Origin of the sequence: Anaeromassilibacillus sp. SJQ-1, assembly GCF_046693725.1 — a bacterium.
Taxonomy (GTDB): domain Bacteria; phylum Bacillota; class Clostridia; order Oscillospirales; family Acutalibacteraceae; genus Anaeromassilibacillus.
The window spans coordinates 288,358-403,700 of the sequence record NZ_JBKEIV010000048.1 but is presented as its reverse complement, the minus strand read 5'-3'; the positions used below and the strand labels follow the sequence as shown (position 1 = coordinate 403,700).

The 115,343-nt window shown below is 48.6% G+C and carries 70 protein-coding genes and 1 tRNA gene (2 of these 71 only partly in view); 33 read left to right on the top strand and 38 right to left on the bottom strand.

Annotated elements, in window-relative coordinates; all coding sequences use genetic code 11:
- From ACGCCZ_RS15220 to ACGCCZ_RS15195, 6 genes are all read left to right on the top strand, one after another.
- Positions 1 to 889: the 3' portion of an AI-2E family transporter gene (locus tag ACGCCZ_RS15220; RefSeq protein WP_158089003.1), read on the top strand. It extends 182 nt beyond the left edge of the window; the window shows 889 of its 1,071 coding nt (coding positions 183–1,071); its start codon lies beyond the left edge, outside the window; the stop codon is at positions 887 to 889.
- Positions 890 to 958: 69 nt separating this feature from the next.
- Entirely contained in the window at positions 959 to 1,369 is a 411-nt protein-coding gene (locus ACGCCZ_RS15215) for a GntR family transcriptional regulator (protein WP_242967288.1), read from the top strand.
- A complete protein-coding gene (locus ACGCCZ_RS15210) occupies positions 1,362 to 2,261 on the top strand; it encodes an ABC transporter ATP-binding protein (protein ID WP_054324559.1) in 900 nt (299 codons plus the stop codon). The genes ACGCCZ_RS15215 and ACGCCZ_RS15210 overlap by 8 nt, the downstream gene beginning before the upstream one ends.
- A complete protein-coding gene (locus ACGCCZ_RS15205; RefSeq protein WP_054324558.1) occupies positions 2,236 to 4,146 on the top strand; it encodes a hypothetical protein in 1,911 nt (636 codons plus the stop codon). Before ACGCCZ_RS15210 ends, ACGCCZ_RS15205 begins: the two co-directional genes overlap by 26 nt.
- A gap of 208 nt (positions 4,147 to 4,354) precedes the next feature.
- The gene (locus tag ACGCCZ_RS15200; RefSeq protein ID WP_411656452.1) at positions 4,355 to 4,480 is read left to right on the top strand and encodes a hypothetical protein; all 126 of its coding nucleotides are present in this window, start codon (positions 4,355 to 4,357) and stop codon (positions 4,478 to 4,480) included.
- A 63-nt stretch (positions 4,481 to 4,543) separates the two neighbouring features.
- Entirely contained in the window at positions 4,544 to 4,732 is a 189-nt protein-coding gene (locus tag ACGCCZ_RS15195; protein ID WP_411656451.1) for a hypothetical protein, read from the top strand.
- A 406-nt stretch (positions 4,733 to 5,138) separates the two neighbouring features.
- Here ACGCCZ_RS15195 and ACGCCZ_RS15190 read toward each other — a convergent pair whose 3' ends face one another.
- The 5 genes from ACGCCZ_RS15190 to ACGCCZ_RS15170 form a co-directional block, all read right to left on the bottom strand.
- On the bottom strand, positions 5,139 to 6,164 hold the full coding sequence (locus tag ACGCCZ_RS15190; protein ID WP_411656450.1) for an FprA family A-type flavoprotein: 1,026 nt from the start codon (positions 6,162 to 6,164) through the stop codon (positions 5,139 to 5,141).
- A complete protein-coding gene (locus ACGCCZ_RS15185) occupies positions 6,115 to 6,333 on the bottom strand; it encodes a hypothetical protein (RefSeq protein ID WP_411656449.1) in 219 nt (72 codons plus the stop codon). The genes ACGCCZ_RS15190 and ACGCCZ_RS15185 overlap by 50 nt, the downstream gene beginning before the upstream one ends.
- Before the next feature lie 196 nt (positions 6,334 to 6,529).
- Complete coding sequence (gene rd, locus ACGCCZ_RS15180) at positions 6,530 to 6,691, bottom strand: rubredoxin (RefSeq protein WP_082402260.1); 162 nt, start codon at positions 6,689 to 6,691, stop codon at positions 6,530 to 6,532.
- Between the two features lie 158 nt (positions 6,692 to 6,849).
- Positions 6,850 to 7,101 carry a hypothetical protein gene (locus tag ACGCCZ_RS15175; protein ID WP_054324555.1) on the bottom strand — a complete coding sequence of 84 codons (252 nt, stop codon included), beginning with the start codon at positions 7,099 to 7,101 and terminating at the stop codon, positions 6,850 to 6,852.
- A 288-nt stretch (positions 7,102 to 7,389) separates the two neighbouring features.
- Positions 7,390 to 7,923, bottom strand: a complete 534-nt coding sequence (locus tag ACGCCZ_RS15170) for a phosphatase PAP2 family protein (protein WP_085533293.1) — start codon at positions 7,921 to 7,923, stop codon at positions 7,390 to 7,392.
- 285 nt (positions 7,924 to 8,208) lie between these two features.
- On the opposite strand from ACGCCZ_RS15170, the gene ACGCCZ_RS15165 reads away from it, so the two are divergent.
- Together ACGCCZ_RS15165 and ACGCCZ_RS15160 are read left to right on the top strand one after the other, a co-directional pair.
- Positions 8,209 to 9,669, top strand: coding sequence for a cation-translocating P-type ATPase (locus tag ACGCCZ_RS15165; protein ID WP_411656448.1), 1,461 nt, complete (start codon positions 8,209 to 8,211; stop codon positions 9,667 to 9,669).
- A gap of 20 nt (positions 9,670 to 9,689) precedes the next feature.
- Complete coding sequence (locus ACGCCZ_RS15160; RefSeq protein WP_411656447.1) at positions 9,690 to 10,838, top strand: cation-translocating P-type ATPase; 1,149 nt, start codon at positions 9,690 to 9,692, stop codon at positions 10,836 to 10,838.
- A 66-nt stretch (positions 10,839 to 10,904) separates the two neighbouring features.
- Here ACGCCZ_RS15160 and ACGCCZ_RS15155 read toward each other — a convergent pair whose 3' ends face one another.
- Entirely contained in the window at positions 10,905 to 11,903 is a 999-nt protein-coding gene (locus tag ACGCCZ_RS15155; RefSeq protein ID WP_054324553.1) for an SDR family oxidoreductase, read from the bottom strand.
- Between the two features lie 172 nt (positions 11,904 to 12,075).
- Between ACGCCZ_RS15155 and ACGCCZ_RS15150 the strand changes: the two genes are divergently transcribed.
- The 3 genes from ACGCCZ_RS15150 (at position 12,076) to ACGCCZ_RS15140 (ending at position 14,443) form a co-directional block, all read left to right on the top strand.
- The gene (locus tag ACGCCZ_RS15150; RefSeq protein WP_054324593.1) at positions 12,076 to 12,570 is read left to right on the top strand and encodes a hypothetical protein; all 495 of its coding nucleotides are present in this window, start codon (positions 12,076 to 12,078) and stop codon (positions 12,568 to 12,570) included.
- A gap of 40 nt (positions 12,571 to 12,610) precedes the next feature.
- A complete protein-coding gene (locus ACGCCZ_RS15145; RefSeq protein WP_054324552.1) occupies positions 12,611 to 14,296 on the top strand; it encodes a cadherin-like beta sandwich domain-containing protein in 1,686 nt (561 codons plus the stop codon).
- 70 nt (positions 14,297 to 14,366) lie between these two features.
- A tRNA-Met gene (locus ACGCCZ_RS15140) sits at positions 14,367 to 14,443 on the top strand.
- A gap of 370 nt (positions 14,444 to 14,813) precedes the next feature.
- On the opposite strand, the gene ACGCCZ_RS15135 is transcribed toward ACGCCZ_RS15140, so the two are convergent.
- The 13 genes from ACGCCZ_RS15135 to ACGCCZ_RS15075 all read right to left on the bottom strand — a co-directional run bounded on the left by ACGCCZ_RS15135 (position 14,814) and on the right by ACGCCZ_RS15075 (position 28,721).
- Positions 14,814 to 15,026: a helix-turn-helix domain-containing protein gene (locus ACGCCZ_RS15135; RefSeq protein ID WP_411656446.1), complete on the bottom strand. Its 213-nt coding sequence runs from the start codon at positions 15,024 to 15,026 to the stop codon at positions 14,814 to 14,816.
- A gap of 573 nt (positions 15,027 to 15,599) precedes the next feature.
- Positions 15,600 to 17,189, bottom strand: coding sequence for an aldolase catalytic domain-containing protein (locus ACGCCZ_RS15130; protein WP_085533283.1), 1,590 nt, complete (start codon positions 17,187 to 17,189; stop codon positions 15,600 to 15,602).
- The gene (locus ACGCCZ_RS15125; protein WP_411656445.1) at positions 17,186 to 17,929 is read right to left on the bottom strand and encodes a 3-deoxy-manno-octulosonate cytidylyltransferase; all 744 of its coding nucleotides are present in this window, start codon (positions 17,927 to 17,929) and stop codon (positions 17,186 to 17,188) included. The genes ACGCCZ_RS15130 and ACGCCZ_RS15125 overlap by 4 nt, the downstream gene beginning before the upstream one ends.
- Positions 17,929 to 19,680: a glycosyltransferase family 2 protein gene (locus ACGCCZ_RS15120; protein ID WP_085533279.1), complete on the bottom strand. Its 1,752-nt coding sequence runs from the start codon at positions 19,678 to 19,680 to the stop codon at positions 17,929 to 17,931. The genes ACGCCZ_RS15125 and ACGCCZ_RS15120 overlap by 1 nt, the downstream gene beginning before the upstream one ends.
- Positions 19,619 to 20,767 (bottom strand): polysialyltransferase family glycosyltransferase, encoded by a 1,149-nt coding sequence (locus ACGCCZ_RS15115; RefSeq protein WP_411656444.1) that lies wholly within the window; start codon positions 20,765 to 20,767, stop codon positions 19,619 to 19,621. Before ACGCCZ_RS15115 ends, ACGCCZ_RS15120 begins: the two co-directional genes overlap by 62 nt.
- Entirely contained in the window at positions 20,757 to 21,740 is a 984-nt protein-coding gene (locus tag ACGCCZ_RS15110; protein ID WP_411656443.1) for a hypothetical protein, read from the bottom strand. The genes ACGCCZ_RS15115 and ACGCCZ_RS15110 overlap by 11 nt, the downstream gene beginning before the upstream one ends.
- On the bottom strand, positions 21,721 to 23,730 hold the full coding sequence (locus tag ACGCCZ_RS15105; RefSeq protein ID WP_411656442.1) for a hypothetical protein: 2,010 nt from the start codon (positions 23,728 to 23,730) through the stop codon (positions 21,721 to 21,723). Before ACGCCZ_RS15105 ends, ACGCCZ_RS15110 begins: the two co-directional genes overlap by 20 nt.
- Before the next feature lie 3 nt (positions 23,731 to 23,733).
- A complete protein-coding gene (locus tag ACGCCZ_RS15100) occupies positions 23,734 to 24,522 on the bottom strand; it encodes an ABC transporter ATP-binding protein (protein WP_411656441.1) in 789 nt (262 codons plus the stop codon).
- A 16-nt stretch (positions 24,523 to 24,538) separates the two neighbouring features.
- Positions 24,539 to 25,312, bottom strand: coding sequence for an ABC transporter permease (locus ACGCCZ_RS15095; RefSeq protein WP_054324540.1), 774 nt, complete (start codon positions 25,310 to 25,312; stop codon positions 24,539 to 24,541).
- A complete protein-coding gene (locus ACGCCZ_RS15090) occupies positions 25,305 to 26,690 on the bottom strand; it encodes a hypothetical protein (protein WP_411656440.1) in 1,386 nt (461 codons plus the stop codon). Before ACGCCZ_RS15090 ends, ACGCCZ_RS15095 begins: the two co-directional genes overlap by 8 nt.
- Positions 26,691 to 26,699: 9 nt before the next feature.
- Complete coding sequence (locus ACGCCZ_RS15085; RefSeq protein WP_054324538.1) at positions 26,700 to 27,509, bottom strand: glycosyltransferase; 810 nt, start codon at positions 27,507 to 27,509, stop codon at positions 26,700 to 26,702.
- Positions 27,496 to 28,518, bottom strand: coding sequence for a glycosyltransferase (locus ACGCCZ_RS15080; RefSeq protein ID WP_411656439.1), 1,023 nt, complete (start codon positions 28,516 to 28,518; stop codon positions 27,496 to 27,498). Before ACGCCZ_RS15080 ends, ACGCCZ_RS15085 begins: the two co-directional genes overlap by 14 nt.
- Positions 28,473 to 28,721 carry a hypothetical protein gene (locus ACGCCZ_RS15075; protein WP_411656438.1) on the bottom strand — a complete coding sequence of 83 codons (249 nt, stop codon included), beginning with the start codon at positions 28,719 to 28,721 and terminating at the stop codon, positions 28,473 to 28,475. Before ACGCCZ_RS15075 ends, ACGCCZ_RS15080 begins: the two co-directional genes overlap by 46 nt.
- Positions 28,722 to 30,338: 1,617 nt before the next feature.
- On the opposite strand from ACGCCZ_RS15075, the gene ACGCCZ_RS15070 reads away from it, so the two are divergent.
- Positions 30,339 to 36,146 carry a family 16 glycoside hydrolase gene (locus tag ACGCCZ_RS15070; protein ID WP_411656437.1) on the top strand — a complete coding sequence of 1,936 codons (5,808 nt, stop codon included), beginning with the start codon at positions 30,339 to 30,341 and terminating at the stop codon, positions 36,144 to 36,146.
- On the opposite strand, the gene ACGCCZ_RS15065 is transcribed toward ACGCCZ_RS15070, so the two are convergent.
- The gene (locus ACGCCZ_RS15065; RefSeq protein ID WP_411656436.1) at positions 36,089 to 36,478 is read right to left on the bottom strand and encodes a hypothetical protein; all 390 of its coding nucleotides are present in this window, start codon (positions 36,476 to 36,478) and stop codon (positions 36,089 to 36,091) included. The two genes, ACGCCZ_RS15070 and ACGCCZ_RS15065, sit on opposite strands and share 58 nt — an antisense overlap.
- A gap of 3,291 nt (positions 36,479 to 39,769) precedes the next feature.
- Between ACGCCZ_RS15065 and ACGCCZ_RS15060 the strand changes: the two genes are divergently transcribed.
- From ACGCCZ_RS15060 to ACGCCZ_RS15050, 3 genes are all read left to right on the top strand, one after another.
- Complete coding sequence (locus ACGCCZ_RS15060; RefSeq protein ID WP_411656435.1) at positions 39,770 to 42,748, top strand: discoidin domain-containing protein; 2,979 nt, start codon at positions 39,770 to 39,772, stop codon at positions 42,746 to 42,748.
- Positions 42,735 to 44,024 carry a hypothetical protein gene (locus ACGCCZ_RS15055; protein WP_411656434.1) on the top strand — a complete coding sequence of 430 codons (1,290 nt, stop codon included), beginning with the start codon at positions 42,735 to 42,737 and terminating at the stop codon, positions 44,022 to 44,024. The genes ACGCCZ_RS15060 and ACGCCZ_RS15055 overlap by 14 nt, the downstream gene beginning before the upstream one ends.
- Before the next feature lie 2,678 nt (positions 44,025 to 46,702).
- Complete coding sequence (locus ACGCCZ_RS15050; RefSeq protein WP_411656433.1) at positions 46,703 to 52,354, top strand: carbohydrate-binding protein; 5,652 nt, start codon at positions 46,703 to 46,705, stop codon at positions 52,352 to 52,354.
- Between the two features lie 844 nt (positions 52,355 to 53,198).
- On the opposite strand, the gene ACGCCZ_RS15045 is transcribed toward ACGCCZ_RS15050, so the two are convergent.
- Positions 53,199 to 53,549 (bottom strand): hypothetical protein, encoded by a 351-nt coding sequence (locus tag ACGCCZ_RS15045; protein ID WP_411656432.1) that lies wholly within the window; start codon positions 53,547 to 53,549, stop codon positions 53,199 to 53,201.
- Between the two features lie 1,148 nt (positions 53,550 to 54,697).
- Between ACGCCZ_RS15045 and ACGCCZ_RS15040 the strand changes: the two genes are divergently transcribed.
- Entirely contained in the window at positions 54,698 to 60,511 is a 5,814-nt protein-coding gene (locus tag ACGCCZ_RS15040; RefSeq protein WP_411656431.1) for a family 16 glycoside hydrolase, read from the top strand.
- Here the strand turns inward: ACGCCZ_RS15040 and ACGCCZ_RS15035 are convergent.
- Positions 60,485 to 60,658: a hypothetical protein gene (locus ACGCCZ_RS15035; protein WP_411656430.1), complete on the bottom strand. Its 174-nt coding sequence runs from the start codon at positions 60,656 to 60,658 to the stop codon at positions 60,485 to 60,487. The two genes, ACGCCZ_RS15040 and ACGCCZ_RS15035, sit on opposite strands and share 27 nt — an antisense overlap.
- 803 nt (positions 60,659 to 61,461) lie before the next feature.
- Entirely contained in the window at positions 61,462 to 62,754 is a 1,293-nt protein-coding gene (locus ACGCCZ_RS15030; RefSeq protein ID WP_054324845.1) for a glycosyl hydrolase family 18 protein, read from the bottom strand.
- Positions 62,755 to 63,263: 509 nt separating this feature from the next.
- Between ACGCCZ_RS15030 and ACGCCZ_RS15025 the strand changes: the two genes are divergently transcribed.
- The gene (locus tag ACGCCZ_RS15025; protein ID WP_411656429.1) at positions 63,264 to 69,284 is read left to right on the top strand and encodes a beta-N-acetylglucosaminidase domain-containing protein; all 6,021 of its coding nucleotides are present in this window, start codon (positions 63,264 to 63,266) and stop codon (positions 69,282 to 69,284) included.
- Positions 69,285 to 70,074: 790 nt separating this feature from the next.
- Here the strand turns inward: ACGCCZ_RS15025 and ACGCCZ_RS15020 are convergent.
- Positions 70,075 to 71,376, bottom strand: coding sequence for an MATE family efflux transporter (locus ACGCCZ_RS15020; protein WP_411656428.1), 1,302 nt, complete (start codon positions 71,374 to 71,376; stop codon positions 70,075 to 70,077).
- Positions 71,377 to 72,193: 817 nt separating this feature from the next.
- On the opposite strand from ACGCCZ_RS15020, the gene ACGCCZ_RS15015 reads away from it, so the two are divergent.
- Genes ACGCCZ_RS15015 through ACGCCZ_RS15000 form a run of 4 tightly spaced genes read left to right on the top strand, consistent with a single transcriptional unit; the run spans position 72,194 to position 77,161 of the window.
- Positions 72,194 to 73,183 (top strand): ABC transporter ATP-binding protein, encoded by a 990-nt coding sequence (locus tag ACGCCZ_RS15015; protein WP_054324842.1) that lies wholly within the window; start codon positions 72,194 to 72,196, stop codon positions 73,181 to 73,183.
- Positions 73,183 to 73,890: an ABC transporter permease gene (locus tag ACGCCZ_RS15010; RefSeq protein ID WP_411656427.1), complete on the top strand. Its 708-nt coding sequence runs from the start codon at positions 73,183 to 73,185 to the stop codon at positions 73,888 to 73,890. The genes ACGCCZ_RS15015 and ACGCCZ_RS15010 overlap by 1 nt, the downstream gene beginning before the upstream one ends.
- Positions 73,891 to 73,904: 14 nt before the next feature.
- Positions 73,905 to 75,662 (top strand): Gldg family protein, encoded by a 1,758-nt coding sequence (locus ACGCCZ_RS15005; protein WP_411656426.1) that lies wholly within the window; start codon positions 73,905 to 73,907, stop codon positions 75,660 to 75,662.
- Positions 75,662 to 77,161: a DUF4340 domain-containing protein gene (locus ACGCCZ_RS15000; protein WP_054324840.1), complete on the top strand. Its 1,500-nt coding sequence runs from the start codon at positions 75,662 to 75,664 to the stop codon at positions 77,159 to 77,161. The genes ACGCCZ_RS15005 and ACGCCZ_RS15000 overlap by 1 nt, the downstream gene beginning before the upstream one ends.
- 432 nt (positions 77,162 to 77,593) lie before the next feature.
- Here ACGCCZ_RS15000 and ACGCCZ_RS14995 read toward each other — a convergent pair whose 3' ends face one another.
- Positions 77,594 to 79,126, bottom strand: a complete 1,533-nt coding sequence (locus ACGCCZ_RS14995) for a sensor histidine kinase (RefSeq protein WP_085531173.1) — start codon at positions 79,124 to 79,126, stop codon at positions 77,594 to 77,596.
- A complete protein-coding gene (locus ACGCCZ_RS14990) occupies positions 79,126 to 79,845 on the bottom strand; it encodes a response regulator transcription factor (RefSeq protein WP_054324836.1) in 720 nt (239 codons plus the stop codon). The genes ACGCCZ_RS14995 and ACGCCZ_RS14990 overlap by 1 nt, the downstream gene beginning before the upstream one ends.
- A 272-nt stretch (positions 79,846 to 80,117) precedes the next feature.
- On the opposite strand from ACGCCZ_RS14990, the gene ACGCCZ_RS14985 reads away from it, so the two are divergent.
- From ACGCCZ_RS14985 to ACGCCZ_RS14970, 4 genes are read left to right on the top strand one after another with little or no spacing between them, the layout of a single operon-like run.
- Entirely contained in the window at positions 80,118 to 80,255 is a 138-nt protein-coding gene (locus ACGCCZ_RS14985; protein WP_153802360.1) for a hypothetical protein, read from the top strand.
- Positions 80,256 to 80,267: 12 nt separating this feature from the next.
- Positions 80,268 to 81,176 carry an ABC transporter ATP-binding protein gene (locus ACGCCZ_RS14980; RefSeq protein WP_054324835.1) on the top strand — a complete coding sequence of 303 codons (909 nt, stop codon included), beginning with the start codon at positions 80,268 to 80,270 and terminating at the stop codon, positions 81,174 to 81,176.
- Complete coding sequence (locus ACGCCZ_RS14975) at positions 81,173 to 81,928, top strand: ABC transporter permease (protein ID WP_411656425.1); 756 nt, start codon at positions 81,173 to 81,175, stop codon at positions 81,926 to 81,928. Before ACGCCZ_RS14980 ends, ACGCCZ_RS14975 begins: the two co-directional genes overlap by 4 nt.
- A 12-nt stretch (positions 81,929 to 81,940) precedes the next feature.
- Complete coding sequence (locus tag ACGCCZ_RS14970) at positions 81,941 to 82,672, top strand: ABC transporter permease (protein WP_411656424.1); 732 nt, start codon at positions 81,941 to 81,943, stop codon at positions 82,670 to 82,672.
- Between the two features lie 1,052 nt (positions 82,673 to 83,724).
- On the opposite strand, the gene ACGCCZ_RS14965 is transcribed toward ACGCCZ_RS14970, so the two are convergent.
- The 6 genes from ACGCCZ_RS14965 to ACGCCZ_RS14940 form a co-directional block, all read right to left on the bottom strand.
- On the bottom strand, positions 83,725 to 85,542 hold the full coding sequence (locus tag ACGCCZ_RS14965; RefSeq protein WP_411656423.1) for a lectin like domain-containing protein: 1,818 nt from the start codon (positions 85,540 to 85,542) through the stop codon (positions 83,725 to 83,727).
- A 1,422-nt stretch (positions 85,543 to 86,964) separates the two neighbouring features.
- On the bottom strand, positions 86,965 to 87,096 hold the full coding sequence (locus ACGCCZ_RS14960) for a hypothetical protein (protein ID WP_411656422.1): 132 nt from the start codon (positions 87,094 to 87,096) through the stop codon (positions 86,965 to 86,967).
- A gap of 413 nt (positions 87,097 to 87,509) precedes the next feature.
- Positions 87,510 to 93,767 (bottom strand): MGH1-like glycoside hydrolase domain-containing protein, encoded by a 6,258-nt coding sequence (locus tag ACGCCZ_RS14955; RefSeq protein ID WP_411656421.1) that lies wholly within the window; start codon positions 93,765 to 93,767, stop codon positions 87,510 to 87,512.
- A 363-nt stretch (positions 93,768 to 94,130) separates the two neighbouring features.
- Positions 94,131 to 95,702, bottom strand: a complete 1,572-nt coding sequence (locus tag ACGCCZ_RS14950; protein WP_085531190.1) for a Na+/H+ antiporter NhaC family protein — start codon at positions 95,700 to 95,702, stop codon at positions 94,131 to 94,133.
- A gap of 215 nt (positions 95,703 to 95,917) precedes the next feature.
- Entirely contained in the window at positions 95,918 to 96,784 is an 867-nt protein-coding gene (locus tag ACGCCZ_RS14945) for a hypothetical protein (RefSeq protein ID WP_411656420.1), read from the bottom strand.
- Positions 96,785 to 96,798: 14 nt separating this feature from the next.
- Positions 96,799 to 97,383: a helix-turn-helix domain-containing protein gene (locus tag ACGCCZ_RS14940; protein ID WP_411656419.1), complete on the bottom strand. Its 585-nt coding sequence runs from the start codon at positions 97,381 to 97,383 to the stop codon at positions 96,799 to 96,801.
- A gap of 293 nt (positions 97,384 to 97,676) precedes the next feature.
- On the opposite strand from ACGCCZ_RS14940, the gene ACGCCZ_RS14935 reads away from it, so the two are divergent.
- The 6 genes from ACGCCZ_RS14935 to ACGCCZ_RS14910 all read left to right on the top strand — a co-directional run bounded on the left by ACGCCZ_RS14935 (position 97,677) and on the right by ACGCCZ_RS14910 (position 108,828).
- Positions 97,677 to 99,470 (top strand): hypothetical protein, encoded by a 1,794-nt coding sequence (locus ACGCCZ_RS14935; protein ID WP_411656418.1) that lies wholly within the window; start codon positions 97,677 to 97,679, stop codon positions 99,468 to 99,470.
- A 162-nt stretch (positions 99,471 to 99,632) separates the two neighbouring features.
- A complete protein-coding gene (locus ACGCCZ_RS14930) occupies positions 99,633 to 99,827 on the top strand; it encodes a hypothetical protein (protein ID WP_054324876.1) in 195 nt (64 codons plus the stop codon).
- 92 nt (positions 99,828 to 99,919) lie between these two features.
- Positions 99,920 to 100,927, top strand: coding sequence for a DUF4349 domain-containing protein (locus ACGCCZ_RS14925; protein ID WP_411656417.1), 1,008 nt, complete (start codon positions 99,920 to 99,922; stop codon positions 100,925 to 100,927).
- 15 nt (positions 100,928 to 100,942) lie between these two features.
- Positions 100,943 to 102,205: a serpin family protein gene (locus ACGCCZ_RS14920; protein ID WP_054324878.1), complete on the top strand. Its 1,263-nt coding sequence runs from the start codon at positions 100,943 to 100,945 to the stop codon at positions 102,203 to 102,205.
- Positions 102,206 to 102,241: 36 nt separating this feature from the next.
- Entirely contained in the window at positions 102,242 to 102,847 is a 606-nt protein-coding gene (locus ACGCCZ_RS14915) for a hypothetical protein (RefSeq protein WP_054324879.1), read from the top strand.
- 590 nt (positions 102,848 to 103,437) lie between these two features.
- The gene (locus ACGCCZ_RS14910; RefSeq protein WP_411656416.1) at positions 103,438 to 108,828 is read left to right on the top strand and encodes a TIM-barrel domain-containing protein; all 5,391 of its coding nucleotides are present in this window, start codon (positions 103,438 to 103,440) and stop codon (positions 108,826 to 108,828) included.
- Positions 108,829 to 109,460: 632 nt separating this feature from the next.
- On the opposite strand, the gene ACGCCZ_RS14905 is transcribed toward ACGCCZ_RS14910, so the two are convergent.
- The 6 genes from ACGCCZ_RS14905 to ACGCCZ_RS14880 form a co-directional block, all read right to left on the bottom strand.
- Positions 109,461 to 109,757 (bottom strand): hypothetical protein, encoded by a 297-nt coding sequence (locus ACGCCZ_RS14905; RefSeq protein WP_411656415.1) that lies wholly within the window; start codon positions 109,755 to 109,757, stop codon positions 109,461 to 109,463.
- Positions 109,758 to 110,073: 316 nt separating this feature from the next.
- Positions 110,074 to 110,496 (bottom strand): winged helix-turn-helix transcriptional regulator, encoded by a 423-nt coding sequence (locus ACGCCZ_RS14900; RefSeq protein ID WP_411656414.1) that lies wholly within the window; start codon positions 110,494 to 110,496, stop codon positions 110,074 to 110,076.
- 65 nt (positions 110,497 to 110,561) lie between these two features.
- Positions 110,562 to 111,113 (bottom strand): hypothetical protein, encoded by a 552-nt coding sequence (locus ACGCCZ_RS14895; protein ID WP_411656413.1) that lies wholly within the window; start codon positions 111,111 to 111,113, stop codon positions 110,562 to 110,564.
- Between the two features lie 322 nt (positions 111,114 to 111,435).
- Positions 111,436 to 111,717, bottom strand: coding sequence for an MFS transporter (locus ACGCCZ_RS14890; protein ID WP_411656412.1), 282 nt, complete (start codon positions 111,715 to 111,717; stop codon positions 111,436 to 111,438).
- Positions 111,718 to 111,872: 155 nt separating this feature from the next.
- A complete protein-coding gene (locus ACGCCZ_RS14885; protein WP_054325046.1) occupies positions 111,873 to 112,523 on the bottom strand; it encodes an epoxyqueuosine reductase QueH in 651 nt (216 codons plus the stop codon).
- Positions 112,508 to 113,236: a metallophosphoesterase gene (locus ACGCCZ_RS14880; RefSeq protein WP_054325045.1), complete on the bottom strand. Its 729-nt coding sequence runs from the start codon at positions 113,234 to 113,236 to the stop codon at positions 112,508 to 112,510. The genes ACGCCZ_RS14885 and ACGCCZ_RS14880 overlap by 16 nt, the downstream gene beginning before the upstream one ends.
- 147 nt (positions 113,237 to 113,383) lie before the next feature.
- Between ACGCCZ_RS14880 and ACGCCZ_RS14875 the strand changes: the two genes are divergently transcribed.
- A complete protein-coding gene (locus tag ACGCCZ_RS14875; RefSeq protein ID WP_411656411.1) occupies positions 113,384 to 113,728 on the top strand; it encodes a hypothetical protein in 345 nt (114 codons plus the stop codon).
- Positions 113,729 to 114,089: 361 nt separating this feature from the next.
- Positions 114,090 to 115,343: the 5' portion of an MATE family efflux transporter gene (locus ACGCCZ_RS14870; RefSeq protein ID WP_411656410.1), read on the top strand. It continues 84 nt past the right edge of the window; only the first 1,254 of its 1,338 coding nucleotides appear in the window; the start codon lies at positions 114,090 to 114,092; its stop codon lies beyond the right edge, outside the window.

The window sequence follows — 115,343 nt, the reverse complement described above, 5'->3', positions numbered from 1 at the left end:
GGCAGGCTGTGCTGCAGCCATCACCACAGCCGCTCTGTATGTGTTGTTGATCGGTGCAATGTCCCTCCTGGGAATATGGTTGGTGGGAGAGATCAGCAACTTGATTCGTGCGATTCGGGATGCGGACCTCGGCCGCCTAACGGAACCGCTAAATCGTCTGTTTTTACAGGCCGGAGAACTGGTTGAGCGGATGGATCAGGATTTTATCCAGGAAAATCAAAAGCAACTGCTCAACCTGGCGCAGTCGGCCTCTTCTGTTCTGCTTAGCGCACTGACCGCGGCCTTAGGGTTTCTGACTTCTCTTCCGGCCGTGTTGACCATGTTTCTTGTGATGGTTGTCTCAACTTATTTTTTCTCTAAGGATATGGGCCGGATTCGAAGGCGTTTGTCCCGCATGCTCTCTGTCCGGGGGCGTGAATTGTTCCGTGCGGCATCCCATCACGGCGTTCATTTGGGAGGGCGTTATTTAGGGTCCTATCTGTTGCTGTATTGTATCACATTTGTAGAGACTTTATGCATCCTCTTTGCCCTTGGTGTACCGTATCCTTTAGTTTTGAGTTTGGTTGCTGGATTCGCGGATTTGCTGCCGGTGTTTGGCCCTGGTGCCGTCTATTTGCCAGTGGCATTTCTATTTTTTGTCCAAGGGAATCCAATAAAGGGCGTCCTTTTGGTGGCGGCCTGGCTCATCGTTTGTGGAGTACGCCAGATATTGGAACCAAAACTATTGGCGGCTTCCACACAGATTCATCCCTTGGCAATGCTTGCAGCGTTGTATTTTGCATTGGCTGCCAATAGCTTTTTGTTGTTGGTTTACTTGGTATGTTTGCTACTAACCGTACAGGCGTTGCGCCGTGCAGAGATCCTTCCCAACTGCTTCCCTGCCGATTGACAGGGAGGCAGAGATATGATATAGTTTTACTGTATTAATACACATAATACAGAAAGGACGGTGAAGGATGTGTTGTTTTCGCTGGATTACCGGAGCCGGCTTCCCATTTATGAACAGCTATACCAAAACATCACGCGGTTGACTGCGCTCGGAGCACTTGCAAAGAATGAACAGCTTCCATCCGTAAGGGCATTGGCACAGGAATTGGGTGTAAACCCCAATACCGTACAGAAAGCGTATCAGTTCTTAGAACGTGATGGGATCATCTACTCCGTACCTGGAAAGGGTTCTTTTATTGCGGAGACAGTAAATGCACGTTCTCAGCAGAGGGAACAGGCTCTCCAAAAGTTGCAGGAAGCAGCTGGTATGGCCTTGGACTGTGGGCTTCCACTGGACGAAGTGCAACACTGCATTGAAGAGGTATATCGTGGTGGGGTATCCACCACCAACAGACAAGAGGGGAGTGACAAGAATGATTGAAGCCAATCAACTGACAAAACGCTTTGATGGGATCACCGCGCTCGACCAGATTTCCTTTCAGATTCAGTCCGGTTCGATCTTTGGCCTGGTAGGAAGCAATGGTGCAGGAAAATCGACCTTTCTGCGGACATTGGCCGGGATCTACCAGCCCGATGGCGGCCGCATCACTTTGGATGGAGAAATACCGTTTGAGAACCCGACGGTAAAGGCGCGTATATTTTTTATTCCAGACTATCCCTACTTTATCCCACAGGCCTCCTTGGACGACATGGCAGCCTTTTATAGCCGCTTATATCCAAACTGGAACCAGGAGCGTTATGAAGCGTGCTGTGGCATGTTCCCTATAAACCGTAAGGCTAGGATTGGAAATATGTCAAAGGGAATGCAGCGTCAGGTGGCCCTGATTTGTGCGATTGCAGCCCAACCAGACCTTCTGTTGATGGATGAGATTTTCGATGGATTGGACCCAGTCATGCGTCAACTTTTAAAGCGGATTGTCGGAAGCGAAGTTGTAGATCGCGGGATGACGGTGGTGATTGCCTCGCATAACCTGCGAGAGTTGGAAGATTTTTGCGATCACGTGGGCCTGTTCCACAGAGGCGGCGTGCTCTTTGAGCGAGAGCTGGATGCGCTAAAGCTGGGAATCAACAAGGTTCAGGCTGTATTCCAACCCCTTCCAGAACCGGATGCTTTCCAAGGGCTTGACATTTTAAAGACGGAAGTGCGCGGTTCCTTGGTGAGTTTTGTAGCGCGGGGGACAAAAGAACAAATTTTAGAGCGCATAAATGCCTTGCATCCGGTGTTTGCGGAGGTTTTACCGCTCACTTTGGAGGAAGTATTTATCAGTGAAATGGAGGTGGCGGGCTATGACATCGAGAACATCCTCAACTAATTGGAAACATGCATTCGCAGAGACATACCGCTGGTCCATCAAACGGAACCGGGGAATGATGGCTTTGTTCGCGACCCTGCTTTTTTTAATGTTTCCGGCCGTGGTGTTATTTGGTTTGGCAAATGCGAATATCCGTACGGATTCCATGACGTTGGAAGTCTATCCAATATCGGAACAATATGCAAACGTGTTTGGGGACATCGTGAGATATACCATGTTATTAACGGTTTCCAGCCTATGCGTCCTGTTTACGCTTTTGTTTGCCGTTCAGCTGTTCCGCTATATGCACAATAAGCGGAGTACAGACCTATTCCATGCATTGCCGGTACAGAGGTCCGCTATGCTGCTCGGCCGTGTCCTAGCTGGGTTGACGGCACTGTATGTTCCGCTGTTGCTCAATACGGGGATTACGGCATTGATTGCCTTGTCCTTTGATATAAAGGATAAAGGGGTACAGATTGGCGGTTTGTTCTTACAGGTACTGGGCCTTATGCTGGTGCTTGCAGCGGCTTTTCTCTTCTGTGTATTGATGGCTGTTTGTAGCGGTACTACGCTTGACATGGTTCTTTCTGTTATCGGCGTCAATCTGTCATTTCCGATTCTGGTTTATTCTTGTATTTACTTAATCGGCTGCCTATTGCCGGGTTTTAGCCCCAGTATCGATTTAGGCAGTACCCTTTTTGTCGCCCTAGCTCCTTTTGTCGGTATTTTCCTTCATACGACGAATTCCTCAACTTTTTTTGTCTGGTGGGCGATTTTAACCGTCTTTTTGGCTTTCTTAAGCGTCTATCTATATAGGAAGAGAAAAAGCGAAACTGCTGAAAACACGTTTGCATTTCAAATTCCAAAGGGATTGATTCGCTTCCTGATTACCGCGGTGGGTGGTTTCAGCTTGGGTTACATGCTGTATTGGTATTACTCCAGTACGGCCAACTTCCTGATCGGTATGCTTTTAGGGTCCTTTGCAGCACATATGGTGGTCGAAGCCATTTATTCCCGTGGATTTACCCGCATGAAGCGAAGCCTTGCGGGGTATGCTGTCTTTTTGGGCGCTTTTGTGATCTTTTATGGAGTGGTGGCAACCGGAGCCTTTGGCTATGTCGATCGCATGCCCAATTTGGAGGATATTGAAAGCGTCACCTTTGAGGATTATACGTACTACCAGGAATTCGGTTCCGACCATTTTACCATTCAAGGGGAACAGTATGAATCCCTAGCGGAACAGAATCCGAAGCTCTGTCAAAAAGAAAATCTGGAAAAAGTGTTGACTTTTCATCAGGCAGTGATTGATTTCCAAAAGGAAATGGGGTTCCCTTTCTCAATGAACCGTGAAACGGGCGGCATACAGTATCAATTTGTCTATCATTTGAAAAACGGGGATACGTTCCGCAGGGAATACCGGAATACTCGATTCGAGGAGTTCGATACCGATAGTGCGGTGCAGGACTTACAGGAGCAGAGCGCAAGTATTGTCAACTCAGAAGAATATAAAACAAGCGGCAATCTACTGTTCTATCTCGAGCCAGAAGAGATCAGTGAGATTGAGGTAGAAAACTATGATGAGCATTCGGAGATGGCCTCAAAGACTTACCGCCTGAACGATATGCAAAAGAAAGAGCTTCTGGAAGCCCTGCGTCAGGATACTTTGAATATGGACATCACAGGACATGAAGACTACAGTGCGAGGTTGACTGGATTGACACTGGTTTGTGGCAATGACGGCCTTCTCCAACCAAAAGAAGGAGGTCGCCTACAGGAACTGGCCGGAGAGTATCAGGGGAAGATTTGGGTTCCTGTCAATCAATATGTTCTAACAGAGAAGCAAAACGATTTGCAAGTGGTACAGTTCCTGAAGAAGTTAGGGTGGTATACTCCAGAAAATTGACAGAATTTTGTAAGATTTTTTTCAGTTTTTTTGAAAGAAAACTTGTGTATGATGTGTATTACAAATAGAGGCTTCTAATAGTACAGAAGATGCACTTGTACGGGCACAGAACTTGGCGGTTTTGGGGAAGCCCATACGAGGAGAGCCATGTTGATGGAAGGGAGGAACGCCCCGGGCAAGAGCGGCGGGGACGGCGACAGATGAAAAAATGGATGGCGATGGCTTTGATAACGCTGATTTGCGCTGGGATACTTGGCGGATGTGGAAAACAGGAACCCTCTGCAATTGTGTATCGCGGTGGAGCGGCAGCCCCTCTGACGACGTTGACCGCTGAGGCGCCCTTGGATGTCCTTGACCAGATGCTTGGGTCAGCACGGCCGGCAACGGAACCTCCTTTTTGCCTGCAAATGCCGATTATGAAGTGCGTATCCAGCCGAAGGAGGGCGAGGAGACACAGCGCATCCAGATTTGGTTGCAGCGAAATCGAGTTTATTTGCGTTTGGGAAATGGTGAGTTGTTGGTATCCACCCAAGTGGATGCCCCTGCAATCAACAATCTTTTCGAGAGCGGCCAGGCCAATGTATGAACCTGCCCGTAGTATCGATCGATAAAGGAGGCGGGAAGGAAACCATTTGAAATGATGAATCCGATTGGAAAGGCGCCCATGTCACGATACATGGACGCCTTCTGTATAAAGAAAACAGTGTGATTGTCACGTCGTTTAAAAGAGGGCTTATATCGAAGAAGTAAAAAGAAAAACTTCTTTTGTTGTAAAATAAACTTGCGCTGTCTAGTAACTGCAAGAAACAAAAAAGAGGACGTTCAGAGGGATGACGCGAAAGTTTATCGAATAAAAAGGAGAATAATACCAGCCCTTACCCTGCCGTACAGCCTTAGGGACAGGGACTCTAATAACAACCATTCTTATATACATGTTCAAAAGGGCGGATGCATTTGCATCCGCCCTTTTGAACATGTATGAAACGACGTTGTTATTTCAGATTAGAGACAACTTCCTTCGCATAAGTCCGCATAGCTTCGAAGTCCTCTTCGGTCGGCATAAAGCAGACACGCAGGCCGTCGCCGATAAATTTGAATTTGAGATGCTCCATGCGCGATTTCATCATTGGAACCGCTTCACCGCTCCAACCATAAGAACCAAAGGCACCGACAGGCTTTTGCTTGGTGTTGATGGCATCTACAGAAGCCAAAACATCCCACACAACCTTCGGCGCATCGCGGTTAATGGTGCAAGAACCGACCAACAGTGCATCCGCTTCGTTGACCAACGCCGCTGCTTCCGCAAGAGGTGTAAACACGACATTCATCAGACGAACATCCAAATTGGGGTCCTTCTTCAATTCCTCATAGGCTGCCTGTGCCAACTTGGTGGTGCAACCATACGCAGAAGCATGAAGAATCCCTACGATCTTCTTTCCGGTCGGCGCTGTGGGTGTGCTCCATTCGCGATAAAGGCCCTGAATGCGAGAAATACCTTCCACAAGGCAGGGACCATGGCTTGGGCATACCATCTCGACCGGTAGATCTTTGATCTTATCCAGGCCGGCGAGCACATAGGGCTTAAATGGACCGAAAATGCAGGCGTAATAGTAATTTACCTCGCCCAGGTACTGTTCCGGGTAATGAATATTGCTGTCCAACATAGTAGGTTCGCAGAAGTGGGCCCCCAAGAAGTCGCAGGTAAACAGAACTTTTTGCTGCGGCATCCAGGTGAACATGGAATCTGGCCAGTGAAGTAACGGAGCGACAATGAATTCAAGCTCCTGGCCACCGATGTCCAACTTATCGCCATGCTTTGCTACGATACACGGAAAATCATGGTTTGCAATGGCGCGCAGGTATTTCTGGGCCGCTGTGGTGCATACAATCGTGATATTCGGATTCTTTTCCAGCAGTTTCGCCACTGAACCGGAGTGATCCGGCTCGGTGTGGTTCATAATGAGGTAGTCAATCTTGGAAATATCTACGACGCTCTGGATGTTGTTTAAGGTATTCATCGAAGAAATTGACTTCTACAGTCTCCACAAGAACATTCTTTTCCCCGGTAATCAAATAGGCGTTATAGCTTGTACCATAGCGCGCTTCCATCACGATGTCAAAGACGCGCAGAGACGGATTCAGAACACCGACCGAATAGAGATTTTCCTTCAGTTTGATTGCACTCATTCATTTATCATTCCTTTCCAGATTAAAACATAGAGAAGCCCACCCATAAGGACAGAAGATAGGGGAAGGGTGCTTTGCCTCTGCCGGATCGAAAGGATTTCGTTCGTTCCGTCTTCCTCAAAGTCCCGTTCCTCCCTTTTCCCATCCTTATGGGCAGGCAAACACATCACTTCTCGTTTGATTTGGTTCCCGGTTCTTAGTCCTGGGGCTCAAACATATCTTTGCCTACGCCGCAGAGAGGGCATACCCAATCGTCCGGAATGTCTTCAAAAGCGGTGCCAGGCTGGATACCACTGTCCGGATCTCCCACTGCGGGATCGTACACATAACCACATGCTGTGCAAACATACTTTTTCATCACGCAAGACTCCTTACATCATCGGTTTTTCTTTCTTAATGGTGGCTTTATTATCGTTTGCGCTGCACCCGCTTTTATGCAGGCGCATCACCCGTTCGCCAAAAAATGGGCTTTTTTGGAAGGGGCCTCCTACAGTATAATCAAACCTGTTTCGAAAGTCAATAGGAATCATTATCAAATTTGAAATCTTCCAAATAATCGTCTAAGTTACTGGGAAACGCCATGCCCTCAAAGAGCTGATTGACGCATTGTTCTGCATATTGTAGGTCTGAAGAGACAAAGCCGCATGCTCGTTCACACTTACAAGACGTGATCTCAATACAGTATCCATCTTCTGGGTTGCCAAAAAGATAATAATGTAGATTGGCGTTCGGCAGATGGATATCTCCGATATGTTTCGTCAATGTCATACATCCTCCTTCGTTCTAAAAATCTAGTCAGTGACCACAATTCACTCGAAAGATATTTATAATGATAGAGGAAAAGGAAGAATAAAGCAATAGAAGAAAAATAAAATATTCAACAAAACAATTGTTTACGCAACATCTTCCTAAAAATGGCAATTTGAATGATATATCTTGTGTCGAAATGAGGGGAAAAAGATAAAAATTCCATGGTAAAAGAGACGTTTTTATTCAAAAACGACTGAAAGTTGTACAAAATTTTCGTGAATAAGAAAACAGAGTGTATAAATTGGATTACTGATTGTATTTTTTTTCATTTTTACGTTTCCAAAGTTGTAACAGAACGTGAAGAATGACCGCGCAGAGGATTCCCAAAGCAGCCCCAGCCATCACATCCGTTGGATAATGTACAAACAAGAAAACCCGGCTGAATGCGATCAAAGCAGCCAACACCAGGGCGGCAATTCCAGCCTTTTTGTGATAGAAACACAGCATGGTAGCTACCGCAAAGGATGAAGAGGCATGGTTCGACGGGAAGGAGAAGCCATTCGGGGGAGGAATCAACAGAGCAACACTGGGGTCATCCATAAAGGGACGGGGCCGTGCAATGATTGGTTTGAGAACAAACTCACCAAGCAGGAAGGTCAAAGCTAACGCCAGAAGTAACATCCCCCCACAACGGCGGTGTTTCTTGTTCAACAACAATATGAAAATGAGGAGTAACCAGATAAAACCATTTTCTCCAAGCATTGTGATGATGGGAAAAACAATATCTGTAACTGCATTGTGTAGATTTTGTTGCACGAAATTCATGATTACTTGATCCAATGGGCATCCTCCTTTTATTTGGGTGGAAAGGGCCTTTCATACGATATTTTTTGTATACTGAAACGGATGTGGAACTCCAGAGAATCACGCCTTTCTACTGTATCCGTTGTCAGATGATTCGAAATAATAAGGCTTATTATAACATAACCTTGCTGCGTTGTGATAGTGAATTCCCATGAGAAATGCAAGGACGGTGGGATAATAGTTTGTGTAACCCTTTCATATAATGAAAAGAAGAACAAGAAAAAGAAACCCGCCGCTTGGCGGCGATAGGAGGGACTGCGATTGGAATGGCAATGCTTAACAAAGGCAGAATGTGAAAAGCGGCTGGGAACCAACGCGCATAATGGACTTTCCAGCAGGGAATCTCGTAACCGGTTGCGGGAATATGGGAAAAATGAATTGGAACCGCCAAAGAAAAAGAGTTTCATGCGGCGCTTTCTAGCACAATTCTCCGATTTCATGGTCATTGTCCTTTTGATTGCAGCGGGAATTTCCTTTATCACCTCTTACTTACAGAAGGACGACGACTACATAGACGCGATCATTATTTTAGCCATTGTTGTCATCAATGCGATTACTGGCTTAGTACAAGAGAGCCGCGCGGAAAAGGCAATTGAAGCGCTCAAGAAGATGAGCAGCCCACACGCGCATGTGATACGTGACGGAGTGGAGCGAACAGTTGCGGCGGCTGAATTAGTCCCCGGCGACTTGGTTCTCTTAAAGGCCGGCGATCTGGTTCCTGCAGACCTCCGCTTGACGGAAAGTTACGACTTGAAGGCGGAAGAGAGCGCTTTGACAGGTGAAAGCCTTCCGGTTTCGAAACGAGCAGAAGGCACTTATCCATCCGGAACTCCCTTGGGTGACCGGCGGAATTTATTGTTTTCCACAAGTTCCATCACCTCTGGGCATGGGATGGGAATTGTTACTGCCACAGCGATGCAGACAGAAGTAGGGCGAATTGCTCATATGATTTCTTCGCAGGAATCACCCCAAACGCCACTTCAGCGAAAACTAGAGCAGACTGGCCGCTGGTTGGGAATTGGCGCTTTAGTGATTTGTGCAGTTATTTTTATCATGGGGCTTTTCCAGCATGTCCAGCCGTTGGAGATGTTTCTAATATCCATCAGTTTAGCGGTTGCAGCTATTCCAGAGGGTCTCCCGGCAGTGGTAACGATTGTGTTGGCTATTGGTGTCCGCCGTATGGCGGCAAAGCGCGGGATAGTCCGCCGGATGCCCGCGGTTGAAACACTTGGAAGTGCCAGTGTAATCTGTTCCGATAAGACGGGCACACTCACGCAGAACCGAATGACTGTGGTGGAACTGGCAACCGCCTCAGGCAAACTGCGCCTAGACTCATCCGAGGGCCAAAATTTGCTGAAGTTGGCTGTGTTGTGCAACAATTGTACTGTTTCCGGAGGGAATGTACATGGAGACCCAACAGAAGCGGCGTTGGTTCATGCTACTTCCACCTCAAAGGTAGAACTGGATGCACTTTATCCCCGGGTACTCGAGATTCCATTTACATCGGAGCGGAAGATGATGACCACGGTTCACAGATTAGCGAACGGTCAATACCGCGTGATCTCCAAGGGCGCACCAGATGTATTGCTGGCGCATTGTACCAGCCGGTCAGCGTCCTCGCAAAATGAAGCGATGGCTCGTCGAGCCTTACGTGTACTCGGTGTGGCCTATAAGGATTTGCCTGCTCTTCCCAAAGACCGGGAAGACCTAGAAAAAACTTGAATTTCTGTGGTTTAATCGGCATGATCGATCCGCCACGGCCTGAAGCAAAGGAGGCAGTGGCCCTTTGCCGCCGTGCTGGAATTCGTCCAATTATGATTACAGGAGATCATGCGGCTACTGCCGCAGCGATTGCAAAAGATTTAGGGATTTTAACACCTGGAACGTCGGTGATGACTGGGGAGGAACTGAATCGGACCAACCAGCAGGAATTAACGCGAGACATCTATCAATACACCGTATTTGCGCGTGTTTCCCCGGAGCACAAGGTGCGCATTGTACAGGCGTTTCAGGCGCGCGGCGAGGTAGTGGCCATGACTGGGGATGGGGTAAATGATGCTCCAGCTTTAAAGACAGCAGATATCGGATGTGCGATGGGGCAATCGGGGACCGATGTGGCCAAGGCCGCGGCAGATATGATTTTAGCGGATGACAATTTTGCCACCATCGTCTCCGCTGTGCGAGAAGGGCGCGGCATCTTTGAAAATATCAAAAAAACCGTTCATTTTCTGCTCTCTTGCAATATAGGCGAGATATTGACGGTGTTTGTCAGCTTCTTATTGCGCCTGCCCACACCTCTTCTAGCAATCCAGCTGTTGTGGGTCAATCTGGTCACGGACTCTCTTCCGGCCTTGGCGTTGGGCGTCGAACCGATTGACCGCGATATTATGGAGCGCAAGCCAGTAAAGCCGACTCAGAGCATCTTTTCAGGAGGCTTGGGGTACAACATCCTTGTGGAGGGATGTCTGATTGGTTCCATGGCCCTTTTGGCCTATAGTATCGGACGAATCTTTTTTGATGTGGACCCAACGGCGCCGGTGATCGGACGTACCATGGCGTTTGCCGTTCTAAGCTTTTCGCAGGTAGTCCATACCTTTAATATGCGCTCTTCGCAGTCAGTTTTCCGGGCGGGGATTTTCCGCAATAAGAAACTCGTCTTGGCGGCTATTGCCTGTGTAGCTTTACAATTAAGTGTCATCGTTATTCCACCGTTGGCCCAAGTTTTTAAGACCGTTGCATTGTCTGCCCAACAGTGGCTGGTTGTTGCAGTCTTGGCATTGGTGCCTTTAGCAGTAGTAGAATTGGAAAAAGCAGTGGGGCGTGCAGCGGAAAGGAGAAAACAGCGGCACGCAGATTCCCCGAAAACTTCCACGAAGTCCCTCCGCCTTTAAAATATGGATTGTTAGATAAGTAAAAAGGGCGTCTCAGATGAACTGCTGAGGCGCCCTAGATTTTTATCAAAAATGGAAGATACAGGAGGAATAAGCTTTTATTACCCTGTCACACCAAGCGTCGAACTCTGGGTCTGGTTTCTGGCATTCCGGATGAGCTCGTACATAGTCCACGGTTCTGCGAACTCCTTGGTCAAAACGCACGGTAGCACAGAAGTCTGGAACAAGCCGTTTTATTTTGGTATTATCAAATTGTACGGAGTTTGCTTTGTCACCCAAGAGTGTTCCTAGAAGCTCGGGACGGAGTGCGGACAAGAGGTCCGAGGAAATATGTTGCAAAATAGGTTCTACACCGAGTGCCCGTCCAATCGCAGAAAATGCAGCATTCCAGGTGAGAGATTCATCGCTTGTGATGTGAACCGCTTCTCCGATGGCATGTGGGTTTCCCATCAAGCCCCAAAAACCTTTGGCAAAGTCTGTGTTATGTGTAAAGGTCCATAGGGAAAGGCCGTCCCCGTGAACGATGACCGGTTTCCCCTCCAGCATACGGGCGAGAATCTGCCAGCTTCCATTGGCTCCATGGATGGAGACAGGAACGCTACGGTCCCCATAGGTATGACTTGGCCGCACAATCGTCACCGGAAAGCCCTCTGAACGGTAGGCTGCCATGAGAAGGGTTTCACACGCAATTTTATCGCGCGAATATTGCCAATAGGGATTGTATAGAGGCGTACTTTCCGTGATAATGGGGTGGACCAGAGGCTTTTGATAGGCGGAAGCAGAACTGATGAAGATGTATTGTTCGGTTTTTCCTTGAAACAAGCGGATGTCGCGTTCCACCTGCTCCGGCCGAAATGCGACAAAATCTGCTACAACATCAAAGGAGCGGTCCTTTAAAATAGAAAAAGCGGTGTCTTCATCATTGATGTCGCAGGCAATTTGCTCAGCGCCTTCTGGCCCTTTTCCACTGCGCGTGAGCAGGGTTAGTTCTACTCCGTTTTGAATCGCTAACTCGGAAACAGCGCTGCTGATTGTTCCAGTCCCGCCGATAAAAAGTGCTTTCATATTGCATGCTCCTTTTCTTTGTATTATAATAAGATTATCGATTTTTGTGTATATTTTGGGCTTCTGCGTCCATGGTAACATAAATAGTTTTTTGAATCCACCGCTTTTCTAAGTCGGTGATGATTTTGTGAAGGAAGGAATGTTCGTGCTCAGAGATTTATCAGGCCTCCAGATGTTCCTCTGGAATGTAATTATCATTGCCGCATGGCATGTGGCGGTATTTTTAGCTTGCGTAAAGATTCATACGTCCTTCTTTGATGCCGCAAAGCCGCGCTATCTGCCCAAGCATTGGGAAAAAGGCGGACGTTGGTATCGCGATAAATTGAAAATTCAACTGTGGAAGGACAAATTACCACAGCACATTGGGAAGGGAGGCTTTTCTAAAGCGCACCTTACCGATGTCTCAATTGAATACCTGGACGAATTTATTATGGAGACTTGTCGCGGGGAATGGATGCATTTTACAAATTGCCTGTGCGCCATAGTTATGTTGGTTGTCAATTCCCTGGGAATTGGTCTTGTGTTTGCCTTCTTGATTTTACTTGGGAATCTGCCCTTTGCGGTGATTCAGCGGTACAATCGATTCCGTTTGCAGGTATTGAAAAAGCGGCGTATTCGTGAATTGCGCGCTGGGAATCCAGTGGCAACGGAAGCTGTTACCGCCTGAACAAAAAAGAATAAAGGACATTTGGAAGAGGAGGTTCGCAATGCTGAAAAAGGTATGGGGCCTCCTCTTATGTTTGAGTATTTTTTGGAGTTTGGGTGCAACAACTTTTGCCAATTGTACAACGGAATCTGAGCCAAGTTTTACTTTTTCTGTGGATGCGGCCTCTTATGGCGGTGGAGATCTGGTCAGACTAACCATTCATGCAGAGACAATGCTGGAGGATCTGGCGGGTTTCTGTGTTTCCATCGCTTATGACGATACACGTCTCTCCTTTTTGCGTGTAGAGCCATCCGATCAGATTAAAAACAAAACTTTGCAGACAGATGGAACGAATAATCCTGTGCGCAGTACCTATGTCTGCAATGTAGATTTGGGACATGCGCCCGCTTTGTCCGGGACCATTTTAACATATGTATTTGAAGTAAATGACGGCGCATCGGCCGGAAGTACGGAATTGGATGTTACTGTGGATCAGATTTGCAATTGGCAGGGAGAACAGTTGAATATTGCCTGTTCAGAGTCTGTAGCCATAGAAGTCCTTCCACCAAAATCGGATCAAGCTTTTCTAAAAAGCTTGATCCCTTCTTCTGGAAAACTTTCGCCAACCTTTTCACCCGATACATTTTATTATACATTGGATGTCCCGTACAGAGTGTCGAGCGTCACATTTGAAACGTTGGCCGGTGAAAATGGGACGGTCAGTGTCAACCGAAAAACCCTTCAGAAGGCGGGTTCCACAACCTCTATCACCATTACGGTCACGGCGGAAGATCGAAAACAAAAGGCGCAATATGTCGTGGAGGTCAATCGTGCAGAGGAGCCGGAGGACCCGGAATGGGAAGCCTATCTAACAGAACTGATTCCGTCGGTTGGGGAATTGCAACCTGCTTTTTCGCCAGATATTACAGAGTACATTGTGAATGTGGATGCGGAAGTCCAATATTTGACGTTTCAAGCGGATGCAGGGGAAGAAGGGGCGGTAAGTATCAGCCGGGAGAAGTTAAACCGCGCTGGGACGTCGACTGAAATAAAAATCACAGTCGTTTCTGTAGACAAGAAAAACCGTCAAGTCTACACGGTGACGGTCAATCGTGCGGAAGAGATCGATTTTTCTGAAGAAGTCTTTTTCCTTACCGCATTGCAGCCGTCTGTAGGAAATTTGGAACCACCCTTTTCTCCAGATATTTTGGATTATACGTTACAAGTAGATGCAGAGGTATCGTCTGTGACGTTTCAGGCGAATGCTACGGAAGGCGCAACAATCTCTGTCAATCGGAAAACGCTATATAAAGCGGGAAGTACGACGGAAATCGTCGTAACAGTGCGTTCTTCCGATCGCAAGGAAACAAAGCGATACATTGTTTCTGTTTTGCGAGGGGAGGAACAGAGGACTACCACTACAAAAGTAGGGACTGATGTAACGGATCAATCCCATTCTTCCAAGAATAAAAGTGCATCCAGCAGCTTGAAAAATGCGATGCTCCATTCCGATGGGGCAGAGGAGGCGTACATACCAAAGAAGGTGGGAGAGGAAGAGGCCTCTTCGGGATTCATAGAACCGACCGCTGTTTCAGAGGCAATGGTAGAAGAACATCGAAATTCGATATACAGGGAAAACAGCCAGTTTTTAACCTTTTTGGCGGGAATGGGTGCTGCTGTGCTCTGCATTCTTTTGGGAATGGGACTAGTTTTACTGTTTGAAAAAGGAAAAACAAAAAAATCGTAAAAAAGACTTGCATTTTATAAACGAGTATAGTATAATAAATTCTGCACTCATCAAGAAGGTGCAGAAATATCGCGGAGTGGAGCAGTCCGGTAGCTCGTCGGGCTCATAACCCGAAGGTCGTAGGTTCAAATCCTGCCTCCGCAACCAAGCTAAAAGCTACATTTCAAGGTTTTGAAATGTAGCTTTTTTTTGTTTATAGTCACTTTTTTGAACCAGACTCACACAAAGATGGGCATATATCGAAATTTTTTATAGATAAGGAAAAGACATGAAAGTAAACGATCAAGAATTAAAAAAGATGATATTCCACTCGTTTTTGATAAGCATCGGGATTTGTTGGAAAGTATAGAAGGCTTACGATCAGATAAAGCAAATAGATCATATCAAAACGACAGAAGAATAGGATTGTGGTAGGGATGAACGGAAATGCTATCGACTGGAACTCCCGGAAGAGAAAACCCGTAGAATCCTACATAGAGAACGCCGCGGGTTTAGCCAATATGCGCTGGAATTGTGTTCATAAGTCTTCCCTATATTTTTGAATATCAATATCGAAGAAAAAGACAAGGCGGAGAAAAATCTCAGAACCAGGAGACAGCTTACCTTTTTCAATTTTTTGATATTCTCGTAGGGAAATCGGGATAGCATCCGCAACTTGTTGTTGTGTCAGTTTGAGAGAATCCGTGCGAAGATGATAGATGTCGTGTCCAAAGTGCATTTTAAATGACATAAATATTCCTCCTTGAAAGAAAGAATATTGGAATATGCACGATGATTCTACGAATGATAATTCATATTGTGTATTATGTCGAAATAATTTACCTATTTTTGTCGCATTAGAGCATAAGGAAAAACATATTTTAATGATTGGCTCTGGTTGTTTCCTCGAAATTCTTCCCGAATAGTTGGAACACTTGTCTTTCGATACCATTTCGGGGTTATAAGAGCTTTAGACATTCTTGCTTGATTGTTGTACCCTTGAAGCAGATGCGTGTCTGCGTCTTGAAAAATCGGTTTCCATTCATGTTTACTTGGAGCGGTTTTGCAGGTGTTTTTTGTTCTGAATTGGACTGGGATATGCGGATATAGCCTATTATTTACGCCCTATGGCCCAATTCGCACCATATCCTGGCTAAAGAGAATGCAATCGGTTTTCTGTGTTGTTCTCAAAGAGTCAAAGGGATTGTATATCGCTTGCTTGTTTTTGAACATTTTTATAATGCATCTTGCAAAAACAAAAAGGATGGCCTGTTTCCATGCGGAACGGGCCATCCTTTGACGATTCCAATTTGCGGTATTTGAGTCATTCATATACGGAGGGAGTTAAGAATTGTATTTTCATATTTTGGGACAATTCTGCCAGCTGGCCTCGGATTCGAAGTTGTTTCTCCAGAATTTCTTCCTCATTGACTTTAAAATTCAATTCTTTGCTGTAATAGTTGCCATTGTACCGATGATGGAAACCGTCAAAACCGGCTAGATATACTTCGGTTGCGCCACAGTGCTCCAATAGTTTTAAGAGCATCAGCCCGGCATTATCCGAGATCATTTCATCGTCGTTGGTGTAGCGGTCATAGTCTACATAAAGGCATTCTTTCCATGGACCCTCTGGAATGTTGGAAGTCAGGATCGTTTGAATCTTTGTAAAATGTTGGATTTCCTGCCCGATAATATCCATACGCTTATGATTGCTGACAAAACAAGCGTCCATATGATAGCGGGGATCGACAAAGTTAACGGAGATCACATACGGATGTTCCTTTTCAATAAACTCCATGATCGTATCATACTTTGAAAGCAGACTTTTCCCCGGCGCAAGAAGAAGCGGCTTTTTCCCCTGAATCCAGGTTTTGATGGTCTCGACAGCTGCACGATCATCGATCTTCCGACTTTGAAACTGTATATAAAGCTGCTCGATCAGAGAACGATCATATAGAACTTTGTATGCATCCGGAATGGACTGAATTATTTTTTCAATATCTTTCATGGTTAAAGTTTGTTTATTGATGAGATATGCAGCGTAATTCGGATGACAGACATTGTTAGCGGCAATGTGATAAGGCATTGTGTAGCCCCATTCGTATTTTTTTCGAATAGCGGCAATGTACTCATCATAAATATCCATGACCATGGTCACATCATACCGCGAGGCGATATTTTTGTTGATATACTGTGTGATAAGTTCTGTCGGGAGGTTGCCAGCTCCACGCCCCATCCCATAAACAGAGGAATCTAGTATCAACGTACGTTTTGTTTGAATTTTTCCCAATACTTGTGCGTTTGAGAAAGCTAACTGCATGTTGTTGTGTCCATGGAACCCCAAGTGAATTTGCGGGTCCATGTTTTCGTCAATCAGATAGAAGCGGTGCGAGACCTCATTCCGATACATGCTTCCCAGTGTATCTACAATATAGAAGGCATATGGCTTCAATTGATTCATTTTTTCTACCAACTGAAGAAGTTCTATATCGCTATAAAATACGGTACCCACAGGCTGCATAAAAACGCGGTATCCTTTCTCCATGATAATATGGGCCCATTCAATTGCCAGATCAATCTCATTTTTGTGAAAGGTCAGCCGGATACCTTCGATACTTTTGCCATCATAGGGTGTCAATTTAGAAGGATGCAATTCCTTTTCTCCGATGGCAATCATGGCAACGTACATGGAAGAACGTTCCCGCTTCGGTAGGACCTCTTCAATGTCTGCTGTACTGTTAAACAGCGAGCACTCTTTTTCTTGTACCATGCCAGTTAAAAAGCCACACTCAATGATGTCGATTTTAGCACATTCTAGCTTGTCCAGGATCGAAGTAATGGTCTTACGACCAAAACGCCAATCGTTGATATAGCCGCCATCCCGCAGCGTACAATCCAATATTTGAAGACTCACAGCTGGATTTCCCCCTGTTCCAATTTTTGTTGAATAATCCCTCGAACATAGTCTAGATCTTTTGGTGTATCGACCGAAAGCATGTGTGCTTCAACTGGTATCATTTTTAGCTTTTTTCCGTGTTCAATAAAACGAAGTTCGTTGATATCTTCGATTTTTTCAATTGCACCCTTGGGCGTTTCTGCAAAAAAACGTAGAGCTTCCATCGAATAGGCGAGAACCCCAAGGTGTTTATAAAAGTCGAAGTGAATACTGGACTTTGGATGCGGAATCGGGCTGCGCGACATAAAAAGTGCATAGCCATCACAATCGGTTACCACTTTGATATTGGAATCATCAACCGCTTCCACTGGAGAATGAATTTTTGTCATTAGATTGGCTGCAAAGAACCCCGCTATTTCGCTTGGGAGGATTTGCTCAATTAGGAGAGGGTCGATTAAGGGCTCATCTCCGTTGATACAGAGATAAAGATCCGCGGGAATGGTCTGTGCAGCCTCGTAGATACGTTCGGTGCTCGTCCGGTTATCAGGAGATGTCATAACATAGGCCATCTTGTGTTGTGCACAGACCTGTGCAATCGCTTCATGGTCTGTTGCCACATAGACCGCATCGATCTTTTCGGATTTACATACCTGTGTATATACCCACCAGATCATCGGTTTCCCGCAGAGATCTGCCAAAGGTTTTCCTTTCAATCGGCTTGAGTCATACCGCGCGGGAATGATTGCGACTGTTCGCATTATGCTTTACCTCGCTTTCCAAACCATTCTCCAAGTGCACGAACCGGCTTGGTGATTCGCCAACTGGTGGAGTTTTCATAAGTGGCCACGACCTCCTCGATTTGCCTGTGCAGTTCCCGCTCATACCATTCTGGAGGACGCGTTTTACTGGGGGCTGGCGCAGGTTTTGAAGGAGCAGGGCGTTTTCGGTTAAGTTCTTGTTTATAAAGATTCCAGTTCTCCAACAGTCGGTTTGACCACATTTTCAGGACGGCATCGCTGACAATTTCGTATCCGTCTGGAACCGGATAACCGCCCAGTTTGCAGCAGTTTTCGCCGTCCTTCATGTCGAAGGCCAGAACACTGGGCAGGTGTATCTGAATCTCTTTTTTCAAAAGCTGTTTCCTCCCATTGACCCTCAAATTGAAATGGAGGACCAGAAAATCCCGCAGGCGGTCTTTTAGTGGGAGGAATGCCTTGTTGAAAATGGTATCCATCTCATAGGTGCTGAGCAAAGCTTGTATGACATAATGCCCTTTGACCGCTCCAAAGCAACCGGTTGTCAGCTCTTCTTCGTTTTCAAAACCAAAAAAAATTGTATGAAGCCGCAGCTTCTTGAACTGCAAATTTGTGTGCATCTCCGGAGTAAGAACAATTCCTCCTTCTTCACAGAGGATTTTCAGGGCACAGTATTCCTCTACATAGGCGAGGTATCCTTCGTCCCAAGCTTGGTGAACATTTTCGGGAAGTTCTTCCTGTGCGAAATAACGCTCATCCGCGTCGATCAGGCGCGTTTTGGGGAAATTCGTCTGGAGTTCTTCCAGAAATTCAGTGGGGAGCGGGCGCCCAAAATGAACACAGATGATTTGATCCGGAAGGATTTCCTCTTTGAGAAAATCTAGGATTCTCCGAATTTTTTCATCATGAGCGATGTAGGAATTGAGCAAGAAGTCCTTTTGATACTCTTTTAGAAGATCGATAAAGTCCGCTTGAAAAAGTATCCTGGACTGTGTCATATTCCAATATAATTGTTTTGCGACACAATAGATCACCTCATCACGGTAATCTTGGTCACTGGTGTCGATAAAGTTACGAAAAGCCTGGATGATGTCGACCATGTTTCCCACCAGAGAGGTCGAGATGGTGTTTGCACGCCGGTAGTAATGATAGAAAGGTTTGGGAATATAACCGATACGGGGATATCTTGTAATCAGAGAAGGAATGAGCGAGATGTCCTCAAAGAGCATTTTCTCATATTGGTTCTCTTCCCAGATAGTCCTTCGAAACAGCTTATTGACGCTGTATGTGATATTATTGCCGTTGGCAATGTAGTCGGACAGATCGATCTGTTCATGGGGATAAGTTGAAACCGTACTGGTTCGATTTTCATCCACGTAAAGGATTTTGACATCACACATCACGATATCAAAATCCTGTTCGACGGCTTTTTGATACATCTCCTCATACATTTCCGGTTCAACGGTGTCATCTGAATCAAGAAAGGCGATGTATTCCCCTTTAGCAGCCCGGACACCGGTATTGCGCGCCAATCCAAGCCCCTCATTCTCCTTATGGATCACATGGATAAGATCGGGATATTCCAGTGCATAGCGGTCGCAAATCTGTGGGGAAGCGTCTTCACTGCCGTCGTCTACCAGGATAATCTCCTTTTCTTGCAGGGTTTGCGCCAAAACAGAATCGACAGCCCGCTCAAGATAGTTTTCGACTTGATAAACAGGGATAATGATGGAAACTTTGATTGGTTGATTCATGGCGGCCTCCTAAATACTTGAGTATATCCTGTAGCTCGTAGATCGTTTGTGGCACATAATAATTTTTTCCGGCAAACTGCCGCCGGAACTTACGCAGATACTGCTTTAGAACGGCATCTTCCTTCCAAAGGACTTTTCCTTCAAAAAGGCGGTACAACATCAACGTGTTGATGTCCATTCCAAATACAATGCGGCTTGTCAGCGCTGCATTGGAGCAGACGGTGATGATGGTGCGGCGATCAGGGCTTTCATTCAGAAGGAAGAGTTCCCACGGCGCTCCTGTGGGATATTTGCGGGTTAATCCAAGCTGAAAGGGAAGATTTTCCGGATTCCTTGGATGGGGCTTTACAAGGAATCGGCCGGGCCCAACCGTTTGTTGGCATAATTGCATCAGTGCAAGATCGTTGGTTTTAATGCCTTCGGCCCGAAAGGACTGTTCCAAAAAGATGAAGTCCATACATTCCTCCGGCTTTTTATAGTCGAAAATATAATTCAGCAGGAGTTTCAACTCCTGATCGCGCCGGTCGATTTTAGGCAAGGCCTGATTGGTGAGGGAATCCCCACGCAGGGCAAGGTGTGGCTCATAGAGTAAAACTCGATGGACCTTGTTTCGAATTTTCCCACCCTCCGGGTGGCGGTTGATGGCAGCCCGGTTTTCCCGAAGATAGTCGATCACGTAGGAGGAGAAGCCATCCTCATAGCAGATGAATTCGCAGGGAGAGGCTTCGTATAGGCAGGCCAACATGCGGATAAAGGGATCAAAATTGGAAAAGTAAATTTCCGAATAACTGGCGAGTTCCTCATTTAGATTCCAACGCAACGTCCGATCGATATTTTGAAAACCTTCATTGAGTACATCTGCTGGAGCAGCCGCATATTTTTTGTTGAGCTCCTTGGTAGTCCCGGAGATCACTCGTTCAAACAGTCCTGTTTCTTGCAGCCGGGGAATCGTTTCATTCAGAACGGAAGTGACGTCCGTGACCAGAAGGTCGACCAATCTGTCTGCAAGAAGGCTTCTTCGCATGTGTACTGCAGTAAAAAGTTGGTATACCGAATTGACAACAATCAAAACCAGATTATTCTGCATAGGATTTCCTCTCGATCTTCTGAATCAAAAAGTGTTTACCAAGATTCTCACAGCTGGTGGAATCAAACGTATAGATGGAGGTGGGCTTTCGCCAAAAAACATAGGGGAGAAGTTCTGCTGGAAAGATTTCTTTGATCAATTCTGCGTCAGGGAAGATCTTCCGGTAGTTTAAATAATCGTCCGGATGCTTTTTAATAATGAGGCGTACATTCTGAAGGGCGCTGACCCGAAGGAGCTTGTACGAGCGAATCTGCTCTTCTTCGCTCATCATATTGAGATTGGCAAAATGTTGGGTTAATAAAATGGCTTCAGCTTTTGTCCAAAGGCGATGCTTTAAGAAAAAATGAATCAGGTTTTTTCGCTCCCGTTCCGGAAGATTTTGTAAGGCTTCCTCCACGGAAAAATCCAGGTATCGTTCGTCGGAGACGTCGATGGTCTGTGCTTTCTTCAAACAGATTACCCGGTAAATGTAGGGATTTTCTCCATTGAACAGTCGATATTTACGGGCAATCTTTGCATGTGTAGGAAAGCTGGCCGCCAAAGTTTCATATAGTTCCTGCGATTTGCTCAACATCCCGGCAGCATCTTCAAAAAAATAGAAAGGAATCCGGTTTTGAATGAGATACAAGGAAAAGTAAAAATGCGCTCCTGCAACATAAACCTCGGAAAAGTCGGCGATGGGGTAGGGGACGATCTGTTCGTAGCATTGTTTTACATCCTCGAGAATCTGCTTTTCCGTGCGATGCAGGATGTGCAAATAGGGAAAGAGATACACTTCATCGAAAAGATGCTGTGTAACTAATCGTTTGTACTGTGGATATTTTTGCAGGATAAAATCCGGCAGAATCAATACAGCCCACTCTTTTTTGTGATAGGTCAAGCGGTGGAGAATCACTTCCAGAAGCTGATAAGAACTGATAGCGTGATACAAAACAAGCGGTTTATCGGACCCGTTATGCAATATGTGTTTCATCCAGTAACCCCTCCAGACCTTCTCGAAACGATTTATTCTTTCGGCTACAGACACTCACCATGGGCGCATAGGCGTCCCTTCCAGGAATGGGAATGTCACAACCAAAGCGGTCTTCCACAGCTAAAAACTGTTTTACAAAATCCAGAATTCCCCGGTGGATCTCGTGAATTCGTTCTGGATTTGGAACATTTTCTTTGAACCGGCATTGGCAGTTTCCCGATTGATCCCAATAGAACCCTTTAAGGCTACCTTCTGGAGCGCCCAACAGGAGTTCCCAGTAAAGATTGTGGCCTTGTGCGGGATCATGATACTTCCAAAGGTCGCGGTTCACGCCTTGGGAATAAAGATAGCTGACCAGTTTGCCTGCGAACAAGAACGGTTCGCTCGCATCTATCTCTGGACTGTAACAGGAATTTGTCCCGGCGAGAATCCCGGTGATCGGACAATCTAGAAGCCAAAGGCGATTGACTGCATGGTCGAGCAGGATGGCGCCACTGCCCGCCCAGCCAATATCCACGGCCACAGCACGGTGACACCCTTTTAAAAGTTGGAAATAATACACTTTGCCAGCTTCCACCTGCTCTTGATAGAGATGTTGGATGTCCCCCCAGTGGTTCATCAAATATTTTTGAATGGTTCCCACATTTTTATACGTCAATTCCGTATCCGGCTCCACCTTCACTGTTTGACAGAGCGTATCAAGCAGACGATCCAGTTCCATGCTTTTTATAATCTGCTGGATGGTGTACTTTTGATCGACTTTGTGGGTAAGAAACCTTCGGAAGTATTCGGAGCGGTAATCGCCGGCGCATAACTTGATCGCTGCCAGCCGAGACCAATGCGCATATGTGGTTCGAGTAGTCTCTTTTGGATACATCTGCCGGTATGCTTGGAGAAGGACAAATCCATCTCTGGATAAAAATAAGATTTTCTCTATACTGTGCGCTTGGACATATTGATGGATAAACTGGCAATAACCGGTTACGAATAGGCCGCCATAAATAAAACCATATTCGTATTCGCGTGAGTAAGTCCGGAGCCCATTGTGTATATGGGTGTTAATAATTCCACGATACACGCTGCCAACAATGGCGGAGAGATCCATCGGACGGTAAAGGTTTCCCATATGGTGGACGTTGGCGTAAAGGATGGCCTGCATGTGATGGCGCATAGCCTGTTGATAGTCGGCCTCGGGGTGATCTCCGACGTGCACATATGTCTTTGTCTGGCCGAAGGAACGGCGGAGTACCTCATAAAGGCGGCCATCTCCCTTGGATGTTCCAAATTCGCAGGAGACAAAGCAACCGACCAATGAACGATAACCACAGCGGCTCAAAAGCGTTTGGATGAAGGCAGCAGGTAGATACATATCCGAGGTAGCTATTACCACCTTGCCACGCCTTAGCAGCGCATGGACCACTTGTAACATATATGGATTGGCGAAGCAGCACCGTTGTTCCCATTCCTCCTCCACCTGTATCCCATATTTTTGGGGGATGCCAGTTTCCCGCTCCATAATCTCCCAAATATCGGACAGAGATACCTCGAACGTATTGGCGTTATTCTTTTTTTCTTTCCGAGCCTGTTTTTCGGCGTCAATACGAATTTGACGGAAGTCTGGATAGGACAACGCCATACCCATCAAATAAAAGAGATCCGTTGGGTGGGAAAATGGCCGGAAAAGGAGGGTGTCAAACACATCGAAGGAGATAACATCAAAGGAAGCTAGCCTTGCGGCGAATGCCTCGGGGGCCTCCCGCTGTGAGAGGGACGACTCACTTCCGCTGCTGTATAGACGTTTTTCTTCATACATGGGACTCCGCTCTGGATATGCCAAGCTTCTGCGAAAGAATACATAATACTGGAGGTTGAGTCCCAACAAGAGTAGGAGCGATTTCCAACGTGCTGCCTTTGTTTCCCGGCTTTTGCGATACCGGTCACGGATTCCTGGAACGCGATTTACAAAGAGTGCATAGAGCCGGTCCTTCAACACTCACATCTCCTTCAGTTTTTCATACGCGCGGCAAACCTCTTTGGGAGTGCCAGAAGCGCGAAGATGGCCTTTTTCAATCCAAATAGCCCGGGTACAATTGTTTTCGATGACGGAGGTGGAGTGAGACACCAGCAGAACGGTGGAACCGCCATGGATCATTTCTCGAATGCGGGCTTCGCTTTTTTGCCGGAAGAACATGTCTCCTACGCTTAATACTTCATCCAAAATGAGGATTTCGGGGGTGTCCCGGATCGTGGCGATCGCAAAGCCAAGCCTCGAAACCATTCCAGAGGAATAATTTCGTACCTTTTCCTCCATAAAGCCCTCCAACTCCGCGAAACGCACAATGGCGGAGTAGTTTTGATCGATGAATTTTTGAGGGTATCCAATGATTGCTCCATTTAGGTAGACATTTTCCCTTCCGGTCAGTTCCGGGTCAAAACCGGTTCCCAGTGTCAAAAGTTGAACCTTTTTTCGATCGACCTGTACTCTGCCCCAGGTCGGAATCAGGGCGCCGGAGATGATCTTGAGAAGGGTACTTTTCCCAGAGCCATTTGTGCCAATGATACCAACTACCTCGCCGGGCTGAATGGTAAAGCTGATGTCGTCCAATGCCAGAAAGATTTCGTAGCGGTGTTGCCTGCGCAGCGTTCGTACAAGCAGTTCTTTGAGACTGGTTGCTTCATCCTTTGCTCGTTTAAATTGCATGGTCACATGGCTGACCACAATGGCAGGAGACGGTTCATTGGGTGTTTGGTGCGGGGTGGCTGTTTTCGTTTGCCATGGCATATTTCAGACGCCTCCGTCAGATTTTTTGCATGATTCGGTTTCGGCTTTTTTTAAAAATCAGATAGCCGATCAAGTAGATACCCACACTCCAAAAAAGCATCTGTATCCATTCGATGCGAGTCGGCAGTTCGCCTACCATCACCGCTTTTCGCATACAGTGGATGTAGGTGTAAATAGGATTGTTCCAAATGATGACGCGAATCATACCCTGAAGCTGCTCGACCGGATAAAAGATGGCAGAACAGTACATCCATATTGTCAGCGAAACGGTGTACAGGTGCTTTATATCGCCAAAGAATACATAAGCAGTAGCCAGTATATAGGAAATCCCGAGTGAAAAGAGAAAGAGAAAGAAAACAATCAAAGGGGACAGAAACATAGTCCACTTCGCAGGAACCTGGAATACAAAAAGCATGATGATATAGGCGATGACAGAATAGCCCAGATTGATTAGGGCGGTGTAAACTCTTGTGAGGATAAACAGGTCCATGGGGAATTTTACTTTAAGCAATAGCATCTTGTTGTCTACAAGGGCGGTCATAGCGGCGGTGGTTGCCCCTGTGAAGGTTTGCCATAGGAGATAACCTGTCAGGTAGTAGATGGGATAATTGTCTATGGAACGCCGGAATAGCTGTGAAAAAATCAGAGAGAGAACCACCATCGAGAGGAGAGGGTTCAGGACGCTCCACAGAATTCCAAGATACGACCGGGCATATTTTCGTTTGATTTCCCTGGCTGTCAGTTGCTGGACGACAAATGCATATTGCTTGCTCTGCTTTGTATCAACCATATCGGCTGTCCCTCCTTTTTCCCCTCATATACATAAGGCGTTTTCGACTGTACCGCATCCATTGATACAGAGTATACTGCCACAGATGATACCGGATATGCTTTCCGCAGCGAACCACACTTCCCTCATACCATGCGCTTTCGCGGGGAGGGAGCTTCCCGCGTCCGGATATGGCAACGAGTTTGTGAAGCGGGTGACTTTGTGTCAATTCTTTCTCGGTTAGTGGGAAGGCGATAGGTTGCTCCTCGCCTTCCAATACGTCATCGGAGAAGGGAAGGGACCCAAAGCATGCAACCTCTGCTGGAGAAGGGGCCGCCATGAACCGTTGGAGGAGCCGTTGTATAATGGTTCGGTCATTGTATAGGTCTTCGGATGAAAGCTCCAGTATTTGTGTATGTTCCGCCAACCGCTCGATATAGGGGAATATCTCCGCTTCTATACGTTCGACAAATGCATTCCGGCGTGCATCTGAGAATCCGTAATGGGGGACATATTGGTCCCCAAGTTTTCGGTATCCGGTTGTCATACCGTGTGGAGCGGTAAAAATGGCCTCAAATAAGCAATTATTGAAAAAAACTTTCGCTTTGAGAGGCGATGTGGGGGAAAAATCATAGCAATGGTACAATGTGCGATTTGCATGGACAGGTAACTCATAAAGTCCCCAGTAGTATCCACTCAACGGCCGAATTCGTCCCATGTGGGAAAGAACTTCGTTTAGGACCATCTGCATAGAACCTGTCCACCCACTGTCAACAATGGCGTCGGTTCTGTCCTCCAAAAGCCCTTCCTGGGACAAATACCCCTTTAACGCTGGCATCGCTTCCGCTGAATGGCGGTTCATGGCCGCGAGAAATGTGCTACATTGACGCAGACTTTCATGAATTTGCGCCAACCTGGTATGAGAGAGACGTACTGTTGGCCCATAGGGTAGGGAGAGTCTCTGGAAAACAGCCTCCTTTTCATCGGCTGTAAGCCCTGCGCGTGTGAGAATTCGTTCCAGGCTGATTTGTAAGCTACCCCGGCAGAGGTATGCAAGGGCGGCCTCTGTATCCAAATGAAAAATTGGAATCCGAAGAGAATAACGAGAGCAGCTCAAATAGCGGCATTCGATGGGAAGCCGTTGCTTTTCACAGAAAAGAAGCGCGGCACGATACATCAAATATCCGTCCCGCGCCAAGAAGTAGAGCCGCTGTTTTTGTGCTTTACAGGCTTCCTTGAGAAGCCACTGAGTAAACCCGCCCAATGCTGGAGCCAACACATACCGGCAAACGATGGAGATGGCATCCTCTCCTATGAGAGGCAGTTCCTGAAGGGCGTGCACAATTTGGGGACTATTTTGACATTCGCGCTGATACAGCGCGAGCCGATCATCCTGCATGGACTTCGCTTACCTCCCTTTTTTGCCGTTGATGCGCTTTTGCTGTTCCCAACGTTTGATGGAATATTGGAGGGAAACAGGAAGCGCCCCGACCAGTAGCGGTTTCAGGACATAGAAAAATGTCGAGGTATGGAGAATACCCAATGCTTGAAAGCCATGGTAACGTAGGTTCATCTCGCGGATGCGCCGCCGATACGTTCGCTTTCGATAGGAGTCCCGATCCTCCCAATATTCTAGAAGCGGTTCCGAAAGATTATATCCTCGCTCCCCGTTTTGATGCAGACGCATAAACAGCTCGTAATCCTCACATTGAAAAAATACCCTTGCTGGGTTGTATCCTCCATTGCGGATGAGTACCTCTTTGCGAAACAGGACGGATGGATGGATATATGGGGAATTGTGGAGAAAATCGCGGGCCTGTGGAACGATTGGAACTCTCAGAATCCCCCATTTTCCTTGTGAATCCACAAGTTCTGCATAGCTTCCCACCCATTGATACTCTGGATGTTCCTCTAAGAACCGATATTGCTTGTAAAGCCGGTCGGGCGTGGAAAAATCGTCGTCGTCCATTCGGGCGATATAGTCTCCCTTGGCAGTCCGTATACAGGTGTTCAATGCATCAGCGAGCCCATGGTTTTGCGGGGCCCGAATGAGCAGTATCCGGGAATCCAGGTCTGCTGCGGATCGGATCGCAGTGGCATAGGGCTCCGAAGATCCGTCGTCATACAGGAGCAATTCCCAGGCAGAAAAGCTTTGTACAATCATAGATTGAATCGAACGAAAAAATCGTTCTTTGACACGTGGATTAAATACCCCCATGATGATGCTGATTTTTATAGGACGGCTTATACATACGTTGTTCAATCCTACGATTCACCTCGGCGTAGATTTCTTGCATGATGGCGTTGGTATAAGCTTTTGCGAAGGGTTTTGCGGATTCACAGCAACGGTCCCTTATCATTGCGCGTTCTTCTGGGCCTAACCGCAGAAAAAATTCAATGCCTTCGATAAATGCAGCTGCTTCGTTGCGCTCGCAAACAAAACCATTCTGGCCGTGCACCATGTACTCGCGTGTTCCGCGGTTATCAGCAGCAAGGACGGGGACTCCCATGGCCAGTGATTCCAGTCCTGCCATTCCAAGTCCCTCTCGCTTTGAAGAAAGAACAGAGGCATCGGCACAACCGAGAATTTCCGAAACCTGTGTACGATACCCAAAGAGTATAACTTGCTTCTCAAGGCCCCATTCTTGTATCCATTGTTGAATGCGTCCGTGGAGAAAGCCATCTCCACAAATTCCATAGCGGATGTGTGACAAGTCCTTATGCTGGCGCTTCATTTCTGCCAGAGCTTCCAAAACGACACGGTGGTTCTTGTTTTCATTGAGTTCGCCCACGGAGAGAAGAAAAAAATCGTGATTTCCAATTCCAAGTTGATCCCGGAGGACGTTTCGCCGTTGATCGGGGAGCGGGTGAAAAACATTCTGATCTAACCCAACGCCTGGAATTTGATAGAGACGGCCTCCCGGTTTAAGGTGAAATTTTTGAGCGGCTTTAAAGTCCTCCCCATTGATGACGATCAGTACATCCGTGTCGTTCGCCAATTTTTTTTCCACTTGATAGTAGACCAAGCGGTTAAATAAAGGAGCACCCCGGTAAAAATGAAAGCCGTGTGCAGTGTAGAGGATCAGGGGAGAAAGATTCCTACAGAGTCTTCCGGCGAGCCGGCCCAACAATCCACCGACGGGTGTGTGGCAGTGGATGGCCTGGATAGAATACCGATCAATCAGCTGTAGAAGTTGCTGGAGCGCTTTACAGTTGTCCCGAAGCAAAAGGGAGATCTTGCAATTTCGATGTGGTGAATTTGTACCCCCATCCTTTGGATGTCTTTCTTATAGGAGACATATGTGGGCTCTTTGATATTCGTCGCATAGTGAACCACGAACCCCATTTGCTGTAACAGATTGACATCCTCCCGTTCGAATTTCCAGAGGAAATCGTGGGTGGTTGCCAGGATCAAAATGTGTTTCTCCATGCGAAATGATCCTCCAATCCAGCCGAGGAATGATGCGACAGATACAACATGTCCCAAATCGTTTAGAAACAGTTTCGTCATTTATAGATGATTTTATTCCAGTTGATGAGGGAGGCTGGAAACAAGGAAAGGAATCTACGAATGGATAATTGAAGTGTGTTAAATACATGCCATACATGTAAAAGTGTTGTGTTTGTGCTTAAATTTATATGTAATTCTATATAATTCCCAATATTGTGGAAACGATTAAATATCAAAGTAAGTTTTAAATTGTATATCCAAAGGATGCAATAAGTTAGAGCTTAAATTGAAATGCAAGGTTAAGTTCTAATCCAACAACAGAATTTTGTCATCCTTCATATGCAAAAGGTAAAAAATGTTATGAAATATGTTTCATAATACTAGATGCGGATAATTGATTTTGGGCAATAGCATATATGTTTCGTTACATATATTCGACTAGTGGCGTCTTTATCAAACTGCTTGAAGAGAGCCACGGGAGGCAGAAAGGGTGTACAATGTGTGGAGCAAAAGGATATATTATAGAGAAGAAAATATTGAATTTCCCTAGTAGTGCCCCCATTCCTGTTGATATAAGAGTTGTCTGTATCAGTAAAAGTGAACGTTTAGAAAACGTAGACCAATACCTATCAGATTGATATACTAACCGATTGAATTCCTGACGAATTAAAAGCAGAATCCCAAAGATGTCTGTCACCTGGAGAGTTCCAGATGGGACGGCATTGAAAGACGATTATATGCTCGTAGCGAATATGAGCCTTCAACGTGATATTCTAAATCATGGATAGTTTTTTATGGAAAAAGGTTGGAGCAATACAGTCAATCAGGGTTTGAAATAGGATTGAGTCTTTCTACAGAATGCAGCGATTTGGAAAAATTATGGTTTTCCTAGACAAGTTTATGAATTGTGGTGACGTGACCGAAACCTTTAGATGAGAAAATGTCGGATGGAAGACACAAGCGTATGGGTCCGCTAGTGAGACGCCAGGAGAATCGGGTAAAACCTGGATTGCATCCGATTGGCATGAACATGTGGAGTAGAACAATACGAACAAGTGGACCATTGGAAAATAGACTGGAAAAATTATTCTGGTGATGCTTGGTGGAATCCAGATCGATCGATACCGTTAAAGTTACGAACAAAAGCTAGAAGCAAATAGAGAGAATAAAACACCACCTTAGAAAATCTGAGGTGGTATTTTTGCGTTTAAGCACTAGAAAGGCTGAACGGATACAATGTACAAAAGTAAAAGCCTATTATTTTCCTGCAAGATGTTGTGAAAACAGAAGTTAGCAGCTAAAATAAAAATTTTTGCGCTATCGGCTGTTTATCGAACGGTATTAAAGAATACTTGTTTTGATGGATATTAAAAATTATAAAAAATAAAGGCAACCAAATACAGTGTTACTATTCTATAAATATATTGCTATCGACAAAAGTATCGTTGAGCGATAATAATATAAATTTTAGAATTAATATTAAAAAAATATAAAATTATATCGAAAAATTGTAAATACTTGCATAGATGAGTTTGGTATACTGATAAATGTAAAAATGGCCAAAGGATGCCAGACTGGATAGGAGGAGTCAATTCTATGAAACGAACCGGAAAGCTTTGGCGGCGGGTTTCAGCCTGTGTTTTAGCAGTTTCGATGCTGTGCAGTATGGCGATGCCTGTTTCCGCCAAAGAGGAGCCTTCCCGGAGAGGAAATCAAAACTATGTATCCAACCAGGGAGAGCTTTTGGAAACCCCACTGGTACAATTACCGTTGGGGGCAGTAAAGGCGCGTGATTGGTTGGAAAATCAGCTTTTGCTACAAAAGGATAATCTGACCGGCAACATGAAGAAATTCAACAATTACAACTATGAGACCAGCGAATGGCTCAACCATCAAAGCGGAGACAACTGGGAGAAAGGGACATATTTCTTCCGGGGGCTTGTCGCTTTGGCTTATGCGCTAGACGATGCGGCCTTGAAAGAGGAAGTGCAGCAATGGGTAGAGGCCATTCTCAGCAGTCAAACAGAATCCGGTGCCTTTGGCCCGAATAGCAGTTTAGAAAATTGGTGGTCGCGCATGCCTGCTCTGATGGGGATGCGTGACTACTATGAGGCCACAGTACAACAGGGGAATCCGGATGAACGAGTGCTCCCATTTTTTGAAAAGTATTATCGGTATCAGGAAAAAGAACTGCCAAACCGTCCGCTTAGTGATTGGGGCGATGCACGTGGAGGAGATAACCTCGAATGTGTCTTTTGGTTCTACAACCAGGTATATGACCCGTCCAACCCGGAGGAGAGCCAGTGGCTGTTGGACTTGGGAACCATGCTTTATGAACAGTCTTGGGATTGGCAGGATAAATGTAATAATACGACTGTGCGTGAACATGTTGTAAATACCACACAAGGGATGAAGACTCCATCGGTCTACTATCAGCTGAGCCGTGACGAGGCGGACAAGACAGCCTATCGCAATGGTATTTTTAACTACAGCGTAGACCACGGCCGTATTGACAATCAACCCAATGCAGATGAAGCGGCACGGGACAACCGTTCCACCCGCGGCACTGAGACGTGTAGCGTGGTGGAAGGCCTGTTGACTGCGGAAATCTCCGAACGTATCTTTGGGGATGTCTGGACAGCAGACCATATGGAACGCCTCGCCTACAATTCTTTACCCGCTTGTTTTACTCCCGATTTTAGCGGGCAGTGTTACTATCAGCTGCAAAACCAGGTGATCTCCACAGTGGGGTATCATGAATTCGACTGTGACCATGGAGACGATATTGCCTACGGCGCTCCGGCGGGATTTGAATGCTGTTTCCCGAATTGTCACATGGGTTGGCCTAAATTTGTCCAGAATATGTGGATGGCGACCGAGGACAATGGACTGGCACTGGTTGCCTATGGACCGAACAGTGTGACAGCTAAGGTAGCGGATGGAAAAACAGCGAAATTTGTTCAGGAAACAGATTATCCTTTTAAGGATGCTGTTCATCTGACATATAACGGTGAAACCGCAGAATTTGAATTAAAACTGCGTATTCCAGAGTGGTGTGAGGCCCCGGCAGTCTCTGTCAATGGAGAAGAACAAGAAGGCGTGATTACCGGTGAATATTATACAATCAAACGCGATTGGCAGGCAGGAGACGAGGTGGATTTGCGCCTTCCGAGTGAACTAGAAACCTCAACATGGTACAACGACTCGGTTGCTGTGGAAAAAGGTCCTCTGATTTTCAGCCTTAAGATCGAAGAAGATTGGCGAACAGAAGATAGCAACGACGCACGCGACATCCAACAGGCGCATCAAGAGCAGTCCCCATTGCGCGAAATCTATCCAGCTAGCCGCTGGAATTATGGCCTGGTTGTCAATCGCGAGAATCCGGAGGAAAGTTTTGAAATCGTTGAGACGAATGAAGTGGCGCTTCAACCCTTTTCTGTGGACAATGCTCCGGTTACCTTAAAAGGCAAAGGCCAGATCATCCCCTCTTGGACCTTGGATGGCAATATGGCTGGACCACAACCCTTTGGACCGACCCCGTACGACGAGAGTCTGGTGGAGGATATCGAGTTGATTCCGTATGGATGTGGCCGACTGCGCATCACACATTTTCCGAAGATAGGGGAACCCTCTGCTACCATCGTAAAGACAGCCGCCGTAGATTCAAAGGAAATCACGGTTCATGGAACAACCTATCAGGAATTTGACAATGTGGTAGTACCTGAAGCGCGCGATTATACCCTGCAAATTCGCGGGGAGGGAAAGGGACTTCTGGTAATCAATGGAAAGTACTCCCAAGAAATCGATCTCTCGACCGGTTCGGCAACAGTTGAAAATTTGAAGAGTTTGATTTCCGGAGACCTCCGGTTCGATGCTGGTCAATACAACAACATCCGTTTAGTGGATGCTCGTGCCGATCAGCTGGAAGTGGTACCAGTTCGCCGCTCTGTAGACGAGATTCGGATTGTACATACCAAGCGCTCAGACGATACTGTGACGGTAATCACCAATCTTGATGCACAGGAAACGCCGTTCCGCGTTGAATATGGTACACAGGAAGGCGCATATACCAATACGGTCACAGGCTTTGAAACAGGAACAATTACCCTGCGTGGGATTGATGAGTCAAAAGCTTGTTATGTCCGGGTCACTGCGATGATTCAAGGGGAAGAGACTGCGAAAGAGTGCGTTATTCAGCCGGGTTCGGATGATATTTCAAAGCCAGATCCCAATGTGCCTCAGGCTTCGTATTCTGGATTTGGAACAGTAGAAGAGACAGAACGCGATTGGCTTCTGTATGATCCAGAGGGATTGGTGGAGATTCAAAAAGTGTCGGACAGCGCGTCCCAGATTCACTTTGGCTCGGGAGAACGTGTTAAGGCAGTTTTGGACTTAGAAGAAGCCTATGATTGGTCTGACTATGTTGTTGAAGCACAGGTCACAATTGATAAAAATGAATTCCGGGATGTTGGGTTGATTTTCCGTGGAACCCAATTTGGTAATAACGCGGATGAGTACTATGGATACTATGCAGGTATTGGAAAGAACGGGATCGTCGTAGGCTTTGCCAATGGAAGCTGGAACCAGCTGATTGGGATTCCACATGATTTCCAGGCAGGACAGGTCTATACCATTAAGGTGGTTGCCCGCGGTGAATATTTTGCGATTTATGTCGATAATGAACTTGTCTATCGTTTCCGCGACAGCCGTTATGCAGTGGGAACAGTCGGCTTCCGTTCCTGGAAGGAAGCATTTACTGCCAACGGAATTGACGTCCGTCCGGTGACGGAAGAAGATCTGAAAGTCTTTGCGGACTTTGAGGACGGTGACGGCCAAACAGGATCTGAGTATCCACCTTATATAGAGGCAAACTTCTCAGATGATTTTTCCGATGCGGATGCCTCCAATGCTGTGTGGACCAAACATGGTACGGTCGATAAGATCCAGGTTGCAGACGGCGTCATGCATTTTGGCACGGACGACGATGTCAAAGCAATGGCTGGGGATGATGCATGGAGTGATTATGTCGTCAAGGCGGACATTACCTTAACCCAGGAAAACGATCAGAACGCAGGAATCATCTTCCGTAGCACAAACGAAGGTTCCGGTGCAGATAATTTCCATGGTTATTATTTTGGCATAGGACATGATTATTGGATCATGGGTTATGGTGATGGGAGCTGGCATCAAGTCGCCAGGGAGGCAGGCTTCCAGTTTGAAGTTGGGAAAACTTATACCCTTCAAGTGATTGTATGGCATGATACCTTCCAGTTCTACATTGACGGAAAACTGGTGCATCAATGGACTGATGCTGATAGCCGTTATCAGACAGGTAAGATTGGTGTACGGAGTTATCAGCGTAGTTTTGACGTCGACAATGTTCTTGTGCGGCCTTTGAACGACGAGGAACTGACAGAACTGCAAAAGCCCATTATTTTGGAAGTGGACATTACTTCCGCATATAATACCTTACTGGCCTATTATCCGTTGAATTCCGGTGCAAATGGCTACAAGGTGCTCTATGGTATAGAACCCGGTGTATATACACATGAAGAAACCAATATCCGGTATCATGGAAGCCATGCCAAGGATAAGGTAGCCTTTACCGTTCCAGAAGCGGGAACTTATTATGTCAAGCTCGTCGCTCTCAAGGATGAGCAAGTGATCGCAACTTCCGAAGAGTTGGAAATTAGGACCGATTTCCGGGCCGATACGACAGAGGATCGTGAGAAACTAGCAGAAATCTTGGCGCAGGCCAAGGCAACGGATACCACAAACTTCACACAAACCAGTTTGGAACGCCTGGAACGTGCCATCGCGGATGCAGAAGCGCTTCCGGAAGATGCCAGACAGATGGCGATAGGGGTTGCAAAGAATATCCTCTATGCAGCGATGACCACGCCGAACTCGGAGGATATTCCCGACGAACCGGTGATTCCGAGCGAACATACCCTGACAGTAAGCTACCCGACAACGGTGAAGCTGTCAATCGATGGGGAAGAGCAGACGATTGCAAACCTGACCGGCGCATATAAAGACGTCGTGATGGCAAACACGAATCTCGACCTGACCTTTGAGCCGAGAGTCGAAGGAAGAGAGATCGCAGGCGTGACAGTCAATGGCGAGCCGGTAGAGGCGTTTGATGTCAATGAGTATGTATACAGCCTGGCAATGCCAAATGCAGACACCACGATTGAACTGGGCTTCACGATCGTAGATAAAGAAAATCTGCGCGAAGTGATCACAATCGCAGAGAGCGAGAACGTGAAAGCGCAGGTAGAGGCGGCAGTCCCGTCGGTACAGAAGAAGTACGAGAATGCGTTGCAGGCAGCGAAAGCGATCGAAGAAAAGAAGACCGCAAGCCAGGATGAAATCAACAATGCGATGTTTGAGCTGATCGAGGCATTGCAGTATCTGAGCTTTGCAGCGGGCGACAAGAGCCAGCTGGAAATCCCGATGGAGATTGCAGAGAGCATCAATCGAGAGAACTTCACGCCGGAGAGCGTAAAGGCACTGGACGACGCATACAAGGCGGCAGAGGACCTGATGGACGACGAGGAAGTACTGGAAGCAGACATCCAGGCAGCGGCAGAAGCGCTGTATGAAGCGCTTGACAACCTGGTCTTCCGTGCAGACAGGACGGATCTGGAAGCTTTGGTAGCAGAAGGCAAGAAAATTGTAGAAAATGCTTCGAAGTACATCCAGGATGAAACATGGGCTACCTTTAAAACCATCCTAGGCGATGCAGAAACTCTGTTGGAAAATGACAATGCAACCCAGGAGGCAGTGGATGAGAAGGCCGAAGAACTGCTCAATGCGATTACAGCACTGCGTATGATTCCGAACAAGGACGCTTTGAAAGACCTGATTGGAAAAGCAGAGGCAGTGAACACCAGCAAGTACACAGCAAAGAGCGTGGCAGCGATGCAGAAGGCATTGAGCAACGCAAAGGTTGTGTTGAACAATGAGGCAGCGACCGAAGAAGAGGTCAAGAGTGCCGTAGAAGCACTGGAAGCAAGCATCCAGAACCTGGAGACAAAGACGACGACAGCGAAGAAGAGCGGCTCCACATCGAGAAATGTAAGCAACACATATGGAGCAGCGGGTGTAGTTTCCGCAAGCCAGAGTGCAGCGGCAAGCGTGCGCAGTGATGCGGCAAATGCCATCACGCTGAACAGAGGAAGCATGTACACCTTCAAGATGACCGTAGTCAATGGAAACGGACTGGCGCCGAGCTTCACAGTGGGCAACGGAAGCATTCTGAAGACGCAGTTTGTGTCCCAGATCGGCAATGACTACTACTACAGAGTTTATGCAGTTGGCACACCGGGCCAGAGCACAGGCGTTTACACTACACTTCCGTGCCAGAATGCGAAGCTGCATTGCACGGTAACCATTGGCTGAACGCCGGGCAATTTATGCAAGGTATAAACGTGTACATATTCGATCAAGCACCCGGCAGCCGATAGCAGAAAGCTTGCGCAGGAGACGCCGCAGGCGCGGAAGACGCTGTGCGTCCACTGGGCCGGAGCACAGGCGTTTACACCACCCTGCCGGGTCAGAATGTGAAACTGCATTGCGCGGCAACCATTGGCTAAATGCTGGAGGGTGTGCAAAAGACACGGGCCATTTAATTGGGCAACCGTTGACGGAAGTGCGCTTTTGCAGGAAACGCCGAAGGTTCGAAAGGCGCTGTGTACCCACAGGAGCATGGCCCAGCCATCCTTGGCGGACATCTTAGTAAATTGAGCGAAGGGAGTCCCTTTCGCAAAGAGCAGAATCCCCGCTCCGGTTTCCCGGAGCGGGGGTTTTGCGGCTTTGAGACTTTGTGTACTTGGAATGTAAGCGAAAGATAAAATGTATGGGAATTTCCAAAAGGAAGCAAAAGATTGCAGGCCGAAAGGCGCTGTGGTCCGCCGGGCCAGAGCACAGGCGTTTACACTACCCTGCCGGGCCAGGATGCGAAGCTGCATTGCACGGTAACCATTGGCTGAACGCCGGACAATTTGTGTAAGGTATAAACGTGTACATATTCGATCAAGTACCCGGCAGCCGATAGCAGAAAGCTTGCATAGGAGACGCCGCAGGCGCGGAAGACGCTGTGCGTCCACAGGAGCATGGCCCAGCCATCCTTGGCGAGTATCTTAGTAGATTGAGCGAAGGGGAGACCCCTTCCGCAAAGGGCAAAACCCCCGCTCCGGGAAACCAGAGCGGGGATTCTGTGGCTTTGAGACTTTGTGTATTTGGGATGTAAGTGAAAGATAAAATGTATGGGAATTTCCAAAAGGAAGCAAAAGATTGCAGGCCGAAAGGCGCTGTGGTCCACCGGGCTGGAGCACAGGCGTTTACACCACCCTGCCGGGTCAGGATGTGAAACTACATTGCATGATAATGGAAGTATAAGAGTTCGTAAGAGCAAAAAAGAATATGGGATGTCTCTGATCGGTATATCGGAAAGATAGAAACAGGCACTTCCAAAAGTGCAATACTTCGAATCGGTAACTTTCCCAGTGTGTATGTATATCATTCGGTCTGTTTCTTATCATAGAAATAAGAGACCGGACATGTAGGAAGGTGCAGGCAGAGACGTTCCACCGATATGGCCCAGCAGGTGGTTTCCAAATGTAAACGCGGAAATCCCTGCTGGGCCATCGTTTTTGCAAGGTCTGGGTACAAATCCGACTATTGTGCAGTGGAAGATACGGGAGGCAATGCTCCAGAATGGGAAGCATATCCGCCTACCGACAGCGTTCGTGAGTTGTCAGATTTAGCGCTAATGTTCCTGGTATGGAACCCAAATCCAAGTCGGATGCTACGGACGTATCTCAGGGATAGGGATGTATCGTATGGTGGCGTTATTGTATCGCCATTGCTCGTATGGTTGGATGGATGCGGTAAACTCTTGGGAATGGGATAAAAGGTGCTTCTACAGGAGAAATCGGGAATAATCGGAAACCATTGCAATCGTATTTCGGAATGAGTAGAAGCACTCCGTATTCCAGCAAGTATCCGTTAAACAAAGCAGGAAAATTGCATAGAAGGACACACCCTGTAGGAGTGAAGGACGCTGCGTGTCAAGACGAGGATACCCCCACACGCTAAGGAACCAGAGCACAAGCGTTTACACAGCGCTGTCGGACCACAATTATGCTGTTGTATCACATTCTAGGCTAGAATACGAAAATGCATTGCACAGTAAGTAGCATAAGAGTTCATAAGAGCAAAAAAGAATATGGAATATCTCTGATGGGCCATCTTTTTACAGGTGGTATATCACGTGGCGGCATTATTGTATCGTCATTACTCGTACGGTTGGATATAAGCTTTTGGGGATGGTATAAAGAATGATTCTACAGAGGAAATCAGGAATAATCGATAAAAACCGGAATCGTGTTGTACAAAGAGTGGAAGTAGCTCGTATCCAAAGTAAGACCTGGCAGCTAATATCAGAGAACTTCTATAGGAAGTGCCATAGGCGTGGAGGGGGCTACACACTCGGCGGCTGGGAGGAGGGAAACTCATGTAGGCAATGCCATAGACGCAGAAGGCACTATGTGTTCGGGGTAATTGACTGAATACTGGATAGATTGAGGAAAACATTTGTCTGTATTTGGCAAGGGTTGGACGGTCAATAGCGGAATACTTGCATAAAAAACACCGTAGATATGAAGGTGCTACGTACCCGACAACCAGCAGGAAACTTCTGTAGGAAACGTCTTAGGAGCGAAAGGTACTATGTTTCCAGACGTTCGACTACATACTGAATAACTTGAGGAAGACATCCATATTTGGCAAGAATTGGACGGTCAATAGCCAAACACTAGTGTAGAAAGCGCCATAGGCATAAAGGTGCTATGTACCGTACCCGGGTGGCTGGTAGCAGGAAGTTTCCGTAGGAAAACCCTAGAGGTGAAAAGGTATTATGCACCCGAGGGAATCGTCTGAATACTGAATAGCTTGGGGAAGGCAACCATCCGTATTGGATAAGAGTTGGACAGTTAATAGTAGAATGCTTGCGTAGAACATGTCGTAGGTATGAAGCCACTATATGCCCGATGACCAGCAGTAGGAAACATCCGTGGGAAACGCCTTAGGAGAGAAGGGCCTTGTGTATCCGGGCGATTGGCTGTATATTGGATGACTTGGAAAAGAGATCCATTTGTATTTGGAAAGAATTGGACGATCAATAGTAAACGTTAGTGTAGAAAGCGCTGTAGGTATGGAAGATACTGCATGTTTGGCAGTCGAAATCTGGAATCTTCCGTAGGAAGCATTGCAGGAGAGCAAGACGTTAAACATCACCAGGCGAAAGTACACGCGATTTGGAATAGAACAGGAATATCTATACGATATTACCAGGTCTTTCAGAATGTAAAGTTTGCATTGCACGGCAACCGTAGGCCGGACAACGTGATTCCAGGTAGAAATTAAAAAGTAGAGGGTAGACCTCTTGCGATGAGGGTGAGAACAACTTTTGGAAAACTAGTAAGGAGAAAGGTCCCCATAATAGAAACTGAAAAAGCGATCCTCTTTATAGCAGGTCCATATCAGACAAAAGCCCCTGCACCGGATTTTCCGGCGCAGGGGCTTCAGGTCTTTGTAGGATTATTAAGGGGATACCAGCCAGTGTGGTGGAATAGACAGCGATGAATTACTAGTAATTTTCTAAGAGGCTTTATTTTGAACTACTGTCCATAGAAATATATTGCAGACATCACAGAATTGGAAGTAAGAAAAATTTTATTGCTTTATTAAATTAATTTCATATAAAAGAATAATGCTATAAATGACTCTGTTTGATATTATTCTAATTTAGACTTTATGATAAAATAGAAATATGATTATAGACTTTTGTTGCATGAATATGGATAAATTTCTCATTTTAAAATTGATGCTTGATGTGAGATGGGATTTGTGCTATTATAACGATAATTTAAATAATTATGAAAAAATGTTATAGATTCTATATATAAACATACAGACAGAGTTTCTCTGTTTGAAATATGAAAGTAAAAGGGGAGAAAATCATGGAAAGAAGAAGAAAAGTACTTGCCTGGATTCTGGCATTGTCTCTGTGCGTCAGTGGCATCCCAGCGGCAGGCGCGACAACCGTTGGAACCTCAGAGGGAACGAGCACTTTTGTGGCGATGGCTGCTCAGGAGGGTCAAGAAATTGTCATTCCGCAAAGTCAAATGTCTGCAACTGCAGACAGCTCGGCATCTGGAGAAGGCGCGGATAAAGCAATCGATGGCAACAACAACACGAAGTGGCATAGCAGTTGGTCTGACGGTCATCCGGTATGCCCACTTTCTATCACCTTGAATTTGGGAGAGCAGTATGATGATGTCTATCAGCTGCGGTACCTGCCTCGCCAGGATTCTTCAAATGGAAATCCACAGTACAATGGAACCATTCTTGGCTATGAGATCTCCGTTAGTAATGATGGGGATGTATTCACAAAGGTTGCGGAGGGCACTTGGGATGCAAATCGTGATCTCAAAACGGCATCCTTTAATGCGACAGGGGCACATTATGTGCGTTTGACAGCCATTTCCTCTATGGGAAATAACGACTTTGAGTATGACCAGTTTGCCTCTGCAGCCGAGATTAACATTGTGCGCAAGGCGGATTTTGTTGTAGACAAGACCGAATTGCAAGAAGCAGCGAAGGAAGGTCGTGCATTCTTAGACAGTTATAAAGGAGATCCTGAACAAATCGCTTCTTTGACCGCTGCCGTAGAAAAGGCGGAGGAAATGCTCTCTAGCGATAAACTCTTTACGCAGGAAGAATTTGATGCCGCCGCTGAGAGTATTCAGACGGCCTTGAAAGATGTTGCTCCTGCGACAGAACCTACGTTGATTCCTCAAGAAAACATGACGGCAACAGCTGATACCCAAGAAAAGGGGAATGAAGCTTCGAAGGCTATTGATGGAAATACTGGCACCTGGTGGCATTCCAATTGGACAAATTATACGCAGTTGCCACACTATATCACACTGGATCTTGGAAAGACATATACCGATGTCTATCAGATGAAGTATCTACCCCGTCAGGATAAGGACTGGAATGGTACCATTTTGAAGTATGCGATCAGTGCTAGTGAAAATGGTGAGGACTTCACTACAGTGGCAACCGGCGAGTGGGAGCCGACCAAGGACGAAAAAACAGCATCCTTCACTCCGGTAACGGCGAGGTATTTGCGCTTGACTGCCTATACCTCGGAGAACAACGAAGAAAAGTCATTTGCTTCAGCAGCAGAGATCAACGTAGTTCGTCTAAATGACTTTACGATCGATACATCTATGTTGCCCCCAGCGATTCAGGAAGCAGAGAGCTTTATGGAATCGTTCGAGGGAAAGGAATCTCTCCTAGATGACTTGAAGGCACTCGTCGCTCGGGCAGAGGCACTTCTGGATAGTACAACACCGACACAGGAAGAGTTTATTAGCCTAAAAAATCTGATTGAAGAAGAGATTGAGCGTATCGAGTCCATCGGTAATTTGAAATCGTTTACTCCTGGCGATCTGTGGTTAGATACAGAGGGCGATTTTATACAGGCACACGGCGGTGGAATTTTGTATGATGAAAAATCTGAAACTTACTATTGGTATGGAGAAAATAAAGATGTAGACAATGACCCCGGCACAACGAGAACACCGGTGATCGGTGTATCGTGTTATTCTTCCAAGGATCTTTACAACTGGAAGTACGAGGGATTAGCCCTTGATCCCGAACTCCAAACAGGGGAGTATGCCGACGAGTTGGACCCGGAAAATGTTCTGGAACGACCGAAGGTGATTTACAACGACACCACTGGAAAATACGTTATGTGGGCTCATATCGACAGTGCTGACTATAGTAAAGCGTGTGCGGGCGTAGCTGTGAGTGATTCTCCGACAGGGCCGTTTACTTATATCCGCAGTGAACGCCCAAATGGACAGATGAGCCGTGATATGACCCTGTTTAAGGATGACGACGGTAAGGCATATTTGATCTACTCTTCAGAGAACAATGCGACGTTGTACATTTCTCAGCTATCGGATGATTATCTCAGTCAGTCCGGTACATACACCCGCAACTTTGTGAACCAGTCTCGAGAGGCACCCGCGATGTTTAAACATGATGGTAAATATTACATCATTACGTCTGGTTGTACGGGATGGAGTCCAAATGCCGCTGGTTATGGGGTCGCGGATTCTCCGCTTGGACCCTTTGAAGAGCTTTTACCCAATCCGTGTGTAGGTACGGATGCAAATCTTACCTTCCGTGGTCAAAGTACGCATGTACTCCCAGTGGAGGGGTATCCGGACAAGTTTATTTTTATGGCGGATCGTTGGAATGCCAACAACTTGCAGGATTCCCGTTATCTTTGGTTGCCACTTCAATTTAACGATGATGGTACCCTGCGGATTGAATGGATGGATGAATGGGACCTCTCGTTCTTTGGAGCGAACTGGACAGAGTTGACAAAAGTACAAGAGGAAGCTGCAAAATTGACGGAAAGCGACTACACAGCAGAAAGTTGGGAAAAACTGCAAGAGGCTCTTGAAGATGCAGCTGCCCTTCCAAAAGATGCACCCCAAGAGGCAGTCGATGAAGCGGTAAAGGCAATCCGCACAGCGATCGACGAATTGGAAGAGATCGAACCATCGGAAAAAACCATAGTGATCCGGTATAGTGGCCGCCATGCGTCCTTGACGGTGAACGAAAAGGAGCAGCCGTTGGCAGATTTGATAGGTGTCTACTCGGTACCGGCGAGCGAAGAGGCGCTAACCCTGCGGTTTACCCCGACAAATGGACGCGAATTCGCAGGCGTACAGGTCAATGGAACAGCTGTTGAAGAGAGTGCCTTTGAGAAGGATGCTTATGTTGTAGAAATCTCGGCTGAGGAAGCAGCAGCAAAGGCTTCGATCATTTGTATGAGTTTACAATCGTGGATAAGGACCTTTGAGCCGAGAGTCGAAGGCAGAGAGATCGCAGGCGTGACAGTCAATGGCGAGCCGTAGTAGAGGAACGTTTGATGTCAATGAGTATGTATACAGCCTGGCAATGCCGAATGCAGACACCACGATTGAACTGGGCTTCACGATCGTGGATAAGGAAAATCTGCGCGAAGTGATCACAATCGCAGAGAGCGAGAACGTGAAAGCGCAGGTAGAGGCGGCAGTCCCGTCGGTACAGAAGAAGTACAAGGAAGCGCTGCAGGCAGCGAAAGCGATCGAAGAAAAGAAGACCGCAAGCCAGGACGAGATCAACAACGCGATGTTTGAGCTGATCGAGGCATTGCAGTATCTGAGCTTTGCAGCAGGGGACAAGAGCCAGCTGGAAATCCCGATGGAGATTGCAGAGAGCATCAATCGAGAGAACTTCACGCCGGAGAGCGTACAGGCGCTGGACGACGCCTACAAGGCGGCAGAGGACCTGATGGACGACGAGGAAGTACTGGAAGCAGACATCCAGGCAGCGGCAGAAGCGCTGTATGAAGCGCTTGACAACCTGGTCTTCCGTGCAGATAGGACGGATCTGGAAGCTTTGGTAGCAGAAGGCAAGAAAATTGTAGAGAATGCTTCGAAGTACATCCAGGATGAAACATGGGCTACCTTTAAAACCATCCTGGGCGATGCAGAAACTCTGTTGGAAAATGACAATGCAACCCAGGAGGCAGTGGACGAGAAGGCCGAAGAACTGCTCAATGCGATTACAGCACTGCGTATGATTCCGAACAAGGACGCTCTGAAAGACCTGATTGGAAAAGCAGAGGCAGTGAACACCAGCAAGTACACAGCAAAGAGCGTGGCAGCGATGCAGAAGGCATTGAGCAACGCAAAGGTTGTGTTGAACAATGAGGCAGCGACCGAAGAAGAGGTCAAGAGTGCAGTAGAAGCACTGGAAGCAAGCATCCAGAACCTGGAGACAAAGACGACGACAGCGAAGAAGAGCGGCTCCACATCGAGAAATGTAAGCAACACATATGGAGCAGCGGGTGTGGTTTCCGCAAGCCAGAGTGCAGTGGCAAGCGTGCGCAGTGATGCGGCAAATGCCATCACGCTGAACAGAGGAAGCGTGTACACCTTCAAGATGACCGTGGTCAATGGAAACAGACTGGCGCCGAGCTTCACAGTGGGCAACGGAAGCGTTCTGAAGACGCAGTTTGTGTCCCAGATCGGCAATGACTACTACTACAGAGTGTATGCAGTTGGTACACCGGGCCAGAGCACAGGTGTTTACACCACCCTGCCGGGTCAGGATGCGAAGCTGCATTGCACGGTAACCATTGGCTGAACGCCGGTCAATTTGTGTAAGGTATAAACGTGTACATATTCGATCAAGCACCCGGCAGCCGATAGCAGAAAGTTTGCGTAGGAGACGCCGTAGGCGCGGAAGGCGCTGTGTGTCCACCGGGCCAGAGGTGCGGGTGCTTATACGGCCCTGCAAGGCCAGAATGTAAAACTGCATTTCATGGTAACGGTAGCATAAGAGTTCGTAAGAGCAAAAAAGAATATGGGATGTCTCTGATCGGTATATCGGAAAGATAGAAGCAGGCACTTACAAAAGTGCAATACTTCGAACCGGTAACTTTCCCAGTGTGTATGTATATCATTCGGTCTGTTTCTTATCAGAGAAATAAGAGACCGGACATGTAGGAAGATGCAGGCAGAGACGTTCCACCGATATGGCCCAGCAGGTGGTTTCCAAATGTAAACGCGGAAATCCCTGCTGGGTCATCGTTTTTGCAAGGTCTGGGTACAAATCCGACTATTGTGCAGTGGAAGATACGGGAGGCAATGCTCCAGAATGGGAAGCATATCCGCCTACCGACAGCGTTCGTGAGTTGTCAGATTTAGCGCTAATGTTCCTGGTATGGAACCCAAATCCAAGTCGGATGCTACGGACGTATCTCAGGGATAGGGATGTATCGTATGGTGGCGTTATGGTATCGCCATTGCTCGTATGGTTGGATGGATGCGGTAAACTCTTGGGAATGGGATAGAAGGTGCTTCTACAGGGGGAATCGGGAATAATCGATAAATACTGGAATCGTGTTGTACAAAGAGTGGAAGCAGCTTATATCCAAAGTAAGACCTAGCAGTCACTAACGGGAAACTACTCTAGGAAACACCTTAGGTGTGAAAGACGTTGTGCGTTCGGGCGATTGGCCGCACACTGGATAACTTGGGGAAGACATCCGTCTGTATTTGGTAAAAATTCTGCAAAAATGCCATAGGCATAAAGGTACTACGTACCGTACTCGACGGCTTAGAGGAGGAAACTTCCATAGGAAAAATCTTAGGAGTAAAAGACACTATTTGCCCAGGCGGTTGGCTGAATACCGGATAGCTTGGGGCAGATATCTGTCCGTCTTTGGCATGAGTTCGACAGTTAATAGTAGAGCACTTGCATAAAAAACGACGTAGGTATGAAAGAACTACATGTTCAACAACCAATAGAAGGAAACTACCCTAGGAAACACCTTAGATGAGAAAGACGTTGTGCGTCAGGACGATTAGCTGCATGCTGGGTAGATTGGGGAAGACAATCGTCCGTATTTGGCAAGAGTTGGATGACCGATGGTAGAATGTTTGCGTAAAAGGTATGGAGGTGCTACATGCCCGGCGGCCAATAGCAGGGGTCTTGTATATAGGGAAAGCCTCAGGTATGAAAGACTCTATTTGTCCGGGTGATTGGCTGGATATTGGATAGCTTTGGAAAGACATCCGTCCGTATCGGGCAAAAGTTGGACGGTCAACAGCAAAACACTAGTGTAGAAAAAGACGTAGATATGCAGGCGTTACATGCCTGGCGGCCAACAGTAGAAAATTTCCAAAGGACACATTGTAGGGGAACGAGACGTTATACATCGCCGGGCGAAAGTACGCACGAATTGGGATGGAATAGGAGTATCTATACGACATTACCAGATCTTTCAGAATGTAATGCCCGCGTTGTACGATAACCATAGGCCGGACAACGTTATCTCAGGCAGAAATCGAAAGAGTAGGGGGAGAACCTCTTGTGATGAGGGTGAAAAAACTTTTGGCGAATCCGTGAAAATCTGTAAGGAGAAAGATTCCCATAACAGAAGTTGAGGAGGCAATCCTCTTTACAGCAGGTCCATATCAGACAAAGACCCCTATACCGAGTAATCCGGTGCAGGGACTTCGTTTTTGTGGGATATAATTTGAAAAGGGGAGAGAGGCGTTAGCAGGGGGGAATAGGCAACAAGGATTGCCGGTGCGTTTCTAGGTGGCCCTGTTTTGCATTTCTGTCCGTAAGGGTACCAGACAAAAATATGAACATACGGAATTTCACAAGAGTGTGGCTAAGGAAAAATGAAAAATATCTTTAAAAACCGCCGCACGGTTATGGACCTCTACTCTACTGAAAGAGCTACTACAACCCACGCAAGCGGGAGAAGTGTAGACCCGAATGATTATTGATTTTCTAGATACGCCAGTGATCGGATTCCATATGCGAAAAAAATCATGAGAAGGAAGTGGGCCTCGGCACTTTCCTGTCGCGGGACTGGGAAATAAGAATTAAAATTTCGGCAAATTTTTCTCTGCTATAAGGATAAATAAATTTTTAAACGATTCGGATTCGCCAGGAAAGGTTGCTATTATATTTATGATCATACGATAAACATCTCTACAGTTTCACGACCCTACAGGGTGGATCGGTATCGTAAAAGAGAGGTATCTGGTTTTGTTAAAGTATGGAAAATATTTTGTTTAAAACACCTATACATATTGACTTTGTAAATAAATTATATTAGTATTGTACATAGAGCGAATCTGTTCGTTCGATGCAATAATATGTTGGAATACCAAAAGATGTGCTGTACGAAGTGCTATGAATCGTTGGAGGAGAGATCTTCGTACGAAACTTATGGAAGGAGGAGAATGATACGTCAGATTCGCACAGGTTATGAGGAATTTTTGAAAAGGAGATGGAGATCAAAAATGAGTCGAAAAAGAAAAGGCGTAAGTAAAAGAATCCTTGCGGCGGTCTTGTCGACCGCTATGGTCGCAACGACAATTCCTGCAATGAGCATCACCGCCGGTGCTGAGGCTGTCGAAGGAAACATTGAGCTCTCCAGGCAGATCGCTGCTGATGGTATGGTTTTGCTCGAGAACAATAACAGCGCGCTACCACTGCCAAAGGGTGAAACGGTAGCGATGTTTGGACGCGCCATGATCGACTATACGCGCGGTGGCGGCGGGTCCGGTGCAACAAATGTGGATTATACCCGCAATATCCTTCAAGGGATGCAAATGAAAGCCGAAGAAGGAAAGATTTCCCTCTACCAACCCCTCGTCGATTTCTATACGGAACAGGTTTCGACAAATGGTATTAAAGATGACGCACAGATTAACGTCACGGATGAGATGCTTGACGCCGCAGCACAGGAAGCTGGGACCGCAATCGTGACGGTCGGCCGGTATTCCTCAGAGGGTAGTGACCGCTCGGAGGCGGATTACTATCTGACTGACGCGGAAAAAGAACTCATCACCCGTGTAGGCGCAAAATTTGACAAGGTTGTCGTTGTGTTGAATGTCGGTGCAGTCATGGATACCAGTTGGATCAAGGAAATTGACGGGATTGATTCTGTGCTGGTCGGCTGGCAAGCTGGCATGGAGGGCGGTCTTGCTACTGCAGATATTCTTGTAGGTGATGTGAACCCCTCTGGTAAGCTGGTCGATACTTGGGCAAAATCATATAATGATTATCCAAGTTCTGAGACCTTTAATGAGTCAAGCAATTATGTAAACTACACAGAGGACATCTTCGTAGGATATCGGTATTTTGAAACCTTTGATCCGAATTATGAGAAGGTCAACTATCCATTTGGTTATGGTCTGTCCTATACAGACTTTGAAATTTCAGATGTTGACATATCCTTTGACGGTGATACTACAGATGGTACTGCCAACGTTACAGCAACGGTCAAAAATACTGGTGATGTGGCTGGCAAAGAGGTCGTACAGGTGTATTTTAGCGCGCCGCAGATGGGCAAGAATGAAGGCGATCCAAAGCTTGGAAAACCCGCGAAGGAACTGGCGGCATTTGATAAGACAGACCTGCTGGACCCAGGCGAATCTGAAACGCTGGAAATGTCCTTTAAGATCTCCGACATGTCGAGCTATGATGATACGGGTGTGACAGGACATAAATCCGCCTATGTGATGGAAGCGGGCAACTACGACATTTACGTCGGAAATTGCATCAAAGATGCGGGGGAACAAGGTGTACGCGATACATATACCCTCGATGAAACAATCGTAACAGAACAGCTCTCAGAAAAGTTGGCGCCGGTACAGCTGCCAAAGAGGCTTTTAGCGGACGGAACCTATCAAGAGATCGAAACACCACCGGCTTTTGATCCACATCATACGATCAAGGCGGAGGGCCAGACGGTCGTACAGAGTGAGGCCTTTATAGATGGTGATGTGAGCATTGAAAATTTCTATAATGATGACTTTGAGCGAATGAGCTGTATTGCAATGATGAACGCAGCAGGCAAATTCGTCGAATATGAAGTAACGGTTGAAACAGCCGGCACCTATAAGGTCACGATGCGGTATGCGAATGGAAATGCGGATCTGAGCAACTGCTTCAAGGTTTCGGTTGATGGCGAACTACAACCGGGTATCAATTTCAACGCTCCGCAAACCGGTGATGGCAATGGAAAGAGTGAATGGTACAACTTTGCAGACGCCGAACCATTTTATGTCAATCTGCCAGAGGGGAAACACATTCTGCGGTTTGAAGCGAACGGTAACAACCCGAACTACGATTACATGGTTTTTGAAAAGAGTGAGGAAGAAATTTCCTACTATAAGCCTGTTTCTGCAACCGAATCCACCAAGATCGAAGCAGAGAGTTACGATTTCTCCGGCGGATCGGATTCCGCAAACTATGTCAGAACCGAAAACTTCACTGTAGGAGAGGAGTCCGGTGTATGTGTGGCATATATGAACCATGTAGACAACTGGATTTCGTACTACCTGGACGTCGAAGAAGCCGGTAAATATGATTTGACCTTCCATGTTGCCAACGGGTATGCAAGCTTTGACTGGAATGTAGGCGCTGATATAAATGACAAACCTGTAGAGAAGGACATTATCCGCGTCAATACAACCAGTGTGGATGGTAACCAGTGGTATAATTTCGTGGATGTTGGCCCCATCTCCATTACATTGCCTGAGGGAGAGTGTGTCCTAACATTTACTTGTTCTGAAAAGGATAAATATCCGAACATTGATTACTTTACCTTTGAGAAGCATACAGAAACCGAAATTCCCGACGAACCTTTTGAAAAAGTTATTTCCTCAACAGTATCGACACAGATCGAAGCGGAGGACTACGATAACACGGGAAGTACTTCGGATACCCCGGTCAGAGAAGAGTCCTTCACTGTCAACGGTGAGGATGGAACATGTCTTGCATATATGAATTACGCGGGCAACTGGGTTTCCTATAATCTGTACGTTGAACAGGCTGGCGATTACAACCTGATGTTCAATGTGGCAAATGGACGCGAAGGCTTTGACTGGAATGTAGGCGTCGAAGTGGGCGATACTGTCGTAGAAAACGACATCCTTACCGTCCCGCAGACCGGCGACGGCGACGGAGAAGGCGAGTGGTACAATTTCGAGGATGTTGGACCGGTTACAGTAGCACTGGAAGAGGGCAATAATATTGTAACGCTTCGGTGCAGCGAGACCAACAAATATCCGAATATCGACTATATCACTTTCAATAAGGCGGATACAGCTTCGGCATCCACTCCGATGCGTGCACGTGCTCTCGCCGCCAATGTAAGCAATGCGGACCCGGCCGAAAAGATTATGCTCTTGGATGTCTATGAGGGACGCGCAACGATGGACGACTTCCTTGCGCAGATTACGAATGAACAGCTTATCGATATGATGGGCGGTCAGCCGAATACAGGCGTTGCGAACACCGGTGGTATGGGCAACCTGATGGAATACGGGATTCCGAATATCATGACAGCGGATGGCCCGCAGGGTGTCCGCATCGGCGTCAACTGCACCGCATGGCCGATCGGTACATTGCAGGCTTGCACTTGGGATGTTGATCTTGTGGAAAAAGTCGGTAAGGCAGCTGCGGTAGAAGCACATAATAATGGAATTGACATTTGGCTCGCGCCCGGTATGAATATCCACAGAGATCCGCTCTGCGGGCGTAACTTTGAGTACTATTCCGAAGATCCGTTGCTCGCAGGCAAGATGGCTGCATCGCTCACAACAGGCTGCCAGTCCGAAGGCGTCGCCATCTCTCTGAAGCATTTTGCGGCGAACAATAAAGAGACAAACCGCTCCAGCAGTGATTCCAGAGTGAGCGAACGTGCGCTTCGCGAAATTTATCTCAAGGGTTTTGAAATTGCTGTAAAAGAGGCTGATCCGTGGACAATCATGTCCTCTTACAATCTCATCAATGGTGTCGAAACAGCGGAAAGCGAAGAGCTCCTGACAGACATTCTGCGTGGAGAATGGGGCTATGAAGGTCTGGTTGAAACCGACTGGGGAAATAACTCCAACCATGCGTTTGAGTTGAAGGCAGGCAACGATGTGAAAATGCCCACTGGTTCTCCGGAGACACTGAAAAATGCATTTGAAAAAGGCTTTATTACTCGAGACGAATTGCTGAGAAGTGCGGAAAGGCTCATGAATCTTGTCATGAAAGTCAACACCTTCCACGACAAGATTGCAGATCCGATCACTGTAGACATCGGTGCAGATACCACCTTCAAAGCAGCAGAAAATATCCTGTGGTCTGAGACTGTAAAGGCAGAAGGAACATCCGACGAGGATGGTGGCAAAAATCTTGGTTACTGTGACGCAGGCGCTTGGGCGGAATACCGTATCAACGTTGGGACAACGGGCAAATATAACCTCTCTGCACGTATTTCCTCTCAGGCCGGTGCCGGCGCATTTGATGTCTTGGTTGATGGCAAAAAGGTTGCAACCTTTGAAGCAGTGAACACCGGCGCATGGCAGAACTGGACGACTTTGCCCGCACAGGAGATCCAACTTGAAGCAGGCGAACATACGTTAAAGCTTGCGTGGACAGAGAGTGGTTCCAATCTCAACTGGTTGAAGTTTGAGTTAATTGACGCTCCGGCAGCAGAACATACCCTGACGGTAAGCTATCCGACGACGGTGAAGCTGTCGATCGATGGGGAAGAGCAGACGATTGCAAATCTGACCGGCGCATATAAAGACGTCGTGATGGCAAACACGAATCTCGACCTGACCTTTGAGCCGAGAGCCGAAGGCAGAGAGATCGCAGGCGTGACAGTCAATGGCGAGCCTGTAGAGGCGTTTGATGTCAATGAGTATGTATACAGCCTGGCAATGCCGAATGCAGACACCACGATTGAACTGGGCTTCACAATCGTGGATAAAGAAAATCTGCGCGAAGTGATCACAATCGCAGAGAGCGAGAACGTGAAAGCGCAGGTAGAGGCGGCAGTCCCGTCGGTACAGAAGAAGTACAAGGAAGCGCTGCAGGCAGCGAAAGCGATCGAAGAAAAGAAGACCGCAAGCCAGGATGAAATCAACAACGCGATGTTTGAGCTGATCGAGGCATTGCAGTATCTGAGCTTTGCAGCAGGGGACAAGAGCCAGCTGGAAATCCCGATGGAGATTGCAAAGCAGATCAATCGAGAGAACTTCACGCCGGAGAGCGTACAGGCGCTGGACGACGCATACAAGGCGGCAGAGGACCTGATGGACGACGAGGAAGTACTGGAAGCAGACATCCAGGCAGCGGCAGAAGCGCTGTATGAAGCGCTTGACAACCTGGTCTTCCGTGCAGATAGGACGGATCTGGAAGCTTTGGTAGCAGAAGGCAAGAAAATTGTAGAGAATGCTTCGAAGTACATCCAGGACGAAACATGGGCTACCTTTAAAACCATCCTGGGCGATGCAGAAACTCTGTTGGAAAATGCCAATGCAACCCAGGAGGCAGTGGATGAGAAGGCCGAAGAACTGCTCAATGCGATTACAGCACTGCGTATGATCCCGAACAAGGACGCTCTGAAAGACCTGATTGGAAAAGCAGAGGCAGTGAACACCAGCAAGTACACAGCAAAGAGCGTGGCAGCGATGCAGAAGGCATTGAGCAACGCAAAGGTTGTGTTGAACAATGAAGCAGCGACCGAAGAAGAGGTCAAGAGTGCCGTAGAAGCACTGGAAGCAAGCATCCAGAACCTGGAGACAAAGACGACGACAGCGAAGAAGAGCGGCTCCACATCGAGAAATGTAAGCAACACATATGGAGCAGCGGGTGTGGTTTCCGCAAGCCAGAGTGCAGTGGCAAGTGTGCGCAGCGATGCGGCAAATGCCATCACGCTGAACAGAGGAAGCGTGTACACCTTCAAGATGACCGTAGTCAATGGAAACGGACTGGCGCCGAGCTTCACAGTGGGCAACGGAAGCGTTCTGAAGACGCAGTTTGTGTCCCAGATCGGCAATGACTACTACTACAGAGTTTATGCAGTTGGCACACCGGGCCAGAGCACAGGTGTTTATACAACATTGCCGGGCCAGAATGCGAAGCTGCATTGCACGGTAACCATTGGCTGAACGCCGGGCAATTTGTGTAAGGTATAAACGTGTACATATTCGATCAAGCACCCGGCAGCCGATAGCAGAAAGCTTGTGTAGGAGACGCCGTAGGCGCGGAAGACGCTGTGCGTCCACAGGAGCATGGCCCAGCCATCCTTGGCGGACATCTTAGTAAATTGAGCGAAGGGAGTCCCTTTCGCAAAGAGCAGAATCCCCGCTCCGGGAAACCGGAGCGGGGATTCTACGGCTTTGAGACTTTGTGTACTTGGGATGCAAGCGAAAGATAAAATGTATGGGAATTTCCAAAAGAAAGCAAAAGATTGCAGGCCGAAAGGCTCTGTGGTCCGCCGGGCCAAAGCACAGGTGTTTACACCACACTTCCGGGCCTGTGTAAGGTATAAACGTGTACTATTCGATCAAACACCTGGCAGCCGATAGCAGAAAGCTTGCGTAGGAGACGCCGCAGGCGCGAAAGACGCTGTGCGTCCACCGTGCCAGAGCACAGGCGTTTACACCACACTTCCGGGCCTGTGTAAGGTATAAACGTGTACTATTCGATCAAGTACCCGGCAGCCGATAGCAGAAAGCTTGTGTAGGAGACGCCGCAGGCGCGGAAGACGCTGTGCGTCCACCGGGCCAGAGCACAGGTGTTTACACGACACGGCCGGGCCAGAATGCGAAGCTGCATTGCGAGGTAGCCATTGGATGAACGCCGGGCAATTTGTGTAAGGTATAAACGTGTACATATTCGATCAAGTACCCGGCAGCCGATAGCAGAAAGCTAGCGTAGGAGACGCCGCAGGCGCGGAAGACGCTGTGGTCCGCCGGGCCAGAGCACAGGTGTTTACACCACCCTGCCGGGTCAGGATGCGAAGCTGCATTGCACGGTAACCATTGGCTGAACGCCGGGCAATTTGTGTAAGGTATAAATGTGTACATATTCGATCAAACACCCGGCAGCCGATAGCAGAAAGCTTGCGTAGGAGACGCCGCAGGCGCGGAAGACGCTGTGCGTCCACCGGGCCAGAGCATAGGTGTTTACACCACACTTCCGGACCAGGATGCGAAGCTGCATTGCACGGTAACCATTGGCTGAACGCCGGGCAATTTGTGTAAGGTATAAACGTGTACATATTCCATCAAGCACCCGGCAGCTGATAGCAGAAAGCTTGCGCAGGAGACGCCGCAGGCGCGGAAGACGCTGTGCGTCCACCGGGCCAGAGCACAGGCGTTTACACCACCCTGCCGGGTCAGGATGCAAAACTGCATTGTACGGTGACCGTAGGTCGCGTTATCCCAGGCAGAAATCGAAAGAGTAGGGGGAGAACCTTTTGTGATGAGGGTGAAAAAACTTTTAGCGAATCCATGAAAATCTGTAAGGAGAAAGATTCCCATAACAGAAGTTGAGGAGGCAATCCTCTTTACAGCAGGTCCTCCATATCAGACAAAAGCCCCTGTACCGAGTAATCCGGTGCAGGGGCTTCGTTTTTGTGGGATATAATTTGAAAGGGGAGAGAGGCGTTAGCAGGGGTGGTGGAATAGGCAGTAAGGATTGCCGGTGCTTTTTAAGGTGGCTCTGTTTTGCATTTCTGTCCGTAAGGGTACCAGACAAAAATATGAACATACGGAATTTCACAAGAGTGTGGCCAAGGAAAAATGAAAAAATCATCTTTAAAAACCGGCGCACGGTTATGGACCTCTACCCTACTGAAAGAGCTACTACAACCCACGCAAGCGGGAGAAGTGTAGACCCGAATGATTATTGATTTTCTAGATACGCCAGTGATCGGATTCCATATACGAAAAAATCATGGAAAGAAACTCCAGGGATCTTCCTATTAGGAGTATGGAGTGTGGGGCGAGGTCGGACACAAAAATTATATTATGAAAATGGATCACCCACTTTTTAAAGGGACTTTTTCGAGGGGATGCCATCGAATCTGTCGATGTAAAGGGAAAACCATATGTATCGTTAAAGCCCTTTGGATAGTTCCGTAAGAATGAATGTCAATGGATGCGTTTAAAAAAGAGAATGTGAAACCATATAGGCGAACAAAAAGAACGAACTTATCGCAAGAGGGGTATGGCCGTTTAACAGGGGAAACCGGATTTTCGAGCACCCACCCAGTAGCAAATCGGTTCAAAGCGTTTGAATGATTACATCTTTCGACATAAGTTCTATAAAAGTGTGTATTTCTATCGAATAATCTTAAAAAAAAGGATATAGTAGTTGAAAAAATGTAAATACATTCGTTGAAGCTTCTGCTATACTTAGTCTAAAATAGGCAGTTGATTGCCTGAAAATGAAAGGGTGAATTTATGAAACGCACAGGAACTCTTTGGCGGCGTATAGCCGCTTGTGTGTTGTCAGTATCGTTGCTATGTAGCGTGGCTTTGCCTGCCGCAGCAGCGGAGGAGCCTACACGCCGGGGAAACGTCAACTACCTGGCCAATCAGGGAGAGCTGATGGAGACGCCTCTGATTCAACTACCGCTTGGCGCAGTTAAGGCGCGTGGTTGGCTGGAAAATCAGCTCTTATTGCAGAGGGATAATCTCACGGGAAATATGTCCCTATTTAATGACTACAACGAGGAGACCAGCGCTTGGTTAGGCGCGCCGAATGGAGAAAATTGGGAGAGAGGCCCCTATTATTTACGCGGCTTAGTCGCATTGGCGTATACGCTCGACGATGATGGGCTTAAAGCAGAGGCGCAAAAGTGGATTGATTGGTCCATTGAAAATCAGCGTGACGATGGATATTTTGGCCCGGCCAATGAGAATAGCTGGTGGTCCCGCATGCCTGTTTTGATGGCGATTCGTGACTACTATGAGGCAACTGAGGCCGCAGGAACGCCGGATGAGCGTGTGATTCCCTTTATGGAAAAATATTTCCGTTATCAAGCGTCAGAGTTGCCGCACCGGCCTTTGAGCAACTGGGCGGACGCCCGTGGCGGTGACAATATTGATAGTGTGTTTTGGCTGTACAACCATGTCTATGACCCGGCCAATCCGGAGGCTAGTGCCTGGTTGTTGGACCTGGGAGAACTCCTGCTACAGCAGACAACCAACTGGGAAGATCAGTACAACAATACGACCGTGCGCCAGCATGTGGTCAACACCAGCCAGGGAATGAAAACTCCGCCGGTTTATTATCAGTATGACCAAAGTGAAAAGTACCGGACTGCCCTGCGAAACGGTATTTTTAATATGAGTTTGGACCATGGGCGCATCGACGGACTGCCGAACTCGGACGAAGCAGCCCGCGACAATCGTTCTACCCGCGGGTCAGAAACTTGTGGTATTGTGGAGGGCTTGCTTTCCACAGAGATTGCTCAGAAAATTTTGGGTGAAGCTTGGCTTGGTGACCGCATAGAGCAGTTGGCTTACAATGCGCTTCCGGCAGCCTATACGCCGGATCTCTCTGGCCATACCTATTATGTACTGCAAAATCAGGTGATGGCAACGCTTGGCAACCATGAGTTTGACTGCGACCATGGGGACAGCTCTGCGTTTGGCGCACCGCTTGGTTTTGACTGTTGTTTCGCTAACTGTCATATGGGTTGGCCTAAGTTTGTCCAGAACATGTGGATGGCAACAGCGGACAACGGTCTGGCGCTGGTAGCCTATGGACCGAATCGCGTGACAGCGAAAGTGGCCGATGGGAAAACGGCAACCTTTGTACAGGAAACCAACTATCCATTTGAAGATGCCGTTCATTTGAGCTACAGCGGTGAAACAGCAGAATTTGAATTGAAACTGCGCATCCCGGAGTGGTGCGACGCCCCAGAAGTCTCTGTCAATGGGGAAGAGCAGGAAGGCGTTGTTACCGGCGAATACTACACCATCCAGCGCGATTGGCAGGCAGGGGATGAGATTGACCTGAACTTCCCAAGTGAGATTGAAACATCCACTTGGTATAATGATTCCATCGCTGTCGAAAAAGGTCCCCTGATCTACGGACTTAAGATCGAAGAGGACTGGCGTACCTATGATAGCAACGATGCGCGCGAGCTGAAGGTGGAACATCAGGAACAGTCTCCCCTGCGCGAGGTATTCCCCGCCAGCCGTTGGAACTATGGTCTGATTGTGGATGAAGACGATCCAGCATCCAGCTTTACAATTGAAAAATTGGATGAAGTACCGCTTCAACCGTTTAGTACAGAGAACGCGCCAATTGTACTCAAGGCAAAGGGGCAGATTATACCGGAGTGGCAGCTTGATGGAAATATTGCCGGACCGCAGCCCTTTGGTCCTACCCCTTACGATGAGAGCTTGGTTGAGGACATCGAGTTGATCCCCTACGGTTGCGGCCGTTTGCGCATCACTCATTTTCCAAAGATCGGAGAGGCACAGGAAACGGTGGTTCGTACAGCAGAGCGTGATGCGGAGATAGTAAAGGACAATGGAGTGACCTATCAGGAGTTTGATAATGTCATCGTTCCTGCTGCAAACAATTATACGTTGCATGTCCGGGGAAATGGCGTGGGATCAGTTGTAATCAATGGTAAATACACGCAGGAGATCGATCTCTCGACGGGTTCTGCCACCATTACAGACCTTAAAAACTTGCTTTCCGGCGGTTTCCGTTTTGATGCAGAACAATATAATAATATCCGTTTTACGGATGGAGTTACGGTCGATGAGATTGAGGTTGTCCCAGTAGAGCGCTCGATTACAGAGATACAGATCAATAGCACCCGTCGTTCCGGCGATAGCATAAAATTGGTCACGAACCTCGATCCCCAGGAAACTCCTTACCGTGTGGTATATGGAACGGAGTCCGGTGTTTATACCCATACGGTACGCGGATTCAGCTCCAACACAGCTACTCTCACTGGTCTGGATACAGACGAAACCTATTACGTCAAAGTGATTGCGCCCATTATGGGGCAAGAGGTGGAAAGTGCAGAAATGGCCTTCGAACCGGCCAGCGAATGTGGATTAAAGCCCAATCCGAATGTACCTACAGCGGTTTACAACGGCTTTAATTCCCTCAACTATATGGAGCAGGATTGGAAACTCTACGATCCAAACGGGAAAGTTTCTCTGCGCGCCAGCGCAGACGGCTCCAAGACCGAGATCCGATTTGAAAAAGATCCGGATGTCAAGGCTGTCTTGAACCTCGCCGATGCGGATAAGTGGGTAGACTTTGTCGCAGAGGCGGAACTATCCGTAGACTTGGCGAATAACAACAACTGTGGTTTGATCCTTCGTGGAACAAACATTGGAGAGGGGCCGGACAATTACCAGGGGTACTTTGTAGGAATCGGCCGATTGGATGTCAAGAATTTGCCGGAAACCGGTGAGGCATACAATGGCCCTGGTGTAATGATTGGCTATGCGGACGGCGCATGGCATGATTTGAAACCGATCCGCGCAGACATTCAGCCCGGTGAGACCTATCGATTAAAAGTTGTCGTATATGGGAATCAATTTGCCGTTTATCTAAACGATGAATTGCTTACTACCTTTGAAGATGATCGTTTTGCAAATGGTACCATCGGTCTGCGTTCCTATAATGAGGCGTTTACCGTGTATAATACAACGGTTCGCCCGGTGGAAGAGGATGATCTCACCGTATTTGAAACAGGCGAAGAAGGTCCCTCTGATTGGCCGCCCTATGTAGAGGCCAACTTGGTGGACGATTTCTCCAACATGGAGGAATCAAATGCACGATGGACGAAGGTGGGCGATGCTGACCGTATTCAGATTGAAGATGGAAAGATGAGCCTGGGTTCCAGCACGGATATCAAAGCGACAGCGGGCGACGACACTTGGAGTGACTTTGCCTATGAAGTGAACCTCAAACTGCTGGATGGTGGTGGAAATTCGGGAATCATTTTCCGTACAACAAATGAAGGTCCTGGTGCAGACAATTATTACGGGTACTATTTTGGCATCAGCGGAACCAATTTCGAAATTGGAAAGGCGAGCAACGGATGGACCAGTTTGCGAAATGAAAACTATGAACTGGATACCAGCATTCCACATACCTTAAAGGTTTTGGTTCACCACGACCGAATGTTGTTCTATATCGATGACAAACAGGTAGCCAACTTGACCGATACTACGCACCAAACCGGAAAAATTGGTCTGCGCGGATACAACCGCGCGTTTGAAGTAAACCATGTGACGGTTCGTCCTCTGACGGACAAAGAGATCGAGGAATTAGAAACGCAGACAGTAGAAGTCAAAGAAGTAACAGCGGATTCTTCCTATAACGTCGTTCGTGTAAATTATCCCAAGACTTCCAATGCGACCAGCTTTAAGGCGCTGGTAGGTACGGAATCCGGAGTATATACAGATGAGTTTGTAGATTTCTTCTTTAATGGCTATAAGGGGTCCGGCATTTTCTCAGCAGACAAAACAGCCTTTTCCGTCCCGGAAAACGGCACTTACTATGTCAAATTCATGGGAATGAATGGAACAACGCCGGTAATGACCTCGGAAGAGATTGTGATTACTACAAATGATCGGGCAGATACAGCGGATGACTGTGAGAAGCTAGCAGAAATTCTGGCGCAGGCCAAGGCAACGGATACCACAAACTTCACACAAGCCAGTTTGGAACGCCTGGAACGTGCCATCGCGGATGCAGAAGCGCTTCCGGAAGATGCCAGCCAGATGGCGATAGGAGTTGCAAAGAATATCCTCTATGCAGCGATGACCACGCCGAACTCGGAGGATATTCCCGACGAACCGGTGATTCCGAGCGAACATACCCTGACGGTAAGCTACCCGACGACGGTGAAGCTGTCGATCGATGGGGAAGAGCAGACGATTGCAAACCTGATCGGCGCATATAAAGACGTCGTAATGGCAAACACGAATCTCGACCTGACCTTTGAGCCGAGAGTCGAAGGAAGAGAGATCGCAGGCGTGACAGTCAATGGCGAGCCTGTAGAGGCGTTTGATGCCAATGAGTATGTATACAGCCTGGCAATGCCGAATGCAGACACCACGATTGAACTGGGCTTCACGATCGTGGATAAGGAAAATCTGCGCGAAGTGATCACAATCGCAGAGAGCGAGAGCGTGAAAGCGCAGGTAGAGGCGGCAGTCCCGTCGGTACAGAAGAAGTACGAGAATGCGTTGCAGGCAGCGAAAGCGATCGAAGAAAAGAAGACCGCAAGCCAGGACGAGATCAACAACGCGATGTTTGAGCTGATCGAGGCATTGCAGTATCTGAGCTTTGCAGCAGGGGACAAGAGCCAGCTGGAAATCCCGATGGAGATTGCAGAGAGCATCAATCGAGAGAACTTCACGCCGGAGAGCGTACAGGCGCTTGACGACGCCTACAAGGCGGCAGAGGACCTGATGGACGACGAGGAAGTACTGGAAGCAGACATCCAGGCAGCGGCAGAAGCGCTGTATGAAGCGCTTGACAACCTGGTCTTCCGTGCAGATAGGACGGATCTGGAAGCTTTGGTAGCAGAAGGCAAGAAAATTGTAGAAAATGCTTCGAAGTACATCCAGGATGAAACATGGGCTACCTTTAAAACCATCCTGGGCGATGCAGAAACTCTGTTGGAAAATGACAATGCAACCCAGGAGGCAGTGGACGAGAAGGCCGAAGAACTGCTCAATGCGATTACAGCACTGCGTATGATCCCGAACAAGGACGCTTTGAAAGACCTGATTGGAAAAGCAGAGGCAGTGAACACCAGCAAGTACACAGCAAAGAGCGTGGCAGCGATGCAGAAGGCATTGAGCAACGCAAAGGTTGTGTTGAACAATGAGGCAGCGACCGAAGAAGAGGTCAAGAGTGCAGTAGAAGCACTGGAAGCAAGCATCCAGAACCTGGAGACAAAGACGACGACAGCGAAGAAGAGCGGCTCCACATCGAGAAATGTAAGCAACACATATGGAGCAGCGGGTGTGGTTTCTGCAAGCCAGAGTGCAGCGGCAAGTGTGCGCAGCGATGCGGCAAATGCCATCACGCTGAACAGAGGAAGCATGTACACCTTCAAGATGACCGTGGTCAATGGAAATGGACTGGTGCCGAGCTTCACAGTGGGCAATGGAAGCGTTCTGAAGACGCAGTTTGTGTCCCAGATCGGCAATGACTACTACTACAGAGTTTATGCAGTTGGCACACCGGGTCAGAGCACAGGCGTTTACACCACCCTTCCGGGCCAGAATGCAAAACTACATTGCACGGTAACCATTGGCTGAACGCCGGGCAATTTGTGTAAGGTATAAACGTGTACATATTCGATCAAACACCCGGCAGCCGATAGCAGAAAGCTTGCGTAGGGGACGCCGCAGGCGCGGAAGACGCTGTGCGTCCACCGTGCCAGAGCACAGGCGTTTACGCGACACGGCCGGGTCAGGATGCGAAACTGCATTGCACGGTAACCATTGGCTGAACGCCGGGAAATTTGTGTAAGGTATAAACGTGTACTATTCGATCAAGTACCCGGCAGCCGATAACAGAAAGCTTACGTAGGAAACGCCGTAGGCGCGGAAGACGCTGTGCGTCCACAGGAGCATGGCCCAGCCATCCTTGGCGGACATCTTAGTAAATTGAGCGAAGGGAGTCCCTTTCGCAAAGAGCAGAATCCCCGCTCCGGGAAACCGGGGCGGGGGTTTACTGTGTTGAGACTTTGTGTACTTGGGATGTAAGCGAAAGATAAAATGTATGAGGATTTCCAAAAGGAAGCAAAAGATTGCAGGCCGAAAGGCGCTGTGGTCCACCGTGCCAGAGCACAGGCGGTTACACCACCCTGCCGGGTCAGGATGTGAAACTACATTGCATGATAATGGAAGTATAAGAGTTCGTAAGAGCAAAAAAGAATATGGGATGTCTCAGATCGGTATATCGGCAAGATAGAAGCAGACACTTCCAAAAGTGCAATACTTCGAACCGGTAACTTTCCCAGTGTGTATGTATATCATTCGGTCTGTTTCTTATAAGAGAAATAAGAGGCCGGACAAGTAGGATATAGGCAGAGACGTTCCACCGATATGGCCCAGCAGGTGGTTTCCAAATGTAAACGCGGAAATCTCTGCTGGGCCATATTTTTACAAGGTCTGGGTACAAATCCGACTATTGTACAGTTGGAGATACAGGAGGCAATGCTCGAGCATACGATTATACGATGCAAACTTTTCCGGAAATCCACTCATAAATCGATGTCCGGCCCTACATCATACATGGAATTTAAAACCGACCAGTTTTGTGGGAACTCCCGCATGAGATTCCAATATCCTACGCCTTTGAGTCCATACTCCTTTGGAAGCAAGAGTTTTGCACGAATACTGCGTGCATCCTCAAACCACACCTCATGTGCTTGCCCCTGTGCATCCATATAAGAAAACCAGGGGGATTGCGCTGTCTCATCGTATTGGATGGTTGCCCCAGTCCGAACAGCCAACTGAACGGCCTCCACATTGGAAATCGATCGCGCTTTGGTCGAACCCTTTACATAGGGCAAGGGCCAGTCGTAACCATAGTTTGGAATCCCCAAAAGTATCTTGTTGGAGTCGATTTGTGTCACCGCATAGTCCAAGACACGGCGCACATTTTGAATAGGGGCTACTGCCATCGGCGGACCATAAGCATACCCCCATTCATATGTCATGACCAATGCAGCGTTGGCGGCCCACCCCATACCGGCATAGTCATGTCCTTCATATAGAGTTCCCTGTTGATCGCTGGAGCTCTTGGGGGCCAATGCGACAAAAACCACATATCCCATGGGGTTTAAGGCTGTGGACAATTCCCGCACAAAATGGACATAGGTTTCCGTATCCTGCGGCAAAACATATTCAAAATCCAGGTCGACCCCGCGATAGCCCTTTAGCTCAATCATCCGGGAGATTTCCTGAACGAGCATCTGCCGTGCCGTCGGATTATTGAACACCTGACTGGCAAGTAGATTGCTAAACTGTCCGTTCTGGTCCATAGCGGTCAGCAAAAGCAAGGGAGACACTCCATACGGCTGTATGGTAGAAAGCACTGCTTGATCGTTGAGATTGATAAGACGACCAGCCGGGGTAATCCCATAAGAGAAGATCGTCAAATAGGTGAGAAATGGAGCAATCTGCCTCAACAGCGATTGTCGAATGGAGGGATAAGTATATCCATTGACTACGAGCTTCCCCATAGCAGGGGCTGGATAGCGGATTACTACGGTTTGCCCCGGATAAAAAAGAGTGGGGTTTTCAGCAATGGAAGGATTATTGCGCAAAAGCTGTAAGAGAGAGACGTTATATACGCGCGATAGATAAGAGAGCGTTTCACCGGGCGCGACAGTATGTACTTGTTCTGGGAATAGAATGGCCAATGCTTCTCCCAGCGCCAGTGAAAATGGTTCCTGTAGCCCGTTATTCGCTACAATCTGGCTGACAGGGACACCATACTCCTGTGCAATGGAATACACCGTCTCGCCTGCCTCTACAATGTGAATGACCATCCGTTTTCCCTCCTATAGGATTCCTCCAACCTTTCAACAGGGTATGCAGGGATTACCATTGATATGAGTGTAAAGAAATAATCGAGTCAGAATATACAAATAATGGATTTTTTTTGCACAATTACAGATTCACACAAATAATTTATGAATAAAAATACGGAAAACTTGGAATGAATTATAGATTTATACAACATAATTAAAAAGCCTACAGCTACAGAACAAATTATTCAAAGGCAGAATCAGTGATTATTGAATAAGAAAGCAAAAAGATTAAACCGATTTTTTGGATTTTTTCTAAAAAGCGTAGTGGAGAAAATTCCCAAAGTTTTGATATGATAATCTGTTATGCAATATTTCTAAAAAATTGACTTTAAAACGAAACAAAAATATAATATGAATGCATTATATCCTATAAATTCTGTGCTTTTTCAGAAAAGGAGGGGAGAATTTACAAATCTTTCAGATGGGAAGCCCGTATAAAAACCGTTTGGAAAGAAGGAGATGTACGAATGAAAAAGAATGGCAGCAGGCTGCTGTCCATGCTCTTGGCGTTTACCCTGCTCTTTAGCAGCCTGAGTTCCGCTGCTTTTGCAGCAGCAAAGGAGGAAGCAGTCAACTTTGCCCGCAGTGCAACAGTAACTGCTTCCAGCGTCGAGCCAAACACCACCTTGACCGCCAATAAGGCGATCGATGGAATCGTAGACCGCGATACGACGCCAAAATCCAATCAGTCCCGCTGGGCTGCGGACAAATCCGATACGCAGGAGGCCCGCTGGCTCCAGCTCGATTTCGGCGAAGAAAAAACGTTTAATAAGGCAGTTCTTGAATGGGAACGCCTGAACATCGACAGCTACAGCCTGCAAATTTCGGATGATGCAACGGATTGGGAAACGGTCTATTCCTCGGACTCCCGCATTACCGAGTTGCAGGAGACCATCCTGTTTGAAGACGCCAAAACGGCACGCTATTTCCGCGTCTATGTTGACGGGTATTCCGCCAACGGAACCGGAGAAACCAACGTCAATTGGGCTTCTGTCTCTTTGTTTGAAGTGGAAGTTTGGGGCGTTGGTGAAGAACCTGATCCAGGCGAACCCGGTGAACAGCCGGCCAACGGCACGAATTTGGCGCTGAATAAGACTGTGTCCGCCAGCGGTACAGAGTCCGGGACAAGCTACTATCCGCAGAATGCAGTCGACGGCGATATGGGGACCCGCTGGTCGCACGACGGCCTGCGTGCGAATCCGCCTAAATGGTTGCAAGTAGACCTGGGGCAGGTTATGACCTTCCGCCAGTTTAAGATCTTCTGGGAGGCCGCATATGCATCCGGCTACCAGATCCAAGTTTCGGATAATGGTGTTGATTACACCGATGCATATGCCACCACAGACGGCCAGGGGCGCAACGAAGTCATCACCTTGGATGCACCGGTGACAGGCCGGTATGTCCGCCTGTATTGCACCCAGGCCCCGGCGGATACCTGGGATGGCGTTTCGATTTATGAGTTCGAGATCTACAATTTTACCGATGAAGAGATGGTGGATAGCGCCATCGAGGACATCACAGTTCCATCGGTTGTCAACCATGACTTTACCGTACCGGTGGCAAACGACGAAGGTGTACAGATCTCTTGGACCTGTGACAGCGATCTCCTGGCGATCGATGCAGAGACCGGCAAGGTCACTGTAACAGCGCCGGAGGAGAGCACGGACGTCACATTGACCGCGACGGTTGTCTTTGGTGCTTGTTCCAAACAAGTCTCCTTTACTGCCAACGTGCGCAGCGAGGCCGACCGTCAGGTAGAATACCAGGTATACCCGGTTCCGCAGAAGATGACATTGAGCGACAGCAATATGACCATCTCGCAAGAGGTCAATGTCGTTATGGAATCTGGGATCAGTGAAGTGACCAAAGCGCGTTTGGAAGAGGTGCTCACAGAAGCTGGTCTGACCTACAGCTACAGCGACGCCGCTGTAGAAGGAAAGACCAACGTGTTCATCGGTATCAACGGTTCCGGTGAAGCGGCAGATACATACGCAACCGCCAATAACGTTCCACGCGACGTCTTTACCGAAGGCGAGAATAAGTTCGATATGGAACTTGTTCAATTGGATGCCAGCAACAACGTCCTGCTGTTGGGCAGAGATGACGATGCAGCGTTCTATTCCATCGCAACCCTGGAGCAGGTGCTCACACAGTCCATGGGCGGGAAGTATACCACTGTCCTGTTTGAGGACTACGCAAACAAGCAGTACCGCGGCATGGTCGAAGGATTCTACGGTTATCCGTGGAGTGTAGAGGCCCGTCTCGATTGGTTTGAGTTTGCCAAGAAGTACAAGATGAACATCTTTGTCTATGGACCAAAGGGCGATCCGTATCACTTGGGCCTGTGGGACGAGGAATATCCCACAACGGTTACCGAGGATGAGAGAAAACGCGGCGTCTTGACACAGGATGACATCCGTGCGTTGACAAAGGAATCCAAAAAGTGCAACATCGACTTCGTATGGGTTGCTCACCCTGCTATGCAGAGAAGGCTCGATATGAGCAGCAATGCGACGGTCGATCAGGAAATCACCAACCGCTTGATGCCGAAGTTCGACAGCCTGTATGAACTCGGCGTGCGCGAGTTCGGTATTTTTATGGACGATATTACCATCGGCGAAGGCCTGCAACAGAAGTACACGCAGCCGTATCTGATCGATCAGGTACAAAAGCGTCTGTATGCGACCTACAACACGCCGGAGGCAAAAGAAGAGGACAAGGTGAAGCCGCTCTTCTACACCCCGACTTGGTATACTTATGGTTTGGGTTATGCTGATATGCAGAACCAGTGTATGGAAGCATTTAAACAGTCCAATGTACATGAAGATGTTGTAATCTGCTTCACTGGTGACGCCGTGTGCGGCCCGATCAACAACAGCTCTTGTGAGAATTTTGCCACCCGTACCGGCCGCAAGCCGTGTATCTGGTGGAACTATCCGGTAAACGATTATTCGGATGCGCAGCTCTTTACAGACCGTATCGATGCAAACTTCTCTGTCAGCACCGATACCACCGAGTGCGTAGGTGTTTTGTCCAACCCCATGAACCAGGCAGAAGCCTCCCGAATCGCCTTCTTTGGCGTGGCGGACTTTGCTTGGAATACCGCAAACTTTGATTCTCAGCAGAACTGGGAAGATTGTTTCCCGTATTTGGCAACCGAAGGAATCGGCGATGTGTCCCAGGAAGAACTCGCGGCCGCTTATAAGGTTGTTGCGAAGAATATTGTGACCACGCCGGAATCCAAGGATATGCAGGAACTCTATACGAAGTTCCAGGCCGAATATCCGTTGGGTGATATGACTACGGCGACCAAGATGAAGGATGTCTTCCATGAGTTGAACGATGCAATTGCCATTATGCGCCTCATGCAGAATTGTGGCAACGCGGAGTACGAGCGCCTGTACACGGAGATCGAGGGCAACCTCAATAAGCTCTCCGACATGGCGACTGTGATTGAGGACAGCCTCACCGTATTGTTGACGGACGACGAGACCGTGGCATGGGAAGCCTACAATGCTGCAAGCCAGATTAAGAACACCGAACTTTCCAACAGCAACAACCCACGTTATGTTGTGCATGCTCTGGAAGGCGCCGGCACCGATTTCAGCTATGCAGATTATCAGGCAGATCCTTCTAAGACATACATGAAGCCCTTTGTCAATACAGTCTTTGATCTGGCAACGAATAAGATTTCCAATGTGGAGCCGGTTGCGACCGTCCCGCAGCTGTTCACCAACATTCCGGAGGCGGCCTTCGCCGTCGAGGATGCCGGCAGCTCTGTGACGATCAATGGGCTACAGGATGTTGCCCTTCAGAGCAATGAGTATATTGGCATTATCTTTAACAAGATTCGCACATTGACCGGGTTTACCGCGCCAGAGGCGGAAGGCTTGACCGTGGAATACTCGATGGACGGAAAGACCTGGACGGCTTATACCGGCGAAGGAGAGCCAGAGGCGGCCTTTGTCCGCGTAAAGAACAACACGCGCGAGACGATTGCACTTGGCGTAGATGCGTTGACGTGGGCGCTGAAACCCATTGCAGAATTTGCTGGCGCCTCCTGCAGTGTGGAACTGTATCAGCCTGCTAACTATCCGTTGAGCAACCTGACAGACGGCGATTATAGCACCAAGATCTGGACCAACGGTGCGCAGAATGAGGGCCAGACGGTTACACTGGAATATACCGATCTGATCAATGTCAATGCAGTCAAGCTGGTGTTTGGCGATGGCGACCGTGCAAAGGGAGCCGTTGTAGAAATTTCCGCAGACAACCTTAACTGGACCGAAATCGGTTCCTTTACCGAGACGGATCTGACAGCGAACGGCAATGCCTACAGCTGTAATGGCAACGGGCAGCCGGCCAAATATGTGCGCATGCGTCTGACAGAGAGCAGCACCCAGTGGTTGCAGCTCTATGAATTTGAAGTCAATAAGGGCGAAGTTCTCGGTGGCGCAATTCCAGTCGCTGTGACCAACGATGGCAAAGACGCAGGCGTCGTATGTGATCGCAATGTTTCCACTTCCTTTACCGCTACCGATGCGGGATATGTGGAGTATAAACTGATTCATGGACAGAAGGTTGATGAAATCTCCGTCCTGTTCCAGGCAGAAGAAGCAGCAACCGGAGCCAATCCAACGGTTGAAATTCTGGCCGGGGACGAATGGGTCAAGGTCGGAGAGCTCGATGAGAATCCGGCAAAATTCGATGTATCCACCTACACGAATGTGACGGCTGTAAGAGTCTCCTGGAATGCGGAGAACATTCCGACCCTTATGGAAATTGTTGAAAAAGGCGAGGCATATGCGGAGCCGAACCGCGTGGCCCTGTATGAGACCATCGCGGCAGCGGAAGACCTTTCTGAGGACGACTACACCGAAGAAGAGTGGGCAAACATCCAAGACGCCCTGGCCGCCGCAAAGGCAGCTCTTAACGGTGAGAGCACGCAGGAAGCTGTTGACACAGTGGAGACGGAACTGAGAGAGGCGATTGGAAAGATTGAACCCACAGCGCATACGCTGACCCTGAAGTTCACCACCAATGCAATGCTGCTGGGCGACAACGTCGAGTTGGCAAACCTGACGGGTACGTATACAGAAGAGTTGCTTCCGAAGGAAGCTTATGCATTCCACTTTGCACCGCGTGTGGCGGGCCGTGAATTTGCAGCGATCACCGTGGACAATGAATCGGTTCCGTTTGACGATGAGACCGATACAGAGTCCTATGTCTGTGAAGGCATCATGGGCTCCACAGACAAGACCATCACGGTTTCCTTTGTAGTAGTGGACAAACAGATTCTGAACCAGGTCATCGACATTGCAGAGGAACTTATGGCAAGCGAGGAATTCGAAGCAGCGATCCCGAAGGTCCAGAAGGCGATTCAGGATGCATTTGATGCAGCGGTTGCCGTTGCAGACGATAAGACTGCGATTCAGACCGAGATCAACGACGCATGGAGCAACTTGCTCGACAAGTTGCAGCTATTGTCCTTTGAAAAGGGCGACAAGACGCTTTTGGGCGAGCTTCTGGAGCAAGTAAGCCAGATTCAGGGCGATGGCTACACAGAGTCCTCTTGGAAAGATTTTGTGGATGCCCGCGACAACGCTCAGACTGTCTATGACGATCCCAATGCGATGGACAAGGAAATCCAGGAAGCCTATGATGCTTTGAAGCAGGCTATTGAGGGTCTGACCTTCGCAGGAGACTTAGGCCAATTGAAAGACCTCGTAGATCAGGCACATGAAATCGAGAAAAATCTCGATAAGTATCTGGATCTCGACAAGGACGACTTCAAGACTTTCCGCGAAGCATTGGCAAAGGCAGAGGACGTTTTGACGATGACCACACCGGAGCAGGATGTCATCGATCAGGCGGCGAGAGATCTGACGGATGCAATGCTTGCAATGCGTCTGATTCCAGATAGCGATGCGTTGAAGGACCTCCTCAACAAAGCGCAAACGGTTGACCGTGGCCAGTATACAAGCGCGAGCTTGTCCAGGCTGGATAACGAAATCGAGAAGGCAAAGACGGTTTTGAGCGTAGAGAACGCGACGCAGGAGCAGCTCAATGAGGCATATACGGATCTGTACCAGGCTTTGAATGCGCTTGAAAAGAAGAATGATTCCAAGAAGTCTTCGAGCAGCAGCTCCTCCTACAATTGGAATCTCTATGGGCCGGCTGGCATTGTCGCAACGAATGCTACCGCTACGGCAATTGCACCGTATGTTGTCTCCGATACCACTGTTAACTTTACGGTAAACAGAGGAACCGCCTATTGCTTCAAGATGACTGTGATGAACAGCAATACTTTGATCCCGAACTTCACAGTTGGCAATGGAGACGTGTTGAAGACCCAGTATGTGACCCGCATTGGCAACGATTTCTACTATCGTGTATGGGCGATTGGCACGCCTGGACAGAGTGCAGGTGTTTACACCTCGCTGCCGGGCCAAAATGCTGTCAAACATTGCACTGTCAAAGTTGCGTAAGGGTTTCATCTGGAAGAATAGCAACGGAGCGCTTATCGTGAAAATCCAATTGTGGATGCGTTAAAACTGTGTTTATAAGGAAGATCCTGAGACTCCTTTGTGAAAAGGCAGCCCCCCGGACACTTGTCCGGGGGGCTGCTGTGTTTAGCGCTGAATAGGCATGATAAAAACCCCAGTTTCATTCAAGATCAATAAAGAATACTTGCGTAAAAGAAATAGGTTCCAGCGAACGCTGGAACCTAAAGAAAAGCAGCATGTTTTAAAATAATGAAAAAGCTACATGATATAGCCCTGGGTAAGGAGTTTGCAGTGAGAAAATGATTGAATAATGGTTCAGTACTCTCTTTAGGGGGCTACCAGAAGAGATAGGCCCTTATGGGGCCTGTTCAAACCACCCGTTGAAAAGAGCGGTGAGATCAGAAACTTTTTGGGGACAGCCTGCGGCTATCCTCTCTATTTTCCTAAAACAATACGCGAAAAGGCGCGTTCAGATCGGAAAAACCTGTGTGGGGTGAATATCATTCTTCCCTAGGCAAGGTTGTTATCTGCTCCTACAGGTTTTCTTAAGACAACGCTTTAAATGTGGGCAGATATTTGTGTACCAGATCGTAAACGGGACGGGCTGCTGTTTAGGAAGATGAAGGTGTGCGGTGAAAAAAGCTCACCCCCGGACAAACTGGAAAGGATTTATGCAGGTGTGTTGGAAGCTGCCGGACATAAGACGGCCGTTCAACGGGTGTTTTTGATTGATTGGAGTATTTGAGGAAAGACAGAGATTTCTTTCCAGCGGTTATCCAGCTGCAGGTTGTACCTTTTTCTGGATGGCGTGGAGCCATCGTCCACTACAAAAACGGATGAAGAAGAGAATTGCGCGGAAAACCCAGTCTGCAAACATGGCTACCCATACACCCATGACACCCATATTTGCCCAAAGAACCAGCACATAACTCAGGCCGATACGGAAGGCCCACATGGAAAAGATTGAGGTCAGCATGGTGAATTTTACGTCGGTGGCGGCGCGCAACGCGTTGGGAAGGGCGAAGGAAATGGGCCAGACAACCATGGCAAAGCTGTGCACCACGATCAATTCTACGGCTATGGAAGCCGCCCCAGGCGATAGATTGTAGATGCTAACAAGCGGGGCGCTAAGTGCGGCTAAAAGAACCGCTAGAACCGCCAAAATTCCATAGTTGATCTTGAGCAAGTATTTGGTGTATTGCTTGGCCTGTTCATGCTCCCCTGCGCCTACACACTGCCCGATGACGGTCACAATTCCCAAACCAATGGCCGTTCCAGGCAGATATTCAAACTGCACGAGGTTGCTTGCCACGGCAAACCCGGCGATAGAGACAGTTCCCAGGGAGGATACCAAACTCTGCACCAAAATTTTGCCAAGCTGAAACATGCTGTTTTCCATACCGGCGGGAATACCGATGCGCAAGATGTTTCGGATCATGTGTGGGTGAAAGCCCAAACGCAAATGTTTGTCCACATGGATCAGATTCTGCGGGTTACGCACAATCACCAGCATAATAATCGCCGCCGTGGCACGAGAGACGAGCGTGGGGATACCGACGCCAGCGACCCCCATATGAAGGCCATAGACGCACAGGGCGTTACCGGTCACATTGATAGCGTTCATACAGAGGGACGTTTTCATAGAAACCTTTGAGTTGCCCATGGAACGGTACAGTGCTGCACAAGAATTGTAGATCGCAAGGAATGGGTAGGAGAGCGCAGAGAGGAAAAAATAGATCTGCGCGTTGCCCATGACATCGGCTTCAATCTGGCCAAAGATGAGATCCAGCAGGGCACGATTTCCTGCTAGCGCCACTGCCATAATGAGTATCGAAAGCAGAAAAGTTGAAAGAAGCAGCTGATTCGCAGCGATGGATGCATTTTTTACATCCTTGCGTCCAATGTACTGCGAACAGACTACAGCGCCGCCGGTAGCGAGGGCAGCGAGCAATTGAATAATCAGTGTACTGATCGAATCCACTAGGGATACACCGGACACGGCAGCTTCACCGACTGCAGCAACCATGACTACGTCGGCCATGCCAACCAGTACCGCAAGAACCTGTTCAACCATCAGTGGGATCAGGAGGCGATAGAGGTCCCTTTTTGTAAACAATACAATCACCTGCATTTAACGAAAATACCGCAAAAGAGCCGGAGTCCCCTGCCTCCGGATTTTTTGCGGTATTTCCAAGATAGGGTCATTTTCCACCAAAAGGGGGAATCCTGTGGAAAATGAAAGGATTCCGTACTTTTATTATACGAGCTTCCTATAAAAACCGCAAGGGAAGCGCCTCTTATGAGGACACAGGGTCAAAGAATCTCGATTGGCTTGAAAACCTAAAAAAAGTACAAAGATCAAAAAATAGTTGTAATTTATTCGTATGATTCAAAATATTTCTGGAAAATAGCTAAAATAATCACACTTCTTTCCAAAAAATCTTCTATGTATCGCACAAGAAAATATTTTATAATAAATAAGACAAAGCCAAACGGATTTCCCAATTCTCTCGCCTAACAGCAAGACGGAAGTTGTAACTCTTTACACCTTCTCCTCAAATTTTTTCCTTCTCTAAAACAATCGAAAAACCGCTCTATCGATGTGCTTCGGTAGAGCGGTTTTTCGTGTATGTTGATCCGGATAAAAATCTACAACACTTGATGTGCTTATATCACTCTCTGTATTTTTCTTGCGCTGTAACAATTTATTCATATTTCGATCACCTAACGATCACGTTACATTGCTAAACTGATAGTCACGTATAGGGGAACAAGCGGAATCCTTTGCAACCGGCTATCCCGATCCGGCAAATAAAATTGGATCGCTCCGGGCGGCCTTCTTTTTCCATTTGGCTTTCGTTCCCTGAATTTTAGAAATCGGAGGGACGCATATGATTGAGGTGAAAAACCTCACAAAGCAATACGGTTCGAATCTTGCTTTGAACCATATCAGCTTTTCCCTGGAGGAGGGAACCATCCTCGGGTTCCTTGGCCCAAATGGCGCGGGGAAATCTACGACCATGAATATCATCACAGGTTATATCTCCCCCACGGAGGGAAGTATTACCGTGGACGGGTTTGACACCCTGGAAAATCCGTTGGAGGCCAAGAAGCGCATCGGCTATTTGCCGGAAATCCCCCCTCTATATACGGACATGACCGTCAAAGAGTACCTGAACTTTATGTATGACCTGAAGAAGGTAAAACTTCCACGCAAGGAACACATAGAGGAGATCTGTTCGCTGGTCAAGATCGACGATGTGTATCACCGTCTGATTGCCAATCTTTCCAAGGGATACCGCCAGCGCGTCGGCATTGCACAGGCTTTGCTGGGCAATCCACCGGTACTGATTCTGGATGAACCCACAGTAGGGCTCGACCCAAAACAGATTATCGAAATTCGCAACCTCATCAAAGGGCTGGGACGAAAACACACAGTCATTTTAAGTTCCCACATTCTGTCCGAAGTACAGGCCGTATGCGAGCGCGTGATTGTCATCAATCGCGGTTCCATCGTTGCGGACGGCACCCCGGACAGTTTGGCGCACAGCCTGTCCAATGAAAACCGTCTGCTCCTGCGGTTAGAGGGCGAGGAAGAGCCGATCAAATATGCATTGCAGGCGATGAATGGCGTCAAAGAGGTGCTCTCCTACGGAGAAAAGGAGCCCGGTGTATTCGCATTTTCGGTTGAGAGCGAAGAGGGAATCGACTTGCGCCGCTCGGTCTTTGCCTTAGCAGCACGGAACGATTGGCCTATCCTCTCTATGAAGAATACCGATCTCACGTTGGAAGATGTTTTCCTGCGCCTTACCAGCGACCTCTACGCCGATCAAGGGTCGGAGCATTCCTCTGAGATTCTCGATGGAAAGGAGGGGGCGTAATGGGTGCGATCTACAAAAAAGAACTCCGATCGTATGTTACCTCCCCAGTCGGTTATGTGGTGGCGGCAGTATTGTTTGCGTTGTACGGCTTTTATTATTATTCGGTGATGTTGTCCGGTTCCACCTATTATATCTCCACATTTGTCTATAGCAATATGTTTATTTGGAGCATGATGCTTTTGCCGATTTTGACCATGCGGGTATTCAGCGAAGAGCAGAAGAACCGAACCGATCAGGCCCTTTTGACGGCTCCGGTGGGAGTCGGCTCGATTGTTGTGGGTAAGTTCCTTGCGGCTGCGACCGTTTATGCGGCGATCCTGGTGGGCAGCCTGATTCCCGCCGTGGTCATCGGTTTTTTCTCCTCGCCCAATTGGGTGTTGATTCTCGGTACGGTCATCGGTTCCTTCCTGTACGGTGTGGCGATTCTGGCGATTGGCACCTTTGTCTCTGCTCTTACGCAAAGCCAGATCGTGGCCGCGATCGGCACCTTCGGGATTTCCATTCTGTTGGTGGTAATCGATCAGTTGACAGGGATTATCAGCAACGAAGTAGTGGTCAAGATCTTGAACTGGTTGTCCTTCAACAGCCGGTATACCCCCTTTACCACGGGGACCTTTAATCTTGCCAGCATCGTTTTTTTCCTCAGCGTGGCGGCAGTCTTTCTGTTTTTGACTGCACGTAAGCTGGAGAGCAGACGCTGGAGCTAAGGGAGGGATAACAGATGGACAATGAGAATAAGAATCCTTTGCTGCCGGAGGAAAAGGCGTTTCCGGCAGAAGGGATGAGCGAAACAGAAACGCCGGAAGGTTCCAAGGAAGAGCAATCCTCGGGGGAAATGCCGGTTGCGCCACCGAGTCAAGAGGAACCGGAAGAAGATTTTTCTAGGGAGGAACAAGAGGCTCCAAAATCCGACCTAGAGGCAATCGAAAAGGGGACGTCTGAACAGCTTCCCCCGGAGACGATGGAGCCGCCCATCGCGGAAGACTCCATAAAAAAACAGAAGAAACCCCGCAAGGACAGTCATAAGGGCAAATATCGGGGGATTTCCCTGGCAATGACCGCCGGGTTTCTGGCGGTTATCATCCTTTTAAATGTGGTGGTCAGCCTATTGGGCGAGCGCTATCCTTCGATCAATTTGGACCTCACGGAGGGGCATGTCAACACGCTGTCGGAAAGTGCGGCGGAGATTGCTTCCAATGTGCAGAATCCAACCACAATCTACATCATGGCGAGCGAGGAAATCGCCAAGGCGGATACCCTCCTGGCGGAATATGGAATCAAATACAGTCAAGTCAGTACGCTGGCCGAGAAGATGGCGGAAAAGAACTCCAATATATCGGTGGAATATATCGATCTGGATCAGAATCCGGCCTTTGCTTCGGAGTATAAGGACGACGGCTTGATGACTGCGGATGTGCTGGTGAAAACGGATAAGCGCTATCGCGTGTTGGCGTACACGGATCTATTTGATGTACAGTATAGCCAGACAGGAATGACCGCTTACTCCATGGTGGACAGTGCGTTGGCTTCTGCGGTGAGCTCAGTCAATGCGGACACCCTTCCACTGGCGGTGTTCGATACAGGACACAATGAGATGTTGGACACGACGCTTTATAAGAACATGTTGACCAGCAGCAACTTTGAGACACAGGAGATCAACTTGTTGACAGATGAAATTCCCGAGAATGCACAACTTTTTGTCTTGGCCACCCCTGCAACGGATTATACGCAGGATGAAATTGAGAAGTTGGAGGCATTCTTAAACGACGATGGGAAAACGACCGACCGTTCCCTGTTGGTAACCTTCTATCCCGGTCAGGATAGCCTCCCGAATCTAACCTCGTTCCTAAAAGAGTGGGGCATGGATGTACAGCAGGCTACCCAGGTGATCGAAACCGATCCCAACAGCTATATCACCAGCGATCCATCCTATCTGCTGGCAAATCAGGGAAGCGACATCACCCTCAGCCGGGCAACACCGGATTATGGGTATCTTTTGATGCCGCAGAGCTGCCCGATTCAGCTGCTGTTTGACAGCCGCAATGGAATCACTACGCACGTACTTGCAACAAGCAGCAGCACAGCGTTCCCCTATGATGGAACGGAGGAAAGCATCCGCAATCCACAGACCGGCGAGCAGACTTTGGCAGCACTTGCACAAAAGACCATCACGTCTGGAGACCAAGAAGCTACCGCCAATGTAGTGGTTCTGGGAAGCACCTTTATGTTTGTGGACGGCATCATCAATTCCAACACATTTGGAGATGGCAAATACCTCACAGATCTTTCGAAATACGTAACCGGAACAGAAGGGGAGACAGCGGCGGTAGAGACCAAACAGGTACAGACCTCGGTAGCAGATATTTCGATGAGCCTTTTACAGGTGATGGTTTTCGGATTGGGCGTGTTTACGGTTCTGATCCCGTTGATTGTCGTGGTGATTGGTATAGCCGTCTATTATAGAAGGAGGAGGTTATAATGAAACCGGCGACCAGGAATCTGCTGATTCTCGGCGTGTGCATCGTTGCGCTGGGGGGAGTGCTGGCCGCTTTGATGCTGACCGGCGGCACGACCGAGGCGTCCACTACGGCCTCTTCGTCGCAGGACATTGCACTTTTAAATCGGGAAGAAGCGGAGGTTGCCTCGATTGAGGTGACCAATACAAACGGGGTATTCACGATCGTGCCTTCGGAGGAACAGCCGGAGGACAGTGCAGCGGGTACGAGCTCCGCTGTACTGTCCTCGGAATCCACGGAGAGCGCCAGCGCAGTATCTTCGGAGTCTGAGCCGGAGATCCATTTTACCATCCAGGAATTGGAAGGGCTTCCACAGGACAGCTATGCGGTTAAAACCGCGGCGCAGGGTGGCTGGCAGCTCTTTGCCACAAAGAAGATCGGCACGGTCAGCAACCTCACGGATTTTGGCCTGTCTACTCCGCAGGCGACCGTGAAAGTTACTTTTAAGAACGGAGATACCTACGGGTATGAGATTGGGAATGCCTCTGTGGAGGATAGCACGGCTTACTATGTGCGTGGACAGACCGGGGAGGACATCTATGTGGCCAGCGTTCCAATGGCATATTTGCAGGATAAAACCGGCTTTTTGTCCCGCCAGGTATTGGATTTCAGCAGTCTCAAGGCCGATGCCGCCGCGCCGTTCCGTAAGCTGGTGTTGAGCGGTACGGCGGTTGCGGAGCCAATTACCCTTCAGCAGGGGGAAGGCACCCTATATTTGATGACAGAGCCGAAAAGGATGGAGGCGGATTCGGAAACGGTGACCTCCTTGACCGATCTGCTGTCTTATTTGACGGCTGGCGGAGTAGAGGCATTACACCCCGACGCGGACGCCCTGCGGGAGTATGGCTTGGAAAACCCGGCCAATGTTGTTCAGATGACCACGGCGGATGGGACGGAATACACGCTCAAGGCGGGGGCGGAGAAGGATGGAAACCGCATGGTGATGTTGGACGGTGTAGATATCGTATATCGAATCATGGACGATAGCCTGATTCCATGGACAAGCCTGACAGAGCCGTTTGACGTGCAGAGCAAAGTCCTTTTGACAAGGAATGTGGAAGCTGTACAGACGCTTTCGATCGAACTGGATTCGAGCGAAACATATCGTTGGAATGTCACCCGCACAAAGGATGAGGAGAAATCCACGGACGATACCACATATTATAACTATACCGTAGCGGATGCTTCTGGAACCACAAAGGATTACACCGCGTTTACAAATCTCTATCAGGTGTTGACCAGTGAGACCGTTTTGGAGGACGCTGGTGACACGGAGCCTACCGGTACGCCGCTCTTCCGGGCGGTTGTCGAATACTACGATGGTGCACTGACCAATACTTTGGAATTCTATCCGGATGGAGAGCGCAATTGTGTGGTGGTTTTGGATGATGTGGTTCGAGGAAGCGTTCCGAGAGGAGACATCGATACCTTACAGGAAGCGTTGGAAGGAGCCGTACAGTAAGGCGCATTTGACCATATTGATAGAAGTTCAGGCAGAAACGGCCCCAACAGAGCATTTTGCTTTGTTGGGGCCGTTTGGCGTTTATTGGCAAAAATATGGATTGTCTCCCGTTCGCATAGGAACCGTGCGCATTGAAAACTTTTGGCCGGAACCCATGGGGATTTTACTTATTACGATCGAGAAAATTTGCAGGAGCTGCCAATCGAGAAGGAATAGCAAAGACCCCCGACTTTCTGGAAAAAACCGGTTCCCTTTTCTTTGGTATGCGATGGCACATCCGGCCTAAGGGGAGTATCTAAAGAACAGGAAGAAAAAATCAATGGCAAGGTCGAAAAGCCTCCCTTTTCAAATACATTGGAAAAGGAACAAATTTAGAAATAGGGGACTGAAACCGCATTACAGATGGACAAATGATGTTCCCTGTGTGCTGCATTAGAAAGGATCTGCCGAGGGGGAACCTTTGATAAATGGTTCGCAGGGAAGTTTCATCTCGCAGGAAAAGCCCTGACCGGGGGCTGTGTGCGCGATAAATTGTCCGCCATGGGCCTCCGTTATGCGCCGAACCAAAAACAATCCCAATCCGTGGGCACGCTTTGGCGCATAGGGGGCATTCAGAAGGTTTTCCAATTTTTGCGGATCGGCTCCAACGCCGTCATCGTACACACAAATTAGGCAGAAGCCGTCCTCCCTGCGAACGGCTATTCGGATCGCGCAACCCTGCGGATTGTGCAGAACACTGTTTTGGAGAAGGTTTGTCAAGGCGCGCAGAAGCAGCCGCTCGTCCCCCTTCAGCTGAATGGATTCGTCTATGGCTTCGAGTTCGATGCCGCAGGGATTCTCCGGCATGGCATTCATAAAATCCGTAACCGTGCGGCGAACAAGCTTGGCGGCTCGCAACAGCCGATATTCCAGAGGCTGCATGTCGTATTCCAAACGCGATACAAGATTCAGATCGCTCACCAGGTCGCGTAGGCGAATTCCCTGACGGCAAATCACAGCAGCTTGCTCCTGTTCCTGTGGAGGGAGTGCCGGATCGTCCTGCAATTCACCTGCATAACCGAGGATGACCGAAAGCGGGGTACGGATGTCGTGGGAAATACCGGCAATCCAGTTTGCGCGCGCTTCGTCTTTTTTTCGGAGGGCGGCATCCCGGCGCTGTAATTCACCCGAAGCCGCGTTGATTCCAGCGGCTACTTCGCGGAGGCTGCCGCGTTCTGCAAGTTGAACCGCTTCCCCATGGGCCAGACAGGAAAGGCCATGGAGAATGGGCCGTACTGGCCGCACCGTCCACCAACAGAGAAACGCATAGAGAAGAATGGCAACCAAACTGTTTCCGATCACAAATAACACGAGGTATTGAAAGAGGGTTCGGACATCCGATTCTGCAAAGTCGAGCGTGTAGCGCATGTAGGCCCCTTTTGGATACCCCGTCACCACGAGACCATCTGGATGCGCCCAGCAAAAGACCGGATAATCCTTTAAGTAGTATCGGGTGAAGCCAGCGATCTCCTTTGGCGTATAGGAGAGGGGAATCTCTGGAGGAAGATCCAGAGACCAGACCACTTTTCCCCGATCATCCAACAGCATGGCCCAGGCGCCATGCTCCTGCAGTTCTTTTGTCACAGATGGGGCCAACTGATATTGTCCGTCCCGCTGAACCAACCCTTCTACAGCCACTCGGACCGTTCTTGAGGGGGAAAAGTCTGTCTCCCCTTCATGTGTGTCGTACAGAACACGCAGATAAATGGATAGTCCCGCGATATTGGCAATCAAAAAAACCATGACACAGACAAAAAGCCCAATCAAAAAACGGCCTAAAAAACGCCGGATACTCTTCATGGCGGTCGCCTCCTGTGAAAAATAGCCCACCGGGGCCGCCACCGCGCCGGCCGACGCGGTGTCTGCGAACACAGTTCGCAGGAAAGACGGCGGCTTTAGGCCGCCGCTTTGCGGCCCCTGCCCCATCAGTCTGCGCGAGAAGCCACTTGCAGCTTGTATCCCAATCCACGTGCAGTCAATAGATATTGGGGATGGGAAGGGTCCTCTTCCAGTTTTTCACGCATGCGGCGGATATGAACCATCAGCGTGTTTTCATATCCATAGAGATCGTCCCCCCAGGCGGCTTGGCAGAGCGAATCGCTGGTTACGATGCGATTCCGGTTCTCATAGAGCTTCTTGAGAAGTGCAAGCTCCTTGGCGGTGAGGGTCCACTCCCGGCCATCCAAAGCTTGGACAAGTGAAGCCCCCAGGTCGATCGTGCGGTTTCCCAGGGCAAATACCGGAAGCTGTTCCTGTTGGATGGGCACATAGACGCGCCGCAGGATGGCGGTGATGCGCAAGGTCAGTTCCTTTGGAAGAAATGGTTTGACAAGGTAGTCGTCCGCGCCCATTCCCAGGCCGATCAGCCGGTCTTCATCTTCTCCGCGCGCGGTGAGAAAAATCACGGGGAGGGGCGAGACTGCACGCATCTGTTGTAATAAGGAAAAGCCATCCCCGTCCGGTAACATAACGTCCAAGACGGCCAAGTCCGGGCGGACTGCGCGCAGTTGTTCCATTGCACGGGCACAGTCCGGCGCCAAAAAAATACGCGTGAAGCCCTCTCGCCGAAGGATCTCGTCCACCATACGCAACAGCTGCGGCTGATCGTCCACTACCAAGATCTTCTTTTCTTTTAATGCATCCATTGTTGTTCCCCGCTTTCTGTCCAGCGAATCGGCCGGGAAAAGCCTGATCGGCAGGTATCCTTATGGAATTGCCAGATTTGTTTCCTTGTTTTTCACCATGGGCCCGTCCCTAGGCGGGCCTTTCTTTAGTGGCGTGCCTTTATTTTACCACATGCGCGCGGATGGTTTCATCCCAAGGGATGTATTGTAAGTTTGCTGTAAGGTTTTATGAAGCTTTCTGTAAGGCAGAGGGTATATGCTTTCATCATCCTAGAAAAAAGGAGGCGGCCCGTATGGAGCGGATGAAGAAAAGATTTGGAATTCTGGCGCTGGTTGCCGTAGTAACCCTTGCGTTTGTTTTGGTGAGTGCGTTTGCCAGCCGGATGGTATATCAGAATAGTCTTCCTGCGTATTACGCAGAGATCGCTTAGGGGGAAGTAAAGATGGAATCGATTGTACACACAGAGGGACTTTCCAAAGAATATAACGGTGTGTTCCGCGTAAAGAATGTAGATTTGCAGATCCGAGAGGGCGAAGTATACGGCTTCTTGGGGCCAAACGGTGCAGGGAAGTCCACCACAATGAAGATGCTGCTGGGGCTGGCCAAGCCGACAAAGGGAACAGTGCACCTTTTTGGCAAACAGATGAATGAGAAAAATCGGGTGGAGATTTTGCGGCAAACGGGCGCGCTGATCGAAGCGCCGGCATATTATGGGCATCTAACGGGTATGGAAAACCTGCGTGTCATGCAGAAACTGTTGGACATCCCAGAAAAGAATTTGAGAGAGGCTCTGCACATTGTGCGTTTGGAAAATCAGGCCGACAAAAAAGTAAACCATTATTCTTTGGGAATGAAACAGCGCCTTGGAATCGCCATGGCGCTGATGCGTTTTCCAAAGCTGCTGGTACTGGATGAACCGACCAATGGCCTGGACCCCGCTGGAATCGAGGAGATCCGGGAACTCATCAAAGCGTTGCCACGGCAGTATGGCATGACCGTGATGCTCTCGAGCCACTTGTTGGCCGAGGTAGACCAAATGGCAACTGCGGTCGGGATTATCGATCATGGAGAACTGATTTTCCAGAACAGCTTGGAAGTATTGCGTCAAAGAAGCGCCCATTATGTGGCGGTCCGGACGCAGGACGCAGAAGAGGCAGCGCGCTTGTTGGAACGGTATTGTCCCAAACGAGAACATGGCTGGTTGCTTTTGGAAAACGTGAGTGACGCGGCGGTGGCACAGATCAACCAGCAGTTGGTTTGCAGCGGGATACAGGTGTACCGAATTGAGGAGCGGCAGCGCAGCTTAGAGGAAATTTTCCTCGATCTGACCGGAAAGGCGGGAGCATTATGATGCGGTATCTGTCGTTGGAATTTTATAAGATTCGGCGCCGTGGTATTTTCTTAACTGCGTTATTTCTCTGTGGGGCGGAGGGGGCGTGGACCGCCTATTCCGCACAACAATATCTGGAGGAAAACGGTACCCATTTGGTTTGGAACAACCTATTTACGAATTTGGCGCTCCTGCATGGCCTTTTCCTCCCCATGGCCATCGCGGTACTTGCCAGCCGTATCTGCGATATGGAGCATAAAGGGGACACCTGGAAGCTGCTCGGCACAGCAGCAGAGCCAATGAACCGGCTGTACCTCTCCAAATTCTTATGTGCGTTTCTGATTCTAACCTTTACCCTAACGGTAGAGCTCGCCGTTCTAATTGTATTTGGTATTTGGAAGGGATTCCCTGTACCAATTCCAACGGACTTGGTACTGCCCATCTATTTTGGAACGCTTCTTGCGAGTGTGTTTGTGCTGGCTTTACAACAGTGGGTTTCGATGGCGGTCTCCAATCAGTTGGTAGCGTTGATCGTTGGCATGGCTGGCGCATTTCTGGGGTTTGTAGGGGCGCTATTTCCCGCACAAGTGCGGATCGTGTTTCCCTGGTGTGCCTATGCTGACCTCTCCTGTGTACAGACGGTTCCGTTGGGAGAACATGAATGGGCGTATATCGCGATAAGCCCCAATTTGTTTCCATCGCTATTGGTGTGTGCTGTGGGAGTGCTTGTATATTTCCTGGGGAAACGCCACCTGTGCAGAAAAGAATTTTAGGAGGGGAAGGTCATGTTAAGACATGCAGTTGTGGCCGAATGCCGTAAGCTAAAGGGATCGTGTATCTGGTTGGCATTCCTGTTTTTACCTGCATTCAGCGTCTTTGTGGGAAGCGCGAATTTTTCCATGAATCGGGATATTCTCACAAAAGAATGGCAAAGCCTTTGGACCCAGGTTAGCCTGTTTTATGGCGATCTGTTTTTGGCGGTCCTGCTATCGATCTATGCTGCCTATGCATGGCGTTTGGAGCACCTCAACCACAATTGGAACAACCTGATGACAGCTCCTGTACCCGTACGGAATATCTTTTGGAGCAAATTTCTGGTGATTGCGGGCCTAAGTTTCGTAACACAGGTATTCTTTTTTGCACTATACTTGGCGGCGGGGTTCTATTTTGGATTTCAATCGTCCATTCCGCCGGATGTGGTCCGTTGGTTTCTATGTGCTTGGTTTGGTTCCCTTCCCGTAGCGGCCATGCAGCTTTTCTTTGCCATGCATATCCGAAGCTTTGCAGTACCGGTGGGAATCGGATTCTGTTGCAGCGTAGTAGGGTTCCTATTGGCGGTTAAGGGCTGGTGGCCAATTTTCCCCAACGCCCTTTTGATTGCAGGAATGGGATCGGTCAGTCAGGAAGCATTGGGAGAGGTGGACATGGGGATTTTCTTTGTGATGTGTGCTATGTTTACGGTAATATTCTGTGGATTGTCCCTGCTGGTTTTAAAGCGGGCAGATGTCAAAAGCTGACTTGAGGTTCCTATTTCGATTGGACAAGGAGCCATCCAAAGGACGTATGTACAACCATTCCTTCTATTGCGTTCCAAGCCCCAAAAGGGATAGAAGCTCTTTTGGTCGATGCAACAGTTTGGTTTGTCTCAGAAGAACGGCCGCAAAGTGCAAATGCCAGATCGACTGCCAGCACACCCAATGTGCAAGGATTATGGCAAAGTTTTGGCCTGTACGGGCTTGCGTACAGAAACCGCCACAACATAGGGAACGGATTCCTGTATGCTTATTCATTTGACACGGTTCCCCGTCTCATTTTTGTTATTCCAACTGTTCCAGTTCTCCGAAGGAAAGGGCAAGTGCTGAATGGAACGCACCTGCATGGGCCCGCTTTTGCCTTGCCGGATATAAAACTTGTGCTATTTTTTCATCGGAGAAATTGTCAGGAGAGCCCGAGGGCCTTTGTTGAGAAATACAAGAAAAGGCTTGACCGATCAGACGGGATAAAATGAAGCGCCCCTGGCCGCGTGGCAAAAGGAAGCTTGCTTTAGAGCCCTATCTTAAGAAAACCTGTAGGAGCGGATAACAATCTTGCCTAGGGAAGAATGGCATTCACCCCACACAGGTTTTTCCAATCTAAACGTGCCTTTTAGCGTATTGTTTTAAGAAACTAGAGAGGATGTCTGCGGGCTGTCCCTAAAGAATTTCTGATCTCACCACTCTTTTATGGTGTGCGTTTTTTATTTCAGTGAATGGATACCTGTTGGTTGTGATCTTCTATTGGAAAATGTTGTCCAGCTGTCAAGAGTATGACAGCTGGACATTTTTCTCCGGAGCACAGGGCCCAAGCGAAAATTCCTATGGCAGTTTTTCCGCGCGAATCCGTGTAACAACCACACGTTTCGTTTGGAGGCAGGCGGTTTCTTCTTAGGCGTGTATTCCGGAAGGACCCTGCGCACATGGGAGGGAGTTCTCTCTTTTTAAATATGATGGCGGTCCCCGAATTCGGATGAAAATGATACTATGACCTCTGTAGGAAAAAGAGGAAGGGAAGCGATGATTTTCAGCAGTGGTCATAGTTTATCCAATCCATTCCCGGTTGCGTACGTTACTGAGCCAAGGGGTTCGTCGGTCGTGAAGGCCTTTAGGCAGACATTCCCAAGGGTTAAGTTGTGAATACCGCTGGAAACATACGTCGATTCCTGAAAATCTGCGAGATCCAGCCAAGTTCCATTGGACCCGCGGAGAAAACTTTGGCCAGGTGCGATAGCGGCGTCTGAAAAGATTCCATTGCAGGGACCGTTGCCCTCACACGCGATCGGATAGATGGGGCCGTTGGAATCTGTCAACCCGTTGCTCGTGGGGTTTTCCAACTTTACAACAATCGAGAAGGGTTCCCCGCTCTGGATGGAAACAGGTTGTTGTAACGCGATTGTATGGTAACCGGCATAGGGTTCCCAACCTTTTTGTTCTTTGAAAAAGGCGGGCACACCGCTATCTGGAACGTCGGACTTCTGTAGGCCGGTGTATACTTGAATGGAATACTGAGCGTCCGGCATGGTCGTATAGAAAGAGACCGCTTGAATCGACTGCTGTCCTGTTGCAGTAAATACATTGGCCATCGAAACTGGAGCGGTTGGCTTGTCTCTGATACCGACCGTAGTATTCCATCCCGTACCGTCATACTGGTATAGGTGGTCATAAGACGGATCGGCGGAGGCAATGAACTGGCAGGTCTCTGAGATGGAAGAATCTTCATAGGAGAGATAGAAACAGCCGTCCATTCCCCAATGGTTTCCCCAATTATTGCGGATGAGCCATCCGCCGTCATTGGAGGGCATATTGCCGGTAGGCTCTCCATTGGTCCAGCTGGTGCAGAATGATTCCTTTGGGATGGTGTCGTTCCAGCCGATAATCTGTACCTCATGGTTCACGGCTACACGGTTGGGACCGTTATAAGCTTGGGCGACAATTTGTTCCCCGTCCGGGAGTGTATACGTGTTGTATTGATTGGATGCATAGGCAACTACAATACAGGAGCCTTCTAAAAGAGCTTGCTTAATCGCATTGCCATTGAGATTTCCAAAGGAGTCCCTAGTGGGAAGATAGTTGCTTTCTACTAAACGGTAAGGGGCCGTAAAATGAAAGGCTTCTGAGACATTTCCGTAAAGGGCAGTATACGCGTCCTTAAGCGCAGGAGTACCAAATGAATCGATCTCTGTGCCAAAATATTGATAGGATTCCGGGTAAGGCACGACCTCTTCCGTCTGTACGCCGATTCGTGCGAGCGTAGCGGTTGCAAGGAACGTGTTTCCGCCGAATTCATACCATGGATACCAATAGAAACGGGAATCATTGGATGGATAACTCCAGGGATGGAAGGTGTCGCCGGCTGTGCCATCCTCTGGCGTGTGCGGATTGGCTGCGCCGTTATAAGCGAAATAAGCCAAGTGGCGGGGAGAAAATACAGTGGTGTCCTCCGGATATAAGGAGGATTCCGCAGAGCCAACCGCGGCAAACGCCCAACAAGTGCCCCAAGCAGCTTGGTTGCGGACAGCCTCACAGATTTCCTGTTGTTCCCGCAGGTCATAACAGGACGGAAACGAGGCAGTCGCGCGTGTAAGCAAGGGGGAAGATCCTCCCTGCAAAAGGTAAGAGGGGTCGATAGGCGGCTGTACATACCCCGGTGAAACACTTTCCAGTCGGCTTTCTAAATCGTCCGGGGAGGAGAGATTCTTGGAAGTCGCCACGCGACTGGGAGCAAACTCCGTCGATCCATCAGCTGAATGGTTGCCAGCGTAGGAGGAATCGGTCACAGAAATCAAGGCAATTGTCGAAATTGCCAATACGACGGACAAAATTTTGCTGCCCGCTTTCAAAAGCGATGGCAAAAGGGTCACACTCCTCTGTATATAATCTGGAACAGATCCCTTTGATGCAAGTCCACGTTCTCAGGATATGTGAATGAAGATCCTTTTGTGACACATTCTGTCCGTTTTTCTACAGGAAGATAAAAGAAAGGAATTTTTAGAAAATTTCTTAGAAAGAGAGAAACACATTGTGTGTTTTATAAAACAAACAGCCAGATACATGTATAGTATACATATACCTAGCTGTTCGTTTTTCATGCACAATTTAAGCCCGTCAGGAAGATTTCTCCGTGGAGAGGATGAGGTACCACCCAGAGATGCCGGACGCACAGCGCCTTTCGCGCCTACAGAGTTCCCTGTTATCGGTAACCGATCCCTTGATTAAATATCGGTTAGTTTTACTCTTCCCATAATACAATTCTGATGTTCACCTATCCATTCCAGACGTACAACGTCTTTCATACCTATGGTAATTCCTACGGAAGTTCCCTGTTGTCGATTGCTGGACACTTGATTCGAATACCCGCTATTTTTACTCTTTCTACAACTTAATTCTTATGTCCACCTATCATAAACGGATACATCGTGTCTTTCGCGCCTACGGCGTTTCCTACGCTGGCTCTCTTCCAGCAGCGGTTGCTTAATCGAATGGCCGATGTTTACGGAAGTTCCCTGCCATTGACTGTTAGGCCTTGATTGGATACAAGCTACTTCACTCTTTGTATAACATGATTCCGGTATTTATCGATTATTGCCGGATTTCTACAGTGGAAATAGTTTTTATGCCGCCCCTAAGAGTTTGCCTGCGCTCTTCCAGCTGTTGCTACATAAATCGTCACCATACCATATATTCCTATACCTTGTAAAAAGTTTGACCCAGCAGGGGTTATCCGCATTCTCGTTTGCGAACACTCCTGCTGGGTCATATGGGTGGAATATCTCTGCTTTGGCTTTCCTATGGATTCGCTCCTATGGGGGCAAATCATCTACATACGATTAGGATATACATTTACATGTAGAAAAGCTATCCGTCAGAGTCGTTCCATATTCCTTTTTCTTTCCGAAGCCTTATAGTTACAATCACCGTATAGTGCTTCACCGCATTCTAACCCGGCAGGGTCGTATAGACGTCCATACCCTAGCCCGGTGGACGCACAGCGCCTTTCGCGCCTATGGCGTTCCTACACTGGCTATCTTCCACCAGCGGTTACTTGATCGAATGGCTTATGCCCTTCGCAAGTTACCCGGCATTCAACCAATGGTTGCCGTGTAGTGTTTCACCGCATTCTGACCAGGCAAGGTGGTGTAAACACCTGTGTTCTGGCACGGTGGACGCACAACGTCTTTCGTGCCTAGGGTATTGCCTACGAAACTCTTTACTATTGGTTACTGGGTTCGATTGGATGTAGTTTACCTTCTCGTTGTTCAGAATAGATTTGGTACTCAGCCGGTTGTAACTGTGCAGTGTTTGACTGCATTCTGCCCCGGCAGAATCGTGTAGACGCCTGTGTTCTGGCCCGGTGGATGTGTAGCGTCTTTTGCGCCTTTACGTTTCCTACGCTGGTGCTCTTCCATCAACGGTTACTTGATCGAATGGCTTATGCCCTTCACTGGTGCCCGGCATTCAACCAATGGTCACCGTACAGTGTTTCACCGCATTCTGACCAGGCAGTGTCGTGTAGACACCTGTGTTCTGGCCCGGTGGACGCACAGCGCCTTTCGCGCCTACGGCATTCCATGCGTTGGTGCTCTTCCACTAGCGGTTACTCGATCAAATAATTTATGCCCTTCGCTGGTATCCGGCATTCAGCCAATAGTCACCGTACAGTGTTTCACCGCATTCTAGCCAGGCAGGGTTGTATAAATACCCGTGCCCTAGCCCGGTGGACGCACAGTATCTTTCGCGCCTCCGGCGTTTCCTACACAGGCTTTCTTCCAGCAGCGGTTACTGGATCGAACGACTTATGCCCTTCGCTGCTATCCGACATTCAATCAATGGTCACCGTGCAGTGTTTGACTGCATTCTGCCCCGGCAGGGTCGTGTAGACACCCGTACTCTGGCCCGGGGTGCCGGTTGCATAGACTCTGTAGTAGTAATCGTTTCCAACCTTTGCCACAAACTGCGTCTTGAGAACGCTGCCGTTGCCTACCGTAAAGCTCGGTGTCTGGTTGTTTCCATTTACCACCGTCATCTTGAAGCAATAGGCCTGCCCGTGTTTCAGAGTAAAGTTCACCGTCGTATCGCTGTGGACATAGGCGTTCACAATATTCTGCCCAGCAGCTACGATACCGGCCGTACCATATGTATTAAATGGAGTGGAAATGCTGGTGGAACCCTTTTTACCGCTGGATGTTTGACCAGCAAGGACAAGCTGCTCCTTTGCTTCTTTGGCACTGTAATAGACTGCTGCATATGCCTCTCCCGTCGCGTTGGGATCTTCGACGGTTGCGCGAAGTAAGTTGATCTGCGCCTGCATGGCGGCGGCACTTGTTGCGGTGTATTTGGACAGATCCAGCTGTTCCAATTCGGCCAAAAGCTCAAGAAGCTCTGCCTTACTTGGAATTCTACGCAGCTCCAAAAGTACCTTTGAGAGAGCTTCTGCAGCGTCGTCCACTTGCTTCTGGCTGGCATCCGTATCATCCATCACAGTCTGAGCCTCTTCGATCGCTTGACAGAGTATTTCTTCACTACCTTCAACGTAATGATCGATTTCTTCTAAGATGGCTTTTGCTTTGGTTAGCACAGTATGCAGCCCGCTCTTGTCGGCCTGGTGGATCAACCCAAGCATGGCATCATAAAGATTCTGCCAAGCCTTCTCAACATCAACCGCCAAGGCGTCGTTTCCATCGTCATAGACTTCTTGGGCGGCTTCCAAAGCAGCTTGGAAAGCCTCTACGGTTTCGCTGGTAAATTCGCTTGTGTCGATACTCTCGGCCAATTCGATCAGGTTGCCCAATTCGGTCAGGTCACCCTGCTCAAAGGATAGATAGTGCAATGCGTCCAGCAGCTTTGCCCAAGCTTTGTTGACCTGTTCTTGGGTAGAGGCAGTGTTTTCATAGATGGATTTTGCCTGTTCAAGCGCTCTGTCAATCGCCTTTTGGACGCTCTCAACCGCATTTGCATATTCATCGCCTTCTACCAGATTTTCTGCAATTGCAATGGTCTGCCTTAGAATGGTTTTGTTTACCATATCAAAGGCAAAATGCAGATGGGAGTCTGTGTCCGGCATGATATAGGTATAAGTGACACGATTTGGAGAGAAGTCTACCGTCTCGCCGTTCACACGGGCTTCCAGGAAGGATCGGTCTTCGCCCAACGGTGTGAAGGCAAAAGTAATTGGGTCGCCCGCCAATATATGGGTAGCATAAATGCCATCTGCATCGACTAGGGGCTCTGTGTCGGAGGTAACCACGAGATCTACGCCTGGGCCATAGCCAGCGATCAGTAGGCGGGGAAGCCGTTCAAATTCCGCTACAATGGTGACGTCCTCATTGGGCATCACAAACCGATTGTTGTCTATGGAGACGGTTTCACCGCTTGCGGTGCGGTAGGCCAGGGACTTGAGATGGTAGTTGGGGTCTGGATTGGCGAATACGTCTACCATTTCCCCTGCATTTGCAGTGGTACGGGTCAATTTAATGGCCCCGCCCTCGGCCTGTTCAGCCGCAATATGGTGTACCTCATTGAGTAAAATGGCCGCAAGGCTGAAGTTGCCATACCGTTCAGAGGAAACCGATTTGTTGTAGATGCGAACCTGTACGTCCTCAACAGATCGATAGGTCAACGTGAACATGCCGTACTGGACGGGCTCAAAGACTTGATATTCATAAGATGCAGTCTTATCCCCCGAAGTCATTTTGACAATCATGTCCGCATTCCAGTTGCCGATGGTGATCTTGGCCTCGTGGCGGTTATCCCCTCCCGGCAATGTAAAGCTAACGCCGTTGTTCACATCTTCCACAACCAAGTATGGTTTTTGATTTTCCATGCTGGGGGTGGGGGTACCATCTGTGAAGGAATAGACGGTGTTGTACTCGCTGTTGTTAACACGATGCGGTGCCTTTTCTGTGTCAAAGATCGTGAAATCCTGAATAGATGGCTCCACATTTTTGCGCTCATAGGCGGGTTTGCCGTCCACACTGTTGAACAGAATCCAGTCTTTGCCGCCTTCTTGTGTCAAGTTGATTGCATCTGGAAGCGTATTGGTAAACCGGATATTGAAGTCATTGTCAACAATCTCTGGTTCATCCGGCTCAGGAGGCAGATTTCCTGTGTCAGACAATGTGACAGCACCCAATGCAATGCTGCCCGCAGTTCCGGAGGACGCGAGGGACTGGTTCAACACCATCCGGACTTCGACTGGGTCGTCAGGGTTCTCAGCCCAGTAATCGATGCCAATTTTATGAACTTCCCATCCATTGGTATTGCCATAAGTGGTACTATAACACACTTTCCCACCGATGAGCAGCTGAACTTCACATGCGCCTTTCCAGGAACCCGCATAGAGGTTGACATGCTGTACAGTATCAGCAGTAGGCAAGCGGAAAGCGAAGCCGGCCTGTCCTTCCGGACCGCGGCAGGTAATGGCCCACTGGTTCTTCGGCTGAGTTCCGCCGGCCGCATCACTAGCGGTAAAGTTGAGCTGCATATCTTTTGCGACGTCCACAGCCAAAGGAGTATCGTCGGAAACCAGCCGGCGGAAGTCCGTGATGACATTTTCGGTGTCTTTCTTGGCATAGTCGTCGACGTATTTTGTTGGGAACTGTGCCCAGTCCTTTGTCCCCTCTGCAGTGAGGTCAACCGTTGTGCCAGAGGCGTCTTCCATGGTTCCGACCGCATAGTCATTGGTCGGCTCTGGAATGACCGCATCTGTCTCTGCCAAAGTTACCGCAGGCAGGCCGACGCTCCCACCGACACCGCCCGTGTTGGACTTCACAAGAATCTGACGGACGATCATTTCATCGCTGGGGTCTGGAAGTTGATAATCCAGGCTGATCTTTCGAACGTCCCAGCCATCACTCCCGCCATAGGTTGTGGAGTACTGGACGCTGCCATTGACCAGGATATCCACCCTTGTGGTAGCATTCCACGAGGATACATATAGATTAGTATGTTGCATCTTCTCACTGTAAGGCAGCTGGAATTCGAAACCCGCTTTTCCTTCGTCCCCGCGGGAAGTGATACAGGCCTTACTGGTTGGTTGCGTATCCTTTGCATCACTGGCTACATAGGAAAGGGGCATGTCGGTCGCATGATCGACGCCGCCCTCCACCAGACGGCGCAGGCCGGTGATGGTATTTTCGGTATTCTTCTTGGCATAGTTGTCCACATCATCTGCGTTGAATTGCGCCCAATCCTTGGTGCCTTCTGCTGTAAGGTCTACTGTTGCACCCATGGCGGAGGTCATGGTGCCGGACACATAAGGTTGCTCGTCATAACGAAGGGATAGAACCGTGACAGGTTCGACGATTTTCACGGTTTCACCACCATACGACGCTACGATGGTCAATTCACCATTCTGGTCCAGAGCAGGTACGGTAGGACACAGTACAGAACCGTCGTCCATTAGGCCCGTCTCAAAGCCGTTCATCGAGCTGGAAAACGTGAATGTGGTACCGTAGATGGGGCCGATCACGTCGAAATGCAATGCCTTGCGCAGGGCTTCGAAGCCGGTATTGCCGTTCAGAATGGTATCGCGGACCGCTTCATAATCGGCATAGGCGCGTTCACGCGCCGTACGCGGTGTCTGTTCAGGCACTTCACTGAGGACATCGCTTAACGGCCCTTCTTTTCCATCCGTTACTCCGGAAATTGCGACGTAATAACGCGTATAATTCTCCAGACCTTCGATCACATACGGAAGGGTAGCCGTAGAGCGAAGTTCGGACAAATTCGCTTGGCTCGTACCGAAATAAACATTGTAACAGTCGTAACGGTCGGAAGCGTCAGCCGATACGGTAATGGTACCATTTCCAGATTCAATGGAGACATTTGAAACTTCTGGGGGCAGTGGAGAACCGCCAGATTCGAGGATGATTCCCTTGATAGAAACAGACCCGGTACCTTTGGAAGCACGCTCTGCTGCATATTCCACTAACAGGTGACGGTCCTTATCTCCGCCCGCGCAGTAAGGAATTTCTACCACATAGGTGCGTTCCTCGGTATCGCCGTACAAGGTCCGGCTTACACGCGGAGCGCTGGCATCCGACAGTGCCGCCGTCAGAGTAGCAGAGGTGCCTTGCACGCCAACAATCAGTTTTACCGTTTGGCTAGTGTTGGTTGCCGGAACCGTGAACATAAAGCCCTCTTGCCCGAGCGAATAAGTGCCTTTGGAGAGACTTTGTGCCCCGGCGAAACCGAGAGCTTCCATCTCCGCGCTGTTGGAATATGTAACAGGACTTTGGCTGCTGTCAGCGCGGAAACCAACTGTATTGACATTTTTAATAAGTCCTGCTCTTTTACCGGCCTGGTACAGAAGTCCGTCGTCTATGGATGGGTCCTGTTCTGTGCCAAAGATCACATAGTCAACAGCGTTGGCATCCAACGCTTCTTTTGTCAGGGAATCGTCGTCAGAGCGGAACGGATGTGCTGCTGCGTCCAGATAGGGTTCCTGCTCATCCTCCACGCCATCGATGTGATAGGATGTTGTTCCGGCTGGAACCTCTAAGGTCTCCTCCACATCGCCATTGCGTACATGTAATGTAAAAGCGTGATCAGCGGTGACGGTGATGTCTGCGGGAGACTCCGAGCCCACACGTTCTGCCATGGAGAGGGAGATGCGAACCGGTTGGCCGTCGTGGCACATATATAGATTGCTGATGCCGTTTTCTTCGGTCAAACGGAGGTCCCAATCGACTGCGTTGTCCGGGGCGCGCAGGCCGATCCCGAGCAGATCTTCAATAATAACGCCGATACCGAGAGCGCCTGTCCAGCCGACAAAATTGTCGCGTGCAGGGTCGCCTTGACGGGTGTACTCACTGGAATAATTTTCCCAGAAGGTGGCGCTGCCGATCACAGAATCGGTCTTACCCGCCTGATAAACATCTGAGAGCGCCTCGACATGGCGGAGAGCCTCTGCAAACGCCAACTCCCGGTAGCCATAGTATTCCAGCCCCTTGATATATTGGAAGGAAGCCGGCGCCCAGACTGCGCCATTCCAATAATTCCCGGTGGGGTAGAAGGTAGACCAATCATAGGTTGTTGTAGACAAGCCTTGGGGGCGGAACATTTTTTCAGAATTTAAACCGTAGTTTCGCACCATGGCGTCGGCACGTTCCGGTGTTGCGACATGTCCGGAGAGCGCCCACAATCCCGTTGGCGTTGGAACATTGGTAAATTGTTGATCCTTATCCAGATTAAAGTAGAACTGGCCCTCTTCGGACCAGAGTTTCTCATTAATCAAGTCTGTGAGATCTTCATATTCCTTCTGGAAACGTTCTTCTGTTTCAGTATCGCCAATTTCGTGGGCGATTTTGGCGATATAGTACGCAGACTGCGCCTGCTGGATGCTCAGATCGTTGTACGTTTGTTCCTTACTTCCCCAGTCCTGGTTGGGCGTGTTGTCAAAGCCGTTTGCCAGGCCGGTGGTCTTGCCGTACAGGCCATTGTCCATCAAGCGGGTGCGCTTGATAAAATCAAAATGGGAGACAATGCGCTCCAAGATGGTCTTTCCGTCGATTTCCTTGGTAAAGCGCGATTTGTCACCGTGCACTTCGTATTGTTGCCACTCTGCCCATGCGAAGAGGGGAGGGTTCACCGAGTGCGGGTCGTCGTATCCGCCATTATAGTCGGCGTTTTCACCAGTAATTTCACTGATTTCGCGGGCGATAAAGCCATCATCTGGCTGTCCAGGGTTATCTACCTGACAGTAATAAAAGTTGTCCATGGCCTGCAAAGTCGGAAATTGATGAATACCATACTTGTCGAACATCATCATGAGCAAGGTATCCCACACAAAGATCATGTCGCTGAATGCTTCGTCCACATAGTAGGGTTCTTCAGGGTTCAGGACACTTTTGGCTTTGCGGATATTGCTCTTATGGGACTCCCAAGCCGCATCGTAGAGCTCTTCCCATTCTGGATGTTCTGCGAAGTGGACCTTGGGCAGATCGTCCATATCGATCTCGTACCCACCGGCCACAATCTCTGGTTCTCTCGTTGCACCCATCGCGGTTCCAAATGGAATGGAAGTCAAAAGTACAGCGGCTGAGAGACAGAATGCAAGCAACTTTTTCAATCTTTTCATTTTCTCCTCCTTATTCTGGAATGGAAGTTCCATTCCGTTTGATGGGTCGCCACAGATATTCAGCCCTCCTTTCCCTGTGAACAACGACCGTTCCAAAAATTTTCTTCTGGATGAATGATTCAATCGCCCTTTTTAATTAGCTGCAATGACACATTATCATCATAGCGAATCGAAAATAGAGGGTCAACAGAAAAACCTGCCAAAAATTAGAAGCTGTTTTATAATATTTGCACGATATTTCGTTTAAGATTATTAAAAATTATGTGAAATTGCTATTATAATATAGCAAAAGCCAAGAGTATAGCAAAAAATCCCCTCTTTGAAATCTTTCAAAGAGGGGATTGCGTATTTTAGAATACATATTTATCCGTTCGATTTTGTACTCTGAGACCGCACAGTTGGCCGAAAGTGTTTGGCACTGATCCGGTGTAAAACGACCAAAACAACAATCAGACAAGCCAAACCGCTCAATAGCGTCAACCAGACATTTGCACCGCTCAAACCAGCAACCAGATAACCGACAAAGCAGCAACAGGCAACTGCAATACAGTACGGCAACTGAGTTGAGACATGTTGAATATGGTTGCAACCCGCGCCGGTAGAAGACAGAATCGTGGTGTCAGAAATGGGGGAACAGTGATCGCCAAATACGCTGCCTGCCAAGGTAGCGGAGAGCGTGACAACAAGAAGCTGCGGCGCAATTGCCACGCATGTCGGCACGACGATCGGGATTAAAATGCCGAAGGTTCCCCATGCCGTCCCCATTGCAAAGCTGAGCAGGGCAGCTACAACAAAGACGATCGCGGGTAACAGAGCTGGAGGAAGAGCGCTTCCTGCCAACATGTCCTTCACAAAGTCCCCTGTCATCAATAAATCGCGGCAGACGCCGCTGATTGTCCAAGCCAAGGTCAAAATGATAAATGCGGGTACCATGGATTTCACGCCCGTGGTAATTCCTCCCATAAAATCACGGAAGGAGACAACCTTGCGGGGAACAAACAGAAGAAACGCAACAACCAGAGCGGCAAATCCACCCAGGACCAAAGCCTCCGCAGCGGTACAGTTGCCGAAGGCTGCGCTGATAGAATGGTAAGCGGGGTCATCCCCCCAGAATCCGCCGTTGTACAACATGGCGAGGATGGAGAATACAATCAATGCAAAAATGGGGATCAGCATGTCAAAGACGCGGCCCTTCGGGTTCTCCTGAAAAGGAGTTCCCTCGGCGTTGGGCTGGTCAACTGCACCGAGTTCCCCCTTTTGAGCGGCAATTTCGGCTTTCTGCATGGAACCAAAGTCGAGATTCACAAAGCACAGAAGAAAAACCATAACAATACTCAGTATGGCATAGAGATTATAAGGAATCGTAGCGACAAAAGCGGCTAGATCACTTTCAAATTCGCCGGTGATCGCCAGATTGGAACCTACGGCAGCCGCCCAACTCGAAATTGGGGCGATGATACAGACGGGCGCAGCTGTCGCATCGATGATATAGGCGAGCTTTGCCCGGGAGATTTTATGTTTATCGGTGACCGGTTTCATAACAGTACCGACGGTTAGGCAATTAAAATAGTCGTCGATAAAAATCAGCGATCCAAGCACGCCTGTGGCAAGCATAGCTGTTTTTCTGGACTTGAGTTTTCCACTGGCCCAACGTCCATATGCTTGGGAACCACCAGCTAAGTTGACGACTGCTACGAGCGCGCCCAGGAGTGCTAGAAATAGGATGATGTTGATGTCCACGCGGCTGGCCATCAGTTGAAAGGTATAATCGACCGTCCCTACAATCGGATTCGCTCCGACGATACAGGAGTAGATCAGCGTACCGGACAGAATGCCAATGATGAGCGAGGAGATCACTTCTTTTGTGATCAATGCCAGAGCGATTGCGATAATGGGCGGGATGATCGATAACCATCCAGCATAAATTGGGTCCATACAGACTCCCCCTCCATTTGGCCCACTCAGATTTACGTGCCAGTCGGCATGCGGCGGACTCTTTTCTCCTATTTTAATGGAATCTTAATGGGAAAGTCAATAAAAATTCATATTTTGTTCATAAAAACAGAAAAAATTTCAATTATTTTGTCAAATATTGCGGCCCGAAAAAAGATAAAAATAAAACGGATGAAATCTGCCATTCGTCAAGAATATCAGAAGGTCTTTTCCAATTCGTCCATCTTTTGCCGTAGATATGCCTTGGTCTCTGAGAGCGTACAGACGAGGTTGCCCTCCATCAGGTAAGAAAACAAATCGTCAAAGCAGGCGGACAGCGATTTCTCGTATAGGAAGAGGATCGCGTACTTGTTGGGGGAGAGCTCGTAAGAAAATGCAATAGAACCATCCCAGAAAGAGGTGATCTCCAAACGGGAGGAGAAAGAAACCGAGGGTTCTCGCAACAACAGACGGGTGCAAGAAGGATTGGTGTCTTCACAAAAGCGCCGAAGAACCTCCCAACGGTCGCGCGGTTCCAAAGGCGCATAGATGGAATCAGGTGTATGCCAGAGGCGACCGGTGCGGCAGAAATATTCCACCCCTTCCCTGGTAAAATATCCAATATAGGGGGTCTTTTCCTGCGCAAGGGAACCCCAATAGTTTTGATAGTGCAGAAAGGCCTGAACGATCTCCTCACGGTTTGGGGAATCACAGAGATATTTTTCCAGCAAGGGACGGTCTATATAGAGAATAAAGTATGGGTTACAGGAGCAGGACCAGCGCGGAGAGGACTGTCGATTGACAAATTCATGGTAATAATACTGAAGATTTTCCGTGATCGTTCCCAAGGTTGAAATCATGAGATTGGAACGCTTACAAGCGTCGTCAAAAAGATTTTCAAAGAATGAAACATATTTCTCTCCTCGCAAACAGATCGCATAGTTGCGGTTGTAGGAAATCTGTAAAGCGCATTCGCTGGTGACCACTAAGTACGGAAGCAGATTACTGTTCTTAAAATGAGAGGTGATACTGTCATAGTAATAATAGGGCTTATAATCCCTATTGGAGAGCATTAACTCGACCACGGCTCGTAGACAGTCTAAGTTGTATTGATTGTCCCCTCCGGGGAGTCGCTTTCGAGGCAGATGACATGCTCAATGGAACATGGACGCCCCAATGTGAGAGAGGAAAGGGAGTGAATCAAGAAATCGTATTCCGGCTGAGCAATCACCCGAATTTTTCCATTTGGCCGGGTGGCCTCTGCAACGACCACCGACTGAACAAGGCTGTTGACCGCCAGAATACCGGAACGGACCTCCGCGCCCTCCTTTGGCAGCGGCAATGGCTCTAAAATAGGAACCGGCGTGAGCGAATGGACGTCCACATATTGGTTAAAATCGTTTAGAAATTCGACGGTATTGCGCCTGCGCTGATAGCTTTCTTCTCCCATGCGCGAAATATCGTAGGCGGTGCGCAGTTCGGAAGATTGTGTGGGGCTGAGTCGAAGCGCCTCCATCAAACGGTTTAAGACCGCTAAGCTGGCGGGAAGGCGTTCCCCATTAAGAAATTTATAAAGGCTTGACCGATCAATTTTGCTATTTTGTGCAAGCCCGTAAATCGTGAGCTGCCCTTTGTCAATCCGCGGCTGGATCAGGGCCTGCATCTTCTGTGAAAAAACCGACATATTCTCACTTGATCCTCCCAAAATACTACTCCACGCGCCCTTTGGCGTCCAATCAAAATACGGAAAAGTTAAACGCTTTATTATATTAGTATAGCAGAATAAAAAGTGCTTTGGTAGCGGGAGTTTCCTACAAAATTTGGGAAGAAACGGACTTTGGTTTTTACGGGGATGAGACTTTAGTGTTGGTTGGCAGGGGAATTCTTGGAAGAAGCCGAAAAAGGGTTGCTTTTTTAGAGCCTTTGCTCTATGATAGGAAAAATTGCTCTGCAATTCGAATGAAAAGGAGAATGATTTTGAAAAGGAACAAAAAGGTTGTCTTAAATGTTTTATTGACACTGGCGGTCTTGATCTGGATTTTTGTCGCGAATCCCAACCTGAATCCGGTCTACGCTGATGGCGCATTCCATTGGTGTGTCATCCTTTCCTGTTACGTGGTTTTGAATTTCCTTGTGGGTTTTGGCGGCGTGACGGTGGAACAGAATGCTGCTGGGATACCGACTGTGCACGTTGATCGAAAGGCCCGCGGAGCTAAGGCCGGTTTCCGGATCTTAGGCGTGTGTTGGGGACTCTTCCTCGTAGCCTGTATTGCCTCGACGGTGTTTTTCAATTATGGCGCTTATCGCGACCAGTTTGGAACGCCGGAAAAGGCTGAGTTTACCGATTCCGTCCAACCGATTGCACAAGACCAGCTGCCCATTGTGGATAAAGCGCTGGCAAGCGAGCTTGCCGATAAGAAGCTGGGCGAGAATCCCGGTTTGGGAAGCCAGGTTACGCTCGGTACGCCGGTTATCCAGCAGGTAAATGGAAAATTGATCTGGGCAGTCCCGCTGGAGCATTCGGGGTTTTTTAAATGGCTCAAAAATATGGATGGCTCGGCGGGGTATATTGTGGTGTCTGCAACCGATGTCAACGACGTCGAGCTGGTGACGGATTACAAGATCAAATACCAGGATGGGGCCTATCTGCTGGACAACCTGGAACGCCATACACGGTTATTTGGCGGCGCTCTGTTCCGCGGAATTACAGATAAGTCATTTGAGTTGGATGACAATGGAAAGCCCTACTGGGTCATCACCACCTATAGCAACCGTTGGCTGTTCTCACTGCCGGAGGCCACCGGTATTTTGACCGTAGATGCGACCACAGGCGAGACTGCCCGCTATACCATGGACAATATCCCGGAATGGGTGGACCGTGTACAACCAGAGGACTTTATTGTTGAACAGATTCAAAATCAGGGTGAATATGTCCATGGTTTCCTGAACTTTTCCAACCAGGACAAGTTCCGTCCCAGCACGGGGCATATCATCGTATATAATGACAACAATTGTTATTTATTTACTGGACTGACCAGCGTCGGTTCGGATGAATCGGCCATTGGCTTCATGATGGTGGATATGGTAACAAAGGAATCAAAAATGTACCAGATGAGTGGCGCTACAGAGACAGCGGCCATGAGCAGCGCCCAGGGAAAGGTTCAGCAATACGGATATATCGCGTCGTTCCCCATGATTATCAACCTCGATGGAGAACCGACCTATTTTATGACGTTGAAGGACAACGCGGGCTTGATTAAACAATATGCGTTTGTCTCGGTTGCTACCTATACAGATGTCGGTACCGGCGAAACCATCAGCGCGGCATTGCGAAATTATCGTCAGACCCTACGGGAAAATAACAGCGGCAAAGTGGAAACCAGTATCGGCGATGAAACCGTGACGGGGACGGTATTGCGAATTGCAAGTGAGTCCATCGGGGACACCATCACATATCGTGTGATTCTGGAGGAACAGCAGAACCGCATTTTTACTATTCCCTATGATGCCAGCGCAGAGCTTTCTTTAACGCAGCCGGGCGATCGCGTGCGTATGAACTATCTGCCAAGCGAAACGGGGGTTTGTTCCGCTACCACGTTTGACAACTTAGAATTTACGCAGGAAGGTACTTCATCCACGGGGGAGCTTCAAAGGAAGATTTGCCTGAATCGACCGCGCCTGACCATACAGAAGATGCCTGACCACGTGGGCTGTTCGCTTGTATCTGAAAGACAATCGTATATATTTCTTAGAAACCGGCGGCCTTTTTAAGGGCTGCCGGTTTTTCAATTAAAACATTGCAAATTTTCGCTAAAATAATTGAAAGACAAGGGGCTAAAAAGCTTTTATAATGGGAGTAGACCAAAACAGCAGAATATGGGGAAGTATATACGGTCGGCATTCCACTCTGACAGTTGACAGGATGTGAGCGGCATGCCGATTGTTGCCATGCCTTTCGGTAAAACCAATCTGCTTATAAGAAGACTGTTTGTAAAAGCTGGGGCCGGGACGACGGTTTGTTGTTCCGGCCCTGGCTTTTTCGATGTGGTTGTTGGAAACCTCTCCACCCGCCTCCATCCTGGGATTGGACATCGAGAAAAAGATGTACGTTTTGTCATCCATTTGTAACCATCAAAGTGAAAAATTTCTGCAAGTATGCTTGTATTCTGGATGAAAGCACAAAAGGGAGGCGGAATCATCAAAGGATAGGGGGGATTTTTGTGAAATCGATCCGGCGAAGAAGCGTTGCATGTATTCTCAGCCTCATTTTGCTTTGCAGCGGCCTGTTGGCTGCCTGCCATGCACAGAGCGATCGCTCGGAAGGGACGGCATCGATGTCTGTCGATTCTGCTTCTGGCGAATCCGGGGCAATGGATACGGTGAATGGCGCAAAACCAGAGGAACTCATGGAAGAGAGCACAACCGGCCTGGGAGGAAACGCAGGCGGCGTAGATTCCGGAACCCGCCCCACAGATGGGGAAAAGCTGATAGAGAATCTGTATTATAAGATCGAAACCTTGCAGTTCGAGGACTCCGTGGAAAAGGTACAGAACCTTTATGAGGAATTGGGGGGATATGTGCAGGAATCCAGCGTCGAAGGCATTTCCGGTCAACACTTGCGCTGTGCACATTATGTCCTTCGGATTCCCCAGGAAAAGGTGTCACAGTTTCAAGGGCGCACTTCTGAACTCGGCAATGTTCTTCGGGTGGATACCAATGTTCAGAACGTGACGGACACGTATTATGACATCGAAGCGCGGCTGAAAAGTTTGCGTACACAGGAGGAGCGGTTGCTGGCGCTGTTGGAACAATCCGGCTCCTTGGAGGACATTATACAGTTGGAGCAGGCGCTTTCCGATGTGACCTATGAGATCGAAAAACTGACGGGAACTCTTCGCAACTACGATTCTCTGATCGAATACACAACCGTTACCATCGATTTACAGGAAGTCACGAGGGAGACAGAGGTTTCGCAAGCCCCCGTTACTTTGGGAGAGCGCATGTCAGCGCAGTTCCACTCTACGATGACAGGCCTGGGTGCGTTGGGAGAAGCTGCCCTAATTTTCCTAGTGGGGAGTCTGCCGGTATTGTTCCTACTGGCAATCCTGTGCCTGGTGGTGTTCCTGATTGTGCGGAGAATCACACGTTCGCACAAAAAGAAGAGGAAGCCAAGACCTGAGGAACCTTTTACAAAGCCAAATGAAGATTTCCACAATCATCAAGAATAAATGGAGGAGACAAATATGAAATCATTCAAAAAAGTTACTGCTGCTGCGCTGATTTGCGCCCTGCTGATGAGCATGCCCGGCTTGGGGGCTCTCGCAAGTACGGAACCGGTTGCAACTTTGGAGGAACCGGCCTTAGTGAACACGGACCAAGAACAGAAAAACTATACATCTGCGGCGGCTGATTTTTCCATCAAGCTGTTCCAAAACAGTATGGATTCTCAAAAGAATAGCGTGATTTCACCGCTTTCCGTCTATTTGGCGTTGGGGATGACGGCAAATGGCGCCAGCCATGAGACCTTAAACCAGTTTGAGTCGGTGCTCGGCGGGGGGAAAGTCAGCCTGGAGGAGATCAACCGCTATAATTCGGAATTGATTTATGCACTGCGTTCCAACGATGACCGGAAGCTTCGCATCGCGGATTCCATCTGGTTTGATACGGCAAAGGACCTGACGGTGAATCAATCCTTCCTGGACAAGAACGCTCAATATTACGGAGCAGGTATTTTCCAGCAGAATTTTAAAGATCCTGCAACCATGGAACAGATCAACGGATGGGTGAGTGATAACACAGAAGGAAAAATCCCGGCCATTCTGGACGAGATGGACCAGGATGCGATCATGTACTTAATCAATACGGTCCTGTTCGAAGCAAATTGGATGGTTCCGTATAATGAAAGCCAGGTTGCCCCGGGGACCTTCCATGCAGCGTCTGGGGACCAGAATGCGACCTTCATGACCTCAAAAGAGACCTACTTGAAGGACGGCGGCGCCCAGGGAATGATGAAGTACTTTAAGGATGGGCGGATGGCCTTGACAGCAGTTTTGCCTCCGGCCGGTTTGAGTGCGGAACAGTATGTCAAGTCTTTGACAGGGGACAAATGGTTGTCTCTGATGGAGTCGGCTGGTGTGGAGGAAGCAAACAGCCACCTGCCAAAATTCAAATTTGAGTATGAAAAGAAGCTGGCACAGCCTCTGCAACAGATGGGACTGACCAATGCATTTGATGTGCAAAAAGCAGATTTCACCGAGTTGGGCTCGTATACAAACCGCAATATTTCGGTCAACGAAGTTCTGCACAAGGCGTTTATTGAAGTCGATGAGGCGGGTGCAAAGGCGGGAGCGGCCACTGCGGTAGAGATGATTGCGCGGATGTCCATGCCGGTTGGGGAACCGGTGGAGCTGTGGTTCGACCAGCCGTTTGTCTGTGCGATTGTGGACACGGAGACAAATCTGCCCCTGTTCCTGGGGGTTGTACAGAATCCAACAGCAGAGGGCTAAAAAGGGTTCAAACAGACCTGCGGGGAGGCGGAAAAGATGGGGAGAAAAATGGCCGCCGTTCTTTGTGTGGCGCTCTGCACGGTATGGATGACCGCATGCGGTGGGCCACAAGCAGGAGGTGTACATCTGAAGGAATCCCGGCAAAATGTATCCGAAAGTAGCACGAACGCATCCGCCTTAAAGGAAGGGTCAGAATCCGATGCTGTGTTGGGGGAAGTAGTGCTTTCTGAGCAGGAACAGGAGGATCTGGCCGTTGTAAAGGCCATCTTCGACTGGCTCTATCCATTGGATGATGCCCTGAACGAAGGGATCGAGTGGATTGCCCTGGATACCACAGAACTAGAGATTTCCGATGTTGTGAAGAAACAGCTTTTCGAATACATTGGGGAACAGAGTGGGTTTTCTGTCCGAGAGTCCACTGCGCAGGAGTTAAAGGACGAAGGCTTGCTGGGTGAACAGGGAATCCGTACAGGGATTTTGCTCACAATGTCCATGCAAGCAGAAGAGGCGGATACCAGGCGCTTTTCCGCAGAAAAATACCGCAGTCCGTTGGGCGCAATCGGGGTAAATGATGGAATTGTGCAACGGGACGGAACGGTGTGGAAGATAGACGACAAACAGATCCGGGTATTCATTTCCTGAGCAATCCTATAGAAACAAAAAGGCCATCCGGCACGTATCTGCCGGATGGCCTTTTACGTAGGAACCTGGACTGTATATCACAGCGGTTCGAAAAGGAAAACGGTTTACCCAACAGAAACGAATATACAATCCCCGAGAGATTGACAAATGAAAAGATAAAAAATCTTTAAAAGGATTCCGATAGGACAAATGAAAAATAGCGGAAAATACCATTTAATCAATTAAAATAGCAATATAATTTAGACAATCACAATTTATTCCATTGACAGACATTTCCATTTTTCGGTATATTTTACTTAAGTTCTTATTTATTGAAATTTTTTAGAGAGATTGTCACTATTTGATCGAGTGCGTTGGTTGTAAGCCCCACGACATGCCTTTTTCGATTGGATAGAGATGTCTCGCGTTTTTATGAAAGGAGAGGATGGAGCACTTTTCTAAATGTTGATCCAATGGAGGGCTGGATGATCGTGCATCCGGCGTCGAATGAAAATGGAGGCGGTGGGTACTGCCTACGAAAATAGGTGTGGAATGGAAATCTGTGATAAGATTCTGCAACCTATAGGTCGTTGAAAAGGAGGAGAAAAGTCATGAAAAGGAATAAGAGCCGGATTGTGAGTCTGGTTCTTTGCGCAGCGATTGTTTTGTCCGGTGCTCTGCCGGCGACCGCTGCATCCGCAAAGGAAGAGAGCAAACCTGTTGCCGTTCAAATGAATACGCAGGGCTATGCTTCAGAGATTATCGGCAATGTGCGTGTACAGGTCCTGTCCCCGACAGTGGTCCGTCTGGAAGAAAAGGGTCCAAAAGGATATGAAGATCGGGAAACTTTCCATGTGACGAATCGTGACAATTGGGAAGGGACGGAAGTAACCCGTGAGGAAATGGACGGAAGCGTCATCCTGCGGACAAGCGCGTTTGATATTACGATTCCTTCAGACGCCCAGGACCTTTCCGGTATCACGATCAGCGATAAGGAAGGACGGTTGCTCTGGAAGTATAAGGGCCTGCCGGGCAGCAAAGTCTATTTACCCGACCCAGGCGAGGACGTTTTGGCTTGGGAAATGGGAGATAGCCCCCGCATGACCGTGCCGGAGTGGGGCTTCGCACCACAACCGGAAGACAACAGCGAGAATCGGGAAACAAATGGCTTTGATCAGAGCAACGATGCACCGGATATGTATGTTTTTCTCCCGCAGGGCGACGGCGTACAGCTGCGCAAGGATTTCAACAAGCTGACGGGCCAAACCGAAATGCTTCCGCTTTCGGCGTTTGGCGCTTGGGATAGCCGTTACTATGCCAACACCGACGAACAGGCTTTGCAGCAGATTAAGGATTATCATGAGACCTATCAGGTGCCGTTGGACAACCTCGTCATTGACACGGATTGGAGAAAAGCTTCCAGCGGTACGGGATATGAGATCAATACCGATTTGTTCCCGGACATGGAAGGTTTTTTGCAGGACGCCCACGACTTGGATGTCAACATTATGTTTAACGACCATCCGGAACCGTCCAAAAACAGCGAGGGACAGCAGAACAATGCGATTAATCCCGACGAAGTGAAATTCCGGTATGACAATCTCACGAAGTTGTTGAATATGGGCTTGGACGGATGGTGGTATGACCGCAACTGGTCCACAACCATTGTGGCGCCGGAAGGATTTACCCATGAGGCAATTGGCGCTTCGGCATATTCGTATGCACAGAAAGCCGTCTATCCGGATCAACGCCTGTTCATGATGAGTAACGTCGATGGCAGCTCCAACGGCGTTGACATCGGCGCGCCGGATGTAGCGCAGCACCGTTACGGGATTACCTGGACCGGCGACATCGGCGGTCATCAGGAAACCTTACAGGATGAGCTGGAATTCACGGTTCAATATGGAGCCATTGGAGGGCTGCCCTACATTTCCTCTGACGTTGGCACGCACCAGACCAGCACCAAGGATATGACCGCAGACGAGTATGTCAAATGGATGCAGTATGGCGCGCTTTCTCCGATCTATCGCCCACACTGCGCATGGGTAGGTTCTGTGGACGAAGGCCGTATGCCTTGGTTAAAGGGCGAGGATGCGCTGAACATTATCCGTGATTATGTCAATCTGCGTTATCGCTTGCTCCCGACCTACTATAATCTTTCGCATGAAAACTACGAAACCGGCATGCCGCTGGTCAGAAGGCTGGACTTCGAATATCCGGAGTATGAAAGCGCTTCGAGAAATGACCAGTACCTGCTCGGCGAAGACATCTTGATTGCGCCGACGATCACCACATCGGAAAGCGGCGATCCAGCTGTTCCTTCCGCATGGTTAAAGACTCCAGACGGCGAGCAGGGTCTCAAAGCGGAGTTCTTTAACAATCTGAACCTGGAAGGCGAGCCGGTTGTTGTCAAGAATGTTCCCAATATCGATTTTGATTGGGGGAAAGAGTCGCCTGCACTCGGTGTAAACGAGGAAGGGTTCAGCATTCGCTTCACGGGCACGATCACCATCGGAGACAAGGATGTACAGCTGCAAACCTATAGCGACGATGGTTCCCGCATTTACATCGACAACGATCTGTTTGTTGACTCCTGGAAAGATCAGGAACCGACGGCAACCACCTCCGAGGGTACCTTGAAGGCTGGACAGACCTACGACATCCGTTTTGAGTTCTATGATAAGGAGAACGAAGCCGTTTGCAAGATGCAATATGTGCAGGCGGGCGAAAAGGATGAGGCTATTTGTACCAGAACGGTTTGGATTCCAGAAGGAGAATGGATTGACGCATTCTCTGGCGAGACCATCTATGGCCCGCGCAGCATTGAGGTGGAAGCACCGATCAGTGAGAATCCGATTTATATCAAAAAAGGTTCCATCCTTCCGTTGGCGGATGAGATGATGTCCACAAAAGAAGGGGATTGGAGTCACCTGACGTTGGATGTCTATCCGTCCACCCGTTATGAGGATTCGACTACCCTGTATGAGGACGACACCATTTCCAACGATTACACCGAGGGGAAATTCCGTACAACGGAACTTTCCACGAAGTTTGAGGATGGAAAGACCATCATCGACATTGGCGCGGCGAAAGGAAGTTTTGACGGCGAGCTGTGCTTTGACAACCGCAGCTGGACCGTTCGGATTCATCAGCCAGAGGGCTGGGGTGAACTGAAAAATGTTGCGACATCGGATGGACAGACGCTTGCCTTTACAAAGGTGGAGCAGGACACAGATGCCATGCCTTTGGAAATCGAAGGCGGAGCGGCAGACGGAGCAGTCTATGAAGTGGAAGTGTCCGGAAACGTCTATGAAGCTATGCAGCTGGTAGCAGAATTTGAAAATGCAGTGGACCCGGAAGTGCCGGACCTGGAATATGACGAGGCAAGGGATTACGACAGCTACAAGCAGCCGGTGGACTATACCGTGGATATCACGGAGGATATGCCGTATGTGGTCGACCTGACAACGTTGGGCAACCTGGACTGGGTACAGCCGAACGTCAATGATTACAGGGAAACCATGAGAAAAAATACAACCACGCCGCAGATTACTTTCCTCAAGCAGAATGCCCGCAGTGTGGGAGGATTTGACGACTATTGCACAACCTTTAGTTATTCAGACGGTTTGCCGATTCAGTCGGTAGACGCAACCCGAAACGGTTCGGTTATCTTTGATGACAATGCAAGTTTTGAGTTCACCGTACAGGCAACGGAACAGCCCAAACAGCTGATTCTCTTTATCGGTGGATGGAAGAGCGAAGGTAAGTTGGAGATTTTCGACAAATCCGCAGATACGGAAGTCCAAACCTTTACCTTTAGCGACCCGGAGAAGTCCTATTATCGGAAGGTCACCATCGATATGACTTCTGAAACCGGAACCGATCTGGTGGTTCGTTACACAAAGACGAGCGGTAGCAATATTACGTTTGCCGCAGCAGCACTTCGCGATCCGAATGCAGAACCAGGCGAAGAAACCAATAAGGTTGTAGAGCGTGAAGTCGAAGTACTTGACTGGTATCCGGACAAACGCAATCTGACCGAAGAGGGCAACCTAGACTGGATTCACTTGGGACAGGCAGCGACCTCCAACATCAACCGTAAGAATGTCGCAGAAGAACAGCTCGTTCTGACAAATTCGGCTGATTTGGTCGGATTTAACGATCATAAGACGGCATTTACCTGGACAGATGGTACACCGGATAAGGAGGCAACCGACCTGATCACCGGATTGCAGCAGAGTAAACTGGGAAGCGACTTTACCCTCCAGGCGAAGGCAGGTCCGGAAGAGAAGAAGCTCACCCTCTACATCGGCGGATGGAAGGGGAAAGGAAAACTTACCGTTTACGACGCATCCGGTTTAACAGAAAATCAGGTATATGAATTTGGCGATTTGGATACCAACTTCTATCGTACCGTAACCATCGATATGAAGGCAGAGCAAGAGACTACCCTGTATGTACGATATGAGTTGATTGAACAGAATGGCGGAAATATTTCCTTTGTAGCAGCAACATTGAATGCTCCAGAAGTCGAGCCGGCGGAACACATGCTGACGGTAAGCTATCCGACAACGGTGAAGCTGTCGATCGACGGGGAAGAGCAGACGATTGCAAACCTGATCGGCGCATATAAAGACGTCGTAATGGCAAACACGAATCTCGACCTGACCTTTGAGCCGAGAGTCGAAGGCAGAGAGATCGCAGGCGTGACAGTCAATAGCGAGCCGGTAGAGGCGTTTGATGTCAATGAGTATGTATACAGCCTAGCAATGCCGAATGCAGACACCACGATTGAACTGGGCTTCACGATCGTAGATAAAGAAAATCTGCGCGAAGTGATCACAATCGCAGAGAGCGAGAACGTGAAAGCGCAGGTAGAGGCGGCAGTCCCGTCGGTACAGAAGAAGTACAAGGAAGCGCTGCAGGCAGCGAAAGCGATCGAAGAAAAGAAGACCGCAAGCCAGGACGAGATCAACAACGCGATGTTTGAGCTGATCGAGGCATTGCAGTATCTGAGCTTTGCAGCAGGGGACAAGAGCCAGCTGGAAATCCCGATGGAGATTGCAGAGAGCATCAATCGAGAGAACTTCACGCCGGAGAGCGTAAAGGCGCTGGACGACGCCTACAAGGCGGCAGAGGACCTGATGGATGACGAGGAAGTACTGGAAGCAGACATCCAGGCAGCGGCAGAAGCGCTGTATGAAGCGCTTGACAACCTGGTCTTCCGTGCAGATAGGACGGATCTGGAAGCTTTGGTAGCAGAAGGCAAGAAAATTGTAGAGAATGCTTCGAAGTACATCCAGGATGAAACATGGGCTACCTTTAAAACCGTCCTGGGCGATGCAGAAACTCTGTTGGAAAATGACAATGCAACCCAGGAGGCAGTGGACGAGAAGGCCGAAGAACTGCTCAATGCGATTACAGCACTGCGTATGATCCCGAACAAGGACGCTTTGAAAGATCTGATTGGAAAAGCAGAGGCAGTGAACACCAGCAAGTACACAGCAAAGAGCGTGGCAGCGATGCAGAAGGCATTGAGCAACGCAAAGGTTGTGTTGAACAATGAGGCAGCGACCGAAGAAGAGGTCAAGAGTGCAGTAGAAGCATTGGAAGCAAGCATCCAGAACCTGGAGACAAAGACGACGACAGCGAAGAAGAGCGGCTCCACATCGAGAAATGTAAGCAACACATATGGAGCAGCGGGTGTGGTTTCCGCAAGCCAGAGTGCAGTGGCAAGTGTGCGCAGCGATGCGGCAAATGCCATCACGCTGAACAGAGGAAGCATGTACACCTTCAAGATGACCGTGGTCAATGGAAATGGACTGGCGCCGAGCTTCACAGTGGGCAACGGAAGCGTTCTGAAGACGCAGTTTGTGTCCCAGATCGGCAATGACTACTACTACAGAGTTTATGCAGTTGGCACACCGGGCCAGAGCACAGGTGTTTACACCACCCTACCGGGCCAGGATGCGAAGCTGCATTGCGAGGTAGCCATTGGCTGAACGCCGGGCAATTTGTATAAGGTATAAACGTGTACATATTCGATCAAGCACCCGGCAGCCGATAGCAGAAAGTTTGCGTAGGAGACGCCGTAGGCGCGGAAGACGCTGTGCGTCCACCGGGCCAGAGCACAGGTGTTTACACCACCCTGCCGGGTCAGGATGCGAAACTACATTGCACGGTAGCCATTGGCTGAATGCTGGGGGGCGTGCAAAAGACACAAGCCATTTAATTGGGCAACCGTTGACGGAGGTGCACTTTTGCAGGAAACGCCGAAGGTTCGAAAGGCGCTGTGTACCCACAGGAGCATGGCCCAGCCATCCTTGGTGGACATCTTAGTAAATTGAGCGAAGGGAGCCCCTTTCGCAAAGAGCAGAATCCCCGCTCCGGGAAACCGGAGCGGGGGTTTTGCTGCTTTGAGACTTTGTGTACTTGGGATATAAGTGAAAGATAAAATGTATGGGGATTTCCAAAAGGAAGCAAAAGATTGCAGGCCAAAAGGCGCTGTGGTCCGCCGGACCAGAGCACAGGCGTTTACACCACCCTGCCGGACCAGAATGCGAAGCTGCATTGCACGGTAACCATTGGCTGAACGCCGGGCAATTTGTGTAAGGTATAAACGTGTACTATTCGATCAAGTACCCGGCAGCCGATAGCAGAAAGCTTGTGTAGGAGACACCGCAGGCGCGGAAGACGCTGTGGTCCGCCGTGCCAGAGCACAGGCGTTTACACCACCCTTCCGGACCAGGATACGAAGCTGCATTGCACGGTAACCATTGGCTGAACGCCGGGCAATTTGTGTAAGGTATAAACGTGTACGTATTCGATCAAACCCCCGGCAGCCGATAGCAGAAAGCTTGCGTAGGAGACGCCGCAGGCGCGGAAGACGCTGTGCGTCCACCGTGCCAGAGCACAGGTGTTTACACCACACTTCCGTGCCAGAATGCGAAGCTGCATTGCAGTGTAGAAATTGCGTAATCTCATAGAAGTGTTTCGAAGCGCTTCAAAGGAGGAATGTTTGATTCCCCTGTAAAAAACACCTGGGGTACATTCAAGTTCGAATGTACCCCAGGTGTTTTGTTCTAGAAAAGAACTGGTCAGTTGGCCGTAAAACCATCGGCTAAACTACAAAGGCGAATCGTGCATAAAGAAACGATTTCCCCATGGCAAACAGTATTTTCGTGTAGGCCAAAGGATCATGGCTGCAATTAGCGCTGTAGAGCAAATACGGATGGAACCAACTCCTCTTATTTGTTGCTCGCTGCCTGCGTCATCTGACGTTCCCATTCGCATAGGGCAGTCAACGCAGGCAGAAGTGTTTTCCCGGAAGAAGTCAAACAGTATTCGACCTTTGGAGGGATTTCTTGGTACTGCTGCCGGTACAATAATCCGTCCAAACAGAGTTCCTTGAGACTTTGGCTGAGCATCATGTCTGTGATGCCCGATACAGCGGACTTAATCTCTCCGTAGCGGCGGGTCTGCCCATCCCGCAAGGACCACAAAATGCGGATTTTCCATTTTCCGCCAGCAACACGTAAAAAATAAGCGAGCGGCGCCTCAGAGGATGTTTCTTGGATCTTTTCCTCCTCAAGGGGGGAAACTTCTGTTGATGCGGGTGAAGAAATTGCCCGTTTCACTCGTTTTTTCTTCTTTTCCTTATCCTTTTTCATACGCCGCTCCTTTCTATATTTGCTCATAAAATTAGAGTCAATCTACAAAACCGATGGTATCATATTTACCGCTTTTTGGCAAGCACATTTCCCTGGAAACACATGAACAGACCTGAAAAGCAGAATCCAGCCCCCAAAAGAAGGGCATACACAACGGAACGCTCTGCCAAAGCGCCAAATGCCAGATTGGTTCCAACTGCGGTCATATTCATCGCAAGGGAATGGATGGAGAGCATGGTTGCTCGGCTTGACACAGAGATGTGACGGTTTTGGAGATCCACGCGCAAGGGAACAAAGGCGGAATTCGCTGCACATAAAAGCATCATCCCTACAACAGAAAGCAGCGGATGTGCACAGATGGCCATTAAAATGCATGCCAGGCCCCCTGCACCAAAGATCAGAATAACGGTTCGACGCTCTCCCAGACGAGTAGATAACCGGTGGGATTGCATGGAAGAAAGTCCAGAGAAGGTTACCAGGATGGTACATATGCCCATTGTCGCCGGGGGAATCCCACTGCGCAAATATTGTAACTGGTTTAGGAAAACAGTAATGGTCTGTTTGCTTTCTTCGAGCAGTGCACAGCCGAGAAGAAAGAGAAAAAACGCCGGTCGCACATCAGAAGTTTACAAAGCGCCCGTAAATGTGGCCGCGGAGCGGTGATTTCTGCTGGTACCGATGGCAAGAACACAGAAAGCAGCCAAGCTGCACCATAGGAGTAGACCGTTAGAAGGGCCGAGAGGCGATAATTCTCGCGGATAAACCATGAAAAAAGGACACACGCCAACACGAGCCCGGCTGTATTCATTGCCTCCCAACAGCCAAAAATGCGGCGGGATTCCCTTTCTGGACAATTTTTCCCGCCCATTGCCAGAAAAAGATACGCGGTATCGCAGCCGGATAATCCGGATAGAACCACGGAGAGTAAAAGCCGTTCTGCTAAAAACCAGGCGAATCCGTCGGCTCGCCAGAAGAAAACTTTCGAAAGAAAAAGAGAAAATGGCAGATCACCAGGGTATTGCGATATCCAATGCGGTCTGCAATCCAACCCCAAGGAAGTTCCATAGCAAGGCTAACTGCCAGGGAAATGCTTTCGATCAGAGTAATCTCAAAAATGCTGATCCCATTTGTCTGCCGGTAAAGAGTGGAGATCGGTGCGTAAAATAAAAGGCCCTGCAAAAATGCGATTGCATAGCAGAGCCAAATCGTTCGCTTCTGCATAACAATTTCCCTTTCAACGTAATTGGGCAACAATCCCCTAAGCCTATCGGACGATGGGCGCCGAAGGCTAAAAAAGATAAATTCCGTTGATGGAAAATCAATGCGGATGCTTCATAAAAATGTTCCTTTGATGAATCAAATTTTATTAAAACCGGTTATGTCCGGTTGGCTTCCAGGGCCAAAGCAGCTGCGCGGGAATAGACACAACCGCAGTAATTCTGCCGGTAGAGGTGGTATTCCCGGCTCAGTTCGATGGAACGCTTATAGCCGTTCCGTTTCTTAAAATCGGAGAATAGATAGGGAACCCCATAAGTTTCCGCCAGTTCTGCGCCGATGGTGTTCAACTTTTCTGCGTTTTTATAAGGGCTGATGGAGAGCGTGGTCGTGAAAAAATCACAGCCCAGTTCTTTGGCGGCTCTGGCCGCTTCGGTCAAACGCAGGTGATAACATAAGGTACACCGGTCTCCGCCTTCAGGTTCTGCCTCGTGGCCTTTTGCAAGGGCAAAGAACCGTTCCGGTTCGTAGTCACCCAACGTGAGGACTACCGGGCTGGATAACGGCATCTCCTGCAATAGACGGCGGACCTCTGCCACTCGTTTTTCATACTCCTCCTGAGGGGAGATATTGGGATTATAATAAAATAGGACGATGGAGAAATAGCGCGAAAGATATTCCAATACATAACTGCTACACGGTGCACAGCAAGCATGCAGTAGAAGCTTGGGGTGTTTTTCCTCCAGCTCCAAACGTGAAAGAACCGCGTCCAATTCTTTCTGATAGTTGCGTTTGATCATGTTTTCCACCATCCATCCTCTTTCGGTTGAAAATCCACTTGACTGGTTCCCAAAGGAAGTAGATTTTGATACACAGCGGTATGATGCTCATCGATGTCCAAATCTTTATGTACATGCCCAAAATACCATCGTTTATAATGCAGGCGGGAGTCAATCCCTTCTAAAAAGCGATTGAAGGGCTCTTCTCTCGTCCTCTTGCGAAATTGATTGACAATTTTTAGTGGCGCGGTATGGGTAACCACATAGTCTACTTCAAAATGAGCGGCCATCAACGTGCGCATGGCCACCCCATATTCCACTGCGTTCGGCATCTCCTCTGGCCACCAGGAGATCCCCTCTGTGCGGAATTCCACATCTCCGGAGGCGCCACCCCCCATAGTAAAGATTCTGTGTCCTTCCAGGGTGAAGAGTTGACCGCGCATCAGGTGGAATACACTGTCTGTCACGCGGTGCACCTTGCCGCCGTTCCACTGTTCCACAGGATATTGGTTTAAAAGCTCAAAATTTTCATGATTACCATCTACAAACAGGGTTGTAAACTTTTTGCGTTTAAACCAGCGGAGCCAAAAGTCGTCCGAACCACCAGGGCCTGTCCAAATACCGCCAAAGTCGCCGCAAATCAATACATAATCATGCTTTGTCAGCTTTTTTTGCGCGGGGAACGCCTTGGTTGTCAGCTTTGTCACGTCGTATGGAATGTGCGTGTCGCCCGTGATATAAATCATTTGGCATCCCCCTTTTTTCCTATTGTAGCAAGCCCCCGGAGAAAAAGCAAATGGGAAAGAGGAAGATATGCTCCTATCCTTGCATCCCTCAGGCGGTTATGTTAGAATGGGACTACCAAAGGAACGGACAACGGGAGGGAAACGGAGATGTTGGAGGAAAAGGATCTGCAAGCGATTGCGCAGCTGATTTTGGCGAGCGAGGAGCGTTTGCGCGCCGAGTTTCACGCCAAGCTAGAGATGGAAATTCGTGCGAGCGAGGAGCGGATGCGTGAAGGAATGAGCGCGGAGTTCCATGCCGGCGAAAATCGCACCCATGCTTACATAGAGAACGGCGTCATGAAGCCGATTCGCCTGTTGGCCGAAGGCCATGCGCAGATCTTAGAACGTTTGCCGGGAGTGGGCGCGTTGGATTTGTTGCGTGGGCGGGTATGCAATTTAGAGCGAATGGTCACGGAACAGGGACACGAAATCGACGAACTCAAGCGTGCATAAACGATTCTCGTCCGGTGGTATGCAGAAAGAGGAATCAAGGGATTTCCCTTTTTATGGCAGGTTGCAGCTTTGGAATGGTTGGTCTGTTGTAGTCTATCAAAGGTTATCTTATTTTGATCAGGCGAGGCCGGAGAACTTTTCTCCGGCTTTTTTGTATGGAAAATGGAGAAGGATTTGATCTGTAAGTCACCTACAGAACTATAGGAGGTTTTTCTGCCTTATACTTAAAAAAGGAAGTTGTGGGTGTGCTCGATTCAGCGAAAGATTTCTTTTCATAGATTAACGGCAAAATATTCGGTAGAGTGGCGGAAAGGGGAGAAACCACACGAAGAACGCACAGAACGATTTTACAAAGGGAAGTATGGCTGGGAACATCATGGGGATGGCGATGCCCATGATGTTGGCGCAATTGATCAATCTGCTGTACAGTGTCGTAGACCGCGTTTATATTGGGCGTATCCCCGATGTAGGAACGTTGGCACTGACGGGATTGGGCCTGACGTTTCCGATCATTAATATTTTAAATGCCTTTGCAAACCTTTTTGGCATGGGCGGCGCGCCGCTCTGTTCCATTGCACGAGGGCGTGGAGAAAATGAGGAAGCTGGACGCATTATGCGCTGCTCCTATACTTTATTGTTGATGAGCGGAGGGATTCTCACTGCCTTGGGGTATCTCTTTTTGAAGCCGCTTTTGTACTTATTCGGCGCAAGCGACGCTACATATCCATATGCGCGGGATTATATGCTGATCTATCTGGTGGGTACCATCTTTGTGATGGTCAGCTTGGGGATGAACAATTTTATTAATTCGCAGGGATTTGGACGCATCGGGATGTTGACAGTACTGTGCGGCGCGGTCGCCAATTTGGTGCTCGATCCGGTGTTTATCTTTGTATTTGATTTGGGAGTCCGCGGAGCGGCGCTTGCCACTGTACTTTCCCAAGGGCTGTCCGCGGTATGGGTGTTGCGCTTTTTGAGCGGTAAAAGGGCGATTTTGCGCCTGGAACCGGCAAAATTTTTCCTGCGCGGCGGGATGGTCAAACAGATCACCGCCATGGGGTTTTCAGGATTCACCATGTCGGCCACCAACAGTGCAGTACAAATCCTCTGTAATGCACAGATGCAGACATATGGTGGCGACCTCTATGTGGGCGTTATGACCATCCTCAATTCGGTGCGCGACATTCTTACCATGCCGGTCAATGGCCTGACCAGTGGAGCGCAGCCGGTTTTGGGCTTTAACTATGGGGCGCAGTCCTACCGGCGAGTCAAAAAAGGGATTGTATTTATGACTCTTACCTGCATGGTGTACACATTGGCCGCGTGGCTGCTGGTGTTCCTATTCCCCCAATTCTTTATCCAGATTTTTAATACAGAGGATGCAGCCCTGCTGCAGGCCAGTGTACCGGCATTACACATGTATTTTTTTGGTTTCTTTATGATGACTTTCCAATTCTCCGGACAGTCTACTTTTGTAGCCCTGGGCAAGGCAAAGCATGCGATCTTCTTTTCCATATTCCGCAAGGTGATTATCGTTATCCCGCTCACGATTTTGTTGCCCAGTTTGTTTGGGATGGGTGTCGACGGTGTGTTTTGGGCCGAGCCGATTTCCAAC

What these genes read in the sequence shown, in the direction of transcription:
- ACGCCZ_RS15210 (WP_054324559.1), top strand. Translation starts at nt 1,362, where the DNA reads ATGATTGAAGCCAATCAACTGACAAAACGCTTTGATGGGATCACCGCG.
- ACGCCZ_RS15205 (WP_054324558.1), top strand. Translation starts at nt 2,236, where the DNA reads ATGACATCGAGAACATCCTCAACTAATTGGAAACATGCATTCGCAGAG.
- ACGCCZ_RS15200 (WP_411656452.1), top strand. Translation starts at nt 4,355, where the DNA reads ATGGATGGCGATGGCTTTGATAACGCTGATTTGCGCTGGGATACTTGG.
- ACGCCZ_RS15190 (WP_411656450.1), bottom strand. Translation starts at nt 6,164, where the DNA reads ATGAATACCTTAAACAACATCCAGAGCGTCGTAGATATTTCCAAGATT.
- ACGCCZ_RS15185 (WP_411656449.1), bottom strand. Translation starts at nt 6,333, where the DNA reads ATGAGTGCAATCAAACTGAAGGAAAATCTCTATTCGGTCGGTGTTCTG.
- rd (WP_082402260.1), bottom strand. Translation starts at nt 6,691, where the DNA reads ATGAAAAAGTATGTTTGCACAGCATGTGGTTATGTGTACGATCCCGCA.
- ACGCCZ_RS15175 (WP_054324555.1), bottom strand. Translation starts at nt 7,101, where the DNA reads ATGACATTGACGAAACATATCGGAGATATCCATCTGCCGAACGCCAAT.
- ACGCCZ_RS15160 (WP_411656447.1), top strand. Translation starts at nt 9,690, where the DNA reads ATGATCGATCCGCCACGGCCTGAAGCAAAGGAGGCAGTGGCCCTTTGC.
- ACGCCZ_RS15155 (WP_054324553.1), bottom strand. Translation starts at nt 11,903, where the DNA reads ATGAAAGCACTTTTTATCGGCGGGACTGGAACAATCAGCAGCGCTGTT.
- ACGCCZ_RS15150 (WP_054324593.1), top strand. Translation starts at nt 12,076, where the DNA reads ATGTTCCTCTGGAATGTAATTATCATTGCCGCATGGCATGTGGCGGTA.
- ACGCCZ_RS15145 (WP_054324552.1), top strand. Translation starts at nt 12,611, where the DNA reads ATGCTGAAAAAGGTATGGGGCCTCCTCTTATGTTTGAGTATTTTTTGG.
- ACGCCZ_RS15135 (WP_411656446.1), bottom strand. Translation starts at nt 15,026, where the DNA reads ATGTCATTTAAAATGCACTTTGGACACGACATCTATCATCTTCGCACG.
- ACGCCZ_RS15125 (WP_411656445.1), bottom strand. Translation starts at nt 17,929, where the DNA reads ATGCGAACAGTCGCAATCATTCCCGCGCGGTATGACTCAAGCCGATTG.
- ACGCCZ_RS15120 (WP_085533279.1), bottom strand. Translation starts at nt 19,680, where the DNA reads ATGAATCAACCAATCAAAGTTTCCATCATTATCCCTGTTTATCAAGTC.
- ACGCCZ_RS15115 (WP_411656444.1), bottom strand. Translation starts at nt 20,767, where the DNA reads ATGCAGAATAATCTGGTTTTGATTGTTGTCAATTCGGTATACCAACTT.
- ACGCCZ_RS15110 (WP_411656443.1), bottom strand. Translation starts at nt 21,740, where the DNA reads ATGAAACACATATTGCATAACGGGTCCGATAAACCGCTTGTTTTGTAT.
- ACGCCZ_RS15100 (WP_411656441.1), bottom strand. Translation starts at nt 24,522, where the DNA reads ATGCCATGGCAAACGAAAACAGCCACCCCGCACCAAACACCCAATGAA.
- ACGCCZ_RS15095 (WP_054324540.1), bottom strand. Translation starts at nt 25,312, where the DNA reads ATGGTTGATACAAAGCAGAGCAAGCAATATGCATTTGTCGTCCAGCAA.
- ACGCCZ_RS15090 (WP_411656440.1), bottom strand. Translation starts at nt 26,690, where the DNA reads ATGCAGGATGATCGGCTCGCGCTGTATCAGCGCGAATGTCAAAATAGT.
- ACGCCZ_RS15085 (WP_054324538.1), bottom strand. Translation starts at nt 27,509, where the DNA reads ATGGGGGTATTTAATCCACGTGTCAAAGAACGATTTTTTCGTTCGATT.
- ACGCCZ_RS15075 (WP_411656438.1), bottom strand. Translation starts at nt 28,721, where the DNA reads ATGGAGAAACACATTTTGATCCTGGCAACCACCCACGATTTCCTCTGG.
- ACGCCZ_RS15070 (WP_411656437.1), top strand. Translation starts at nt 30,339, where the DNA reads ATGAAACGAACCGGAAAGCTTTGGCGGCGGGTTTCAGCCTGTGTTTTA.
- ACGCCZ_RS15065 (WP_411656436.1), bottom strand. Translation starts at nt 36,478, where the DNA reads ATGTCCGCCAAGGATGGCTGGGCCATGCTCCTGTGGGTACACAGCGCC.
- ACGCCZ_RS15060 (WP_411656435.1), top strand. Translation starts at nt 39,770, where the DNA reads ATGGAAAGAAGAAGAAAAGTACTTGCCTGGATTCTGGCATTGTCTCTG.
- ACGCCZ_RS15055 (WP_411656434.1), top strand. Translation starts at nt 42,735, where the DNA reads ATGGCGAGCCGTAGTAGAGGAACGTTTGATGTCAATGAGTATGTATAC.
- ACGCCZ_RS15050 (WP_411656433.1), top strand. Translation starts at nt 46,703, where the DNA reads ATGAGTCGAAAAAGAAAAGGCGTAAGTAAAAGAATCCTTGCGGCGGTC.
- ACGCCZ_RS15030 (WP_054324845.1), bottom strand. Translation starts at nt 62,754, where the DNA reads ATGGTCATTCACATTGTAGAGGCAGGCGAGACGGTGTATTCCATTGCA.
- ACGCCZ_RS15025 (WP_411656429.1), top strand. Translation starts at nt 63,264, where the DNA reads ATGAAAAAGAATGGCAGCAGGCTGCTGTCCATGCTCTTGGCGTTTACC.
- ACGCCZ_RS15020 (WP_411656428.1), bottom strand. Translation starts at nt 71,376, where the DNA reads ATGGTTGAACAGGTTCTTGCGGTACTGGTTGGCATGGCCGACGTAGTC.
- ACGCCZ_RS15015 (WP_054324842.1), top strand. Translation starts at nt 72,194, where the DNA reads ATGATTGAGGTGAAAAACCTCACAAAGCAATACGGTTCGAATCTTGCT.
- ACGCCZ_RS15010 (WP_411656427.1), top strand. Translation starts at nt 73,183, where the DNA reads ATGGGTGCGATCTACAAAAAAGAACTCCGATCGTATGTTACCTCCCCA.
- ACGCCZ_RS15005 (WP_411656426.1), top strand. Translation starts at nt 73,905, where the DNA reads ATGGACAATGAGAATAAGAATCCTTTGCTGCCGGAGGAAAAGGCGTTT.
- ACGCCZ_RS15000 (WP_054324840.1), top strand. Translation starts at nt 75,662, where the DNA reads ATGAAACCGGCGACCAGGAATCTGCTGATTCTCGGCGTGTGCATCGTT.
- ACGCCZ_RS14995 (WP_085531173.1), bottom strand. Translation starts at nt 79,126, where the DNA reads ATGGGGCAGGGGCCGCAAAGCGGCGGCCTAAAGCCGCCGTCTTTCCTG.
- ACGCCZ_RS14990 (WP_054324836.1), bottom strand. Translation starts at nt 79,845, where the DNA reads ATGGATGCATTAAAAGAAAAGAAGATCTTGGTAGTGGACGATCAGCCG.
- ACGCCZ_RS14985 (WP_153802360.1), top strand. Translation starts at nt 80,118, where the DNA reads ATGGAGCGGATGAAGAAAAGATTTGGAATTCTGGCGCTGGTTGCCGTA.
- ACGCCZ_RS14980 (WP_054324835.1), top strand. Translation starts at nt 80,268, where the DNA reads ATGGAATCGATTGTACACACAGAGGGACTTTCCAAAGAATATAACGGT.
- ACGCCZ_RS14975 (WP_411656425.1), top strand. Translation starts at nt 81,173, where the DNA reads ATGATGCGGTATCTGTCGTTGGAATTTTATAAGATTCGGCGCCGTGGT.
- ACGCCZ_RS14970 (WP_411656424.1), top strand. Translation starts at nt 81,941, where the DNA reads ATGTTAAGACATGCAGTTGTGGCCGAATGCCGTAAGCTAAAGGGATCG.
- ACGCCZ_RS14960 (WP_411656422.1), bottom strand. Translation starts at nt 87,096, where the DNA reads ATGGAAGAGCACCAGCGTAGGAAACGTAAAGGCGCAAAAGACGCTACA.
- ACGCCZ_RS14955 (WP_411656421.1), bottom strand. Translation starts at nt 93,767, where the DNA reads ATGAAAAGATTGAAAAAGTTGCTTGCATTCTGTCTCTCAGCCGCTGTA.
- ACGCCZ_RS14950 (WP_085531190.1), bottom strand. Translation starts at nt 95,702, where the DNA reads ATGGACCCAATTTATGCTGGATGGTTATCGATCATCCCGCCCATTATC.
- ACGCCZ_RS14940 (WP_411656419.1), bottom strand. Translation starts at nt 97,383, where the DNA reads ATGTCGGTTTTTTCACAGAAGATGCAGGCCCTGATCCAGCCGCGGATT.
- ACGCCZ_RS14930 (WP_054324876.1), top strand. Translation starts at nt 99,633, where the DNA reads ATGCCGATTGTTGCCATGCCTTTCGGTAAAACCAATCTGCTTATAAGA.
- ACGCCZ_RS14920 (WP_054324878.1), top strand. Translation starts at nt 100,943, where the DNA reads ATGAAATCATTCAAAAAAGTTACTGCTGCTGCGCTGATTTGCGCCCTG.
- ACGCCZ_RS14915 (WP_054324879.1), top strand. Translation starts at nt 102,242, where the DNA reads ATGGGGAGAAAAATGGCCGCCGTTCTTTGTGTGGCGCTCTGCACGGTA.
- ACGCCZ_RS14910 (WP_411656416.1), top strand. Translation starts at nt 103,438, where the DNA reads ATGAAAAGGAATAAGAGCCGGATTGTGAGTCTGGTTCTTTGCGCAGCG.
- ACGCCZ_RS14900 (WP_411656414.1), bottom strand. Translation starts at nt 110,496, where the DNA reads ATGAAAAAGGATAAGGAAAAGAAGAAAAAACGAGTGAAACGGGCAATT.
- ACGCCZ_RS14890 (WP_411656412.1), bottom strand. Translation starts at nt 111,717, where the DNA reads ATGCAGAAGCGAACGATTTGGCTCTGCTATGCAATCGCATTTTTGCAG.
- ACGCCZ_RS14885 (WP_054325046.1), bottom strand. Translation starts at nt 112,523, where the DNA reads ATGGTGGAAAACATGATCAAACGCAACTATCAGAAAGAATTGGACGCG.
- ACGCCZ_RS14880 (WP_054325045.1), bottom strand. Translation starts at nt 113,236, where the DNA reads ATGATTTATATCACGGGCGACACGCACATTCCATACGACGTGACAAAG.
- ACGCCZ_RS14875 (WP_411656411.1), top strand. Translation starts at nt 113,384, where the DNA reads ATGTTGGAGGAAAAGGATCTGCAAGCGATTGCGCAGCTGATTTTGGCG.